Consider the following 101,600-nt stretch of genomic DNA (forward strand, 5'->3'; position numbering starts at 1 on the left):
TTCAGAATTATTTCCTAATAAATTAAGAGCAGCAGGCACCTCTTTTGGCACCTCGGTTCACTGGGTTTTAGCGGCATTAATTCCGTCTTTTATACCCTTTTTATTCAAAGAAATTGGTACGACAACCGTTTTTGCCATTTTCTGTATCATGATGGTATTCCAACTGCTTTGGGTTTTCTTTAAAATGCCCGAAACAAAAGGCAGAACCTTAGAAGAATTATCCGAAAGTTTGTCTAATTCAGACAAAACCAACCATTAAAATATTTGTTATGTCAAAAAAAATAGTTTGTTTTGGCGAGGTCTTATTTGACGTTTTCCCAACACATAGAAAAATTGGTGGAGCACCCTTAAATGTTGGGCTTAGAATGGCTTCGCTAGGAATGGACACCCAAATCATCAGCCGCATTGGACATGATGAAATAGGAAAAGAATTGCTCGATTTTGTAACCGAAAACGGTCTGAATACCAGTTCCATCCAAATAGACGAAAATTTTGGAACGGGTGAAGTTTTGGTACAATTAGACGAAAAAGGTTCGGCTTCTTACACCATCAATTATCCTGTGGCTTGGGACAAAATTGAAGCCAATACCGAAGCGCAGGAAGTTGTCAAAAATGCCGATGCTTTGGTTTTCGGAAGTTTGGTTTGCAGGGATGCCGTTTCCCATCAGAGCTTGTTAAGCTTATTAGAATCAGCCAAATACAAAATTTTCGATGTAAATTTGAGAGCACCATTTTATACGATAGATTTGCTTTTAGATTTTATGAATCGTGCCGACTTTATCAAATTCAATGATGATGAATTGTATGAAATCAGTGCCGATTTAGGGTCGCCATTTCATTCATTGGAACAAAACATTCAGTTTATTGCGAAAAAAACCAACACCAAGCACATTTGCGTAACCAAAGGCAGCCACGGGGCAGTTTTATTATACAACGACCAATTGTTTTATAATAGTGGCTACAAAATAACCGTTGCCGATACTGTTGGAGCGGGAGATTCGTTTTTGGCGGGATTATTAACCAAATTATTGACGGGAATTGCACCACAAGATGCCATTGATTTTGCCTGTGCTTTAGGGGCTTTGGTGGCACAAAAAGAAGGTGCAAATCCGAAAATTTCAGCTGAAACTATTGCTGAATTTATGCAAATTTAAAACATGAATATAAAAATAAACCACATTCAACACCTTGGAATTCCTGTCTCCGATATTCAAAAATCGGTGGCGTTTTATGAACAATTAGGTTTTTCAAACGTCATGCCTTCTACTTTTGAAATAGATGGTGAACAAGGCGGCATTGTCGCCATGATGCAACGAGAATCCATGATTATTGAGTTGTATCAATTGCCTGCTTCCCATTTGCCAGAAATCAAAAACAGAAAAGATGGCCACATCGACCATATTGCTTTTGATGTGGACGATATTGATTTGACCTTCAAAACCTTGAAAGAAAATCATTTTCACATCCTCGAATCGGCACCTGTTTTTCTGAATTTTTGGACCAAAGGCTGTAAATATTTCAACATTTTAGGTCCAGACGGAGAACGTTTGGAATTTAACGAAATCATCAAATAAAAAAAAACAAAAAGTTGTCGATTACAAACCGCCAACTTTTTGGTTATAAATTATACCGAATAAACATATTTGATATTAAAAATTTATTTATGATTTTAAAAAAAGAATTATGCTTTTTTTTCAGCAACAAGCGTTGCAATATTGATGATCACTTCAATAGCTTTTTGCATACTTTCTACTGGAACATATTCGTATTTTCCATGAAAATTATGTCCTCCTGCAAAAATATTCGGACACGGCAAACCCATGTAGGACAATCGGCTGCCATCGGTACCCCCTCTGATAGGCTTGATTAGAGGTTTGATGCCAGCGTTTTTCATTGCTTTTTCGGCCAAATCAACTATGTGCATAACTGGTGCAATTTTGTCTCGCATGTTGTAATACTGATCGTCCATTTCGAGTATTGCAATGGGTGAACCAAATTGTTTTTGGTACTTTTTATTGATTTTGCTTACTATTTTATTGATTTTTTGCTTTCTTTTCTTGAATTTTTTAGCATCATGATCTCTGATAATCAATTCAACAACAGATTTTTCGATACTTCCAGAAAGGTGTGTTAGGTGATAAAAACCCTGATAACCAGCCGTTTTTTGTGGGATTTCATCCTTTGGCAACTTATTCATAAACTGTTGGGCAATCAACATGGCATTTATCATTTTGCCTTTGGCATAGCCAGGATGTACACTTGTACCTTTAAAGGTGATTTTGGCTCCTGCTGCATTAAAATTTTCGTATTCTAATTCGCCAATTTGGCTTCCATCCATTGTATAAGCCCAATCGGCCCCAAACTGCGCTACATCAAAATGGTCAGCTCCCCTACCTATTTCCTCATCTGGAGTAAAACCTACTCTAATTTTGCCATGCTTAATTTCAGGATGTTGTACTAAAAATTCCATAGCACAAATAATTTCTGTCAATCCAGCCTTGTCGTCTGCTCCCAACAAGGTCAAGCCATTGGTAGTTATCAATGTTTGTCCTTTATATTGCAACAAATCTTCAAAATAATCTGGCGATAAAACAATATTTTTTTCCTGATTTAGTACAATATCTTTACCATCATAATTTGAAATTACTTGGGGCTTTACATTGGTACCAGAAAAATCTGGCGATGTATCATAATGGGATACAAAACCAATTGTAGGTACATCATATAAAACATTACTTGGTAAAGTGGCCATCACATAGCCTTTTTCATCAATACTAACCTCCGAAAGGCCAATTTGTTTTAATTCTTTTACAAGTAAATGAGCCAAATCAAATTGTTTGGCAGTACTAGGCGTAGTTTCAGAGGCCGCATCAGATTGTGTATCGATGGTTACATAGCTTATAAAACGGTCTATAATGTGTTGCATAATTTTTTTTTAACAAATTTACAAATAATAATTAATTTGGAATGTTTTCTATTAAAACATTATGTCCTTGGCTATCAAAATACGTGCAAGTCCATTGCTCCAAACACACCTCCCATTTGGCAATACCCGTTTTGGCACAATCACTACAAAAAGTAGGAAAATCTGTTTTTTGTTGCTGATGGTCTTTTAGTTTAGACATAAACAACTGACTATCAGTAGTTTGATTAACCAATAGTGCTTCATACAAAGGAGCTGTTTTCAACTGAAAACCCGCTACACCCGTATAAATTGTTTGGCCATTTGCAACAAAGGTTTCAAAACTTTTGACTCCAATATTGAAGAGATTTTGCATTAAAAAAGGAAAATCAGCAGCAGATTTCACCTCTTGATGGGCTACTATAATTTGATTTAAAGTAAACATAATTGTATTTTTTTATAAATAAAAAATTTCTTTTTTAGGAAAGCGTAACACTCTTTCCATCCAAAAATTCAAGTACAAACATATTGTTTTTTTTGATGAAATGTCAAAAAACAAACATGAATTTAGTTTTAAAAAAAATGTGTTAACTATACGACTTATACCACTGACATACAACATATTACAATATTACATACCGCTAAACTGTACATATAATAACCATTTAGCATCACACTATTTTGGGCGTTCCCCAAGGGTCGGGCTATTCGTTTCAAACAACGTTCATTGAACTCCAAAAAAAATATAATTTTGTTAAATAATCTTTTTTGCCCCAAAAAGAGGGGCAAAAAAGGATTTCCACTGCTATCCCTAACGCACTATATGCAAATAACAGCATTTTATCTTTCAAAGATTGATTATTGGAACTCAAAATTCAATTAAAAAAAGCCATTTCAAAATTAAAATGATTTTTTTTGAAATAAGTTTCATTTTTTTTTGAAAGTTTAAAAATAAATATTATCTTTGCCTCGTAATATTATAGAAATGGAATTTATAGAAGCTAAAAACAAATTTGTACAAACCTGGGGGGCTTTAGGGTCGCAGTGGGGCATCAATAAAACGATGGCTCAAATACATGCCTTGTTGATGGTGTCTCATGAAGCAGTTTCGATGGAAGATATTATGGAAGCGTTACAAATATCCAGAGGCAATGCCAGTATGAATTTGCGGGCATTGATGGATTGGGGCATCGTATATAAAGAATTTAAGGTGGGCGAACGCAAAGAATACTTTATAGCTGAAAAAGATTTAGACGAATTAGCTGTAAAAATATCCAAAGAAAGAAGTAAAAGAGAGATAAAACCAGCTTTAAAAATTTTAAAAGAAGTATCGTCTATTGAAGTACAAAATAATGAAGCCGAACAACATTTTGTAAATCAAACTTTAAAGCTTTATGATTTTGTTTTAAAAGCAGATAACGTTTTAGACAAAATAACCGAATATAAAGACAATTGGCTAACCCAATTATTGATAAAATTTGTCAAATAATTTTTTTCAATCAAACTTTCATTTTTTTCTGAAAGTTTAAAATTTAATGATATATATGAAACAAACCTTTTTTAAACAATAAAAATATGAACTCAATAATCAAAAAAAACACCTATTTTTTAATAGTAATAATCATTATAATTTTATTATTATTGTGGTTTTTATTAATTTATCACGGTGATTATGGCACAACTTTATTCTTTGGCATTCCTATTAGCATTGGCTTTTTAATGGGATACATTCAATGTATAAAAATCAATGACCAATCAAAAATAAAACAATATCTGTATATATTTTTTAAAATAGTTCTAGTATTGTTTGTTTTTTCTTCAATACTTATATTATTAGGAATTGAAGGAGCAATATGTATCATCATGGCAATGCCTTTTATAATATTGCCTTTATTTTTAGCATATCTTTTTGGCAATTATATCGGCACATTGGATCTTAAAAAAAGACTACATTCTTTCTTTTTTTTGTTATTTGTAAGTCCCACTACGTATATTTACGACTCAAATGTTTTACCTATAAATGGAATTGTAACAACTACATTGACAATCAATACTTCTTGTGAAAATATATGGGAAAAATTAAATTCTAAAATAATATTCAAAGAAAAACCTGCTTACTTATTTGAAAATGGTATTAGCTATCCTAAATCTATTGAATATACCAACATTGACAACTATAAATCTTACAAATGTATAACCAATAATGATAGCCTAGACTTAGAAATCATTTCTAGTATTAAAAACAAAAAGATGCAATTCAAACCTAGGATTCAAACCATACCCATGCGAGAAATTTCTCCCTATAAAAACATAGATGCGAAACACCTTCATGACTATTTTTTTGTTAATTATGGAATAATTTCCTTAGAAAAAATTAACGACCATCAAGCCAAAATAATTGCTCAAACAGCATATCAATATCATATTGCTCCAAAGTGGTATTGGGAAATTTGGACAAATTATATTATTAATGACATGCAAAATTATGTATTGCAATCTTTAAAATTAGAGTTTCATGAGTGAATTCAATGCCAAAAAATATTTCAATACTATTTCAAGTATTTATAAAAAAAACGAGGTTATATCTTTAGGTTTTACAACATTTTTTAGAAAAAAAATGATATTTAAGTTAAATAATAGAAATAATTTAGATATACTGGATGTAATGTGCGGTACAGGCGAAAACATCAAAATAGTATTGGCAAACAAAATTGCAAGGAAAATAACCGGAGTTGATTTTTCGGAAGAAATGAACAAAATGGCTCAAAAAAATATTCAAAATAATAAAGTTGATTTCATTTGTAATGATTATTTTGAAACAAATTTTCAAAATAATAAGTTTGATGCTATAATGTGCTCTTTTGGTATCAAACACCTTTCAGACCAGCAGATCTCAAAACTTGTTACTAAAACCGTTCAACTTTTAAATTTTGATGGAGAAATTTTAATTTTAGAATTGGTAAAGCCAAACAACAAAATTGTTCAATTGGTTTTAAACCTTTATTTGAAATATTTTTTAAGCTTAATTTTTAATGAATATTTTAAACCATTATATCCAGTAATTGTTAATTTTAAAAATATGGATGACATTAAAGAAAAATTCATAAGTTATAATCTAATAACAATAAGTCACAATAGATATTGCGATCTTTTTGAAATTTTACATCTTAAAAAAATTAAAAATTAAAATCAAATGAATTGGAACATCACCGCTTATGTGTGCTACCTGACTATAACTGGTGGAATCATATACAAAGTAGGAAAAATATGCTATTATAACGGCATTATCATGGTTCAACAACTTTTGCCCCATCATGTCGAATGGTGTGTCCGAATCAATCAAATGTTGTTGGTGGCTTATTATCTGGTCAATATGGGGTATGGTGCCACCTGTTTAATTCATTGGGACCACATTCAAACCGCACAACAGCTTGTTGAAACTATTGCCCAAAAAACGGCACTAATTATGGGAATTATTGCTTTTTTACATTACATGAATATTTACATTATTATCAAATATATACAAAAATTAATCTAAACACTTTTACATTATGGAAACTAAAATCATCCTTATTGGTTATGCAATTTACTTGCCTATTGCTTTATTTTTAATCTTTTATGTGTCTAAAACGCTTTTCAAAAACAGCAAAATTTATATGATAGACATCTTCAACGGTCGAGAAGCCATTGCCTTTGCAACCAACACCCTTTTTCAAACGGGTTTTTATTTGCTCAACATTGGTTATGCTCTTATGATATTGGAAATCAACTTGTATGAACCCAACTATCAAAAATTAATGGAAGCCTTGAGCTACAAAATTGGTGGTTTTTCTATCTATTTAGGCTTGATGCTTTTTGTTAATTTGTATTTCTTTTTTAGAGGTAAAAGAAAGGCTAAAGAAAACAAATTCAACACGTTACACAATCTAAATGTCTAACCCATGAAAAACCAATTTCATAAAATTGTTATTGCTGGTGGTACTGGTTTTTTAGGAAAAGTATTGCAAAAATATTGTTATGAGTCCACCACCGAAATCGTTATTCTAACTCGTGGCCAATCGACAGTCGATTCAAAAATAAAGTATGTAAACTGGGATGCCAAAACTTTTTCAGGATGGGAAAAACACTTGGAAGGTGCAGACGTATTGATAAACCTAACAGGGAAATCTGTTGATTGTAGGTACACCGAGGCCAACAAAAAAATAATTTTAAATTCAAGAATAGACAGCACCGCCATTTTGAATCAAGCAGTATTACAATGTCTCAATCCTCCAAAACATTGGCTAAATATCTCAACAGCAACCATATACAGGTTTTCGTTAGACAAACAAATGGACGAATATACAGGCGAAATAGGGTCGGATTTTTCGATGGATGTTGCCAAAGCTTGGGAGCAAACTTTTTTTGGAACAACAACACCCAAAACCCTAAAAACAGCCTTACGAACATCAATTGTATTGGGGCATCAGGGTGGTGCATTGGTTCCACTAAAAAAGATCACTCTAATGGGTTTTGGCGGTAAGCAAGGACCAGGAAACCAACTTATTAGTTGGATTCACGAACAGGATTTTGCCCGTGCTGTTGCCCATATCATCCAACAAAAAATCATTGGTCCTGTCAATATAGTATCCCCAAAACCGATTAGTAATCAGGATTTTATGTCCAAATTAAGAGCCCATCTCAATAGGCCTTTTGGCATTGCGGTTTCAAATCGCTTATTACATTTTGCCGCTTTTCTTATTCAAACCGAACCCGAATTGGTATTGAAAAGCAGAAATGTAATTCCAAAAAAATTAATCAAAAATGGCTTCCAATTTGAATTTGACACGCTCGATAAAGCATTAAAATCATTAACCTCAACAAAAAGTTGCTTCAAATAATGCACAAAAATGTTTACTGATTTTGGCCTTTACTTCTTGCTCATCGACACTTGCAACGCCAAGTTCTACTTGTAACGATGTAACAGCTTTGCCTTTTATGCCACAAGGAATAATGTTGTCAAAATACCCCAAATCAACATTCACATTCAAGGCAAAGCCGTGCATGGTTACCCATCGGCTGGCACGCACTCCCATAGCACATATTTTTCGAGCAAATGGTGTACCTACATCTAGCCAAACCCCTGTTTCGCCTGGACTTCGACTTGCTGAAAGTCCATAGTCAGACAAAGTCAGCATGATTGTTTCTTCTAAAAGCCTTAAATATTTATGAATATCTGTAAAAAAATTCTCTAAATCTAAAATCGGATAACCTACTATCTGTCCAGGGCCATGATAAGTAATATCGCCTCCCCTATTGATTTTATAAAAAGTAACCCCCTTGCTTTTTAATTGATTTTCTGTAAGTAATAAATTACTAATGTCGCCGCTTTTGCCCAGTGTATATACATGCGGATGACTTACAAACAAAAAGTAGTTTGGTGTCTTGATTTGTGTATCATTTTGCCGATTGGCAATCTTCAAATCGACAATTTCCTTAAACAAAGCCTCCTGATAATCCCAGCAGTCTTTATAATCTCGATAACCTAATTCTTGTAAGTAAATATCTTTATTCATTTGTTTGTAATCCATAAAACTGCTTCCTAAATTTTGTTCTAAACCTCCAATAGTTGCTACAAAGTTACACTTTTTATAGTCTAATGCATTAATTATATTGTCCCGATAATTTTACATTACATGTTTTTTATATATTTGCCCATGCAAAAATTAGAAATAACATCAATGAGTGTTTCAGAGATTGAAGCCTTATTAAAATCGAAAGAAGACTATAAGATTGCTCTTCGTTTGTTTAGTATTTTATCAATTGCTAAAGGAGAAAGTAGTCGTAAAGCACAGGAATTATTACTCTTAAGTCATAATCAAATTTGTATTTGGGTAAAAAGGTTTAACGAATTTGGATTAGAAGGATTGTATGACAAGCCTAAAACAGGTAGAAAACCAAAAATTACAAATGATCAGTTGGATTGGTTGAAAAATTTAATACTTAATGAAAGCCCCACGAAATATGGCTTTAATACTGAAACATGGACGGCTCCTTTACTAGTAAAAGTTGTTGAAAAACATTGTAATATAGTTTATTCAGATGATATGATCTATGTGCTATTAAAAAAGAAGATGGGTTTAACTCACAAAAAAGGCAAGGGTTTTTATGCGGAGGAAAAGCCAGAATTGAGAGAAAAATTTGTTGAGGATTTAAAAAAAACGCTATGAATGCCTTACTGAAGCTATTTTTATATTTGAAGATGAATGCATTATGAGCAATACAGCTGACATTTCCTATAAGTGGAGTAAAAAAACATATTGAAATACTACCGTATAAAAGTGTGTATTTTTTATGTAATCTTAATTATTAGCTTGATTATCATATTAGTCCTATTTCATACGTCAAATTTATAATCGACTTCAAAAAAAAAACACCTCATACCGTTTTTTAAAACTGTAAGAGGTGCCAATAGTAGTGAATTATTTAGGTTAAGATATTCCTTATTTGTATTGTTTTTAAGTTATTGTTTTGTTTTTACAATAATATTCATATTTGGTTGCAAATATATATAATTTATTTCTATTATCATCAATAAAATAAAATATTTGTATGTATTTAAAGATATTTTACATTTTATATCCATTTTTATATGATAACCGTGCTATTACTCCATAAATAAAAGGTTTATAAAAAAGACAAGCCAAAAACATACGCTGTTTGTATTGCCGACAATCATTTGTATAGGTTCCAAAAACGATGCCTTTTACTAAAAAAAAGATGCCTTGGTCTGTTATTTTTCGACTTGTCTTATATTTTTAAATCAACTATTCTTTTATAATTTTCAATGTTTTGCTGCCTTTTTCTGTTTTTAATTTTACAAAATAAATGCCGCTGGCACGTTGGCTCAAATCCTGATGTACTTCTTTAGCATCAACGCTGATGCTTTCCAAAATCCTACCCCCAATGTCATACCAATCCAGTTTTTTGATGGCTTCTTGGCTTTGAATATGTAGTTGATCTTTTGTAGGATTTGGATATATTTGAACCGTAATCGCATCATTATCGTTGGTTCGCAACGTTTCAAATACCGTTGTGGCATCGTTGGTTTCAATTGGGAAATTATAGTCAAAAAAGATATTGGCATTAGACGTTACATGACCAGTAGTTTGCACGTTGGGGTTCGACTTCATTTTGAACAGCACATGTCCGTGACCTCCCGATGGTGAGCCTGCCAACTGGATGTTCTCGAAAATAAATTCCACCAAATTGCCGTTTAATCGGGTGTAAACGTTGTGCGAGGCATTCATCACTTGCAACGAACTCAAATCGTATTCCGCTGGATTGATGGTTGTGGCTACAACAATATTTTCGGCAGCTGCCGTGCCTGTGTTTTCAAATCGCACGTTATAATGGAGGTAATTGCCAATCATACTTGGATCCAAACTACTACCCTCTAAACAGTAAATATCATTTGGATCAAACGATCCGACCACCGTTTGATTATAAACAAAAACGTTGTCTGCAGGCACTTCGTCGCCCGTAAGTGGGGTAATTTGAGCATTAAAAGCCAATATATCGCCATTATTTACCGCTGGCGTTTCGGTTGGTGTATTGACGTTTAAAGTAAAGGCGATGCTACGGTTTTCAAACGGCAACAAATTGCTGTAATTCCATGACAATGAACCTGTTGCATTTGAAGTTGGCGTTATTGAAGCACTAACAAAATCCGATTTTGCATCATCAAAGGTAACAGAAACTGCTCCCGAAAGCGGTTGGTTGCCTTTGTTTTTATACACCAAACGATACTCAGCATCAAAACCAGGGCGGGCGGGGGTTACTTGTGCCAAAACCACTTCCAAATCGTTGTGGGTGCCATTGGGTGTAATGCAAAAATCCTGACTTGCGGTATTGTTGTTATTATTGGCAAAAGCAATTTGCGTTGTGACTGGCGACACATTAAAGTATGTTGGATTTTCCAATTGAGGGGTTAGAGTAAACGTGCCATTGTTCATAAAAAAGGCATAATCGCCCTCAAAATTGGTAAACGTAGAACCCGAATTGGTGCCATCGGTCATATTAACCCTTAAAAACTCAAAGGGAGCATCGTTGGTGTCGCAGCCGTTGGTTTCGTTGTCGTATAGTGCGTTGCCCGAAATGGTGTTGTAGTTGCCGCCTGGAGTAAATGAACAGTAATCAGATACACTACAATTATTATAACCTAGTGTTGTTAGATTATTAATAATGCTTTCCATTTCTGATATTCCTAATCCATTTGAATAACTATCTGCACAAATATAATGTATATTAGGATTGTTATTTATATATAATATTTCGTTTCTACCGTTTTTTACAAACAACGAGTTCAAATTGTTTGTATCGCAATTAATAGTAATAATATCACTACAATCGTTAAAATCTAATGACGTTATGATATTGTTGGTACAATTTACTTCTCGTAATTTTATCAATCCAATTGTATTTAATGTCGTTAATTGACTATTATAATTACAATTCAAAATTTGCAATTCAAATAATCCAAAAAGATCAACAGAAGTTATTTGATTGTTGTTTTGGATTTTTATGCTTTTTAAATTGGTAAAAATATTCAAATCATTAAGAGAAATTAAGTTAGTGTTGTGAATATAAATGTGAGTTACTGCAATAGCCTCACTTACTTGTATTTCCCCATCATTGTTTGCATCTACCACACCATAAGATGTAGGTAAATAATTAACATCATCCCAACCAAATCCTACAGAAAGCGTGTTAGAATCGGCGGCTATTAAATATGCCTTAAAATTTACATCCGGTATATTCACAATTTGCCCATTAGCAAAAGCCACGGCACATAATAAAACTAGGGTTGTATATATTTTTTTCATAATTATCTCATTTATTTCTTCATCAATTTTTCCACTTTTTTACCAGTTTCAGTTTGGATTTCTAGGATGTACATACCTGTTTTTAAGTGGTTTACATCTATTGTTTTTTGTAATGAATCGGCTTTTATAAATTGTACAATTCTGCCTTGGGCGTCGAAAATGGTGATGGCATTGATATTGCTTTGGGCCGATAGGGTAACGCTGTCTTCTGCTGGATTGGGTGCTATTGTTATGGTTGCATCTTTCGTAAAATCTTGATTACTAAGGGTTTCAAACACGGTTGTGGCATCGTTGGTTTCAATTGGGAAATTATAGTCAAAAAAGATATTGGCATTAGACGTTACATGACCCGTAGTTTGCACGTTGGGGTTCGACTTCATTTTGAAAAGCACATGTCCGTGACCTCCCGATGGTGAGCCTGCCAACTGGATGTTCTCGAAAATAAATTCCACCAAATTGCCGTTTATTCGGGTGTAAACGTTGTGCGAGGCATTCATCACTTGCAACGAACTCAAATCGTATTCCGCTGGATTGATGGTCGTTGCCACCACAATATTTTCGGCAGCTGCCGTGCCTGTGTTTTCAAATCGCACGTTATAATGTAGGTAATTGCCAATCATACTTGGATCCAAACTACTGCCCTCTAAACAGTAAATATCATTTGGATCAAACGATCCAACCACCGTTTGATTATAAACAAAAACGTTGTCTGCAGGCACTTCGTCGCCCGTAAGTGGGGTAATTTGAGCATTAAAAGCCAATATATCGCCATTATTTACCGCTGGCGTTTCGGTTGGTGTATTGACATTTAAAGTAAAGGCGATGCTACGGTTTTCAAACGGCAACAAATTATTGTAATTCCATAACAATGAACCTGTTGTATTTGAAGTTGGCGTTATTGAAGCATTTACAAAATCCAATTTTGCATCATCAAAGGTAACAGAAACTGCTCCCGAAAGCGGTTGGTTGCCTTTGTTTTTATACACCAAACGATACTCGGCATCAAAACCAGGGCGGGCGGGGGTTACTTGTGCCAAAACCACTTCCAAATCGTTGTGGGTGCCATTGGGTGTAATGCAAAAATCCTGACTTGCGGTATTGTTGTTATTATTGGCAAAAGCAATTTGCGTTGTGACTGGCGACACATTAAAGTATGTTGGATTTTCCAATTGAGGGGTTAGAGTAAACGTGCCATTGTTCATAAAAAAGGCATAATCGCCCTCAAAATTGGTAAACGTAGAACCCGAATTGGTGCCATCGGTCATATTAACCCTTAAAAACTCAAAGGGAGCATCGTTGGTGTCGCAGCCGTTGGTTTCGTTGTCGTATAGTGCGTTGCCCGAAATGGTGTTGTAGTTGCCGTTTGGTGTAAAGGAGCAGTAATCACCAACTACGCAAGTATCCCACATTTCATAAAGGTTTACAATTAATTGCACACTTTGTTGTTCTATGTCATCAGCACAAATATAGGTTAGGTTTGGATTATTTAAAAACGATTTGGTTTCGTTGGTATTGTTTTTAAAGGAAATGAATTGCAAATTGTTGTTGTCGCAGTTTACAGATTGTAAGTTGCCGCAATCAGATAAATCTAAATACGTTAGATTATTATTTCTTAAATCTATATTTTCTAAAATATTTGAATTTTGCAAATTAAGTTCTGTAATTTTAGTGCCATATATTATAACATTTTTTAAATTATTTGTTCCGCTTTTGGTAATCGAGTTCAAATTAATTTTTGGTGCTAGAATATTGTTAATCATGAAATAATTATAAGCTGAACCAGATGAACTAACATTAATTTTCAAATCTTCTAAATTGTTTAAATTAGATAAATCTAAGCTAGATAATGATTGACTTGTTTGTGTACTATTATTAGTATAATCCAAATCATAGACAAACAAATCAATTTTTTTTAAATTAATACAACCATTTAATAATAATGAATTTGTTAACAATCCTGTAATTTGGATGTCTTCTAATGAAGTTAAACTTGAAAAAATTAAATTACTTAAATTAACATTATGTAACTTAACTTTTTTTAAAGAGCTACAATTTAAAAATGTAGCATTATTTATAGAATTAAAGATTTCCACATCTTCTAAATTAATCAAATTATCAAAATTAATATTAAAACTTTGCTCCCATAAATTAAATTTCACTTTTTTTAAACTATTACAATTATTAAAATTAATGTTTGTGGAATTATAAATACTGAAATTTGTTCTAATTTCAATTTCTTCTAAATTAAATAAATTAGAGAAATCAAACATGTTTACATTTCTAGCAGAAACATTATTTAATGGAGGGTCAATAATTTTAATTTTCTTTAAATTTATACAATTAGTAACGTTTAAAGAAGAAAAAATATTAATAGGACTCCAATAACTCCCATAAAGTGAAGTACAATCATAATTAATTTCTTCTAAATAAATTAACCCATTAAAATTTAAATTTGATAAAGACATATTTAACATATCAATTTTAATTAAATTAATGAAACTTGTAATCCCAGAAATATTTGAGATACTAGTATATAAATTTCCATTAGTTAAATTTGTTGAACCAATATTCAAATAACTAATATTATTTGCCTCACTCTGCTGAATCAGATTATCTCCATTCGTATCAATCACTGTCCAATTCCCATTCAAATCTTTTGCAATTTGGTTGGTTGTGGTGTTTGCTGAAAGTAACTTCAACTTAAAATTAATATCTGGAATACTCACCACTTGCCCATTAGCAAAAGCCACGGCACATAATAAAACTAGGGTTGTATATATTTTTTTCATAATGCTTGTATATTTAAATTCTATAAGGTTATTTTTTTAATAATTTCGTCCAAAAGCCCCATGCGTTTGCTCGATATGGGTACTTGGCTGTGGCACGACATTTCTACATAATTGTCTTTTTTAGAAAACGAAATAATTTCGTTTCTATTTATCAAATGCGATTGATGAATGCGTTCAAAACCAAAGGTTTGCAACAGTTCGTCATACTCTTTGAGGGTTTTTGATGTAACAATTTTCCTGCTGTCTTTCAAAAATACTTTTGTATAATTGCCCATGGCTTCAAACCTTAATAGCTGCTCTATTGGCACTATAAGTGTTTTGCTATCAGATACCAAAGCTATTTTTTTGGTTTCGGCTGGCTTGTTCAAATGTTGTAGCAGCAAGTCTATTTGTGGGTATTGGTAGTTTGTCGTTTGTTGCACTACCCTATCCAGCACTTGCCTCAATTCTTCGGCATCTATGGGTTTCAAAATATAGTCTATCACACTGTATTTAAAAGCCTTTACTGCATATTGTTGGTAGGCTGTTATGAATATAATTTTGGGGGTATAATGCGGTACATTCGTTTTCAATTTTTCTAAAATATCAAAACTGCTTCCCTCATTGATTTGAATATCCAAAAACAACAAGTCGGGCTGCTGATCAACGATACACTGATAACCATCGGACACACTGTCGGACTCGCCAACCAGTTGCAAGCTTGGCATGAGTTTTTTTAACAAAAGTCGAAGCCCTTTTCGCAATTGTAATTCGTCTTCTATCAATACTGCTTTCATGATTGTTGTAGTTTTAAATACAGGCTAATAGTAGTTCCTGGATAATTGGGGTCCAAGTGGGTTTGTTCTACTACAAGTTGGCCTCCTAGTGTTTCTATTCTTTTTTTGATTATGCCCATGGCCATCGACTGGTGTTGTAGCACCGAATGGGCTTTTTGCCATTTTGAAACTTCATATCCTATGCCATTATCTTGAATGACAACCTTTAAATGCTCGTGGTCTGTTGAAAAATCAACCCGAATTTGACCTTTAATTTTTATGGTAGCAATGCCGTGCAAAATGGCATTTTCTACTAATGGCTGCAAGAGCATAGAGGGCAACTTATAGTCTAAAATTGATGCTTTGCTATACGTAATGTCATAATCAAACTTGTTGTCAAATCGCAATTTTTCGAGGGCAATATATTGATCTAAATTGTCTATTTCGTTTGCAATCGTAATGCTATCTTCTTTTGAATTTTCTAAAGTCAGCCTCAAGAGTCGTGCAAATTTATTGAGGTATTGCGTTGCCAAGTTATATTCTTCTTGCAAAATCAAACTCGAAACACTCCCCAAACAATTAAAAATAAAATGAGGATTCATTTGCAAAAACAAGGCCTTGTGCTGCAACTCTGCTTTGTCTTTTTGCAGCTTTAAATCTAGTTTTTGTAAGTTTTGTTTTTTATAATACAAATAAAACAACAATACACCAAGCCCTATCAAACACACCAATACTCCTACCCCTCCATACAACCACCTGCGTTGCTTTTGATTGACTTGTGCTAGTTTTTGCTCCTCGAGTTGGTGTTGCATTTCTATATATTCTAATGCTTTGTCGTTGTTGTTTTGGGCTAATTTGAGTGCAATTTCGTAGTGTTTTTGTGTATGAAAAAACCTTTGTTGTGGATTGTCTGAAGCATATATCTGAGCCAACTCTAAATGAGCTATGGCTTGAATGTCTAGCACATTGAGCTGCTCGCTTATGGCAATTGTTTTTGATAACAAACTTTTGGCCAAAGTTACATTATGCTCTTTTTCGGCTAGCAAGGCCTGAAAATAATAGGTGTCTGTTAGTCCAAAAACATCGTCTATTTTGACAAATGCTTGAGTGGCTAATTGCAAATATTTTCGGGCTTCGTCAAAATGTTGTTGGTGAAAATAATAATTGCCCAAAGCATTGTACAATTCGCCTTTTGCCCTATCGTTGCTGATGTTTGAAACCTGTTTTAGTGCCAAATCTAAATAAGTTTTACCTTGCTGAAAATGATTGATTCTGATGTAATTTTTACCAATATTGGTATAAATACTTACGGTTGTTTCTACATCTTTATTACTGGTTTTCAGGGCTTTAAATAAATATCCGTTGGCCAATTCAAATTTATTCAACGACTGGTATTCGATAGCAATATTATTATAAATGGCACTTTGCATTTCAAAATTGGCCATGTACTCAAATATCCTAAGGGCTTTAAAATGGTGGTTCAAAGCCTTGGTATAATTGCTTTGCTGGCTATAAATGATACCCATGCTGGCCCAAGAATTGGCATACATTTTTTGTATATCGGGCGTGTCATTTGTATGTAATAAAAATTCAAATATTTTGTTTTCTTTCTGAAAACAAAATAATGCTTGAGGCAAATGCCCATTGATCATCAAAATATTACCTTTATGGTGGTAGGCTTTTCCAATTGTTTGGCTGTTTTTGGCATGCTGAATCACAAAATTTGTATGTTGTAACAAATCATTTTTGGGCAAATCAAAATAATTTTCTGCTTTTTTTAAATGATCCAAAACCTCAGCCCGCTCTTGTTGTACGGGCGATGAACAGCCACACCATACTAAAAGTAAAAAGAACCCTATTTTTGTTTGCATCGTGCTTACTTATTTTATACCCACAAAAGTAGTTGATTCTCAAAAACAAATGCAATAAAAATGACAATAGCCTTTATTTTTAGGATAATGGTAGTGCTTTTTTTATTAAATAAGGTTGCGTTTTGAAATTTTTATGTGATTAAATTTGACTTTTTTAAATACCATAATTGATGTACATACTACATTTACTGCAACTAGTTTTTATTGTTTATGATATAGTTTTCTTGTATTTTATCAAAAGGTTTGCTTATTAATTGTCCTTCATGTGGGTGTTAGTTTTTTAAAGGTATAATCAAATATTTATTTTGACAATAGTTTAAAAAAATAAAAAAACTACCATTTTTGAGCTAATGATTCACTTGGTATTGGATTATTTTAATCAAAAATAAATAAATATTTATTATGTTTTGAAATATTATTATCATAATTAACATCATTTATAAATAAAAATTAAAATTAAATTGATTTAAAAATTTTAAAATTATATACATAAATTACTTTTATATTTCAATTTTATCATATCTAATTATTGATTAATACGACTAATACTATTGTTTATATTGAAATGTAACGGTTTTATTTTTTATATATTTTGAGTTGAATTTTTTATTGATTTAATATATACTAAATTTACTACGAACTATAAATTGTTGTTATTATGAAAAAAATATTACTTTTATCTGGATTTTTGTTCTGCTTTTTATTAGGCTTCGGACAAAATAAAGATTATTATCCAAAGCCAAAATACCCTGCTTTATTTAAAACGTTAGGATGTCCGGTTAAAGCATCTGACCCTGAATGGGTAAAAAAAATGTATAGTGAAAATCCCAATTTTTTTGAGGTTAGTGCATTATATGATGCTTATTACAAGACTCATGTGTTAGAAAAAAATACACATACACAAAATTACAAGCAATTTTTTAGACTTGTAAACACAAACAAATATTACAACAGCGAAGGAGAGATTGTAATAGAAGAGCCATTAAAAACAGCCGAAAATACAGCTGTTGCAAGCAAAAATAACAATCAGTACACCGTTTCGGACGCTTGGGTTCCTGTGGCTCCAATAGAAACGTTTGAAACTAATGGCAACAGAAAATCGTCTCAAGTAAACATTTACTGTTTTACGCAATCAACATCTAACCCGAATGTATTGTATTGTGGAACAGAAACAGGTGCAGTATTTAAATCTATAGACAAGTCCGAGAATTGGACAGAAGTAGGCAAAACCGTTTTTGATTATGGAACTTCACAAGCAATTAAAGTAGATCCAAATAACGAAAACATTGTGTATGTTGCACACGACACACGTTTATTCAAATCGATAGATGGTGGACAAAACTGGACTTTGATGCTTACTTCAACATGGCAAAATGATGTAGAAGTTAGCCCAAACAATTCAAATATTGTGTTTGTAAGTGGCAGTTTTGGGCTCAAACGGAGTACCGATGCTGGACAAACATGGACAAACATTACAGCGGATGTTGTAACGGATATAGAATTTAAAAGCAACGATGCTTCCGTGGTGTATATTGCCAAGAAAAACAGTGCTGTAAATAGGTTTGAAATTTGGAAATCGACAGATGCTGGATTAACATTTATGGCCAAAACAAGCGGATGGTTTGTGCCTACAAACGGGGTTGCAAATCATGCAGAGGGGGCAAAAATTGCCAACACACTTGCCGATCCAAATAGACTATACGTATTATTGCTTGGAAGTGATATAGATTATGCTACTGATATCAATTATATTGGTGTATATAAAAGTACCGATGCAGGCGAATCATGGAGTTTGCCTTATGATGGAAATAATGATGGAACACCCGATAATAATCCTGGAGGTCCTTATTCTGCAACGCATTGGGCCATGTCCACATTTAACGTTAATGGTGGCAATTATGATCAAGGTTTTTATAATGCTGCTATAGACGCTTCAGATACTGATCCAAATGTTTTTATGGTTGGAATGCTCAATTTATTTCGCTCTTCTGATGGTGGTACTACATTTAAACTTCATGGTGGCTATGGTTGCAATAATTGCTCTAATCGATACAGACATCCCGATATTCAAGGAATTCAAGTACAAGGCAACGATGCTTGGGTGGTAACTGATGGTGGAGTAGATCAATATGATGGCAACTTAAATTTTTTAGACTCTAAAAATAAAGGAATAACCACTTGTGATTTATGGGGCTTTGATCAGGGTTGGAACGAAGATGTTGTGGTTGGTGGCAGATACCATACTGGTAATATGGCCTATCATGAAAACTATCAGAATGGCAAAACTATTTCATTAGGTGGTGGCGAAAGTGCTACTGGTTTTGTGAATTTAGGAGATAACAAAAAAACCTATTTTGATGATATAGGGGGCAAATGGATTCCCGCTACTAGTACTGGCAACGTTCAAAATATTCCATCAATTACTTTATATCCAAAATCAGGTAACAGTTTGGAAAAAAGCGAAATTGTAAACGACCCTAGGTGGTGGAACAATATTTATTTGGGCAAAGACAATAAAATATGGGCTAGTGAAGACTATGGAGCAAGCTTTAATTTATTGCACGAATTTGGTGTAGCTGGCAACACAGTTAGAGGAATCGAAGTTTCTAGACATAATCCAAATCTCATTTTTGCCGTTCATCACTTGGGTAGTACCGTGAAATTATGGAAAAGTACTGATGCTGGCGTCAACTGGACTGAAATAACACTTCCTTTGATTTACAATAAATTTTCTATGAGTTTAAACGAACAAGACGAACTGTTTATAGCTTATGATGTAACTGGAAATAGCACTACAAAAGTATATAAATCCGTCAATTTAGGACAATCATGGAGCAATATTACAACAACTGCACTAAACGGTTTTCAAATTAGAGACATTGAAGTACAAGAAGGTACAAATGGTGGTGTGTACATCATTTGTTCTCGACATGTATTTTATAAAAACAACACACTTACTAATTGGGTTGATATGTCTAATGGTATTCCGTCTAGTTTTAGACTTTTAGATGCCAAACCATTTTACAAATCGGGCAAACTTCGTATTGCTGGAAACAGAGGAGTATGGGAACATGATTTTTACGAAAATTCTGTTCCAAAAGCACAACCAATGGTAGCCAATAAACAAGTATATTGCAACAGACAAATCGTTCAATTTGAAGATTATTCTATTTTAAATCATACGAATGCTACTTGGCAATGGAGTTTTCCTGGTGCCACTTCTATTTCGTCCACCTCTATAAGAAATCCATTGGTTGTATATGCTAATCCTGGTACTTACAACGTTAGTTTAACTGTTACAAACCCTCAAGGTACAAGCTCTAAAACAATTCAAAATATGATTGTGGTCAATCCTAGTGAATGTACCCCAAAACCTTTTGCAGAAAAAGCGGCACTCTTTAATGGAACAAATAGTCAATATTTAACCAAAAATTTTAATCCACAAAAAACCGTTACTAATTTTACGTTCTCTGCTTGGATTAAACCAAATGGTATTCAACAAGATTACTCCTCTATACTTTATACTAATGGAATTACGCTAGACTTTAAAAATGGCACTAACGAATTAGGTACCCACTGTGGAGGGCTTTGGTGGTATAACTCTGGACTTATTGTCCCTAAAGACAAATGGTCCTATGTGGCTTTGATTTATACACCTACTAAAGTTACATTGGTACTAAACGAAAAAACCTACGAAATAAACACTTCTTTTCCCAGCCAAAACCTTTCAACTCTTGACTTAGGAATTCACAACAGACGTAATGACAGACAATATAAAGGCATATTGGAAGAAGTGTGTTTATGGGATAGAGCACTTACTTTAGATGAAATTAGGCTCAACAAACACCTTACAAAAGTTGGCAATAGTGATAACAATCTTTTTGCTTATTACCAATTTAATTCTATTTTAAATAACGAGATTTTTGATGTAAAAAACAACAACGATTTAAGTGTTATAAACGGTACTTCAACGATTGACTCCTCTTGTCCTATTGGACCAGGAGTTGCCCAAGCACTTACAATAAATCAAAATAATTCTTTATATCATTTTACAACTCCAAATGTTATAATAAACACTGGCACTACAAATCCTAATGGACGTGTAGTAGTTACTAGAATAACAACAGAACCTTATTTAAAACCCAATGCTGATTATGATATAAATAATGAGTACTACTGTATAGAAAACTATGGTACTGTAAGCGATGTAAATAACTTAAGCAACGTTGTGTTTACCGATGTTTCTAATTTAAGTGGTTTACAAACCACCGAAGTAAAATTATTTGAAAGAGAACGTAATAGCGATGTGCTATCAGATTGGACAGACAAAGGAAACCCTACAACCATCAACGCAAGTGCCGTTGCTTTTGCTCCAATTCAAATTACTAGTCCTATCCCTTTCAATAATAATGCTACTGCTAATACCTTAAATCAGTCTAGCGGACAGTTTTATTTCAAGTCTAGAAGGGTTTTAAATAACACTACCAATACTTTAAATCAAAATGTTTTGGTGTATCCAAATCCTTCCTCTATCGAGTCGGGGTTTTACTTCAAAAATATAGGACAACAAGCCCTTTTGAATGTATATGACAGCACCGGTAAATTAATATTTATTAGTAAAATCAACGAATCTGAAAAAATTAATGCCGCAAAAGCACCCGGAATTTACTTTTATAGTGTAGAGTCTCTTGATAAAATTATTACAGGTAAAATCATTATAAAATAATCATCTTTCGTTTTTTTGTATCTGTACTAAAATATGGGTACTAATTGAAAAAAAATAATAGCTTAAAACAAGGAAGCCCTAATTTTTTAATTAGGGCTTTTTTATACTTAATACCAAACACTCATATAAAATAGCCCAATCTACTAGCTCTTTTTCTCCAAATATTTCACAAAAAAATAATTACGTAGCCCAGCTATGAAATGATTTTTTTATAAAATCTTGAAAAAAAATAGCATTGCATTTTTAGACTATTTTATATAAGTGTTTGGTATAAAATTTCAATATTTTCAAAAATTTGAAACATTCCTAAAATATAGGCAATGTTATTTTTCATTCATTTTTTTGCTTTGTAAGGCATGAGTCCTTTTTACTCTAATTATTCCATCGATTCATTACCCTACAATGGTTAATTTTGCAAACCGCAATAACAATTTTTTGATGCCCCCAACTTCAAATCGGATTTCGGCTTTCTTATCTGCACCAACCCCCTCCAAATTGATAATTTCGCCCTTACCAAATCGCTCGTGAATAATAATTTGCCCTATTTTCATGCCACTATCCCCACCAGACGATGAACCAGCAGACGATGAGCCCATTAGCGACTTCAGTTTTCTAACTTGGTGTTCGGGTTGAGGCTCTTGGTCCGTTATATACTTTGGCGGCAAGCCCGATACAGGTTTGGTCAGTCGCAACTTTGATTTATCCACATCGCCAAATATATCATTGTCTATCAAGGGTTTGTATCGATAATTGGTTTCAACTGGCGTTATATATTCCAAAAACTCTTCTTTAATTTCTTCAATAAACCTAGAGGGTTCGCTATCCGACAGTTTGCCCCAGCGGTACCTGGATTGGGCATACGTCAAATATGCCTGATGCTCGGCACGTGTAAGGGCTACATAAAACAACCGACGCTCTTCCTCCAACTCGCTTCGGGTACTCATAGACATGGCACTCGGAAACAAGTCTTCCTCCATACCAACCACAAAAACCGTTGGAAATTCCAGTCCCTTTGCCAAGTGTATCGTCATCAATGCCACCCGATCATCATCGCCCGTGTCTTTGTCCAAATCTGTTGCCAACGCTACATCCTCCAAAAACTCAGACAAAGCACCCCTAGCCCCATCAACCTCTTTTTGACCATCTATAAAATCCTTAATACCATTAAGCAATTCCTCTATATTTTCTATTCGTGCAATTCCTTCTGGTGTACCATCTTTTTTAAGCTCTTGTACCAAGCCCGTTTTTTTAGTAACATGGTCAGACAAATAAAAGGCATCCTGATTTTCATTAATCACCTGAAAACTCTGAATCATCGTTACAAAATCATTGATTTTTTGTTTCGTACCCGAGTTGAGTTTCAAGTCTATCCGATCTATATTTTGCATCACCTCAAATATCGACCGCTTGTAATGGTTGGCCGCAATGGTCAATTTTTCAACCGTAGTGTCGCCAATGCCCCGTGCAGGATAATTAATCACCCGTACCAATGCCTCCTCGTCCTTTGGATTGATTACCAATCGCAAATAAGCCAAAACATCTTTAATTTCTTTACGCTGATAAAACGACAACCCACCATAAATCCGATACGGAATATCCCGTTTTCTAAGGGCATCTTCCATTGCCCTAGACTGGGCATTGGTCCTATACAAAATCGCAAAATGGCTGTTGGGTTTTTGAAATTGCATTTTCTCCTCCCAAATCGTGCTCGCTACAAATCGGCCCTCTTCTGCATCGGTCAAACTGCGGTGCACTTTAATTTTTTGCCCAAAATCATTGGCCGTCCAAACCACTTTATCCAATTTGGTTTTATTTTTATCTATAATAGAATTGGCCGCTTCTACAATATTTTTGGTCGAGCGATAATTTTGTTCCAATCGATACGTCTGAACGCCTTCATAATCCTTTTGAAAATTCAATATATTATTAATATTGGCCCCCCTAAAAGCATAAATACTCTGAGCATCATCGCCCACAACACAAATATTCTGAAACTTGTCAGACAAAGCCCGAACAATCAAATACTGAGAATGGTTTGTATCCTGATACTCATCTACCAAAATATACCTAAATCGGTTCTGGTATTTCATCAAAACATCTGGAAACCTCGACAACAACTCGTTGGTTTTCAACAACAAATCATCAAAATCCATAGCCCCCGATTTAAAACACCGTTCCACATAATTCTGATAAATCTCGCCCAATCGGGGTTTTTTAGACATCGCATCGGCCTCTTGCAAATCAGGATTATTAAAATAGGCTTTTACCGTTACCAAACTATTTTTATACGACGAAATCCTACTCAAAACCTGCTTCGGCTTATAAATATCCCTATCCAATTGCATCTCCTTGATAATCCCCGAAATACAACGCAACGAATCCTGCGAATCATAAATCGAAAAATTGCTTGGATACCCCAGTTTGTCTGCCTCCGACCTCAAAATCCTTGCAAAAACCGAGTGAAACGTACCCATCCACAAATTTTTAGCCTCGTTATTCCCCACAATCGACGCAATCCTATTCTTCATCTCACGAGCAGCCTTGTTTGTAAACGTAAGTGCCAAAATATTAAACGAATCTACCCCAAGACTCATCAAATAAGCAATCCGAATAGTCAAAACACGGGTTTTTCCAGAACCCGCACCAGCTATAATAATCATTGGTCCATCTTTTTGAAGCACAGGCAATTGCTGCGCCTCATTAAGCTGCGATATATATTTTTGCATCATGATTCACTTTTTTTTATGGCAAAAATAACAATTTAAAACCATACCGCCATTACAAAAAAACAGCTACACAATCAAAAACCTGTCCATAACCAAACAACCACCCTTTTTTTTCAAAATCAGGAGCAGCCACATCAGGCATTTTCACGCTGGGCCAGTTCCCGCCATTCGCTCTATCTTTTTGTTTTTAAAGAAAAAACAAAAAGGATGCCGCTACTGTCGGGGCTATATCGCAGCCACAGTCTGTGTAACCCATGGTTTTTTAAGAGGAAAGAAGAAAGAAGATAGAGGAAGGAAGAAAGAAGATAGAGGAAAGAAGAAAGAGGAAAGAGGAAAATGAATAGCATTGGTGGTTTCATCAACCAACTCCCCAAGAAAACGAATTAATACCAAAGAAAATAGCATTAATACCAAAAAAAATATAATTAATACCAAAGAAAATATAATTAATACCAAAGAAAATATAATTAATACCAAAGAAAATATAATTAATACCAAAGAAAATGGCATTAATACCAAAGAAAATGGCATTAATACCAAAGAAAATGGCATTAATACCAAAGAAAATATAATTAATACCAAAGAAAATATAATTAATACCAAAGAAAATATAATTAATACCAAAGAAAATATAATTAATACCAAAGAAAATGGCATTGATACCAAAGAAAATAGCATTAATACCAAAAAAAATATAATTAATACCAAAGAAAATAGCATTAATACCAAAAAAAATATAATTAATACCAAAGAAAATGGCATTAATACCAAAAAAAATATAATTAATACCAAAGAAAATATAATTTATACCAAAGAAAATATAATTAATACCAAAGTAAATATAATTAATACCAAATAAAATGGCATTGATACCAAAAGAAATGGCATTAATACCAAAGAAAATAGCATTGATACCAAAAAAAATATAATTAATACCAAAAAAAATATAATTAATACCAAAGAAAATGGCATTAATACCAAAGAAAATATAATTAATACCAAAGAAAATGGCATTAATACCAAAGAAAATATAATTAATACCAAAGTAAATATAATTAATACCAAAGAAAATATAATTAATACCAAATAAAATGGCATTGATACCAAAAGAAATGGCATTAATACCAAAGAAAATATAATTAATACCAAAGAAAATGGCATTAATACCAAAAGAAATGGCATTAATACCAAAGAAAATAGCATTTATACCAAAGAAAATATAATTAATACCAAAGAAAATATAATTAATACCAAAGAAAATAGCATTGATACCAAAAAAAATATAATTATTACCAAAGAAAATATAATTAATACCAAAAGAAATGGCATTTATACCAAAAAAAATATAATTAATACCAAAGAAAATAGCATTGATACCAAAAGAAATGGCATTGATACCAAAGAAAATATAATTAATACCAAAGTAAATGGCATTAATACCAAAGAAAATGGCATTGATACCAAAGAAAATGATTTAGGTTTGCAAAGGAAGCCTCTAGGCGACCTTCCGTTAGCCTCCATGAGAGTTCCCCTAAATATACAGCAACAACCAGCCCCCCCCCTATTTTTGAAAAAATAAGTTGAATAGATACGTTTGTATTACGATAATTTCAAATTTTGTGGCTCTTTTGTATAAAAGTTGCACACTAATTTTATATTTTGTACCATTGCAAAGGATATAAGAAATTGAAAAAAAATGCAATAAGTTTCGTGTATCTACTAGTTAGGCGTAATATTAAAAGACAGACAATATGTTGAAAATTCATTTTATAAATGTTGGAAAAGGAAACTGCACTGTGATTGATTTTCCAAGCGGACACCTGACTGTTGTTGATACAGACAATTCTCGAAATACTGACGAAAACGACCTTACAGACCCAATTGACTTCATAAAAAAGCAATATCCTAACCGAGACATTTTTAGGCTAATTATTACCCATCCAGACATGGACCATTTATCTGGTATGGAAGAGATAGCTGCAAACTTTAAAATTTATAATTTCTGGGACACAGAGAATAATAAAACTCTAACTCAAGCGGACTTGGATAAAGCACCATATTATGAAAAAGAAGATTGGAAAACATATCAAAAATTTAGAAAAAGTACGGAAAGTCCAAAATGTTTAAACCTGTATAGAAATAGTGATGGAGATTATTGGAATTCGGACAATATAAAAATTCTTTCACCATCAAAAGCACTGGTTAAGAAAGCAAACGATAGTGGAGAATACAACCATTTAAGCTATGTAATATCCATTAATTATAAGGGGACAAAGATACTATTGGGTGGTGATGCCACTATAGCGGCATGGGATGAAATTCTTGCGGAGTTGGGGGAGGATGAATTAAAAGCTGACATTTTCTTAGCCCCACATCATGGAAGTTCATACAATGTAAATAAAGAAGTGTTTAAACACATTGCCCCAAAACATGTAGTAGTTTCTGTTATTAAAGGTGTTGATTACGATTACGCATATTACAATACGCTTACAAAAAACAAAGTCCTATCGACAAAACATTATGGTAATATTAGTTTCCATATTGACGACAACGGGAAAATTGAACATATTTATGTAGAAAAAAATGCAGACTCAAAATGAAGATTGACTATTACTCTTTAAAAGCAAGGATTTATCCTTCATTTCTGGTACTCCTGCCACTTTTGCTTTTGGCAGTATTTTATATCACAAATTTTGAAATCTATTTCCATTATTTCACTGCGTTTGCAACAATTGGATTGTTTTCTTATTTATTATCCCAACTAGGCAGAGACAGAGGAAAATTAAAGGAGCAAGAATTATTTAAATTATGGGGTGGTAAGCCAAGTACACAGATATTAAGACATTCTTCAGAGCTTTTAGACAAACATACTAAGGCACGATTTCATAAGGTCTTAACTGCAAAAATTGAGAATGTTACTTTACCGACAATTGAAGAAGAAGAACAAAATCCAACAAAAGCTGATGAGATATATGAAAGCTGTACAAAATATCTAATTTCTAAAACTAGAGACACAGTAAAGTACAACTTGCTTTTTAAAGAAAATACGAGCTACGGTTTTAGAAGAAATTTGTGGGGAATGAAAACTTGGGCAATTGTAATTTTAATTCTATCAGCTGTTATTCATTTAATTCTTGCGACCGATTATTTCACAGAATATTCCTTCTCGCCAAACGAGGACGCATATTTATACGCTGGACTTTTTATTATTTCTATTTTCTGGTTTTTTATTGTTACTCCAAATTGGATACGAATTGTTGCTGACGAATATGCAAGAAGACTATATGAAACACTTGAAGAATAGAAATACTACGCCTAACAGCACCTACCCAAAAGTGGCGGTTCAGTGGTTAAATCAAGCATTGTGCTTCTATCAAAGTTTGTGCTTGGTTGACAGTGAAGTGCTTCGAAATCGCCACCTTCGGGTAGCTGCAAACCGTCAGGCTGTGAAAAAACCCTGTTTATAATCCAAAAAACCAAAAAAACGCTGGTTTTTGAATGTAATAGAAGCCATTTGCGAAAGGGTTATTTTTAAGCCGCATTATTTTGTTGCCAAAAAACGTGGGCTGTAAAACGATGTTTTGAGGTGGGTTTAGAACAAAAAACAAGTTTTGCCTTGTAGGGTGAGTTCCATTTTTGAAGTTTGGCAATCAATTCTGGAATTCCTAAAATATTGATACTTCGCTTGATGTTGTAAACAAGCATAATCAGGCTGTGTTCGCCATTTACTTTTTCTAATCCCGTTAAGTTCGTATGGTTATACCCCCATTGTCGCTTGATTGTACCAAAAATATGTTCGTTAATTTCTTGCCTTTTTCGGTATAATTGTTGATTTTCTTGATAACGCTTGTTATTCTCTTCTACCGCATCGGCATACTGGCTTCGGTCTATTTCTCTGCCGCCTTTCCTGCTGGTGCAGAGGTCTTTAACTAGACATTCCTTGCATTTTGGCGTGCGGTATTTCTGAAATTGATAACCACTTTCTTCTGTTCGTCCTGCTTTTTTGTGCCAAGTTCCAGAAGTTGTCAAGGTTTCGCCTTGCGGACAGACGTAGGTGTTTTCTAATTTATTATAAATAAATTTTGATACAAAATAATCAGGCTGTGTACCGTTTTCATTACTCTTTCCCTGATTGGGTTGGGCTACAATAGTTACAATATCGGCTTGTTTACACTGGTGTATTTGATTTCCGTTGTGATATCCTTTATCAACTAAAACCGTAAAAGTGTCCACTTCTAAATTCTTTTTTGCTTCTAATGCTATGGCAGACAGTGCGTTACGGTCGTTCTTGTTGATGGTGTGTGTAGCAATGACCAAATTGTGCTTATCATCAACAGCAGCTTGAATATTGAAACTCACTTCAACTACCTGACCTTGAACCAATAAGGCTCTCGAATCCGGGTCGGTCGTGCTTATTTGTGGTTCGCCACTTTCTTTTAATTCCTTTTCCAAATGTTCATATCGAAGGCGATTTTTCTTCAAACGCTCGATTTTATCTTGAATATTTTTGATGACAATGGGGTTTTCTTTGTCATCATTTTGCTCCAAAGCATCAAGGTATTCCTGGCTTTTGGTGTCTATATATTCCAAGTGTTGGTCGATTTTTTTTTGGCTAAAATTGGCTTTTTTACTATTGTGAGCCCTGCTTTTTGTCCCATCAATAGCTATGGTTTCACCAGCAATGAGTTCCGCATCTTTAAGAAAAAGTACGAATATTTTGAATAATTTTTTCAGAGCCTTCGGATTGTCTTTTCTAAAATCGGAAATACTGTGATAATTGGGTCTAATGTCCTGCAAAAGCCACTGCATTTCAATGTTTCGGGCACATTCTTTTTCGAGTTTTCTGCACGAACGAATGCCGTTAAGATATCCATATAAATAAATTTTAAGAAACACTTTTGAGTTATAACTCGGACGACCTTCTTTTTTAATCGTTTTTACTTCAAAACCAATTTCTGATAGATTTAAAACCTCCACAAATGCATCGATAAAACGCACTTGATTTTCGGAGCCAATAGTGTCCTCCAAACTAGAAAGACGCATTTGTAAACGGGCTATTCCTGTGATATGTTGCATGGCTAAATGTACAAAAAATAATAATAAAAAACACTATTTTATTTTATTTTTTTATTGTTTTTGAAAAATATTTAACGGCAGTTTTTTCACAGACTGCCGTTGTGCGTCATTTTAACACAGAATCGGTAAATTCAAAAACCTAACCAACAAATGAAAAAAATATTTATCCTAATTATACTTTTCACTTCAATTGAGTATTCTAATGCACAATATATTATAGACTTTTTCTATTCTATTCCAACAGAATATATAGATAATCTTTCATTTATTGAAAGAAAAAATCTTGTCAAAAACGGAAATTTAACAAATGATGATATGTATTATTCTTTAGAAATAGATAAAAAAAATGGTTATTTAAGATTAGAACAATCATATACGGAAGGTCAATCTGGATACCAAATTTTTGAAATTGCATATTGGAATTTGACAAATAAAAAATTAATTGCAATTTCGAGTATTGGAGGAAGTAATGGAGGTTTTTCCCAAAATAACTTCAAACTATTTGAGTACAAAGATGATGCACTAACTGAACTTAAAACAGGATATTTAAAAAGTTATTCTTCAAATTTTGAAGTTTTTATGAATAATCTCGTTGGTGAATTTACAAAGACTAATGTAAATCAAGCAGTTAAAGATGAATTAATTAGTACTCAATTTACAATCGAATTGCCAAAAAATGGAAAAGATATTAATATTTCATTTAAAGAGAATAATATGTCTTCACCTGATTTTTACGAAAAAAACTATGCCAAATTTCTAAAAGTAAAAGAGAAAAATTATGTGTGGAATATTAAAAAACAACTATTTGAATAAAAAAACGAACGCACAACAGCAGTTTGGCAAAATGGCGGGTTCGGTGCTAAATTGAACATTCGGAATTCTAATAAACATTAGTGCTAAATTGAAAGTAAGTGCTTCTAAATCCGCCACTTCATAAATATGCAAAATGTTATGCGTCATTCCCCCTAGACTCACGCCCTGACCCCGTAAGCTAACGGTATGAAAGCGGAAAAATTAGGAGGAATAAAAATAATAATAATTGTAAATAATTGATTTACAAAACATTAATAAAACGTTAGTTAGAAGTTTGGAGAACGACACGAAATTGACAAACAACAATCAATAATAATTAAAAATAACAAAGATGGCAGAATACACTTTACCACATTTCGGAAATTTACCAACAGAAAATTTGGAAGAATATTATAATGTTGACATTGAGTTCAACGGAAATCAAATTCAAATAGACCTAAATTTTGAAACTAAAACCATTGACACATTGACAATGGACAAAGTAAAAAACTTTATTGAAAACATTGACAAATTTGACAAATTAAACAATACCTACATTCTCAATGACTATAATGACGAAGATGGTGACACTGTAAAATTTTACTTAGAGCACCACCTTGAAGAAGTTGGTAAAGATGAACTCTCAACACTTATTAATTTTGACGATACAACGACAGAACCTGAACAACAACTTTTGACAAAATTAAAATTAATAAGAGTTGGACTTTATCCTCAAGACGAAGAAAACTTTGCAATTTTTGACTACTCAATTGGAGAAGAGATTACAAATTATTTAGTTGTTATAAACACAAACGAGAATGGAGAATTGGACTATATGACTATGGAAAGTTAAAATAAAACCTACTGCCAACAGCGGTTTGGCAAAATGGCTGGTTTTGTGCTAAATTGAACATTCGGTTTTCAAATGAACATTAGTGCTAAATTGAAAGTAAGTGCTTCAAAAGCTGCCACTTCATAAATATGCAAAATGTTATGCGTCAGTTTGGAGCCACAAAAATCGAAATGAAACTTATTATTAAAATTGAATTTTAATTAATGATAAAACTTGAAAAATTTACTGAACAAGATTTTGAAAGATTAATAAACTGGATTGATAACGAAGAAACTTTAGTTCAGTTTTCTGGACCGATTTTTAAATTTCCATTAACTAAAGAACAACTGAACGAATATTTATATTCGGAAAATATAATTTCATTTAAAGTCAAAAATTTAGAAACAAATGAAATAATTGGACATTCCGAAATTCATAAATCTGAAAACAATGAAGTTAAACTTTGTCGAATTTTAATTGGTAAGGAAAGTCAAAGAGGAAAAGGATTTGGAAAAAAAATTATAAATGAATTGGTAAAATATAGCTTTGAAAAACTCAATGCTAAAAAAGTAGAACTCAATGTTTATGATTGGAATAAATATGCAATTGTATGTTATGAAAAAACTGGTTTTGAAATGAACCCGAATAAATATAGCGAAATTGAAGTAAAAGGAAACAAATGGATTTCATTAAATATGATTTTAAATAAATCAAAATGGGAAAAGTTAACTAAAAATTGAAAAAAAAACCGAACGCACAACACCTAGCCTTTCCTTGCACCTGAAAGCCGAGTAATGAATTAAAATCAACGAATACCTATAAAAATAAAAACCCAGGATTTAAACCAATGCTATTCAGGGGTTTATAAAACGTTTTTAGTTAGGATTATATAATAGTTTGGTTATACCAAACAGCTAGAATTTATTCATTTTTTTCAAATTGTATTCATGTATATTTTATTATTCCTTGTACCTGAAACCGAGCAATGTAACTCATTTTCAATTACTTACCCTTTGTTTTTCAAGAGAACTCATAGCAGCTAGTTAACCATAAGGTTTTCTCGGGGTGTATCTCGTATTCGATAGATCGCAAGAAGTTGATTGTTCATGAAATAAAGCATTATCATACGGTCATTTCTATTTTTATGAAATCATTTTTTGGAAAACCAATGCCCTAGCCCAGACAGGAATGGAAAACCCGCAAAACAAAAAAAGTAGGGGTTCTTGCAAAAAAAAAGCGACCTAAGAAGCTCTTTTTTTTGCATTAGAACCCCACTTTTTTTGTTGCGGATTTGTAATGGATGGCTGGAAATAGCTCCTAATTATTAAACCCAAATTAAGCATTAGAAATCTATTATAATCTAATTCAATTATTAAGCACACGGATAAACACAGATGTAAACAAACACGGATAAAAAAAAACAGATAAAAATCCGTGTTTACGAAGTATCCGTGTAATCCGTGTTCAATTATTAAGCAGACGTATAAACACAGATGTAAACAAACACGGATTAAAAAAAAACAGATAAAAATCCGTGTTTACGAAGTATCCGTAACTGCTTCAAACACGAGCCCAAAAGGCGAACTGGCGAAGCAATTAAGCACTTTATTCACTTTTTAATATTGTTTTTTGGAGTTCATCAATCTACGATGTCTCCTTTTTTAAATGTTAAAATATTAATATATTCTAAAATATTAAAAAGTCCGTGAGCACTTAATTTTCTTGTATTTTTAGATTTCATTACGAAGTCTAATGCGAAATTTGGGTTAAAAAAATAGTTGAAATGGTGCCCCAAAAGTGTTTATAATCCATTTCAAAACCATTGGTTATAGAAGTTATGTTTTAAATGTTTTGGTTTGTTTTTTTTCTTATTTTTGTGGTCTACTTTTAATTATTCCAACATGAAAAAACGGTTTTTCAAAATACAATGGGCTGTAATATGGTTGTTTTTTGTAGCTTCTTGTTCAAAACCCGACTTGGTAACTCATCCGAAAGGCTATTCTATTTCAGGAAATTGGATTCAAAAAGATGGGGCAACCAAACAATTTATTGGGGCGAATGCGTTTCATAGTTTTGGAGCAGGAAGTGCCGATATGAATGCCTGGAAGTTGGATATTGTTCGGGAATTTGTAGGTAATGTAAGTGAAAATCCTATAACTGGAAATCCAATTTTGGACCAAAATGGGGCTTATTTGCATTCGTTACAAAAAATTGTTGATGCCAATAGGCAAAATAACAAAGTTACCGTTCTTTGTGCTTTTGGGTGGAACGGACAACCCGCCACTTTGTTTTCGGGGAAACGCCCTACACAAACGGCTTTTTGGAACGCTTTCAAGAGCCAACTTCAGGCTTGGGCAACGCACTTCAAAGAGCAAAACGATGTTTGGATAGAAGTTTGGAACGAACCTTATCGCTATGACCGAGCGGATGGCTACACAGATGCTATTTGGTTTGAAGACATGTCGGAATTGGTTCAAATCATAAGAAACACGGGCAATGCCAATATCATTGTAGTGCCCTGTGCCGAGCAAGGACAAGATGCTTCTGTTTTGATCAATAAAGGAACCGCTTTTTTGGCTCAACATTCCAATATCCTGTTTGATATTCATGCGTATGAAAAATGGTTGTTAGAATCCAATAGTTTGATTACCAATAGATTAAACTCTTTGCAAAGCCTTAAAATTCCAATTATTTTTGGTGAAATTGCACCCATGAATGCAGGAATTTTGATGGAAACAGCCCCTTTTTTGAATCAGATTCATGCCCGTGGAATTTCCATTTGTGCTTGGGTTTGGAAATATGATGCCAGTGATACCGATGCGTTACTGTCTGAAGACGGAACTCCAAACAACAACAATAACAACAACTGGGGGAGCACTTTCAAAGAAATTGCTCAAAGAAATAGGGTGTTTTGAAATAATTACATTAAAATAATATTTTAACACAAAAAAACATTATTTTACAGATACTAAAATTAAAAACCAGCAGTTAATTCTTTTATTAAAATTTCATTCTGTTTGGCTTGGTATTGGGCTTCGTGCCATCTTAATTGTGCTGCAACATAATTGAGTTGTGCTGTTCTTAATTCCATTGTGCTTATGGTTCCTATTTTGAATTTAGCTAATGTAATGTCTAAATTTTGTTTGGCAATAGCAACATTTTTAGCTTCAATGTCTATCAAATTCAAATGGGTTTTAAACCTTTCAAACAAAATGGATAACTGACTTTCTATTTCTAATTTTTGTTTTTCGTATGTCAAATTGGTATTTTCAATAGCCTTTTGTGCTAATTTTTCGTTGCGTTGTTGCAAGTTACCATTAAAAACAGGTACTGAAGCTGAAAATCCGTAAACCAAACCTTTTCCAGAAGATTGTGTTACAAAGCCCAATGAGGCTTCGGTATGGGTAAAATTGTATCCTGTATTGATTTTAACGACGGGGTATCTTGATGCTTTGGCTTGTTTGAGTTGCCATTCGGCTGCATTTTTGGACAAAATCAGTGTTTGTAATTGTGGGTTTTGTTGCAAGGCTTTTTCTAGCAAGCTGTTTTTTTCGATTAGGTTTTGAATGTTAAAATCATTTTCAATTTCAAAAACGTGCTCTAGTGGCTGATTCGTCAGTTGGTTTAATGCAATAAGGCTTTCTTTTATCTGCTGTTTTTGTTGCAAAATCAAACTCTGATCGCTATTCAAATCCACTTGAGCATTCAGCACTTCTAGTTTAGAGGCTTTGCCAATGGTATATCTATTTTGTGCCAGTTGCAACCGCTCTTTTGATACCGTCCATGCGGTGTCGAGTGCTTTTAATTGTTGTTTTTGTTGAATCAAACCATAATACGTTTGATACAATTCGCTCATTTTAGAAACTATGGCTACTTTTAATTGTGAGGCACTTTGCTTTTCCAGCACTTTTAATTGCTCTCGTTTTGCAAACATTTTCATTCCATCAAAAAGCGTCCAGTCTAGCCCCACACCATACGTTAGGTTACTGTTTTTGGCTCCATTCAGCGTTTTTTGATTGCCATCGGATTGGGTTTGTGTGGTGTTGAATAAACTGTTATTATTGTTTATAGAAGCCGTTATATTGGGCAACATTCCAGCATTGCCAATGGTGTTATTGATTTGTGCTATGGCTAGATCATTTTGTGCTAACTTAATATCAAAATGATGTTCTAATACAAGTGCAGCTGCTTTTTCGATTGTTAAAATGTCTTGTGCTTCTGCATTTTGTATCAAAAACAAAGTAAAAAGTAGTCCTATTTTCTTTTTTAAATTCATGTTAATTCATATCTTATTAAGCCTCATGTGCTTGATTGATGGCATTATTTTTTTGGTTTTTGGACCACATCAAATATATGGAAGGGATTACAAATAGAGTTAATACCAACGAAAATACAGTACCCCCAACGATTACAACCCCCATGCCAATTCTACTTTTGGCAGCTGCACCAAGTGAAAAGGCAATTGGCAAAGCCCCCAAAGCAATGGCTAAACTGGTCATCAAAATGGGTCTCAATCTGGAGCTTGCAGCTTCTAAAATGGCATCATATTTTGGTTTGCCATGTTCTTGTAATTGATTGGCAAATTCTACAATTAAAATACCATTTTTAGTAACCAATCCAATTAACATTACGGTTCCAATTTGGCTAAAGATATTCCATGTTTGACCAAACAACCACAACGAAAATAAAGCCCCGGCCACCGCCATTGGTACTGTAAGTATAATAATAAACGGATCGATAAAACTTTCAAATTGCGCTGCCAATATTAAATATATAAGCAACAACGCCAATCCAAAAGCAAACGATGTGTTGGAACTACTCTCAACAAAATCTCGAGATTCTCCTCCTAAATCTGTTGTAAAACTATCGTCTAATACCTTGTCTCTAATCCGATTCATGGCTTCAATGCCCTCGCCCATACTTTTGCCCGGTGCTAAACTTGCCATAATGGTAGCCGACATGTTTCTATTGTTGTGATACAATTGTGGAGGATTACTTTTTTCTATTAGTTGGACCACATTGTCTATTTGAATCAAAGTTCCTTGGTTGTTTCTTACAAACATCGAGGTTAAATCCATTGGTTTTGAACGGTCTTTTTGTTCAAATTGTCCAATTACTTGGTATTGTTTACCATTTTTTTGAAAATAACCAAATCGTTGTCCACTCAATCCCAATTGCAAAGTTTGTGCAATATCTAAAACCGAAATCCCTAAACTTTTGGCTTTTGCTCTATCTACAATAATGTTGATTTCGGGTTTGTTGAATTTCAAATTGACATCCGTAATGGCAAAAGTGGCTTCTTTTGAGGCTTCCTCCATAAAAAGTGGGATTTTTTCTTTTAATTTTTCAAAAGAACTCGCCTGAATGATATATTGTATGGGTAACCCCCCTCTTTTGTTTACTGCAATTGTGGGCTGCTCCGATACTGATGTTTTGGCTTCTGGATATTGTTTAGTCCATTTTGTAAGTGCTTCGGCTATATCTTTTTGCGATTTTTTGCGATCTTCAGGATTAATCAAAGCAATTCTTGCCCGCCCACTATTGGTAGCCGAAGCATTAAATCCTGGTGCTGTCAAAATCAAACTGACTCGTTTTTCAGGCACAGAATCGTCTATCAACCTTGATATTTCTTGCATAAACCTATCCGTATATTCATAGGACGAGCCTTCTGCGGTGGTTGTGGTTAGTACAATGGCACTGCGGTCGTCATAAGGGGCTGTTTCTTTTTTTAGAATATTAAAAAACAAAAAAATCATACCAAAACACAATGTTAAAATAATGAAACTCCATTTTTTATATACTAAAAATCGTTCTAATGCACCACTATATCCGAGATTCATTTTAACAAAGAATGGCTCTGTCATTTCATAAAACTTAGATTTTTTTTGCACACCACCTTTCATCAAATAGGCGTTTAGCATGGGGGTTAGTGTTAGCGATACAAAGGCCGAAATCAATACTGCGGCTCCAATAACAACTCCAAATTCTCTAAACAATCGGCCCACAAATCCTTCTAAAAAAATGACAGGCAAAAATACGGCTGCTAGTGTTACTGAAATAGAAATTACGGCAAAAAATATTTCATTTGATCCTGCAATGGCTGCCTCCATAGGCGTCATGCCTTCTTCTACTTTTTTGAAAATATTTTCGGTTACTACAATTCCATCATCAACTACTAATCCTGTGGCCAAAACTATTGCCAAAAGTGTTAATACATTTACCGAAAAGCCAAACAACCACATGATAAAAAAAGTGGCTATCAACGACACGGGAATGTCTATTAATGGCCTAAATGCTATGGCCCAATCTCTAAAAAACAAATAAATAATTAAGATAACCAAAATGATTGAAATCAACAAGGTTTCGGCAACCTCTACCACCGATTTTTTTACAAATACGGTGTTGTCTATGGCTATATTAAGCTGAATGTCTTTGGGTAAATCTTTTTTAAGGGACTCAAATTTTTTGTAAAATGCTTTTGAAATGTCCAAATAGTTGGCTCCAGGAAGTGGTACTACGGCAATTCCAATAAGAGGCAAACCAGATTGTGCCATTTTGGTTTCTACATTTTCAGGTCCCAAAACAGCATTTCCTATATCGCTAAACCGAATCATTTTATCGCCTACATTTTTTATGATAATATTGTTAAACTCTTCAGAATTGGTTAAGCTCCCTATCGTTTTTACAGTCAATTCGGTGTTGTTTCCTGTCAATTTACCCGAAGGTAATTCTACATTTTGCTGGCTTAATGCTGTTTTTACATCCGAAACCGTACAGCCAAATGAAGCTAATTTTATCGGATCTATCCACAATCGCATGGCATATTTTTTTTGTCCCCAAATTTGTACACCGCTCACTCCCGGTATGGTTTCGAGCTGTGGTGCTATTCGGTTTTCGGCAAAATCGCTCAACTCCAAATCACTACGAGTATTGCTCTGAATTGTCATCGAAATAATAGCATCTGCATTAGCATCCGCTTTGGATACCACGGGTGGTGCATCAAGATCTTTTGGCAAACTTCTGGCCGCAATAGCAACTTTATCTCGCACATCATTGGCAGCCGTTTCCAAATCTTTATCCAAATTAAATTCTACCGTAATGTTACTCGTTCCTTGAACACTCGACGAACTTATATTTTTAATTCCATCAATGGCATTTATTGCTTTTTCTATCGGTTCGGTTATTTGAGACTCAATAATATCTGCATTGGCTCCTGCATAATCTGTTCGAATGGATACCTGTGCAGGATCAATCGAAGGAAACTCTCTAACTCCTAAAAAACTGTACCCAATAATACCAAATAAAATGATAGCCAAATTGAGTACTATCGTTAGTACAGGTCTTTTGATGCTTAGTGTAGATAAACTCATGCTTTTGTATTTGATTTTAACTTTAGATGATCCAAATAATTAAATTGTTTTTAAATAAGATTATTAGTACAATAACTCATTTTTCAATTGCTAATCAAAAATAAGTTGCAAATAACCGCTATTTGACCATGACTTTTATTGGTGCTTCGTCTTTTAGAGCCATTACACCAGTTGTTACCAATGTGTCGCCTGCATGAAGTCCAGACAATACCAAAACCGAACTGTCTGTTCGGGTGGCTGTGGTAATTTTTACTTCTTTAGCCTGTCCGTTGTTGGCAATATATACCTTTTTACCCCCCTGAAAGGGTACAACAGCTTCCGTAGGAATTAGTAATGCGTGGTCTATCACATCCAATGGAAGCTGGATGGTTACAAATGCTCCTGCCATCAATTTGCCAGCAATATTGGTTGTTTTGGCTCGTACTTTTAGGGTGCGGGTATTGGCTTCTATTTGTGGTTCAAGTGCATATACTTGGGCCTGATATTGTTGGCTGTCGTTGGCCAATGAAAATTGTAATTTGACCTTATTTTGAATTCGTGAAGCATATTTCTCTGGAATCGAAAATGTAAGTTTCAATTGGTCTGTATTTAATAAATTGGCAACTAATACACTTGGCGTAATGTAAGTGCCTGGCGAAATATTTCGCAAACCAATCTTGCCAGAAAACGGCGCTTTTACTAGTGTTTTAGACTTTTGAGCGGCTACCAATTGGGTTTGAGCTTGAGCCGATTTTAAATCCGCATTAGCTATTTCGTATTCTTCTTGACTAATCGCTTCTTTTTGAAGCAATAACTTCGCTCTTCGCTCATTTTCAGCGGCCAAATGTGCTTTGGTTTTGGCTTGTTGCAACATCGCATTGATTTCTACATCATTAATTTTAAACAACAATTGACCTTGGGCTACTTGACTGCCTTCTTGAAAAAAAATCTGGGTTACAATGCCCGATATTTCGCTATGAATTTCTATTTGTTCACTCGCTTCTAAAGCTCCTGATAGCATCAAATCATCATTAAAAACTTCCGATTTTAGCACAATTCCCATAACCTTGGCCGCAGGTTTTTTGCCCGATTTGTCCTTTCCTTTGTCTTCCGAATTACTATTTTTTTGTATTCTAAAAACAATCAATCCTCCCAATCCTAAGATAATAAATCCTAAAATGATGTTTTTTAATTTCATATTGTAGCTTTTTACTAATTAATACCAAATATATTTATTTAAATTGTCCAAAGATGCGAAGTTATTTTACAGAAAAAATTTTCAAAAAAAATGTTGCATAGCTGGGATACGGAACTATTTTTTTTAATAATTTTAGCAAAAAAGAACCATTAGATTGGGCTATTTTATATGTACATTTGGTATAAATACAACCTGTGCTTGGTTAATTTATTTATCAAGCTACAAATATAATTTATTTTATAGACAATGTTTTGATTTTTTGAAAAATGTTTAATCGGAACTTAATAGCACTTTTGCAAATGGTGTTTCTTTTTATTCTTATTTTATAGTAAAATATTTACTCGAATTATTACATGTTTTGATTTGTTAAATAGCAGTTAAACTTAAAATTTACAATTAGTTGTGCAAAAACAATTGATCAAAACATGATATTTCAATCAATTATTTTTTACTTTATTGGATAATTTTTGTCATAATTAATAAGTAAATTCAAAAATAAACTATAACTTGCTATGCCTTCCTTTTGTTGGTTCATTTTTAAGTATTGATCATAAAACCGTTTGAATCCTTGATCAATTATACTTTCGTGTTTTTTCCAAAATAATTCATTTTCTTTAAAATTGATAAGGATACCAGCATGAAGTTGTTGTTTATAATAAGAGTAACGACTTGGTTGCTTTTTTTTAATTTGAATTAAACAGTTTTTAACTACCTGACTATAAGCAGCATATTGAAAATACAAATCAGGATTTTGACTTCCTGCTAAAAATCCAATAAAATTACATTCACTTTCGCTAGCATAACCGATTTGATGGGCCATTTCATGACATAAAACATTAGGAATTAATACGTTAGGCAAATTGTCATTCACTTGGGCTTCATTTGTAAAAGGATTCAAATATCCCGCAAACCCCATATAGGTTAAAGGTATGCTAAAAATAGAGGCTTTTTGAGATGGTATTTGGTAATTAAAATAAGGGTACTCTTGTGCCAATTGTTTATATCCATGAATAGATTTTGCAAATATTTGCTGCTTATTATAAGTATTTACAACTTTTAATTGGTCGTTTTTTGTTATTTTTATATGAATATTATTCAAATTTTTAATCATTTTTTGTGTAAAACAAAGTAAATCATGATTTGTATAAGTGGTTTTAATTTTCATTTTTTCACTTAAAGGCAATCTATTATAATTTAAACCCCATAAAAAATGAAATAAAAAATAAAAAAACACTACAAAATAAATGATTAACCTGCTGTTATTTTTATTTTTTTTAATTTGATACAAGGCATAAAAAATAAATAATAAAATTATAATATACAAGACATCGCCTATTGAAAATGGTATTTTTCCAAAAACATACCTCAAAAAGGTTGAAATATAAATATAGACGCCGTTAGAATAATTTTTTTCGATGGAAACAGGAAAAAAATAAATTATTCTTACAGCAATTATTTGCAATACAATCAATAAAACACCTTTGTATTTTGTAATCATTAGTTTATTTTTTATCAAACAAACTGGCCTCTTCCGTTTTGCTAGATGGTGCAATTAAGGCATGTAATGATTGGAGTTCTGCAGCAGTCAAAGCACGATACCTGCCAACAGGTATATCTAATGAAACATTAATAATTCGAATTCGTTTTAAAGCAACCACTTCATAGCCCAAATACTCGCACATCCTACGGATTTGTCTATTTAAACCTTGAGTTAATATAATTTTGAAAGTATATTTACTGATTTGTTCCACTTTGCATTTTCGAGTAACAGTATCCAAAATGGGGATGCCATTGGCCATCCTATTGATAAACCGATCTGTTATGGGTTTGTCCACCGTTACCGTATATTCTTTTTCGTGGTTATTTCTTGCTCTTAATATTTTGTTTACAATATCTCCATCGTTTGTTAAAAATATCAAACCTTCGCTGGCTTTATCGAGCCTCCCAATAGGAAAAATTCGGGTCGGATAATTGATATAATCCACTATATTATTTTTTACCTCCAAATTGGTGGTACATTCCACCCCCACGGGTTTATTAAATGCCAAATATACCCATTGGCTCGATTTATCAATAATGAGTTTATTATGAATCCGCACCTCATCGTCAATGGTAACTTTTGTTCCCATTGCTGCAACGTCACCATTAATGGTTACTACACCTTGTGCGATCAATTTATCGGCCTCTCTGCGAGAACAGTATCCCGTATCTGAAATAAACTTATTTAATCTTTTTGATTGGTCTTCCATTAATTGCTAATTATTTATGCGATGTTTGATTTAAAACATCTGCCCCTGGCAAATTCATTTTTGTTGTAAGAGTAGCAATATCATTAAGATCAAAATCGCCAGTTAATGAAAAAATTATCGTTTGATTGTCTTTACCATAAGATTCTAAAAACATAAAAAGCTCTTTGACTTTCCCTTCACTGCTGCCTGACTTGACATACACTTTTGCATTTTTGCCATGAATCGAGCTCGATGCCAATGCTTCTAAAGTATTGGTTTTCAAATATTTTTCAGCTGCAACTTTCATTTCAGTTGCATTTTTTGTGTTTGACGTTACAAAAACTTTCAAATTGTCTAGCGTTTTGATAAAACTAAGATACTGCATAGTCTCCTTGTCAGACGCCTTAATTTGCCCCATCAATTCAAACATTTTATCATTTACAATTATGGATGAAATACTTTCTTGATTTTCAAATTTAGCAAAACTATTTTGAGCAAATATGATATTTGTTACAAAAAAAACTATAGTTACAAGTACTTTTTTCATGATTTTGGTTTTAAAGATTGAAAAAATAATTAAACATGATTCCTTTTAATCCTTTTCATTTTTCGTGCCAAATGTAATGTTTTTTAAAATATTTTTTTTTATTTTTTAAAATATTGTGTCTTAAAAAAATTATTTGAAGAAAAAATATCGAATACGACTACTAAAACAAAATGGTTGAAAACAGTTTTCACATATATAAACCTACAATTAAATATTTGATTTTAAAAAAATATAAATCAAAAAATAAATTATTTGATGTGAAAATAAATTATTTTTTCAATTATGTTTTATAATTGCTTTTTGTCGATAATTTTATACATTTTATCGTGTATTTTATATTTTTTGTATATCTTTGTCATGTCTTAAAGAATGAATCACATTTTGGTTGTAAAAATTACAAAAAAGAGTTCAAAGTTTATGATACAAAAGTTGGTAATAAAATAGTTTTTAGTTTTTTTAGTTTGTTTTCCGATTCGCTCAAGTGTTGTAAAAAATCCCGAATCACCTACAATAATAAATACTTGATGCAAAAATTGGTTAAAAAAAGAGCTTTCAATTTATTGAAAGCTCTTTTTGTTGTATATTATATATAAAATTATTTTCGTTGCATTACTTTTATTGCCGCTTCCAAAATGGCATGATGGTTTAATTTGTATTTTTCCATCAATTGTTCTGGAGTGCCACTTTCGCCAAAGCTATCTTGCACGGCAACAAATTCTTGAGGTGTAGGTTGGTTTTGAGCAAGTAACCTCGACACACTTTCGCCAAGTCCGCCTAAAATATTGTGCTCTTCGGCTGTAACAACACATTTGGTTTTTTGAACGGATTTTAAAATAGCCTCATCATCTAATGGTTTAATGGTATGAATATTGATTACTTCGGCACTAACTCCTTGTTTTTCAAGGTTTTCGGCAGCTATCAGGGCTTCCCAAACCAAATGACCTGTTGCAATAATCGTTACATCGGTTCCTTCTTGTAACATAATGGCTTTACCAATTATAAAGGGTTGATCGGCTTCGGTAAAATTTGGTACCACCGGTCGTCCAAAACGCAAATAAGCTGGGCCATGATGATCGGCCAAGGCAATGGTTGCTGCCTTGGTTTGGTTATAATCGCAAGTATTAATCACCGTCATTCCAGGCAACATTTTCATCAAACCAATGTCTTCTAGTATTTGATGAGTTGCACCATCTTCGCCAAGCGTCAATCCAGCATGCGAGGCACAAATTTTTACATTTTTATCAGAATAAGCAACAGATTGTCTGATTTGATCATATACCCTTCCTGTAGAAAAACTAGCAAAAGTACCCGTAAATGGTATTTTTCCGCCAATAGTCAAACCAGCCGCAATACCAATCATATTGGCCTCTGCAATTCCAATTTGAAAGAACCTTTCGGGATGGTTTTTTTTGAAATCATCAAATTTTAATGAGCCTATCAAATCTGCGCAAAGTGCCACAACTTTTTCGTTTTTTTGACCTAATTCAGTCATACCAGCTCCAAATCCAGAACGGGTATCTTTACTTCCTGTATTAATATATTTTTTCATTTTTTTTAAATTCATTGTAATAATATACCTAAATATATATTAATTAATAATCGCCAAGAGTTTCTGGATTTTGAGCTAATGCAAGTTCAAGTTGTGCATCATTTGGTGCTTTTCCGTGCCAAGCATGACTATACATCATATAATCTACCCCATTACCCATTTCAGTATGCAATAAAATACAAACAGGTTTGCCTTTTCCTGTCTTATTTTTAGCTGCTTCTAATCCTTCTTGAATGGACAAAAGGTCATTTCCTTTGGTTATTTCTAAAACATCCCAATCAAAGGCTTCAAACTTTGCTTTTAAATTTCCTAAGCTCAACACATCATCCGTTGTTCCATCTATTTGTTTGCCATTATAATCAATGGTTGCAATGAGATTATCTACTTTTTTTGCAGCGGCATACATAATGGCTTCCCAATTTTGTCCTTCTTGCAACTCGCCATCGCCATGTAAAGTGTAGATGATGCTGTTGTCTTGATTGAGTTTTTTGGCTTGTGCAGCACCAATGGCTACAGACAACCCTTGACCTAAAGATCCAGAAGCAATTCTAATACCAGGCAAACCATCATGTGTAGTAGGATGTCCTTGCAAACGGGAATTTAATTTTCTGAAAGTTGCCAATTCTGACACAGGAAAATAACCACTTCTGGCTAAAACGCTATAAAATACGGGGGAAATATGTCCGTTAGATAAAAAAAACAAATCCTCATGAACACCATCCATGTCAAAACCTTCGTTTCGTTTCATTTGATGTTGATAAAGGGTTACTAAAAATTCTGCACAGCCCAAAGACCCTCCTGGATGACCAGAATTTACGGCATGAACCATTCGCAAAATATCTCTACGAACTTGGGTTGTAAAATCAATTAAATGTTGTGTGTTTGACATAATGAATGTAACTTTTGAGCTATGATTTTAATTATCATAGGTATATTTCTAAATTGAGTTCAAAAGTAATTTTATTTTTGATGTGAAACAAATCATATTTAAAAAATAATAAAAAAGCATAAAGTAAGACATATCTTTCATTTAAAAAATATTAACTCAATTGAACCAAAAAATAAATCAAAAAATAAATTATTTTACAAAAAATAAGCAATCATTTTGTAAATTGTTTTTTTAATTTAAAAAAAAATAATATTTTTGTATAAAATAATTCTAAACCATAACCTGCTATTCAACTCAAACATGCTTAGAGACTTTTTATTAAATAATTATTTAGTTCAATTAAAAGTTGTATTAACTAGCCGAGTTCGAAATACTCAAATGTTAGGTCTTCGATACTCTTTTATATTAGGTATCTTGGCTTTTGTATTTTCTGTATTTTGGTTTTCTGTTGATGCTCCAATTTTAGCAGCTTGCAATTTGACATGTTCCATTTCATTTTTTATCACATCGCTATTTATTGTTCAAAATAAATATGCAGATTTATGTAACCATATACTATTATATATAGGTCTTGCTACCATATTTATAACTATTTCCTCTTCATTTCATGTGTATCCTTATTTGGCGGTTTGGTATATTGGACCTGTGATTTTTGCGCACATGTTTTTGAAAAGATTTCAAGGTTTAATTGTATTTTTTATCAATTTAGCCTTAGCAATTATTAGTCCTTATGTAAATGTTTATGTTAAAAAGCATAACTTATTAGATCAAAGTAAAGTGCATTATAGTGTATTTATGCATACACTTATTATTGTAAGTATTTTGGCAATAGTATATTTTATATTAGAGCAATATAAAGAGTATAAGGCAGATGATGAGTTTGCATTGTTTCAAAAAAATCAAGAACTAGACGATTCCCGTAAGGAATTAATTAAAACACAAAAATATAAAGAAGAATTTTTTGCGCTTATTAGTCACGAAATTAGAACACCGATGAATGCAATAATTGGTATTTCTAATATTGTTCGCAAAACCAACTTAGATACCAATCAAATAAAATTTATCGAAGCCATTCAATCATCGGCAAATAATTTATTAGTTATTATCAATGACTTATTGGATTTATCAAAGCTTGAGGCAGGAAAATTAAGAATAGAAAACAAAGGTTTTAATTTAAATAATTCTTTACAGTTTATTTTTTCATTATTTGCAAATAAAGCCGAAGATAAAGGATTGGAATTTAATATTAGTTTTGACAACAGAATTGCCTCCATTTTGGTTGGAGATCAAATTAGAATCAATCAAATATTACTAAATTTAACCAGCAATGCAATTAAATTTACAGAAAACGGGTATGTTGAGATAAAATGTGAGTTAATTGGAGAAACAAATAACAGTCAAAAAATAAAATTTTCGATTATTGATTCAGGCATTGGGATAAGTGAGGCTTTTTTAAAAAATATTTTTGATCAATTTTCACAAGAAGATTTATCAACATCTCGTAAATTTGGAGGAACGGGACTTGGTATGACCATAAGCAAGCATCTAGTAGATATGATGAATGGTGATATTAAGGTGAGTAGTTTGAAAAACGTAGGGACAACCATAGAATTTGTATTAAAATTGGCCATTGGTACTGATAAAGATTTGCCAATTAGCAAAGAAATACAGATGGAAAATGATGTATTGAAAGGTAAAACTATATTGTTGGTAGAAGATAATGAAATGAACCGACTGGTAGCTCAAAACACTTTAGAATTATATGGTGCCATAGTCAAAGAGGTTTTTAATGGTCAGGAAGCAGTTGATTTTTTAAAAATAAATACCGTTGATTTGATTCTTATGGATATAGGAATGCCCGTAATGAATGGAATCAAAGCCACCGAAATTATACGGTCTGAATTAAAAATAACTACTCCAATAATTGCCTTAACGGCAAATGCTCTTGCCGAAGAACGAAACCGATGTATTATTGTTGGGATGAATGACTTTTTGACAAAACCTTTCAAAGAAGGCCATTTGATTCAGGTCATTTCTAATAATTTGAATAATAAAATTACTATTTTTGAAGATATAAAAGAAGAAATATTTGATTCAAACGAAATATATACATTAGCCAATATTAAAATGATGAGTAAAAACAATGATAGTTTTGAAAAATCGATGGTGCAAATATTTTTGAAAGAATCAAAAAAAGCGATGTCTGAGATTAGTATTGCCTTAGAACAGGAGGATTGGGAAAAATTAAGATTTTTTGCACATAAAATAAAAGCATCTGTAAAAATGCTCGAGATCAAAAAAGCAATAGAAATTGTTTTGGAATTAGAAAAATACGACCCCGCCAAAATGCCTGATTTTAATATAGCTCAACAAACAAAATCGTTTTTCCTATATATAGATAAAGTCAATCAAAGTTTGGAAGAGCATTATCCAAATTGAGTTGGTGCTACATCAAACGACTTTGCCATGATAAATCTGAACAAATAATTTTGATGAATTAATACGTTTTAAATTCAATGGCTACATCAATAAAGTGTAGTACCTCTTTTTTATTTTTACATTTAATTAAAAATAAAAAAATGATGTTTATTTAAAGTTATAAAGAAATTTGTTTTTTATCATTTATATCTAAAATAATTAAAATATATTTGTCTTTTTTATAAAATATGAAGCCATATATTTTTTTGTTATTTTTCACTACAAGCATCGTTTTTTGTCAAGATATTTCAAAAAAAGGAGCTTTAGATGTTCAGTTTTTGGCAGGCAACACCTTAGCACATTCGCCAGATTTGAAACATTTAATTACCCATCATCCACAAGGCTTGATGGTGAGCCTTTCTAAAAAAACTTTTGGCGAAAAAGAGTGGCAACAAGCTTATAATTATCCTGATTATGGTGCTTATTTTTTATATCAAGATTTCAAAAATCCTATTTTAGGGCATAATTATGCTTTGGGATTGCATTATCAATTTTATTTTTGGAAAAGGCAATTGCTATTCAAAATTGCACAAGGAATTGCTTACGCATCAAATCCATATAACAAGGAATTTAATAATAAAAATGGTGCTTTTGGGTCTAGAATTTTAGCCAATTCAAACTTTGCCTTCATGTTCAAAAAAGACCGTTTGATAGATGATTTTGGTATTCAAGCGGGCTTTATATTTACACATTATTCTAATGGTCGAACCCAATCGCCCAATAGCGGCATCAATACTTTTAACTTAAACATAGGTATTCATTATGACTTTGATAAAAATCCAGTTTTTCAAAAAGATAGCATTAGATCGTCCAAACAATATGCCGAACCGTTGAAGTACAATATTATAATTAGAACAGGAGTCAATGAAAGTCCCATAGTCAATTCTGGTCAGTATCCTTTTTTTCACTGCGGATTTTATGTAGATAAAAGAATCAATCGAAAAAATATATTTCAACTTGGAACTGAAGTTTTTTTTACACCATCTTATAAAGATTTTATAAAATACCAATCTGTGGCCTATCCTCGGCTGCAATTAGACCCTACAACAGATTACAAACGGATAGGTGTTTTTATTGGTCATGAATTGGTTATCAACAAAATAGCTCTCGAAGGGCAGTTGGGTTATTATGTGTACCAACCTTTTAAATACAACATCCCTATTTATGACAGGCTATCTATTAAATATTACACTACCCCACATATTTTTATAGGTGCGGGTGTAAAAACACATGGTTTTTTAGCCGAAGCCCTAGAATTTGCAATAGGTTACAGGCTATAAATTTAACCAAAAATATATTTTAAAAATACATATCCCTTTCTTATATTTTATTTTTATGAAAAAAATAGTCTTATATATAATTCCTTTTTTGATATTAAGTTGTTCAACGCCTGGCACTTGCTTAGAATCTACAGGAAGTATTGTCAATCAAAGTGTAGAAGTAGCTGATTTTCAAAGAATTATTGTTTATCCTGGTATTAGTTTGGTTGTAGCACAAGGGCCTAAAAAAGTACTTATTGAAACAGGCAAAAATTTGATTAGCAATATTGACATCCATGTAATTGACAATCAACTGATTATTAAAGATGTAACAGATTGTAATTGGGTTAGAGAATATGGACAAACTATTGTATATGTTACCACTCCAAATTTAACAGAAATATATTCTAAAACAGAAAAAAATATACGTTCGCAGGGCATTTTAACCTTTCCTGATTTGACCCTTTCTGCCATTGACGATTTTGACAAGTTAGACGGGGCAGGAACAGGCGATTTTCATATTAGTATCAACAATAACCATTTGATAATTGGCACCAATAATGTAGCCAATTTTTATATCGATGGACAAACGCAAACATTTTCGGCCAATTTTTATGAAGGTACCGGTCGGATAGAAGCAGCACAATTGATGGCCCAAAACATCAATGTATATCATAGAGGAGCAAACGACATGATACTTCATCCAATACAAAGTATTCAAGGAAATATGTATAGTACCGGAAACATTATTTGTAAAAACTACCCTCCAATTGTTAATGTTACGGCACATTATCATGGACAGATTATTTTTCAATAAAATATCAAATCAGCAAATTATTAGTATCTATATATTTTGGGCGTTCCCCAAGGGGCCGGCTATCCGTTTCAAAAAACGTTTATTGAACATCAAAAGAAATATCATATTGTGAAAATATTTTTCTAGACGGCTATTTCCTCCATTTTTTAGTTTCATCAAAAACGGTTTCTAAAATTGACTGATCGATTGCCGTAAAAGCAACATTTCTGCGGCTCATTACTATCGAAGCAACCTCAACTGCTTTTTGCACTTCATAAGTAGTGGACGACGACACCCCACCCCAAGTAAAGCTAGGAATCCAATTTCTTGGAAAACCGCCCCCAAAAACATTGGCACACACCCCAACAACTGTTCCTGTATTGAACATGGTGTTGATGGCACACTTGCTATGATCGCCCATCATGAGTCCACAAAATTGCAGTCCTGTTGGTTCAAAAGTTGCCGTTTCATAATTCCATAATTTGACTTCGCCATAATTGTTTTTCAAATTGGAGTTATTGGTATCTGCCCCTAAATTGCACCATTCGCCAATAACCGAATTGCCCAAAAACCCATCGTGGCCTTTATTTGAATAGCCAAAAAGTACCGCATTATTTACCTCGCCCCCTACCCTACATTCTGGGCCAATAGTTGTGGCACCATAAATTTTGGCTCCCATTTTAACCACTGCACCTTCGCACAATGCAAAAGGCCCACGAATAAGAGACCCCTCCATAATTTCGGTGTTTTTGCCAATATAAATAGGGCCTGTGGTAGCATTGAGTGTTACAAATTCGAGTTGGGCTCCAGGCTCTATAAACACGGCTTCGGCCCCCAAAACTTGAACCGATTCTGGTATGGGTTGCGAAACCCTGTCGGAAGTTAAAAGGTTAAAATCGGCCCGAAGTGCTTGATCATTTTTAGTAAAAATATCATACGTATGTTCAAGCATTAGCAGCTCGTTTTCAAATTCTAAAATAGCATAGTCTTCAAAATCAACTTCCTCCTGATGGTTTTCTGTAAAAAAAGCAATACAATCTTCGTTTTTAAAAATGGCTTGGTTGGGTTTCAAATCTTGAATCATTTGAACCAAACTGTCATTAGGCAAAACAGCTGCATTAATCATGACGTTTTGATCCATTTCAACCATGGCATACTTTTCGGTCAAATAGTCTTCTGTAACGGTTGTGGTGGTAGAACCCAAATAAGCTTCCCATTTTTCACGAATGGTTAATATTCCAATACGAATATCGGCAACAGGTCTGGTAAAAGTAAAAGGCAATAAAGCATTGCGAGCAGTTCCGTCAAAAAGGATATAATTCATGAGCTATTAGTTTTGAATTTAGAAAAAAACAAATTTACAAAAATTTATTAAAAAAAATAGATGTCAATGCACATTAGCCTGTTTTTAGGATTTTTGTATTTTGAAAATAAAAAAGCTTCCTAAAATTAGGAAGCCTTAATAAATTTGAACAACTACTAAAATTATTTAGCGTGTTTAGCGTATTTAGTTTTGAATTTATCAATACGACCAGCTGTATCGATAAGTTTAGATTTACCAGTATAAAAAGGGTGAGAAGTTCTAGAAATCTCCATTTTTACAACAGGATATTCTACACCTTCGTGAATAATAGTTTCTTTAGTTTCTGCGGTTGATTTAGTAATAAATACATCATCGTTAGACATGTCTTTAAAAGCAACTAGTCTGTAATTTTCTGGGTGTACACCTTTTTTCATCTTGAAATCTTTTTTATTAATTTGAGTTATCGATTGTTTTGCAGCTTTTATATCAAAAGGTATAAACAATCCATACTTTTAGGGTTATTAACTTTTTTAATTGAGCATGCAAAATTATAACTTTTTTTGGTAATACAAATTTTTTTTCTTTCTTTTTTTTCTAAAAAACCACTTTTTTTTTTTACAGTTAATCATTCTAATTATTATCTTTGTAAATTATTATTTTAAAAATATATAAACATGGACGAAAGAATCAAAAAAAATGGAATTACTTTTGGTATCTTATCTGGATTATTTTCAGTTTTAATGACAACTATAATTTATGTTGTTAATACAAATTGGTTTACGTCTTGGAAAGCGGGTGTTTTTGGCTTTACCGTTTCTATTATTATAGGAATTGTATTGTTATCTAAAACTCAAAAAGAATTTAAAGGAGATTATAGTTTTAAGTCGGCCTTTACAACCTTTTTTATTTGCTCTTTAGTAAGTATATTTATTGCCGTTATTTTTAATATTATATTGTTCAATTTTATTGATCCTGAATTAAAAATTACTTTAAAACAAAATATCATGAAAATGAAGGTTGAAACCATGCAAAAATTAGGAACTAGGCCGTCAGACATTAATGAAGCCATCAAAAAAATGAAAGAAAGTGATCAGTTTTCTGTTATAGAGCAATTAAAAGGTACTATTAATACCATTATTTTATACTCCATTATTGGACTGATATTAGCTGCATTTTTCAAAAACAAACCCGCATACAAAGAATAAATGAACCTATCCATCATCATACCGCTGCTCAACGAAGCAGAATCGTTGCAAGAATTACATTCATGGATTTTGAAAGTCATGACGACCCATCAATACAGCTATGAAATTATATTTATAGATGACGGCAGCACCGATGCTTCGTGGGATATTATTACCCATTTATCTCAAACAAATCCCAACGTAAAAGGGTTGCGTTTTTTTAGAAATTATGGAAAATCGCAAGCACTTCATGCTGGTTTTGCTCGGGCAAAAGCCGATGTCATTATTACCATGGATGCTGATTTGCAAGACAATCCAGAAGAAATACCTGAATTGTATGATATGATTGTAAATCAAAAATATGATTTGGTTTCTGGCTGGAAAAAGAAGCGATATGATGCAGTAATGACCAAAAATATCCCCTCAAAATTGTTCAATTGGGCTGCTCGAAAAACTTCGGGTGTTACCCTCAACGATTTTAATTGTGGGCTGAAAGCTTATCGAAATGCTGTAGTAAAAAACATAGAGGTTTCTGGCGAAATGCACCGATATATACCTGTTTTGGCAAAAAATGCAGGTTTTGCCAAAATTGGCGAAAAAGTAGTCAAACACCAAGCCCGAAAATATGGCGAAACCAAATTTGGAATGGATCGGTTTATCAATGGGTTTTTAGACCTGATAACCATTTGGTTTTTGTCTCGATTTGGCAAACGTCCCATGCACTTGTTTGGCGCTTTAGGAACCGCCATGTTTATCATTGGTTTTTTAGCTACTATTGGTATAATTGCTGTCAAATTGATCAAATTGTATTCTGGTTTTGACACCATTTTAGTAGCCAATAACCCATTGTTTTACATTGCATTAACCACAATGATTATTGGTACACAATTCTTTTTGGCAGGATTTCTAGGAGAAATTATTTTAAGAACAAAAAACAACGAAGAGCGATATAAAATAAGCGAAATGGCTGGCGAGTAATTGAATGGTTACTATTTGAAATGATATAAAATACTTGTTTTAAAACACAAATGCCTTAGCCTCAAAAGCATTTATTATAAAAAACTATTAAACTAATTGAATATGAACATCCCTCAAAACATCTTAAACACTGTTAATGAATGGCTTAGTCCTATTTTTGATGTTGCTACTCACGAAGCTATCAACACCATGTTGGCCGAAAATCCAAAAGAGCTAGAAGAGTGTTTTTATAAAAATTTAGAGTTTGGCACTGGTGGAATGCGAGGCGTCATGGGTATTGGTACCAACCGCATCAATCAATATACGTTGGGCAAAAACACTCAAGGTTTAAGCCAATATTTAAAACAATCATTTCCTGATGAACCAATCAAAGTAGTGATAGCTTATGATTGCAGACACAACAGCAAGAGTTTAGCAAAAGTGGTAGCCGATGTGTTTTCGGCAAATGGTATCATGGTATATTTGTTTTCGGATTTACGACCTACTCCCGAGTTGAGTTTTGCCTTAAAACATTTAAAATGTCATGCTGGAATTGTATTGACGGCCTCACACAATCCGCCAGAATACAATGGCTACAAGGTATATTGGCAAGACGGTGGGCAACTTGTACCGCCTCAAGACAAAGAAATCATCCAAGTTATTGAAAATTTAAAGTATGAAGATATTTTATTTACATCAAATGAGCATTTGATTACTTATATAGACAGCGAAGTTGATGCGGCTTTTGTGAAATCATCTGTCGAGAATGCCAGTTTTGATACTGCCCAATCCGCTCGAGATGGCTTAAAAATTGTGTTTACCTCGTTGCACGGCACGTCTATAACGGCAGTGCCTCAAACCCTGTTGGCTGCGGGTTATACGGATGTTCATATAGTAGCCGAACAGGCCGAACCGAATGGCAATTTTCCAACCGTAAAATCGCCAAACCCAGAAGAGCCCGAAGCCCTAACACTTGCCTTAAAACTTGCAGACGAAATTGGGGCTGATATTGTGATTGGTACCGACCCCGATTGTGATAGATTGGGCATAGCTGTTCGCAACAACGATGGTGAAATGACCTTGCTAAATGGCAATCAAACCATGATTTTGATGACGGCGTTTTTACTAGAAAAATGGAAAAATGCTGGCAAAATCAACGGCAATCAATTTGTGGGCTCTACCATTGTATCTACTCCAATGATGATGGAGTTGGCTCATAATTATGGTGTAACATGCAAAGTTGGGCTTACTGGTTTTAAATGGATTGCCAAAATGATTAAAGATTTTCCTGAACTTCAATTTATTGGTGGAGGCGAAGAAAGTTTTGGCTACATGGTGGGCGATGCTGTTCGAGACAAAGATGCAGTGGCCTCAACTTTATTAATTTGCGAAGTTGCCGCACAAGCTAAAGCCAATGGTAGCAGTGTATATAAAGAGTTGTTAAACTTGTATGTTGATCATGGATTTTATAAAGAACACTTGATATCTTTGACCAAAAAAGGAATGGAAGGATTGGCAGCCATCAATCAAATGATGGTAGATTTACGAGACAATCCGTTGCTAGAATTAGCCAACGAAAGGGTAGTCATGGTTGAAGATTATAAAACGGGCATAGCCAAAAATATATTGACTGGCGAAACCGAAAACATGGCAATTCCAAAATCAGATGTTTTGATTTATTACACCGAAGGAGGAGCCAAAATAGCCGCTAGACCAAGTGGAACAGAACCTAAAATTAAGTTCTACATCAGTGTAAATGCTCCTTTAGACCGGGTTGAAGATTTCAGTATTGTAGGAGAACAACTAGACCAAAAAATCAAAAAAATAGTAACTGATTTGAAACTATAAATCATAACCTTTCAAACAACAAAGTAGGATTACAGTAAGCTACTTTGTTGTTTTTTTTAATTATAAAAAATGGACGAAAATTTAAAGAAAATTATTCCTTTTGTAAAACCATACCAATTTCATGTTGTTTGGAATGTTATTTTCAATATCTTGTATGCACTTTTTAGTACATTATCTTTTATTGCGTTGATTCCTATGTTGGATGTTTTGTTTAAAAACGAAAACAAAGTAATAACAAAACCCGTGCTGAATTCCATTTGGGATATTACGTCATTTGGCAAGCAATATTTGTATTATCAAATCAACAGTTTGTCCAAAACTAATGGCCCCGAAATGGCTTTGATATTGGTAGTAAGTTTGGTAATTGTAACATTTTTGCTCAAGAATCTGTTCAACTATTTGGCTTCCAATCATTTGATGCACTTAAAAAATGGTGTACTCAAAGATTTACGCAATTTGATGTACAATAAAATTATTGAATTGCCCATATCTTATTATTCCGAAAAAAGAAAAGGCGATATCATGGCCCGAATGCTTGGCGATGTAGGCGAAGTGCAAAATTCCTTTTTTGCTATTTTAGAATTGATAGTCAAAGAGCCTATGACCATCGTATTTACGATAGCTACCATGTTTGCTATTAGTGCCAAATTAACACTTTTTGTATTTATATTCATACCAATTTCAGGATATATCATTTCAAAAATAGGAAAAACCTTAAAATCTAAATCTCAAAATATACAAACAGAAGGGGGGTATTTAATTTCTATCGTCGAAGAAACCCTTTCTGGATTAAAAGTTGTTAAAAGCTATAATGCCGAAAACAAATTTAAAGAAAAATTTCATAATTCTACACAAAAATTGCTATCACTGTCCAACACCATTGGTAGAAAAAACAATTTAGCCTCGCCGTTTAGCGAGTTTATGGGCATCATCGTTATAGCCATTTTGCTTTGGTATGGTGGCAATATGGTGCTTATAGAAAAACTAGCCAATGGAAAACCCGTTTTAGAAGGAGCACAATTTTTGGCCTATATGGGATTGGCCTACAATATTTTGACTCCTGCAAAATCCATTTCAAAAGCCTCTTATGCTGTAAAAAGCGGGATGGCCGCTGCACAACGTGTTTTTGAAGTATTAGAAGTTGAAAATGAAATAACCAATAAAGAAAATGCCCTAGATAAAAAAACATTTGAAAACAACATAAGCCTTAACAATATTAATTTTAAATACCAGAATGACAATGTGTTAGAAAATTTTTCGCTAACCATTCCAAAAGGCAAAACAGTAGCACTTGTTGGACAATCGGGTTCAGGAAAAAGTACCATTGCCAGCTTATTAACCCGTTTTTATGACGTGCAAAAGGGACAAATTTGTATAGACGGAATAGACATCAAAGACCTGAAAATGCACGATTTAAGAGGCTTGATTGGACTGGTAACCCAAAAAAGTATATTGTTTAACGACACCATAAAAAACAACCTCTTGATTGGAAAAAATGACGCAACCGATGCCGAAATTATTGAAGCCCTTACAATAGCCAATGCTTATGAATTTGTAAGGGATTTGCCCAAAGGCATTGAAACAAACATAGGCGATGCAGGCGATATGTTATCTGGCGGACAACAACAACGATTGGCCATTGCCAGAGCCGTATTGAAAAATCCGCCCATCATGATTTTAGACGAAGCCACATCGGCACTGGATACCGAAAGCGAAAAATATGTGCAAATAGCCTTGGAAAACATGATGCAAAACAGGACCTCTGTTGTTATTGCCCATCGACTATCAACCATTCAAAAAGCCGATTTAATTGTAGTAATGCAAAAAGGCAAAATTGTAGAACAAGGCAAGCACGACGAACTGATCCAACAAAACGGTGTGTATAAAAAACTTGTCATGATGCAAAGTTTTGATGTTTGATTTAAGGAAAAAAAATATTTATAACTTAAATAATATTTTTATATTAAAATAATGAAATTGTGTTAAAAATTTAAAATTATGAAAATAGTTTCTTTTTTTGCAGGAGCAGGAGGACTTGATTTAGGTTTTCAAAAAGCTGGTTTTGATGTCATTTGGGCAAATGAATATGATAAAGATATTTGGGAAACCTATGAATAGAAAGCATGTTTTTTTATAGTGTAAAAGTTTAAATTAAAATAAAGATGAATGTAACTTGTTTTCAAAATATTATTTTTAGAATTCGTGAAATTGAATTATTAAATGGTGAATCAGTATTAATTTCAACTAATTCTCTAAATGAATTATTATTGGATAAAAACGGCAAATATGTATCACAAGAAGCAAATTATATCGATGAAAAGATATTTTTTTTTGTTGAGGATGATGAAATTGAATTTACAAATGATAGACTAATAAATTTAATAACTAGGGCAACAAAATGATTAGATTTCAATTTTTTCCTCGTTCACAAGGAATAACAAAAACTATAAGAGATATTATAACTTGTTTTGAATTAGAAGTTGATAAAATTAAATCACCTGATTTTAATTTGTCAAGTAATGAGGTTTTAGAAATAATCAGGCCTCATTTAGAAAAGATTGATTTTATTTGTGAAACTGGAAAATCAAAAGAGAAAAAAATTCATGTTCCTGTTTTATTTGGTTATGATAACAAAATTGATAAATCATTTAATGCGGATGCACTTTCCAAAGATGGAAAAATTGTAATAGAAATAGAAGCTGGAAGAGCCACAGAAAATAATCAATTTTTAAAAGATATTTTTCAAGCTTGTATGATGTTTGAAGTAGAATATTTAGTAATAGTTGTAAGAAATATTTATCGAGGACATAAAGATTTTGAAATTATTCATACTTTTTTAGAAACTTTATACATTTCAAACCGTCTTCATTTACCATTAAAAGGAATTTTATTGATAGGATATTAATTTCCTACTTGATATTGAACCTCGCTTGAATAATAGTATAAATCCAGATGATGTTTTACAACTTGAAATAGTTTCGGATAAAATGGGACAAAGTGGCGATGTAAGGGATGTTATTGCCATCCGTTCTAAACAAAATTGGGAAATAGGTATTTCTGCTAAAAATAATCATCGTGCAGTAAAACATTCCAGATTATCTAATGATATTGATTTTGGGTCAAAATGGTTAAATATTCCTTGCTCATTGGCATATTTTAATGAAATAAAACCTGTTTTCGATAATCTAGCATTTTTAAGATCGTCTAGTAAAGCAACTCAAAAATGGGACACATTAGGAAACTATCATGAGTCGGTCTATGTTCCTATATTAAACGCATTTAAAAAAGAATTGTTAAGGTTAGATGCTGATAATTCAGGCATAATTGCTGAAAAATTAATAGAATATTTAATCGGTAAACAAGATTTTTATAAGGTTATAAAAGGAAAAAATAAAGTTGAAATTCAAGCTTATAATTTATTCGGAACATTAAATTTACCATTTAAAAACATAAAACCAAAAGCTAAAATTCAAAGATTAAAATTACCTAATAGATTAATTGAAGTTGTTTATCAAGAAAACTCAAAAACAACCTTACTAGTTACTCTAAATGAAGGCTGGCAAATTTCATTCAGAATTCATAATGCAAGTTCTAGGATAGAACCTTCGCTTAAGTTCGACATCAATTTAATTTCTGCACCCCATTCTCTCTTTTCAAATCAATTGTATTTATGAATAAAAAAAACCATCAATCATGATCATAATATGAAATTATTTCATCAAATCATACTGCTAAGTTTGGTGGTGGCTGTGGTGGCTTGTTCAAAATCCGAGCCGCAGCCACAAGTCGAAACTCCTAAAAAAGTGCTAGAAATCAAGGCTTTAGACATGTCGTTGTTGCCAAAAATCAGACAAAGCGGCATTGTTTTTCAATCCCAAAACGGTCAAACCGAAGACATGCTAACCACCCTAAAAACTGCAGGTGCCAATACCATTAGACTTCGTATCTGGAACAATCCAAACCCAGATGGGTCGGTTTCTAACTTGGCATCCGTTCGCTTATTGGCAAACGAAATGAAAAGTAAAGGCTTCAAAGTCATGTTGTCTGTTCATTATTCTGATACTTGGGCCGACCCTGGCACACAAACAAAACCCCAACATTGGCAAAATTGTACTTTCAATCAATTAAAAGACAGCGTTTTTCAATATACCTCAAAAATCATGTCGCAAATTCAACCCGATTACATCCAAATTGGCAACGAAATCAACAACGGATTCCTTTTTCCCGATGGGCAAATTCAAAATTTAGCCAACTTCAAAATGCTCATCAAACAAGGTTGTGCAGCAGTAAGGGCTCATAATCCCAATACAAAAATTATTTTGCATCTGGCGGGACACAACCAAGCCTTGTCGTTTTTCAATCAAATGCAAGACATCGATTACGACATCATTGGCTTGAGTTATTACCCTATATGGCACGGAAAAAGTCTAATAGATTTAGAACAAAACCTAGAATTAATATCTAATGCACAAAATAAACCTATATTTATTGCCGAAACAGCCTATCCTTTTACCCTTACTTGGAACGATTATACCAACAACATCATTGGATTAAACAGTCAAATTTTGCCTGAATTTGAAGCCTCTGCCTCAGGACAGCAGCAATTTTTAAATCAAATCAAAACCATCATCACCAAGGTGCCAAAGGGAATTGGTTTTTGTTATTGGGGCGCCGAATGGGTGGCATACAACGGCCCAACGGCCACCAACGGTTCTGCCTGGGAAAATCAAGCACTTTGGAATTTTCAGCATCAAGCCCAGCCAGCTTTATCGGTTTTTTCTAATTAAAATTAAAAAAATAAGCATTTAAAGCTAAAAAAAATTACAATTGAAGTAGCTTTAAAAACAATCAAAGTTGTAGCACATAATATTTTGGGTGTGCCCCTCCGTAAACTACGGGTCGGGCTATCCGTTGCAATCTTTTTTGTTTTTTAAAGAAAAAAACAAAAAAGGATTTCCACTGCTATCCCTCACACAAAACACTTGGGTTATCAATCAGCTTCTGAATTACAAAATAAAAAATACCATAGTTGTATTACAATCAACAACCATGGCTTATACTCTCGAAAAATCTATTGGATTTGCCTTTTTTATAGGTATTATTCATTAATTACACATTCAATTTGCTGTTTTTTCGACTAAAACTAAAATAAATAACCAAACCAATAAGCAACCAAACCGTAAAATAAATCCAATTCCAAACACTCAATTCGGCCATCATATACAAACAACAAATAAGCCCTAAAAGCGGGATAAGAGACAAATTTTGTTTGAAAGTCCAAATACTCAAACCAATAAGTGATAATAGAAAAATCCACATTGGTATTTTGTGTTTAAACAAGCTAAAACCACTTTCGTATTTAATAGATTCTGCTATGGGTAAATGGGCAACAACTTGATTGTATTGTTCGTCATTTTCTTGATAATTGCTCAATATTTCATCCAGATCAGGAGCTTTAGAAGGGTCGATACTGGCATCTTTTTGAGCTAAAAACTGAACAACATTCAAAGCTTGCTCTTGGTTTAAAGCCGTAACAATTGCGGCAGGAGCATTAACTTGCTTTTCATTGGTCAAAAATCGCATTACTGCTTTTTCATTAAAATAAAATCCCATCACAACGCCCAACACAAGCCCAATAGGCATCAAATATTTAGCATTTATATAAGGCGTTTTGAATTTTCCTCGAGGAATATTGGGTTTGTTTTGCAAAATTAAAACTCCAGCACAAACCAACACAAAAGCAAACAAAGTACCAATACTACAAAGATCTGTTACCATAGTCAAATTAAGAAAAAGAGCAGGAACACCTACAACAAATCCTGTAACAATGGTTGCAAAAGAGGGCGTTTTATATATTGGATGCACCTTTGAGAATCGTTTTGGCAAAAGCCCATCTCGGCTCATAGCCATCCAAATACGGGGTTGCCCCATTTGAAAAACCAACAAAACGCTGGCCATGGCTATAACAGCACTTACTGCAATAACACCCGACAGCCATTTTAAATGCAATTTTTCAAACACAAATGCCAATGGATCGCCTACATTGAGGGTGCTATAAGACACCATTCCTGTAAGTACCAAAGCAATCACAATGTATAAAATAGTACATATAACAATGGCATACATCATGCCACGAGGCAAATCACGTTGTGGATTTTCACACTCTTCGGCAGTTGTAGATATGGCATCGAAGCCAATATAGGCAAAAAACACCGCCGAAACCCCTTTCAAAATACCCGCCACCCCATTTGGTGCAAAAGGGTGCCAATTGTCTGTATCGATATAAAAAACACCAACCGCAATTACCAATAAAATAATAAAAAGCTTAACAGCAACCATAATATTACTCGCATTTCTGGATTCTTTCATCCCTCTATAAACCAAAGCGGTAATAATAAAAATAATCAACAAGGCTGGCAAATCTGCCACAAAATGAAATGATCCAATAGTTGGGGCACTGTTCCAAGCCGTAAAAGCATGTTTTAAATTATCAGGCAAATTATCAAATGACTTACCATTTTGCATGAGTGCAGTTGCTTCTTTAAAACCATTACTTGCCGTCAGATAATCCATTTGAATATATTGTGGTAGATGCAATCCCATGCTATCTAAAAGTCCTGTAAAATAATCACTCCACGAAATGGCCACTGTAATATTGCCAATAGCATATTCCATAATAAGTGCCCAACCGATAATCCAAGCGATAATTTCGCCAAAAGCCACATACGAATAAGTGTAGGCACTCCCCGAAACTGGTACCATCGAAGCAAATTCGGCATAGGCAAACGCTGCAAAACTACAGGCAACAGCAGTAAATAAAAACAAAAATATGACGGCAGGGCCTCCATCAAAACTGGCTTTTCCAATGGTGCTAAAAATTCCAGCACCAACTATGGCGGCTATACCAAAGGCCGCTAAATCTTTGGTTTTTAAATGTTTGCCCAACGACCCATGTCCGTCCAAATTGTTTTGCTCTACTTGTTTCAGTATATCTTGAACTGTCTTTTTTCTGAATAATTTGCTAAAACTCATTTCGTTTTGGATTAGTTTGTTAATTTTTTTGCTAATATATTAAAAATATTGGCAAACCAATATATAATTTAATTTTTTGATAGCTAAAAAAAACAAATTATTCAATCATCAATATTATTGATGGACAAATAAAAACAAATAATCAATATTGATACGTAAGCTACTGTTTTAATGTATAAATTTGCAATATCAAAATCAATATGAATCATTTAAAATAAAACTTATGTCATTAGTAGGAAAAAAATTCCCAAGTATTGCAGTAGATGCCATTTCGCACGAAGGCGATAATTTAAAATTAAACATTTTTGAAGAAGCCACTAAAAATAATAAAAAAGTATTGTTGTTTTGGTATCCAAAAGATTTTACATTTGTTTGCCCAACAGAATTACACGCTTTTCAAGCAGCTTTAAGCGATTTTGAAAGCAGAAACACCGTAGTAATTGGTGCCTCTTGCGATACAAACGAAGTGCATTTTGCTTGGTTGAACACCCCAAAAAATGCAGGAGGTATCGAAGGCGTTACGTACCCAATATTAGCAGATACCAATCGTAATTTATCCAATATTTTGGGTATTTTAGATATCGACGCTACAAGCTATAGCGAAGATACAGATTCTGTTATCATCGAGGGGTCAAACGTTACATTTAGAGCTACATATTTGATAGACGAAACAGGAAAAATATTCCACGAAAGTGTAAATGATATGCCATTAGGAAGAAATGTAGCAGAATACCTCCGTTTGATTGATGCCTATACACACGTTCAAACAAATGGCGAGGTGTGTCCGGCCAACTGGGAAAAAGGTAAAGATGCTATGAATGCCAACAGAAATAGTACGGCTGCTTATTTGGGCTCGCACTAAAAAAATTATTAGCTTCCAAACTCTGGATGTTTCAGAGTTTGGAAGTTTTTTAAAACCATTGTTTCATTTCAAAATAAAAAAATAAGATGTTAATAGAATTAAACGAAGACACGCTTCAGAATATAGTGAATACCAACGAAAAAGTAGTTGTGCAATTTTCTGCTTCTTGGTGTGGTAATTGTAGGATTATGAAACCAAAATTTAAAAAATTGGCAACAGAAAACGAGGCCATGACTTTTGTATTGGTGGATGCCGAAAATAGTCCTGAATCTAGAAAATTAGCTAATGTTTCTAATTTACCTACTTTTGCCACCTTTGTTGGAGGACAATTAGTAAACGAAACCCAAACCAATAAAGCCGATGTTTTAATAGAACTGGTAAACGAAATCAAATAAACCATACCCACATGAAACTGCCTGTAATCAAACATTTAACGCAATTTATAGAAGACAACGACCAAGATTATTTGATAGAAACCATAGAAGTATTGGAAGCTTTGACAGAAGTATCGAGTATGAAAGATGAAGAAATTGATGTTATTGCTGAGTTGATTTCCAATATGTATGGAGCACTCGAAGTTCACAAAATGACCAAAGACGGCTTAGACAAAAAAGAGGCACTTAATACTTTTATGAAACGGGTTCTTGGATCAATTGACAAATAAAAACGCCCATGCAACGCCGAAAAAAGTGGACTTACTCCGCTAGAAAAACAGTAGCATCCAAAATAAAATATTTTGACCAATATAAATTTACATTTATTTAATAAATTAAGATAAAAAGTTTGAAATGGATGCTACTATTAACGAGATTAAACCTGCAAAAAAAAATAGTCTATTTTAATATTAAAACTCAAAACTCAAACTTGTAGTCCAAAACAATGTAGAAGGAACCAAACTAGAGGCATCTGCAAAAACGTTGTTTTTACTATTCATGTAGCGAGCTTCATTTCTTAATTTTACTTTTGAATTGGGTAAATAATCCAAATTCAAAGAAAAACCAAATGCTTCAAAAGCATCAGAAGTTGCGATAATTACATTTTCTTTGTCTTGATAATACTCCGTTCTGAAAGCCGCTTGCCATTTTGGATTGATACTGTATTGTGCTATAAAAATAGGACTCAACCAAGTTGCAGATTGTTTATTACTTAATTCTTGATTTCCTATATCAAATCCTGCAATGGTGCGCCATTTGGTATTCCATTTTTGATCGTAGTACAAATTACTGAAATAACGCATTGCAAATCCTGCTCCATTATATTCTTTCCCCACAAAGGTACTCCAATTAAATGTTGCATCCCCACTAGGTTTATACACTATTTGCGAACCAAAAGATGGTGCTACCTCTTTGTTTGGTTTTGCAATTCGTTGCCAACCGTTGGTGAGCAATACTGCAAAATTCCATTTATCGGAAGGTTTGAAGTTGTATTTTATTCCCGTCATAAAATAGGGTGAATTTTCTGCCAAAATAGAACGAGAAAGTGTCAAGTTGGATGCTGTTGAAGCCGATTCAAACCCAATGTAACTTGGCAAAATACCTACTTCTAGCGAATGTTTTTTTAATTTATCAAAATACAAGCCAACAAAAGCTTCGTTTAGGTATTTTATTTTTTCGCTGGCATAATTATCTTCTACATACGAACCAGAATGTAAAGCGATACTTGCATATACATTATCAAATTCTAGCTTGGCACGAAGCAATGCAATGTTTATATTCAACTCATTGTGCCTGTTGAAATTGTACATAAAAGGCACTTTGGTATCATTCAAATTTTTATTAAAATCATAAGAATAATAGGTTTCTATAAATCCTGAAAAGATTGTTTTTAGCTCCTTATTTTCTTGAGAAAAGGAAAAGGAAAAAAGGAATAACGTAAATATTAAAATTATTTTTTTCATTGTGCAAAAATATTATTTTTTTCTATTTAAATCAAGCTTTATTAAAGGCGAATAGACCATAGGATATTCTTCAATAGCAACATCACTTTTATCTAATCCAAAAGCTTTTTCATCCGATAATGATATTTTTTTTAACCAAAAATAAGAAGTTAACATCCAACCGTCTTTAAAGGTAAACTCATTTTCAACCGAAATAAATTTTTCAATTATTACAAATTTAAAGTCAGGCTCGTTATTATATTTTGTAGAACCATCTGGTCGAATATGTAATTTCAATTCTTTTCTTTCTACTAATTCTTGCACTATTTTTTTGAAATATAATTCTACTTTGGGTTGAATTCTAAATCCTACATTAAGAATGATTTTAATTACTTTATCATCCAATAACTCTTCAACTTCATAGTTTAATGTAAAAGGTTCATTCGTTCTATTGATATGCAAAAACCAATAAACATCTGCTCTTTTTGGTTTTTTAGCAAAAATAGATTTTATTATTTTCTCTTCTATTTCATAATTTTTATCCGCTTTAGATAAATAAATTAAATGTGTTGCATATTTCGGTATGGAGTCGTCTTCACTCAATTCGTTTAATAAACTTGTTTGTTCTTTTAGATTTGTGAATTTTAAAAACTTATTATTTATTTTTCTTGAATAATACCAAATGTACATTACCATAAAAATGAATAATTCAAAGAATAAAAACATCCAACGTTCTTTAATTTTTACCACATTAGCTAAGAAAAAAGAAATTTCAATAATTGAAAAAATCAATAAAATAATAGCAACCCATCCCAATTTAATTTTTTTAATAAAAATAAGATAATATGATAATAACAAAGTTGTCATTAACATAGCAACCGTAATTGAAAACCCATAAGCGGCTTCCATATTTGATGAGTTTTTAAAATATAAAATCATCAATACACAACCAATCCATAAAATTGTATTTACCGATGGAATATATATTTGCCCTTTTAAATTAGTTGGATTTTTTAAGGCAACTCTTGGCCAAAAGTTTAATGAAATTGCCTCATTAATCAAAGTAAAGGAACCGCTTATCAAAGCTTGTGATGCTATAATAGTAGCCAAAGTTGCAATAACAATTCCGATAATTAAAAACCATTGTGGCATTATAGCATAAAACGGGTTTTGACCATTTAAAAATTCATTTCCTTGATTCATCAACCATGCACCTTGCCCTAAATAATTAAAAACCAATGCGGTTTTTACAAATATCCATGTAATTCTGATGTTTTCTTTTCCGCAATGTCCCAAATCAGAGTATAGCGCTTCTGCTCCTGTTGTACATAAAAAAACAGCTCCCAAGAGCCAAAATCCTTTTGGATATTTAGTAAGTAAATCAAAAGCATATATAGGGTTTAATGCTTTCAATATTTCTAAATGTTGGGTAATTTGAGACAAACCTAATACTAATAACATTGTAAACCAAATAATCATTATTGGTCCAAAAATACTGCCAACTTTTTGTGTACCAAAACGTTGAAAAATAAAAATTCCTGATAAAATTGCTATTACAATAGGAATTGTAGGCAAGTTTGGAACAATTGCTTCCAACCCTTCTACAGCTGATGCTACGGATATTGGTGGCGTAATAATTCCATCAGCTAATAAACAAGTGGCACCCAAAATTGTAGGAATTACAAGTTTACCTTTTCCGAAGCGTTTTACAAGTGCATAAAGAGAAAAAACACCACCCTCACCATGATTATCAGCAGATAATGTGAGTAAAATATATTTAAAAGTGGTTTGAAATGTCAAGGTCCAAAATACACACGAAATTGCACCATAAACAAGTAATTCGTTTATTGGTCTGTTGCCAATTATAGCCTTCATTACATACAAAGGCGATGTACCAATATCACCATAAATTATTCCTAATGCTACCAATAATGTAGCTGCTGTTACTTTTTGTTTTGCTGAAATATTCATTTTTTTAGTTTAAGAGATTAAAGTTTAAATGTTTTTTTAAATAAGACATAAGAATTCTGTATTACGATGTTTTGACATGTAATTCAAATATTATTAAATAAATTTTAGATGTTAATTAACTGGTATTGAATCGATAACCAACACCCGACTCTGTAACTATATATTTTGGTCGGTTTGGGTCTTTTTCGATTTTTTTTCGCAATTGAGCTACAAAAACTCGCAAATACTGGGTTTGATCAGAATAACTATTTCCCCAAATTTCTTTTAAAATATATTGATGTGTTAAAACTCTACCATCATTTTTGAATAATAAAATAAGGAGTGTATATTCAGTAGCTGTAAGTTTTAAAATTTCATTATTAACCTTCACTACTCGAGATACTAAATCAATAGAAACATTTCCAAATGAAGCAATTGGCTCTGTATTTTGAACTGCATTTACTCGTAAAGCTGTTCTCATTCGAGCTAATAATTCTTGGGTTCGAAATGGTTTTGTCAAATAATCATTTGCGCCGTTGTCTAGGGCTTTTACTATTTCAACTTCGGAACTTTTAACTGACAGAATAATTATTGGATTAAAATACCATTCTCTTAATTTTATTAGGATATTTTGACCATCTTCATCTGGTAAACCCAAGTCTAACAAAACTAAATCGGGTTGAATTTTTGCTACCAAAGTTAATCCCTCAGTTCCGTTACTTGCAAATTCAACTTTATAATCATTTGCTTCTAATGAAATTTCTAATAATTTTCTTATTTGAATTTCATCATCTATTACTAAAATCGAAAATTTATTATTCATTTTCTAGTGAATTTATAGAAATACAATCTACATTAAAAATCATTTCAAAAGTAGCTCCTCCGAGTTCATTGTTTTTTAAAGTTATTATTCCGTTTTGCGCTTCAACAAAACCTTTTACAATAGATAACCCTAATCCTGTACCTCCTGTTTTTGAATTTTTGAATCTATAAAATTTATCAAATGCCCTATCTATTTCATCAACTGGAAAGCCAAAACCATCATCATCTATGGTGATTTTACACTTTTTTATCAAATCAATATGTATATCATAGTCAACATCTACTTCATATTTTATACAAATTTCAATTTTAGCCCCTTTTGGAGTGTGCTGTGAACAATTAAAAATTAAATTATACACAATTTGTTCCATTAAACCGTAATCTAATTTAAAAAGAGGGAGATTTTCTTCTATTGTATAAATAATTTTATGATTTTTAAGCTCTTCCGAAAGTTGACTACAAACATTATAAATAATTTCTTTAACATCGCACCAATCGAATTTTGGTTGAATATATCCAGATTCCAAACGAGACATATTTAATAAATTTTCGACTTGATAATTTAACTTCATAGATGCTTTCTCAATTTCGCTATGTAACTTTTGTTGAGTTTTTACTGATAATTGAACCTCTTTTTGTTGTAAAGTATCAATTGAGCCTAGAATTGCTGCAATTGGAGTTCTCAATTCATGAGATAAAGAATCTAATAAAGTGTTATATAGTTTTAAAGTATTTGCTCTTGTTTGTTTTGTATGAATAGCTTTTTGCATGTTTCTAAATTTGTTAGTTAAAACTGCATTAATAAATGCAATAATAAAAAACATAATTAGCAAGAAAGCATCTTCTGCTCTATCAATATGCAAAGTATAGTAAGGTTTTATAAATAAAAAATCTAAAGTCAAAGCACTTAAAAAAGCTGCTAACAGTACAGGTTTGATTTCTAAAAAAATAGCAAGAATAGAAACTAAAACTAATAATATATAACCTAATATTCTATAGTCTATTGAATCTCTAATTAATATTCCAATCAATGAAATAAATACAACCGATAAAATACTTATTAAATAGGGGTTTAAATCTTTTTTTATATATAACTTGTCCATTTCTAATTATTTTCGACAAAGTTAAGACCTTTACTATATATATAATATTCTATTTTGAGTGCAAAATATAAAGATTATATAAAGATAAAAAAATATTCATACGTAATAATATTATACCCAAATAAAGAAATATACGTGTTAAAAAATTATAAATTAAAATAAAAAAAACAAATATATATTTTAAAATAAGAAATTATTCTTAAAAAAATTAATGATCCCATTTTTTCTTAAACCAAAATGCAACATTAACTAAAATTATCAAAGCTGGAACTTCTACCAAAGGGCCAATGACACCCGCAAAGGCCTGACCACTATGGATACCAAAAACACCAATTGAAACGGCTATGGCCAATTCAAAATTGTTGCCCGAAGCTGTAAATGACAGTGCAACAGCGTCCTTATAAGAAGCCCCCATTTTTTTGGACACAAAAAACATAAGAAAAAACATAATAGCAAAAAAAAGTACCAAAGGCAATGCAATACGAAGCACATCTAATGGTAAATCGATAATCATGTCGCCTTTTAAGCTGAACATGATTACTATGGTAAACAGCAATGCTATCAAAGTGATGGGTGATACAAATGGTATGAATTTTTGATTAAAAAATTTTTTTCCTAAATATTTTTTTATAGTATAACGGCTTATGACTGCCATTGCAAACGGAATACCAAGATAAATGCCCACTGTTTTTGCAATTTCGGACATTGTAATGTTTAGTTCTATACCTTTGATTCCGAAAAAAGGCAGCATGATTTTGAGGTAAAAATAGGCATACAAACTAAAAAAAAATACTTGAATTAAACTATTGATACCAATTAATCCAGCAGTTAATTCCCTGTTTCCATCGGCTAACTCGTTCCAAACAATGACCATCGCAATGCAAGGAGCAATCCCAATAATAATTAAACCCGTCATGTACTCGGGATAGTCTTTTAGAAAAAATGTTGCCAATACAAACATTAAAAAAGGGCCAAAAATCCATGTAATCAAAAACGAAACCGTAAGCAATTTAAGTTTTGAAAACATGAGCGGCACAGCCGAAAAATCGATTTTTGTTAAAGGCGGGTACATCATTAAAATCAGTCCAATAGCCAACGGAATATTAGTAGTGCCAGAAGAAAAGGAATTGATATAAGAAGCTGTGTTTGGAATAAAATAGCCAATGGCAACACCAATTATCATGGCTAAAAAAATCCAAAGCGTTAAATAACGATCTAAAAAATTCAATCTTTTTTTCATAACTGTACGATTTTTATTTGTATTTAAAATAAAATATTTCTTTATATTTGTTAATTTTACGCAACAAATCAGTTTTTGAGGGCTATTTTGTATTATATATTTTTTAATTGCGAAAAAATATAATACATTTCAGAAGCAATTTGCATGCTTCGTTCTTTATATTTTTCATTCATTGTATCGGTACCATCAAAGGCTTTTGGGTCGTCATATTTAATTGGAAATCTTGCTTCTGCACCCAAAACCATGGGGCAACCTCCATCTGCGTTATTGCAAGTCATGATGGCCGCAAAGTTGTTTTTTGGATTAAAATCATCAAAATAAGTTTTTGAAAAACAGATGATGGGATGTTGATTTTCGTTAAACTTAATGGCATATACTGGGTTATTTTCATGGCTTACTTTTTGAATTTGAAATCCTTGATTTGATAGTGTTTCAACTACTTTTGGGAACATGGCTGTGGCTTCAGTGCCGCCAGAATAGGAAAAAATATTTTTGATTCCGAAATGAAAAGCCATCGTTTGGGCCCAAATTTGCGACAAATGGCTTCGTCGAGAATTGTGTGTGCAAATAAAGTTCAGCCGAATTTCTTGTTTGGAATTGATTTTATTTTGAATATAATCCGCTAAAGGTTTCAAAACTTTTTTTCGTTCATCTGAAACTGAAATAGCAGCAATAGATTGCAAGTTTTTTGATAAATTTTCAAACATATATAATTTTTTTAACCACAAAGAAACCAAGAATGTACTAAGTTCTCAAAGTTTTTTTGATTCTTTTGATTTTTTAGATTTTTCACATTAATTTATTAACAACAACCCGATTTTGGCGAACAACAAGAGGTTTCTTTTGGCTTCCAATTTCCTATGACTGGTTCCATTTTATCTGCTGGAATACCACAATGGTCCTGTGCCAAACAAGTGGTCTGTTTTGTTGTTAATTGAAAAATGCCATTTACAAATGCAATACCAAATTTGCCAATAGTTTGAGCGTCTTGATATTCAACTTCAAGCTCTAAATCAGCACTTTGGAATAATTTTTCGGATGCCACAATAATTTTATTCACTTTTTCAGTCGTCAATCGGTGGTCCACATCACCCGCAAACCATACTTGAAATGTAATATTTTTTTCCTCACGGACAACGTTGCCACAATCGATAAAATTTTTGGTAAGTAAGCCCATCTCTGTAATATGAAAATGTGGCGGAACAAAAGTTCCGTTAGGCAATTGAATACTAAAAGAGGTAACAGTTTGAATAGCTTCTTTAAATTGAGATAATGTCATAATATTTTATTTATTAAGTTAAAATTTGATTTAGCAACATTTATTATGGATTTTTACATTCATTTTTGAAAAATAATGCTCTATAAAATGTAAGATTTCAGGATTTAAACAGTAGCAAATAGCCGTACCTTCGATAGTGCCTTTGATGATTTTGGCATTTTTTAGTTCTTTCAAATGTTGAGAAATCGTAGATTGTGCTAATGGTAATTCATTTACAATATCTCCACAAATACAAGCATCTACTTCCAGTAAATATTCTATAATGGCAATGCGGGCTGGATGAGAAAGTGCCTTGAAAATGACCGCTAGTTCATTATATTGATCAGAAAAAACATTTGTTTTTGAAACTCCCATTTGTTATATCTTTATATTGCAATATTACGATAAATACCCATAACGTCCAACAAAATTAGATTTAATTTTTAATTTATTTTTTTGTTGGGCAGATTCAAGTCAAAAATGCATTTGTTCCCATTGATACTGACAAATTTTCAGTTACCTATCAATTGGAAGCATATTTGATAGGCTATGTGTATGGAAAATCAATTCAAATTTACAAATTCTGTACTCGTTTTGCCCCTTTCGGGGGTGTTATTCATGTGGGTTGTTTATTGGTTTGAATGGCGGTTTGGGTTCGACTTTTCGCCACATGGCATTTATCCAAGAACTTTTTTGGGATTGCAAGGCATCATTTTCAGTCCTTTTATTCATGCGGATTTTGAACATTTGTGTAATAATTCGTTACCTATATTTATTTTATTAGCAGCTTTAGAGTATTTTTATAACAAACAAAGAAATATTGTATTAATAATTGGAATACTACTTTCTGGCCTGCTTACATGGATTATTGGCAGAAGCAATTACCATATTGGAGCTAGTAGTTTGATATATGTATTGGTAAGTTTCATGTTTTTTAAGGGAGTTATTACAAAACACTATCGTTTGTTGGCTTTATCATTAAGCATCATCAGTTGGTATGGCGGATTAATTTGGTATATTTTTCCAAATTCAGACCTACATATTTCGTGGGAAGGGCATTTGGCAGGCATGATAACGGGCTTGCTGTTGGCTTTTAGTTTGGACATGTCTGATTATAAAAAAACACCTATTTATGACTGGGAAATGCCTAATTATAATCCAAATGACGATCCTTTTATGAAACAATTTGACGAAAATGGTTATTTTTTTAACCTCCAAAAAGAAGAAGAAACTTTACCAGAACCCTATTACTGGGGAGGGTATGACAATTCCAAAATAATCTATCACTACAAAGAAACGCCAAATGAAACAAAGGACTGAGTAACATTAAGACTAATTTGTCCGATATTTTTTTTATTTTGTCGATAAAAATATTTGCGAGTTTCAAAAATAGTTGCTACATTTGAAATTATTAATTTTAAATAAAATAATTCTATGGGTTTAATTTCATTTATTAAAAACGCTGGTGCTAAAATTTTTGGCAAAAAAGAAGAAGAGGCTCCTGCAGCAGAAAAAGCATCTTTAAAAGCAAGTGCTTTATTGGCACACGTACAATCACATCATTTGCCATTTAATTCATTAAAAATCAGCATTACTGCCGATAATAGTGTAGTTATTTCGGGCGAAGTGGCACATCAAGAAGATGCAGAAAAAATTGCTTTGACTGTTGGAAATGTTGAAGGCGTAGAAACAGTTGATAACCAAATGACTGTTGCAAATCCTACTCCCGAAGCCAGATTTCATACCGTTGTAGAAGGCGATTGGCTATCAAAAATTGCACAAGAAGTATATGGCGATCCTAAAAAGTATGACGTTATTTTTGAAGCAAACAAACCAATGCTAACCGATCCTGACAAGATTTATCCAGGGCAAGTTTTAAGAATCCCAAATTTATAAATATTTGTGAGTTTTTTATATCAAAGAGTTTCAAAATTTTGAAACTCTTTTTTATATTGCTACAGTTCAAAAAAAACAGTCAATATGTCTCAAAATCTCTCCATCAAATCCTGGTCTGAAGACGACAGGCCACGAGAAAAATTGATGCTAAAAGGCCAATTGGCACTAAGTGATGCCGAACTGATTGCCATTTTAATTGGTTCGGGCAGTAAAAACGAAAGTGCCGTTGATTTAAGCAAACGAATTTTGGCAAGTGCCTCACACAATTTGAACCAACTTGGACAATTTACTTTAAAACAATTGACTGATTTTAAAGGAATTGGCGAAGCAAAAGCCATAACTATTTTGGCAGCCATGGAGTTAGGTCGTCGCAGACGTGTTGCAGATAGTTTGAATTTTTCTAAAATTACTTGTTCTAGAGATGCCTTTTTATTGATGCAACCTTTGATTGGAGACTTGCTTCACGAAGAATTTTGGGTAATGTATCTGAATAATGCCAATAAAGTGATTTATAAATCTCAAATTAGCAAAGGAGGAATTACGAGTACAATAGCCGATTTAAGAATCATCTTTAAAATTGCTTTTGAACAAAATGCTGTTTCAATAATATTGTCTCATAACCATCCGTCTGGTAACATTAGTCCCAGCCCTTCGGACATGCAATTGACCAAAAAATTAAAAACCGCAGGCGACAATTTAGATATCCCCGTACTAGACCACATCATCGTATCAACAAATAATTACTTTAGCTTTGCCGATAATGGTAATTTATAAGCTTTTTAAATATTAAAATTAATAATTTTTATATGGATTTACAGCATATTCGACATATTTTTTTTGATTTAGATCATACTTTATGGGATTTTGATAAAAATTCTGAAAAAGCATTTGCTACCATTTTCAAAACCCATCATCCAACGATCAACACCGATAGGTTTATTAAACATTATGTGCCGATCAACCAAGCATGTTGGGCATTGTATCAAGTGGACAAAATTACGCACCAAGACTTGAAATACAAGCGGTTGAAAGATACTTTTGATGCTTTAGCGTATCCCATTTCAGACACAGAAATAGACCTTTTGTCTCATCTGTATTTAGAATACCTTCCTGATTTTAATCATTTGTTTGACGGAGCCCTCGAGGTTTTGAGTTATTTGTCCAACCATTATGAATTGCACATTATAACCAACGGATTTGCTCAAATACAAGATAGAAAAATGGAAAATTCTGGACTAAAACCTTTTTTCAAAACCATAACCAACTCAGAAATGGCGGGTGTCAAAAAACCGCATCCTCTGATTTTTGAACATGCTTTGACCGAAGCAAAAGCCACTAAAACGGAAAGTATCATGATTGGCGATTGCTTAATTGCCGATGTTCAAGGAGCGTTAGATTTTGGTATTCAAGCCCTGTTTTTTAATCCATTTGAAGCACCAGCCCCTAAAAATGTGGTTCAAATCAATACGCTTCAAGAATTGAAAAATTTATTTGCCATTTAACAATCCCGCTATTTTGACAACACGAACTAAATAAATAATAAAATCTATATTAAAAAAATGAAAAAAAACCAACACAATTTTTTGCAACAAGTCCTGTTTTTGATGGGTTTTATGCTTTGTGGTTATGCACAAGCACAAGAATTAAATCAGTATAAATATGCCCTAGTACCATCAAAATTTAGTTTTTTGAAAGAAGTGGATGCTTATCATTTGAATACATTGTCCAAATTATATTTACAAAAATATGGATTTGAAACCTATTTAGATAGCGACACCCAACCTGAAGATTTTGTTCAAAACAATTGCAATAAAATATTTATGGATTTGATAGAAAACAACTCGCTTTTTGCAACCAAAATTACCATTGTATTGAAAGATTGCAAGGGCAACATTTTGAGTAAATCCGAAGAAGCAACTAGCCGAGAAAAAGAATATGCCGTTGCCTACAACATGGCACTTCGTATGGCTTTTAACAATTATTTGGCATTGAAAAACCATCAATATAAACCAACAGCTACCGAAAAAAAAGAACCTGAAATACTTCATAATCAAACAACAACTCCTATCGATTCCGCTCAAGATTTGAATACAACAAATACCTTTCTTGCAGCAAAAACTGCCCAAGGCTATTTGTTGCACCATCCAAAAACAGGGGCTATAACATGGCAACTTTATCAAACCTCAACACCAGATGTTTATTTGGCAGTTTCCAATACTATAAAAGGAGTCGTATTTATAAAAAACAATACTTTAAAATTAGAATATTTTGAAGAAAATGCAATAAAAAGTATCGTTTTGTCAGTACAATTTCAATAATTATATTTGTCTTTCCATCGGTTTTTCAAAAAATCTCTGGTTGCATTTTCACGACTATTATTTCCTGGTTCATACAATACTGTTTGGCTCACCTCTGTGGGTAAATATTCTTGAATAGTGAAATTTTGTTCAAATTGATGGCTGTATTGATATTCTTTTCCGTAGCCTAATGTTTTCATTAATGGTGTTGGGGCATTGCGTAAATGTAACGGTACAGACAAATTTCCCGTTTGTTTTACCAATTCTTGAGCCTTTCCAATAGCCAAATAAGCTGCATTACTTTTGGGCGAAGTAGCCAAATAAATGGCACATTGGCTTAATATGATGCGACTTTCTGGATAGCCCAATGTGGCCACTGCCTGAAAGGTATTGTTGGCCATAATAAAAGCCGTAGGGTTGGCATTGCCTATGTCTTCGCTAGCTAATATGAGCATTCGTCGGGCAATAAATTTGACCTCTTCGCCACCTTCTATCATTCTTGCCAACCAATATACTGCTGCGTTGGGGTCGCTTCCTCTGATAGACTTGATAAAGGCCGACACAATATCATAATGTTGTTCGCCAGTTTTGTCATACAATACAGTGTTTTGTTGAACTATTTCGAGTACTTTGTCGTTATAAATATCAATTTTATCCCCTATTGAGGCATTGACAACCAATTCAAAAATATTCAAAAGTTTGCGACCATCGCCTCCAGAAAGCTGGATAAGTGCTTCTGTTTCGTGCAAATTTATAGCTTTTTCTTTTAAAATTGCGTCGGATTTGACAGCTCTAAAGAGTAAATTTTCCAAATCGGTTTTAGAAAAAGCATTTAAAACATATACCTGACATCTGGACAACAAGGCCGGAATTACCTCAAAGCTTGGGTTTTCTGTAGTGGCCCCAATCAAAGTAACCCAACCTTTTTCGACTGCTGCCAACAGCGAGTCTTGCTGAGATTTGCTAAATCGATGGATTTCATCAATAAACAAAATTGGGTTTTTGGCGGTAAACAATCCACCACTCTGTTTGGCTTTGTCTATAACCTCTCTAATGTCTTTAACCCCCGAATTGATAGCACTCAAACTATAAAAAGGCCTTTTGGACTCTTGAGCAATGATAAGTGCCAATGTGGTTTTGCCAGTGCCTGGTGGTCCCCAAAAAATTAAACTTGGTACAATACCTCTTTCTATTTGTTGGGTTAATGCCCCTTTTGGACCAACCAAATGCAATTGGCTGATATAATCTTCTAGTTTTTGTGGTCTAATTCTTTCTGCCAAAGGTGCTTCCATAACGTCTTTTTACACGATAGATTGGTTAATCTATCTTGCTGTTTTTATTTCAAAAATAATTTTATCTATTTCAAAAAACGGAATAAGTTGTTGCTTTCCAATTGACATCCAATATATTTACATATTGATAATGCAATTGATCATTGGCGTCAAACTTGCCGTTTTTGTTGGTATCATCTATGGTTCTAAAGTAAATTCTGTTTTGACTTTCTATCAAATTCCAATCTATTAATTCTTGATTGTCTGCAGAAAGTTTTACAAACCCCGCCCCATCTATTTGGCTTATGTATAAAGCCTTGATGTCGTTGGCATCTAGTTGGTTATCGTTATTAGAATCGGCATCGGCAAGGGTGTAAACTAAAATTTGTTTTTTTGTTTTGTCTGAAATATTTTTCAAAAATGTTACAGATTGCAATAAAATATTTTTATTTGTTAAAGCTACTAAACTATCCTTTTCTGATTTTTGAAACATTAAATTTTGCATAAAACCTGTAATTTCGTTTTCCATATTGTTTGATATTCTAAAGCTATTGTCTTCGGCGTTTCCCCTATCGGTAAAATTCATGTCGCCAATGGGATAAATCAATACTTTAGTACCATAAAATTGAATGGGCAAATCGGCAATGGCCATACTTTTCATTGTGGCTTTTGCGGGTGGCTGCACTTCTTTTTTTGGCTCATAAGTTACCTTTGGTTGTTTGGCTTCTTTTCTGCAACTGCTTAATATAGAAATACTTATTAGCATTAATAGGATACTATTTTTCATTATTTTTGGTATTAAAATTTAATGGCAACTTTTATGTTAAACACCCTGCTTGTCATATAATTAGGTATTCCGTATTGATTTTTGGAATAAGCATCTCTAACCCAAGTATTGGTAATGGCATTTTGATTATTGAATAAATTAAAAATTTCAAAACCTGCCGAAAAATCTTTAAATTTTTTCAGCCAATGAGTATCAGGTCTTGAGTTATTTTTTTCGGTAAATACATACGAAAATCCTACATCGGCACGACGATAATCTCTTAATCTGGATTGGTATTCATACGGATCGGCATAAGAAGGCGACCCTCCCGGTAGTCCTGTATTATATACTAAATTCAAATACATTTTGACACTAGGAATATTGGGCATATAATCCTGAAATAATACAGCAAATTTCAGAAATTGATCTGTTGGTCGTGCAATATAACCTTTGTTGTCTATATTTTCTTCTGTTTTCATAAAACCCAAACTAAACCACGATTCTGTTCCTGGCACAAATTCGCCATTCAATCGCAAATCCAAACCTTGAGCATAAGCCACAGCATTGTTTTGTGCAGCATATCTAATTCGCACATTATCAAGTGTATAGGTGTTTACGTTTGTCAAAGTTTTGTAATATGCTTCAGAAACCAGTTTGAATGGTCTGTTCCACATTTTAAAGCTATAATCATGACTTAATACAAAATGGATGGCCTTTTGTGCTTGTACATCGGGTTGCACCACACCATGGGCATCTCGGATTTCTCTATAAAAAGGCGGTTGTTGATATACTCCTGTAGAAAACCTAAAAATCATGTCTTTTTGCCAATTAGGTTTTAATGCAATTTGAAACCTTGGACTAAAAACAGTTTGCGATGTTGCAGTTTTATCGGTGGTTGATACTTGCCAATTTTGTGCTCTAATTCCTGCATTGTACCAAATTTGTGCCGCTCCAAGGGTATCTTTTCTACTCCATTGCACAAAACCAGACAACCTATTGATTTTGGCATTATTAGTTGCTCGCACGTTTTTATAGGGTACTAACGGGCCAATATAGGGGGTGTAGGGTTGGTTGTTTTGAGGGTAAATGGGCGGATTGATAGAAAATCCTGCCGAATCTATGACCTCCCATTCTTTCAATCGGTCTCTAATATCATCTCGGGTCCATTTGACTCCCCATTCTATTTGGTTTCGCTTTATTTCATGAAAAGCCTTAATTTCGGCATTCAATATTAAAGCATCTAAATCGTTTCGGGCATGGTTTAATTGTGTTCCAATGCCACTGATATTGGTAACTGTTCCAAAATTTTCGTTTCCAAAATTGGCCTCTACATCGCCAAGTGCATAATCTGCTTTGATGTCATAATATTCTTGCTCTTGTGTGTGGTAAATAGAGGTGATCAATTTATAAGAATTGAAATCGTTTACTTTAAAAGTCGTTTTAAAGGCTCCAAAATAAGTAGTATATAAATCTTTTTCTTGCCCTTGATAAACAACTATTAAGGCTCGAGGTTGGTTGATTGTGCCAAAATTAGTTTGTCTTGTTAGGGGTTGGTAGTTGTAACGATTTTGAGCTACATTGCCTAAAAAGCTAAAATTCCATTTAGTCGAAGCGTTGTAATTGATATTGGTTTGCACATCGGCAAATGTTGGTTTAAAATTGGTTTTGGTTTCTTGTGAATTGACTAATAATGTGTTGTCTCTGTATCGCAAACCTGTTATTGCCGACCACTTTTGATTTTTGGACACATTGTCCATTGCAATACTTCCGCCAAGTAAGTGAGCCTCTGCCGAAAGTCCAAACTTGGTAGGATTTCTATAAGTAATATCTAAAACAGAAGAAAGTTTGTCGCCATATTTGGCCTGAAAACCTCCAGCCGAAAAATCTACATTTTGAACCAAATCGGTGTTAGTAAAACTCAATCCTTCTTGCTGACCAGATCGAATTAAAAACGGTCTATATACTTCTATTTCATTTACATACACAAGGTTTTCGTCAAAATTGCCACCTCTAACTCCATATTGTGTACTCAAATCGTTGTTGGAATATACACCAGGTAGGGTTTTCAAAATATTTTCGACACCCGCATTGGCTCCAGGTATTTTTCGGATAACCTCGGGGGCAATATTAGTAATGCCTTGTATTCTTTTTCGATTATTCACTACTACAACTTCGACCATCTCTTCAAATTTGTGGGTCATAACAGGATGCCATTCAAAGTCTTCGTTGTTTTTTAAATTAATAGTAATTTTTTTATTTTTATAGGAAACATGAGAAAAAACTATAGTTATATTTTGATTTGCAACCACGGTCAAGCTGTAAAAACCATTTGCATTTGTAAACGTTTTATGGACTCCATCAGACACACTTACTCTTTCAACAGGGCGGTTGTTTTCGTCCAAAATTACACCTTTTATTCTGGCATTTTGAGCAAATGAAATAAGATTATAAATCAAAAAAAAGATTAAAAAAAATATTTTTCTCATATTAAATGGCTATTTATTTTATTTATTCGGGCCTAACCTGATATTGGAACGACGTTTCAAAGGTAGTAGAATTTCCAACATAATCTGTAACAATTACTTTTAATTTGTTTTCGCCCTCCTGCAATCGATCGTCAAATTGATACACAATAGATTTATTTTTATATTCATATTCAAATAAAATCCATTGATTATTCAAATACCCATGAAACGTTTTTATACCCGAAAGATTGTCTGAAATGGTCAAAGTGATATTTTTTTGGCGAGCAATATTTTTTCCTTCTATACTTTTGGCAATGCCAATTTTAGGAGCAATGGTATCTTGAGCCAAAACATAAGTGCCTAATTCTCGTGACTTTGCATATAAAACATTGTTTTTCAGTGTTGTTTCTAAGTAGTCTAATTTTCGACCTTCTACTTGTGCAATAAAAACTTTGCTAAGGTCTTTAAATGCTGGATTTTCCAACTTCCATTTGATAGAAAAATATTGGTGCACAGGTGTGTATTTATTATGAAGCGTTAGAGTATCCTTAGATACTTGAAAATTCATATTGAAATTGTCATAAAAAACGCCTTTTGGAAAAGTAACTTCTACCTGATCTTTCTCAAAAATTTGTTCTCTTTTTTGGTTGATAAAATAGGGCGATGGGTCTGGCATTTGATTGTTTTTTACGGGCAAAACGTCAAACATTACCGGGATTTTTACCCTTGTTGTATTTTGATGAATATCAGATATTTCAATGGTGTAAGTCGTGTTTTGTTCGGCATCGTTTGTCGTAATCATCCCGTGATCGCTGTCAGTTTCAATAAGTTTTAAGTCAAAAGGTGTTTTCATAAATAATTTTTGATACCTTTGATTGCTTTTTTGAAGCTTGTTGTAATCCAAAAAGGCGTTAATGTATCTAAATTGATCAAACGTAAAACCGTCAAATTGATAGCTAAAAAGGGGTTTCTCGTTATTTTTTAGCACTACTTTATACACACCATATTTGTTATAACCCGTGCTAAACATGTCATAAGCATTAATAGCAAAACCTAATTTGCCAGAAGCCAACACCTTGTCAGACCAATAGGAACCGTCTTTTTGAAGGGTTAAATTGGCAATTATGGGCATATTAGATTGATTAACAACCGATTTTTCGTCGATAGGGTAAATCAGTACGTTATTTAAAATAGGTTTTTTGTGGTCTTTAATGTATTGATCAAAACCAAATAGCATGGGATTTAGAATTTTTTCGGTAGCGGTTTCTCTAAATTCAAAATGCAAATGAGGGCCACCAGAACCTCCAGTATTGCCAGAAAAAGCAATAGTATCATTTTTTTGAATAGGAAGTTCGTCTGGTTTTAAAAAAAAATCAACTTCATACAATTCTTGCTTGTATTGCATTTTTTTAATTTTTTTTTCAATTTTACCATAGCCTTTACTCAAATGGCCATATACCGTTGTAAACCCGTTGGGATGGGTTACATAAATGGCTTTTCCATAGCCAAAAGTAGCGATTTTGATACGAGATACATACCCTTCGGCTACTGCAAATACGGGTAATCCTTCTCTTTGTTGGGTTTTTATATCAAAACCAGAATGGAAATGATTGTTTCTCAATTCGCCAAAACAACCCGATAATTCTAAAGGAATATTTAATGGTAATCTAAAATAATCTTTAGGATACTGAATTTGGGCAAAACTAGTTACAGCCATAAGGCAAAAAGGGATCAAGTACTTCATTATTTAATTTCGAATTATGATACAATCAATTTATAATTTCTTTATGGAATGAATTCAAACAGCAGTATTATTGTGAATAAACAATAAAAAAGCCCCAAAAGTTTTGAATTTTATAAAATAAAAAATAAATTAATTTTTGAATATTTTTGGTGCTAAAGTAAATAATAATCCAATAAAAAACTAAAAAAATGATGTTTATAACACACTATTTTTCAATTTATTAGAAAATGAAAAAAATATTTTTTTATTTTTTTTAAAAAAAAGTGTTATAATTTGAATAGGAATATTAACTTTGCTAACGATAGTAAAGAATTCTATTCTGAATGAGTAACATATTAAATGTAGTTGAATCTATTGAATTAAAGCTGAATATGCTGATGTCTAAGTTGCACGATTTAGAGCAATCAAACATGGATTTACAACAACAATTAAACGTTTACAAGCTAAGCTTGAATCAAAAGGAACAAGAAATAACCACCTTAAGAGCTAAAAATGATACGCTTCGGATGGCAAATTCTTTACTTGGCAGTAACGAAAATAAAAAAGATACGAAGCTAAAAATAAATTCATTAATACGAGACATTGACTATTGTATAGCTCAATTATCAGATTAAAAAAACAATGAGTAAAGGGCTTAAAATAAAGTTATCAATTGCCGATAGGGTGTATCCGCTAACTGTAGAGGAATCACAAGAGGAAGGTATGCGAAATGCCAGCAAAAAAATTGATAGCATGATTAAGCAATTTGAAGAGAATTATGCCGTTCGAGACAAGCAAGATGTTTTGGCCATGTGTGCCTTACAATTTGCTTCGGTATTAGAACAAAAGCAAATAGATAATTCTGAAGAAAAAACCGAAACTCTTGAAAGATTAACAAAAATAGATGAATTATTAAGCAAATGTCTTCAAAATAACGTTCTTTAACACAGATTAAAAACACTGCCTACATAAGTTTTTATTTGATAAACTCAACACTAACAAATTAGAATGAGCAAATCATCGTTACTATAGTATGCCCGTCTGGAATGGGAAACTTGAACAACGAGTTAGCTCAAAACTTGTCTTTACGAGTTTATACAATACCGCTAATGTAGGCTTTTTTATATATAAATTTTAAATACAAATATGGAATCATTAATAATTATAATTGCAGGAATCGTAGGAATAGCGATAGGTTTTGGGATAGCGAAGTATATGGAAAAAAACAATATTTCGACCTTAATTAAAAATGCTCGAAAAGAGGCAAGTTCAATCCTAAAAGATGCTACCCTAGAGGCCGAAAACATTAAAAAAGATAAAATTCTTCAAGCCAAAGAGAAATTTATTGAACTAAAAGCAGAGCACGAGCAAGTCATATTGGCTCGTGATAAAAAAGTAGCCGAGGTTGAAAAAAGAGTCAGAGACAAAGAATCGCAAGTGTCGAGCGAACTTTCTAAAGCCAAAAAAGTCAATGACGAGTTTGAAAATAAAACCAAAGAATACCAAGCCAAAATTGATGCTTTGGAAAAAAAGCAAACCGAAATAGACAAAATGCACAAAAGCCAAGTTACACAATTGGAAGTCATATCGGGACTTTCGGCAGATGAGGCAAAAAAACAATTGGTGGATAGCTTGAAAAACGATGCCAAGGCACAAGCCATGTCGTTTATTCAAGATACTATTGAGGAGGCAAAATTGACCGCCCAACAAGAAGCTAAAAAAATCATTATCAACACCATACAACGAGTAGGAACTGAAGAGGCTGTAGAAAATTGTGTCTCTGTTTTCAATATTGAGTCAGACGATGTAAAAGGCCGCATTATTGGTAGAGAAGGTAGAAATATTAGAGCTATTGAAGCCGCAACAGGTGTCGAAATCATTGTTGATGATACTCCAGAGGCTATCATTTTGTCTTGTTTTGATCCTGTCCGTAGAGAAATTGCCCGCTTGGCATTGCACAAATTGGTAACAGATGGTCGTATTCACCCAGCCAGAATTGAAGAGGTTGTAGCCAAAACTACCAAACAAATAGACGACGAAATTATTGAAACCGGTAAACGCACCGTGGTAGAACTGGGCATACACGGTTTACACCCTGAATTGATCAAAGTAATAGGTAGAATGAAATACCGTTCGTCTTATGGTCAAAATTTATTGCAACACTCTCGAGAAGTGTCCAAATTGTGTGGTATCATGGCAGCAGAATTGGGGCTGAATGTCAAATTGGCAAAACGTGCTGGTTTGCTGCACGATATTGGTAAAGTACCTGAAACAGAAAGCGATTTACCACATGCACTATTAGGTATGCAATGGGCCGAAAAATATGGCGAAAAAGAAGAAGTTTGCAATGCTATTGGGGCTCATCATGATGAAATTGAAATGAAATCTTTGCTGTCGCCAATTGTACAAGTTTGCGATGCTATTTCTGGAGCTAGACCAGGTGCCAGAAGACAAGTATTGGATTCCTATATCCAACGTTTGAAAGATTTAGAAGAAGTGGCTTATGGTTTTGGCGGTGTCAAAAATGCTTATGCCATTCAAGCAGGTAGAGAGTTGCGGGTTATTGTTGAAAGCGAAAAAGTTTCAGACGAAAATGCAGCCTCGTTGTCATTTGATATTTCGCAAAAAATTCAAACAGAAATGACTTATCCAGGACAAGTAAAAGTTACAGTAATTAGAGAAACTCGTGCTGTAAATATTGCTAAATAAAATAAGAAACAAACATTATATCAACGCAGTACTCACATGATGTGCTGCGTTTTTTTTATACGAAGATATTAAATATGAGACATTTAGCATTACTTAGAGGCATCAATGTGTCTGGACACAACCTTATAAAAATGGAGCAACTCAAAAACATTTTAGAAACGGCTGGTTTTCAAAATGTTGAAACATATATTCAGTCGGGCAATGTGTTTTTGAGTAGTCCAGAAACCCATTTGCCGGGTATTGGTTTTGCTATTAATCAACTAATTTTCAAACAATTAGGGCTAGATGTGCCTGTTGTTATGCTGTCTAAAACCGATTTGGAAAAAGCCATTTCTCAAAATCCTTTTTTAAAAGACCCACAAGTAGATACTAAAAAATGCTATGTGGCTTTTTTATCTAAAAATTTAGGAGTAAATGCTATTAATGATTTAAAAATCAGTCAGTTCAAGCCAGACGAAGCAATTGTACATGACAATATGATTTATATCAAATACCATATTGGGGCTGGAAAAACCAAATTGGACCAAAAATATATTGAAAAAAAATTGAATGTAACGGCAACCATCCGCAATTGGAATACAGTATCAAAACTATTAGAATTATATCATAACAAGTAGTTAATCCTTCCTAGACTTCCAAAAAAATAAAGACTAACATAGTAATACCAAATATACATATAAAATAGTCCAATCTATTGGTTCTTTTTTGCTAAAATTATTCAAAAAAAATAGTTCCGTAGCCCAGCTATGCAACGATTTTTTTTGAAAATTTTTTCTAAAAAATAACTACGCATCTTTGGACTATTTTATAAATATATTTGGTATTATTTTTTTGAAATAAAAAAAAGCTACACTTTTATCAAAATGTAGCTTTTTTATTATACTTTAAAAAATTATTTTACTAAAGTCATTTCATCAACAATGTGTTTGGCATTTGAAAAATTTTCGATAACCCACAACACATATCTAATATCAACATTAATTGTTCGTTGTAATTTTTTATCAAAAATTACGTCGCCAGCCATGGCTTCAATGTTGCCATCAAAAGCAAGTCCTATCAATTCACCTTTGCCATTTAATACTGGCGAACCTGAATTTCCTCCTGTTATATCATTGTCTGTCAAGAAATTAACGTGCATCGTACCATCTTTGTCCACATAGCGTCCAAATGATTTGGTTTGATTCATTTGCAATAATTTTTCTGGTAAATCAAATTCCTCATCGCCTTTTTTGTATTTCTTCACCATACCATCAAAAGTAGTATAGTTATTTACTTTGGCATCATTGCGTGCATCCTTTGGCAACGCACGTACTTTTCCGTAAGTCAATCGCAAGGTTGAATTGGCATCAGGATATTTGATATTTCCCATTTTTGAAACCCTCAAACCTTCAACCAACAATCGGTATGAAGCTCCAAAATCATTTTGAGCTCGAGCTATTTCGTCTGATTTTGACATAAAATGGGTAAGTAAATCGTTTGATAGTGTATAAATTGGGTCGTTTGTCAATTGTTCCATAGACGGATTTTCTAAAAAACTTTTGATTTTGTCTAACGAAGAAAATACGGTTTCATCGATGGCTTTATTTGCAAAATCCGTAAAATCGTTTTGATTTTCTAAACTCCATTTGGCAACCATAGGAGCTACTTTATAACCCGTTGATTTAGAATTATATAAGTTTAATTGTGCTGCCAAAATAGCTTTTTCTGCAGGAAGGTGTATGTCTTTTAAAAAACCTGAAACTGTTTCAACAATTTCTGGCGCCATGCTGCTTCTTTTACTTGCATCTGCTTTTACATATTGTTCTAATTGTTTGCCCATAGTTCGTCCAATTGCTCCAAAGGCAGACGTTCTAAATAATTGTTGCAAATAATTATCATGTCTGGATTTTTCGTTTGTCAATGCGTAAAATTTATTAATATTGCTTACAACATTGCCATATTTCGCCTTGTTTTCAGGTTTATTGGCCCATTCATCAAACTTTCTTTCTTGCTCTGCTTTAGATTTTGCCGTTTCAAATTTTGTCAAAGCATCAATCATTCCTTGTCTATTTTTCCAATAATTGGCCGTAGAAGCATATTTTGATGCGTATAACAATCGAAGGGCATCACTTTGATCCATAAATTTTTTCATGTTGTCCATGCCTGTTTTAGCACCTTCAACCCATGCTGGATATGCAAATTTGACATTTTGTTCTATTCCTCCCGCTGGCATCCATCTGTTGGTACGACCAGGATAACCCAAAATCATAGCAAAATCTCCTTCCTTTACACCTTTCAAGTTGATAGGTAAATAATGTTTGGGTTGCAATGGTACGTTGTTTTCAGAGTATTCAGCAGGATTTCCATTTTGATCTGCATATACTCTAAACATTGAAAAATCTGCCGTATGGCGTGGCCACTCCCAATTGTCGGTATCTCCTCCAAATTTTCCTAAACTTTCTGGCGGTACTCCCACTAGACGAACGTCTTTGTAATCTTGATAAACAAAATAATAATATTCATTGCCTTGAAAAAATGATCGTACCGAAACGGTATATTTGCCGCCCTCGTTATTTTCTTTTTCTATCATTGCAATTTCTTTATTTACGGCTGCTTCTCGTTCCAATTCGGTCATTTTATCATTTACTTTCGACAAAATTCTTTTTGAAACATCGTCCATTCGTACAAAAAATCGAACATACAAACTCGAAGGTTTCATCTCCGCTTTCTTGTTTGGCGCCCAATAGCCGTCTTTCAAATAATTCTTATCGGCCGTAGATAACTCGGCCACTGCATCATAACCACAATGATGATTGGTAAGTACCAAACCATCTTTTGAAATCATTTCGGCAGTACAACCGCCATTAAATTGAACAATAGCATCTTTCAAACTATGATGGTTGATGCTATAAATTTCTTCGGCTGTCAATTGTAAACCCATTTTTTGCATGTCTCTATGATTCAGACGTTCGATAAACATCAAAAACCACATGCCTTCGTCGGCTTTCATACTTGTTGGTACTAACATTAGTAGTCCAAGTAGTGGAAAAATAATTTTTCTCATGTGTTATAAATTTAAGTTCAAAATATTAATTTGACTAGTATTATTGTTTTTAATAGGTTAATTCTAGTTGATTGTAGCATTTTGCGTTAGGGATAGTAGTGGAAATCCTTTTTTGAGGCTTTTTCTGCCTCAAAAAAGATTGCAACGGATAGCCCGACCCTTGGGGAACGCCCAAAAAACGCTAATGTTAATTTGCTTTTTATTTAGAATTTGGCCTTACAATATAACACAACATGTCATATTGTTAAAATAACACTAAATCGTTTGCGAATATACTATAATTTTTAAAAAGTTCAATTAAAAAAGGTGTTTATAAAGCGTTTTTATCATTATTCATTTTTAAGAGGGATGTTTGCTAATATTGCTACTAAAAAGGTCCAAAATTTTTGTGCCGAACTTATTGAGGCTCTTTCATCTGGACTATGTGCTCCGTGTATTGTTGGGCCAAACGAAATCATGTCCATAGTAGGATAATGTGTACCTAAAATCCCACACTCCAATCCTGCATGACAAGCAACAACTTTGGGCTTTTGCTGGTTTTGTTGCTCATAAAGCTGCACTAACAAATCTAATATAGGCGAGTTCACGTTGGGTGTCCAACCAGGATAACTGCCAGTTAAGGTTACTTCGCATCCTATCAATTCAAATGCCGATTGCAAGGCATAAGCCAAATCCATTTTGGAGCTTTCGACAGAAGATCGACATAAATTTTGAATCGAAATATGGCCATTTTCAACAGATACCCGAGCAATATTATTGGACGTTTCTACCAAGTTTTCCATATCGGCACTCATGCGATAAACACCATTGTGAGCCGCATAAATAGCTCGAAGCAAGCCCTCTTGTACACTCAAATCCATAACTTTTTCAGGAAGTGCAGAGGGGGTTATTGCAATATCCAAAAATGGTTCGGTGGTTTGAAACTCTTTTTTAATAGCATTAATTTTACTTTGCATATCAAATACAAAAGTGTCTTCAAACATTGATGCTATAATCAAATGTGCCACACTTTCTCTTGGAATGGCATTCCGAAGACTACCGCCATTAATAGAGGCAATTTGTAATCCAAATGATTCAAATCCATGATGTAAAAGTCGGTTCATTATTTTATTGGCATTGCCCAATCCTTTATCTATATCCATTCCAGAATGACCTCCTTTTAGTCCTTTTACAATTAGGGTATAGCCTTTTGAAGTTGCTTGATCTACCGTTTCTTCAACATAGGTTCTTGTTGCCGTAACATCTATGCCACCAGCACAACCAATGTCTAATTCATCATCCTCTTCCGTGTCCAAGTTCAACAAGATTTCCCCTTGCAAAACACCTCCTTTAAGGTTCAAAGCCCCCGTCATACCTGTTTCTTCATCAATGGTAAACAAGGCTTCAATGGCAGGATGTGCCAGTGTAGTACTTTCTAAAACGGCCATAATTGCAGCCACTCCTAGCCCATTATCGGCACCAAGTGTTGTTCCTTTTGCTCGAACCCAGTCGTCGGCTACAAACATTTCAATGCCTTGAGTGTCAAAATCAAATAAGGTGTCGTTATTTTTTTGATGTACCATGTCCAAATGTCCTTGAAGCACAATCGGTTTTCGGTTTTCCATGCCTTTTGTGGCAGGTTTTCTGATGATAACGTTTCTAATATCGTCTTCAAAAGTTTCTAGTCCTAGTTGCAAACCAAAATTTTTCATAAAGGCAATCACCTTTTCTTCTCGTTTGGATGGGCGTGGTACCGCATTCAAATCGGCAAATTTGTTCCACAAAACCTTCGGTTCGAGGTTTCTAACGTCTTCATTCATTACAATATGCTTTTTGAGTTTATATGCTACAAATTTATAAATAATGTTTGAAGTTTTGGTGTTTCTGTTTTTATTTTGACTATTTCCTTCATTTCGATTTATAGATAGCGGCTGTATTATTTTTGAAATCTTTCCTATACATGATAATACGATTATAGCTACAAAATTTTTTATTGAATGTTAAATAAAATATTCCCACATGATCATCGCTTCATTTTATGTAATCATTACAAAAAACAGCGAGGCTTTTTTTTAACCACAAATATTATTTTTATTAATCAATTCTGATGTTTTATTTACTGAAAAAATAATTTATTCTGACAGAAAAAACTTTAATTTTTTTTGAAGCTAAAAAACTAAAGCACTACGTTTTTTAGATTGTCTGGAAAATATTGGTTAGACAAGGTTAAAAATTCATCGCCTTTCATAAAAATACTGCTATCTACTTCTGTATAATTGGTTTTGCCGGCCGCTGCCAATAGTTCGTTTGCGGCATGTAAGGTGTTTTTATGAAAATGGTAAACTCTTTCGGATTTGTCTGCCACTACTAAGCCTTTCATAAGCATCTTGTTTTGTGTGGCAACGCCCGTAGGGCACTCGTTATTGTTGCACCGAAGGGCTTGAATACAACCTAGCGAAAACATGAATCCTCTTGCACTATTGCACATGTCGGCACCAAGGGCAATGGCCCGCAACAAGGCATATCCTGATATGATTTTGCCACTGCATATCATTTTGATGTGTTGTCTGATATTATATTTTAGCAGGGTTTTGTTTACAAATATCAATGCGGGTTCTAGTGGCATTCCTACACCGTCTGCAAATTCGAGGGGTGCTGCTCCTGTGCCTCCTTCGGCACCGTCGATGGTGATAAAATCAGGGTAACAGTCTAAGGCTGTCATTTCTTGGCACAGTTTTTCAAACTCGGCAGTGTCGCCTATACATAACTTAAAACCAATGGGTTTACCTTCGGATAGTTGTCTTAATTGTGCAATAAATAAAACCAGTCCTCGAGCATCGGTAAATGCAGTGTGGCTTGGTGGCGATAGTATGGTTGTGTGGGGTTTTACACCTCTAATTTTGGCAATTTGTTCGGTGTTTTTAGATGCTGGCAATACCCCGCCATGTCCTGGTTTGGCTCCTTGCGATAGTTTGATTTCTATCATTTTTACGTTGGGCAACAGGGCTTTTTCTTTAAATTTGTTGCCATCAAATTGTCCGTCTTCGGTTCTACATCCAAAATATCCAGTTCCAATTTGCCATGTAATATCGCCCCCTTGAAGGTGAAATTCGGTAAGGCCTCCTTCGCCAGTATTGTGGTAAAAGCCGCCTTTTTGGGCACCAATGTTTAATGATTTTATAGCATTTTCGCTCAACGACCCAAAACTCATGGCCGAAATATTGAGCAAAGAGGCATGGTATTTTTGTTTACAATCTTTGCCCCCTACCCATGTTCGAGGCAAGTCTTCTTGCACCGTTTTTGGAAACATCGAATGTTTGATGCCTTCATAATCGGCATTGTTTAGTTCTAATTGTGTTCCAAAAGGCGTTGTAGCATCTATGTTTTTGGCACGCTGATATACTAAAGACCGTTGGTTTCTAGAAAATGGTTTGCCATCGGTAGTTCTTTCTATAAAATATTGCTGAATTTCGGGCGCTATCATTTCAAATAAATACCTGAAATAACCCAATACAGGAAAATTTCTTAAAATGGCATGCTTGGTTTGTATGGCATTATAGAGTCCTATTATCAATAATAATCCTATGAAAATGGATATTCCATAAGCAGTTTCAAAATAGTAATTTACAATTAAAACTACCAAAAAAAGTAATGTTCCGTAAGCAAAAAATTGGTTTCTCATGATAAAAAATCAATATAATAAAGGGTTATTTTAAATGTTGCCAATACCAATCGACGGCTTCTGTTAGTCCTTTTTCGAGGTTATGCGTTGGCTCATATCCTAAAAGGGTTTTGGCTTTGTCGATAGAGGCTAATGAATGTGGAATGTCGCCTTGCCTGTTTGGCCCGTGAATTATGGGAATTTGATTAATTTCAGGGTCATATTTTGATAAACATATTTTTAAATGAGCAATTAATTCTAATAAATTAGATCGTTCGCCCACTGCGGTATTAAAAACCTGACCAATAGCGTTAGGGTTTTGGGTTAAAGCTGCTAAATGGTTCATTTGTATAACGTTTGCAATATAAGTAAAATCACGGGAGTTTAATCCGTCGCCATTGATTTTTGGCGATTGATGGTCCATTAATAACTTCGTAAAAGTGGGTATTACAGCAGCATACACCCCATCTGGCGATTGCTTGGGACCAAATACGTTAAAGTAACGCAAACCAATTGTTTCTAATCCATAATTAAGTCCAAACACATGGGCATACAATTCATTAACATATTTACTTACAGCATAAGGCGAAAGCGGATTGCCAATGATGGCTTCTGTTTTTGGCAAATGTTCAGAATCGCCATAGGTCGAAGAGCTTGCTGCATAAATAAATCTTTTGACTTGGGCATCTTTTGCAGCTAAAATCATGTTCAAAAAGCCACTCACATTGACTTCATTGGTTAGCCGAGGATTGTCCAATGAACGGGGAATAGACCCAAGCGCTGCTTGATGAAAAACATAATCGATGTTTTGTACAGCCTCCTGACAAGTTTCAAACGATCGAATATCGCCTTCGATAAATGTAAAGTTGGGATGGTTTAAATAAGGTTCTATGTTTTGAAATTTGCCCGTAGATAAATTGTCCAAACACCAAACCTTGTTCTGGTGATTTAAAAAATCTGCTACTAAATTTGAGCCAATAAATCCAGCACCTCCAGTAACTAAAATGTTGTAATTTTGCAATTTCATGATTCAAAAAAAATAATTAGGTATATAAGTATAAATTTAGGGTTTTGTAAAATAATTCATTTTTTATTGTGTTTTGAAAACCTCAAAACCTAGTTTAAAAAAGGTTATTTTAAAAAAAGAGTAAATATACAAAATAATCTTTAAAGTGTCTGTTTTCTGGGATGAAATTCAAGTAACGTTTTGGCAAGATGCGATCGGTCTAAATGTACATAAATTTCGGTTGTAGTAATAGATTCGTGTCCGAGCATGAGTTGAATAGACCTTAAATCGGCTCCGTTTTCTAATAAATGGGTAGCAAACGAATGTCGAAACGTGTGGGGACTGATGTTTTTTTGTAGATTTATAGACACAGCTAATTGTTTGATAATCGTAAATACCATTGCACGTGTGAGCTGTTTGCCCCGCCGATTTAAAAATAAAATATCTTCAAAACCTTTTTGAATGTGAATTTTGTTTCTGATTTGGCTAATATAAAGGCTAAGATAATTTTTGGTTTGCTCGCTAATAGGAACAAAACGGTGCTTGTTGCCTTTGCCCAACACTTGTATAAAATCTTCTTCAAAATACAAATCAGACAATTTTAGAGTAACCAATTCCGAAACCCGCAAACCACAAGCATAAAGTGTTTCGAGCATGGCCCTGTTCCTTTCGCCCTCGGGCATACTCAAATCGATAGCATGTATCAAAAGGTCTATTTCTGTTACACTAAGGGTGTCTGGTAATTTTCGGCCTGTTTTGGGGGTTTCTATCAACTCGATAGGGTTGTCTTTTCGATAATCTTCAAAAATTAAATACAAAAAAAAATGCTTCAATCCAGATATAATTCTGGCTTGTGATCGAGGCATTATGGTGCTAGAAATGGTGTAAATAAAACCCTGAAGTGTCTCTTTTGATATATTTATTGGGTTTTCTTTGATTTGATTTTGTTCCAAATAAGCAACTAATTTTGCGATATCAAAAGTATAATTTTCGACTGTATTAACAGACAAAGCCCTTTCTATTTTCAAATAAGATTGAAAATCTTTTATTGCCGTTTTCCAATTCATTTTTCAAATCTCATTAACTTATTTTAGGTAGTATGGGCCAAATTCAATATAAAATCAACCCATCAATAGCAACATTTTTTGGGCGTTCCCCAAGGGTCGGGCTAACCGTTTCAAACAACTTTCATTGAACTACAAAAGAAATATAATATTGCAAAATAATCTTTTTTGATTACCGCATTCAGAAACGATATTCGTGCAATACCCCCCCCTTTTTTTTGGGGGCTGGGGGCCTCAAAAAAGGATTTCCACTGCTATCCCAAACGCAACAAACTGCAATTAAGGTGTATTGGATATCAATAACAACAGCTGTATGAAAAAACGAACCAAACTTTATTTGATTACAAATTCAGAAGCAAAGTTTTATTGTATCAAATTATACACCCGTATATCCTTTCATCACACCTCTGGACGAATTTCTAATAAAGTCAATAATTTCGTCTCTTTCTGGAGTGGCTTCCATTTCGGCTTCAATAATGCCTAGAGCTTGTGTGGTATTGTAATTTTTTTGGTATAAAATTCTATAAATTTCCTGAATTTCTCTGATTTTTTCCGTAGTAAAACCACGTCTTCTCAAACCAACTGAATTAATCCCTACGTAGGACAAAGGTTCTTTGGCGGCTTTTGTAAACGGAGGCACATCTTTTCTAACTAACGACCCACCCGAAATCATGGCATGATCGCCAATATGAATAAACTGATGCACAGCAGCCAAACCACCAATAATAGCATACTTGCCAACAATAACATGACCCGCAAGCGCTACCCCATTTACAACAATCGCATTGTCGCCAATATGACAGTCATGGGCAATATGTGCCGTGGCCATAATCAAACAGTTGTTGCCAATTACGGTTTGACCAGATGCAATAGTCCCTCTATTGATGGTTACACATTCTCTAATTGTTGTATTATCGCCAATAATGGCAAGAGATTCTTCTCCACCAAATTTCAAATCTTGAGGAATTGCCGAAATAACAGCTCCTGGAAAAATATTACAATTTTTGCCAATTCGAGCCCCTTCCATAATGGTTACATTGGAGCCAATCCATGTTCCGTCGCCAATAACTACATTGTTATGGATGGTTGTAAAAGGTTCAATCACTACATTTTTGGCAATCTTGGCCCCTGGATGTACGTAAGCTAATGGTTGATTCATAATATCATTATTGTTTTCTTGCAATTTGTGCCATCAATTCGGCTTCTGTTACGAGTTTGCCATTGGCATAAGCTTTGGCAGACATGTGGCATATCCCTCGTCTGATTGGAGTAATCAAATCGCATTTGAATATTAAAGTATCTCCTGGAAGTACTTTATTTTTGAATTTGACGTTGTCTATTTTCATAAAAAACGTCAGATAATTTTCAGGGTCTGGAACAGTGCTCAATACCAAAATACCTCCTGTTTGTGCCATAGCTTCTACAATGATAACTCCTGGCATTACAGGAGCTTCTGGAAAATGACCCACAAAAAAACTTTCGTTCATGGTAACGTTTTTCATCCCAACCACGTGTTTGTCAGACATTTCAATGATTCTATCTACAAATAAAAAGGGGGGGCGATGAGGTAAAATACTCATAATTTTATGAATATCCATCAATGGTTCTTGGTTCAAATCATAAACAGGCACTTGACTACGTTGTTCGATTTTGATGATTTTCGATATTTTTTTGGCAAACTGTGTGTTTACAAAATGCCCTGGTTTGTTTGCAATCACTTTACCTTTTATACGACACCCAATTAAGGACAAATCACCAATAACATCTAACAGTTTGTGTCGGGCTGCTTCGTTGGGGTAATGCAAAGTTAAATTATCTAAAATGCCATTGGGTTTTACAGAAATTTGATCTTTTCCAAAAGCTTTTTTCAAATTGCTCATGGTTTTTTCAGATATTTCTTTATCTACATAAACTATTGCATTATTCAAATCGCCTCCTTTGATAAGTCCTTCGTCCAATAAATATTCGAGTTCGTGTAAAAAACTAAAAGTTCTGGAATTGGCAATTTCGGTTTTAAAATCGGCAATGTTTTTTAGGGTTGCATTTTGAGTACCTAATACTTTTGTGCCAAAATCTACCATTGTAGTTATTTGGTAGTCGTCTGCTGGCATAACCAATATTTCACTTCCAGTTGCTTCATCTAAATATGAAATAACTTCTTTTACAACATAATAATGTCGCTCTGCACATTGCTCTTCTATGCCCACTTGTTCTAATGCTTCCACAAAATATTTGGAAGAACCATCCATAATTGGCAATTCTGAAGCATTCAATTCGATAATAACGTTGTCCAAATCACAGCCAATTAAAGCCGCCAAAACATGTTCGGGGGTTTGAATTTTTACACCTAATTTTTCAAGATTGGTACCCCTTTGTGTATTGACAACGTAGTTTGCATCTGCTTCAATTACAGGGCTTCCTTCTAAATCTATTCGTATAAATGAAAATCCATTGTGTACTGGGGCTGGTTTGAAAGTCATGGTTACTTCTTTGCCAGTGTGTAATCCAACTCCCGTAAGAGAAATCTCGCTCTTTATCGTTTTTTGATTTACTGTCATTTAGTGATGTTTTTTATTTGTTTTTTTAATTCTTCTAATTCTGCAACTATTTTTGGTAAGTTTTTAAAATGGATATACGATTTAAAATAGTCGTTGTAGCCAAATGTTGGACTGCCTTGCAAAACCTCCCCATCTTTGATATTGCGACCAACCCCCGATTGGGCTTGTATCCGCACATTATTACCAATGGTAAGATGGCCTGCAATGCCTGCCTGACCGCCAATCATGCCGTTTGTGCCTATTTTGGTAGAACCCGCAATGCCTGTTTGTGCCGCTATTACGGTGTTTTCTCCAATCTCAACATTATGGGCAATTTGAATTTGATTGTCTAACTTGACCCCTTTTCGAATGATGGTGGAACCCATTGTAGCTCTATCAATAGTTGTGCAAGCGCCAATATCTACGTTGTCTTCTATAATTACATTGCCAATTTGTGGCACTTTTTTGTAAGTACCGTCTGCCGATGGAGCAAATCCAAATCCATCAGCACCAATTACCGAGCCCGAATGTATGGTGCAATTATTGCCAATAATAGTTTCCGAATAAATCGTAACTCCCGCAAACAAGGTTACATCGTTGCCTATTTGAACATTATCGCCTATAAAACAATTGGGATATATTTTGACATTGTTGCCAATGACTACATTTTGACCCACATAACTAAAGCTTCCTAAATATAAATTAGTGCCATGCTTTGCATTATCTGAAAAAACAGAGGGTTGCTCGATGCCAGACTTGTTGAGTTTGACTTGGTTATAAAACTCTAATAATTTGGTAAAGGAGCCATAAGCATCTTCTACCTTTATCAACGTGGTTTGGGTTTCGTGTTCTGGAACAAAATTTTTATTTACAATAGTTATTGAAGCCTTTGTAGAATATATATAATTCAAATATTTTGGATTGGCCAAAAATGTAAGCGACCCCTCTGTTCCTTCTTCAATTTTGGATAGTTTGAAGACTTCAATTTTTGGATTTCCTACAATTTCCCCTTCTAAAATGCTGGCTATTTGTTCTGCTGTAAATTTCATCGATGCAAAAGTATAAAAAAATGTTTTAAATTGTATTTTTATGTCAATTGTTTGGGGTAGCAAATATAATGTTTTGTTACCGCTTTTGAAATGGTTTTCAAATTTAATTGATCAGATACCGCAACAACGTCTTCAATGGTTTTGTCTTTTTTCAATATCCGAATTGGTTCTGCCAAGGAATTATAGGCCTGATTCACAATTTTGCCACTAAAAATAAAGTATTTTGCATCATGAATACTAATATTTTCTTGACTTGCAAATTGTTCGAGCAACTTTAATTTAATATCGGTTTCTATTTTTTCGGTCGTTAATCTTATTTTTAATAAATCCCGATTGACTATCATTTTACTTAATGAACCTAGCACAAAATCAGGATGAAATTGCCATGATTTTATCGCACTTATAATATCAAAATCATCCAATTGCGAAAATTTTTCTAAAACCAAAGCATCAAAACTTGCCATTGTAACTTTATTTTCCAAAAAATATATCAGTGCTTTACTTCCCTCTAGCAAAATGCCTTTCTGAGTCAGTTCTTTGGCACGTTTGAGTATTTTGGTCAATATTTGTTCGGCTACTAAACTTGTTTTGTGCAAATAGGCTTGCCAATACATAAGCCTTCGAGCCATCAAAAATTTTTCGACAGAGTAAATGCCTTTCTCTTCTATAACCAAAACGTCATCTACAACATTCATCATTTGTATCAAACGCTCAGAATTTACGTTGCCTTCTGCTACGCCCGAATAAAAACTATCTCTTTTAAGATAATCCATCCTGTCCATATCCAACTGACTTGAAATCAGTTGCAACATAAATTTGCGAGGGTATTCGCCTTTAAAAACCTGAATGGCCAAATCCAATTGCCCTTCAAAAATTTGGTTGAGTTCGTTCATAAACAATAGCGAAATAGCTTCGTGGCTAATCGTTTCTACAATACTGTGTTCCATGGCATGCGAAAACGGGCCATGGCCAATATCGTGTAACAAAATAGCAACCAAAAGGGCATTTTCTTCGGCGTCCGATAGCAGAACCCCTTTATATCGAAGCACACTAATGGCTTTTTGCATCAGGTGCATACAGCCAAGGGCATGATGAAAACGGGTATGATGGGCTCCTGGATATACCAAATAGGACAATCCCATTTGCGAAATCCGACGCAGCCGCTGAAAATAGGGATGTTGTATTAAATCATAAACCAATTCATTTGGAATGGTAATAAAACCATAAATCGGGTCGTTTAGAATTTTCAATTTATTGATGGCACTCACTATTGTTACATTTACGGAGCAAATATAATACTTTTATTAATCATAATTTGAGTTTCATGTTGTGTTCTGTTCTAAAAAAAAAGTAACTGTTATGATGATCAAATAACTTGTTCGCTATTAAAATTAGTAAATGATGCTAACATGATTGATGCATCATAAATAATTTAAGGCATTATATCAATTGGAGTACCTATTTTTACGGCATCATAAAGTTCGTCCACTTCTTGATTCGTTAATGCCACACAGCCTAATGTCCAATCAAACCAACGATGGAATTTACCAATCAAACCAAAATGGTTTCGGATGCCATGAATTTTGATAGCACCACCAACAGGCTTTCCAAGATGCTTAGCTTTTTGAATATCTTTTGAATTTGGATACGAAATCCCTAAGTTTTTATGATAACCGCTGTTTGGATTTTTATCAAAAATGGTATAATGCCCTTCAGGAGTTTTAAGGTCGCCTTCATAAGCCTTGGCACCAATGGGCTGTTTGCCTAGCGATACTTTGTATGTTTTGATTAATTTTTCGTTTGAAAAAGCCAACAATTGCCGCTTTGATTTGTAAAGTATCAAATGGTCTATCTGAATATTCTTTGAAATTTTAGGCTCTGGAATTAAATAATAACCCAATAAAACAAATAACAACAACACAAAAAGCGTTTTAAAAGTGTTAAAACGTTTTTGAAAAACAGCAAAAATAGCACCGCATCCATTGATTTTTAAGTTCATCTTTATATAATTTTAAAAAATATTGCTTACAAAAATAAGTATTTTTTTCATAGTTACACAGTATCAGTTTAGGTATATTACAAACATCATTCAAAAGCCAACAATCCATAATATAAAATATCGAAAACAGACGTATGATTATTGCAAACAAACAGCATCTACACTAATTCCAACAAAAATTGCTCGCTAAAATAAACACATAAGTGAAATAATAATTCAATAACCTAACTTTTGCAGTAAAATTCCAAATAAAAAGGGCATTTTGAAAAATATTCATAATACAAAAAAAAAACAGCTTCCCATCGCAAAAGGTAAACCAAAACCACATTACAATGTTCATAATCTAATGTATAGAACCATTAAATCCAAAAAGTACCTAAACCGTTTGCTTCACAACGCGATAACTTTGCATGATCAATACAATTTTACAAAAATTGAAATATCATATCATCAAATCTCCATTCTCTAACCTCAAACCTCTAATTTCTAACCTCTAAATTCTAACCTCTAACCTCTAACTTATTTGAAGCCGCCACTTTTGGCATTTTCACGCAGGGTCAGTTCCCGCCTTACGCTACAATCTTTTTGTTTTTAAAGAAAAAACAAAAAGGATTTCCACTCCAGTCGGGGCTAGATTGCCACATTGGGAAAAGTTACCAAGTGCAAAGATTTTAAAAACCCTATGAGCCTTTGAAAAGCTGATAGGGTTTGAAAAATTATTTAGTTTTAAAACCACAAGTTTTTTGGGTTGTGTTTTTTTATTTTGTGGGTACGAGCGAGACGTTTGCGTTAGTGTGTGGTTGAATTTACATCTCTCAAATTAATTATGTCATTGATAGACTTAAAAGTAAGTTTTATATCTTTATTTCCCTCTATTACATCTTCATTTAAATAAGAAACGAAATCAATCTTACTTCCATTAACGATTAAATACGGATTCCAGGTGGTTTTATCATTTGATAATTTCATTTCCCATTTTCCATCATATTGCGATAATATCATTTCTCCAATTAATGCAATATAGTTTAGAAACTTATCTTTATTGAACTTCTTTACATTATCTATTTTACTTATTTTATTACATAAAACATCTAGATTATGTGATTCATTTTTTTTAAATTCATAGTTTAAAGAACTATATAAATCAACAATCAAATGGTTAGTAAAATTGGGAAATTTATCACCATAAATATTGATGTTTAATAGTATTTCTATACCATTAGAATCATAATCATTAATAACTTTATGTAAATCTTCAATGTTTTTATAAACTGAATGATATCCATCAGAACTTACTAAAATATTTCCTTCGGAAATCTCATAAATAATAATACTAGAATCTTCAATAGTAATTGAATTAAAAAGTCTTTTTAAGTTTTTAGACTCTTTCTCTAAGATGTTTTTATACTCTTGATCTGTTAAATCAATAGTTTTTATTTTAGTCCCGTTATTTATTTGAACTTCATTAAAAATTAAATTCATATTTTCATTTTTATTACAATTTATTAAAAAAAAGAATCTTACAATAAAATATTTTTTCATAACTTATCCCAATTTACTTTTACAGATTGCCCAGATGCTTTTAAAGGAGATGGTATGTTCTCTTCACCTCTATAATCTAGAGCTTGATTCAGAATAGACATATTTGGAGCTACCCTAACATTTGAAGGTTCTAATACATCTTGTTGAACAGTTCTTTGATATAAATTAACATTTTTAGAAGCTGCATATTCAATAATGTTAGAGTCTAAAGTAGTTCCTTCTGGCGTTATAAATACCAAGGTTGCAGCACCATATTCAGAAGCTTTTATATTAGGATTCCATTTACCATTTGCATAACTTCCTTTCATATTACTCAAAACATCTATAAATCCTTTTATCTGTCCTGGATTGTAAGATGGGGAAAAATTAACATTACTTGTAAATTTGGCGTCAACAAAAGTTGCATTAGGAAAAGAAAAAACAATATCATCTTTAGGATTACCTGATGTTGAAAAGAAGTGTTTACCACCATTTCCAACTAAATCAGGTATAACTTTTTTGGTTGAAGTTTTATTAGGTCTAAAACCTTGTGTGTTTTTGTTTTCTCCAAGCGAACGAATAACAGTATCTTCAAATATCCTACCCATCCTAGTTGTATAATTACTAGACGTTACTTTACTTAATCCATTTTTAGATGCGGTTATATGAAAATATCTATTTGTCGTTTCTATAAAATCTCTAAATGTATCTTTTAAAATCCGCCATGGACTCGGAATTCTACCATCAGTATCCACCATATTTACAGGATTCAAATTACAATACCCATAACTTGAAAATGTCTTTTCAACCAATGGATCTACACTCGCCCCATAATAGTAAAGCCCACTTTCCTCATCAAGTTCTTTGCCATTAAACTTATACGGTGAGTTATGTGAGTTTTTATGCTCTTCAATGAACGTTTATCTCACATCGATTTTATTTTTTTATTGGAGTTCGATGAATTTTATTTCCCCAAAGCCAAAGTACTCGCTATGTTGCGAAACTTCTCCCACAAAGTTAGTAATATAATTGGAACTTCCCAAATGGTCGGGGTGAAAAAAGCAAAGCTAGATTTAACTAGCAATTATATTCTCGACATAGCTTGTAGATTACAAATGGTATTATATAATAGCAGGAAGGAATAATAACTAACTATCCTTAAAAAGGATATTTCCATCAACCCTTTTATAATAATAATTAGCTGTAAACCATTCAGTACCATCATATGTCAATTTCATAATAACTACACCATCATAAAGAGGTAAAACTTTGTCTAATTTACCATCAATAATAATCAAATAAGAGATAATATTTCCTTTGTTGAATAAGAATAACGCTAACTCCTCATGTCTCTTAACCATCAGATTTACATCTCTCAAATTAAAATCGTCAATTATATATTCTATATCTTTTTCTGATACATTTATCATTGCAAATGGATAAAACCCATTTGCTTCTTTAATGAATTTTTTCACAAATTCTATTGATTTACTAATTGTTTCTAGAATAAATGGGTTCATTTACTGTTTTTTTTTTGGTTTAATATTGGTTTG

Annotated in this window: 88 protein-coding genes (2 of these 88 cut by a window edge); 42 read left to right on the forward strand and 46 right to left on the reverse strand. The window is 33.2% G+C overall.

The genetic code is table 11. The features are described 5' to 3' along the window. The 3 genes in view from FBFL15_RS12170 to FBFL15_RS12180 are tightly spaced (at most 10 nt apart) and all read left to right on the forward strand, a layout consistent with a single transcriptional unit that may run on beyond the window. Nucleotides 1-259, forward strand: the final stretch of a protein-coding gene (locus FBFL15_RS12170; RefSeq protein ID WP_014084876.1) for a sugar porter family MFS transporter. The gene continues 1,082 nt to the left of window position 1, outside the view; 259 of the gene's 1,341 nt are visible here — the last part of the coding sequence; its start codon lies beyond the left edge, outside the window; its stop codon occupies nt 257-259. Between the two features lie 10 nt (nt 260-269). Then, nucleotides 270-1,154, forward strand: a complete 885-nt coding sequence (locus FBFL15_RS12175; RefSeq protein ID WP_014084877.1) for a carbohydrate kinase family protein — start codon at nt 270-272, stop codon at nt 1,152-1,154. Nucleotides 1,155-1,157: 3 nt separating this feature from the next. Beyond that, a complete protein-coding gene (locus FBFL15_RS12180; protein WP_014084878.1) occupies nt 1,158-1,574 on the forward strand; it encodes a VOC family protein in 417 nt (138 codons plus the stop codon). A 107-nt stretch (nt 1,575-1,681) separates the two neighbouring features. Here FBFL15_RS12180 and pepT read toward each other — a convergent pair whose 3' ends face one another. Together pepT and FBFL15_RS12190 are read right to left on the reverse strand one after the other, a co-directional pair. Continuing rightward, nucleotides 1,682-2,926 carry a peptidase T gene (pepT, locus tag FBFL15_RS12185; protein ID WP_014084879.1) on the reverse strand — a complete coding sequence of 415 codons (1,245 nt, stop codon included), beginning with the start codon at nt 2,924-2,926 and terminating at the stop codon, nt 1,682-1,684. Nucleotides 2,927-2,957: 31 nt separating this feature from the next. Further along, the gene (locus FBFL15_RS12190) at nt 2,958-3,347 is read right to left on the reverse strand and encodes a DUF1398 domain-containing protein (RefSeq protein ID WP_014084880.1); all 390 of its coding nucleotides are present in this window, start codon (nt 3,345-3,347) and stop codon (nt 2,958-2,960) included. A 540-nt stretch (nt 3,348-3,887) separates the two neighbouring features. Here FBFL15_RS12190 and FBFL15_RS12195 point away from each other — a divergent pair. The 6 genes from FBFL15_RS12195 to FBFL15_RS12220 all read left to right on the forward strand — a co-directional run bounded on the left by FBFL15_RS12195 (nt 3,888) and on the right by FBFL15_RS12220 (nt 7,782). After that, nucleotides 3,888-4,391 carry a GbsR/MarR family transcriptional regulator gene (locus FBFL15_RS12195; RefSeq protein ID WP_014084881.1) on the forward strand — a complete coding sequence of 168 codons (504 nt, stop codon included), beginning with the start codon at nt 3,888-3,890 and terminating at the stop codon, nt 4,389-4,391. 86 nt (nt 4,392-4,477) lie between these two features. Then, nucleotides 4,478-5,425: a hypothetical protein gene (locus FBFL15_RS12200; protein WP_014084882.1), complete on the forward strand. Its 948-nt coding sequence runs from the start codon at nt 4,478-4,480 to the stop codon at nt 5,423-5,425. Continuing rightward, nucleotides 5,418-6,089 (forward strand): class I SAM-dependent methyltransferase, encoded by a 672-nt coding sequence (locus FBFL15_RS12205; RefSeq protein WP_014084883.1) that lies wholly within the window; start codon nt 5,418-5,420, stop codon nt 6,087-6,089. The genes FBFL15_RS12200 and FBFL15_RS12205 overlap by 8 nt, the downstream gene beginning before the upstream one ends. A 6-nt stretch (nt 6,090-6,095) precedes the next feature. After that, nucleotides 6,096-6,440: a hypothetical protein gene (locus FBFL15_RS12210; RefSeq protein WP_014084884.1), complete on the forward strand. Its 345-nt coding sequence runs from the start codon at nt 6,096-6,098 to the stop codon at nt 6,438-6,440. A 13-nt stretch (nt 6,441-6,453) separates the two neighbouring features. Next, nucleotides 6,454-6,840 (forward strand): hypothetical protein, encoded by a 387-nt coding sequence (locus FBFL15_RS12215; RefSeq protein WP_014084885.1) that lies wholly within the window; start codon nt 6,454-6,456, stop codon nt 6,838-6,840. A gap of 3 nt (nt 6,841-6,843) precedes the next feature. Further along, nucleotides 6,844-7,782: a TIGR01777 family oxidoreductase gene (locus FBFL15_RS12220; RefSeq protein ID WP_014084886.1), complete on the forward strand. Its 939-nt coding sequence runs from the start codon at nt 6,844-6,846 to the stop codon at nt 7,780-7,782. Here the strand turns inward: FBFL15_RS12220 and lipB are convergent. After that, nucleotides 7,759-8,457 carry a lipoyl(octanoyl) transferase LipB gene (gene lipB / locus FBFL15_RS12225; RefSeq protein ID WP_014084887.1) on the reverse strand — a complete coding sequence of 233 codons (699 nt, stop codon included), beginning with the start codon at nt 8,455-8,457 and terminating at the stop codon, nt 7,759-7,761. The two genes, FBFL15_RS12220 and lipB, sit on opposite strands and share 24 nt — an antisense overlap. A 141-nt stretch (nt 8,458-8,598) precedes the next feature. Here lipB and FBFL15_RS12230 point away from each other — a divergent pair, with 141 nt between their 5' ends. Continuing rightward, entirely contained in the window at nt 8,599-9,111 is a 513-nt protein-coding gene (locus FBFL15_RS12230; protein WP_044032294.1) for a helix-turn-helix domain-containing protein, read from the forward strand. Between the two features lie 597 nt (nt 9,112-9,708). Here FBFL15_RS12230 and FBFL15_RS12235 read toward each other — a convergent pair. Genes FBFL15_RS12235 through FBFL15_RS12250 form a run of 4 tightly spaced genes read right to left on the reverse strand, consistent with a single transcriptional unit; the run spans nt 9,709 to nt 17,181 of the window. Continuing rightward, a complete protein-coding gene (locus FBFL15_RS12235; RefSeq protein WP_014084888.1) occupies nt 9,709-11,766 on the reverse strand; it encodes a T9SS type A sorting domain-containing protein in 2,058 nt (685 codons plus the stop codon). Nucleotides 11,767-11,777: 11 nt separating this feature from the next. Then, nucleotides 11,778-14,555: a T9SS type A sorting domain-containing protein gene (locus FBFL15_RS12240; RefSeq protein ID WP_014084889.1), complete on the reverse strand. Its 2,778-nt coding sequence runs from the start codon at nt 14,553-14,555 to the stop codon at nt 11,778-11,780. Between the two features lie 20 nt (nt 14,556-14,575). After that, a complete protein-coding gene (locus tag FBFL15_RS12245; protein WP_014084890.1) occupies nt 14,576-15,331 on the reverse strand; it encodes a LytR/AlgR family response regulator transcription factor in 756 nt (251 codons plus the stop codon). Then, the gene (locus FBFL15_RS12250) at nt 15,328-17,181 is read right to left on the reverse strand and encodes a tetratricopeptide repeat-containing sensor histidine kinase (protein WP_014084891.1); all 1,854 of its coding nucleotides are present in this window, start codon (nt 17,179-17,181) and stop codon (nt 15,328-15,330) included. The genes FBFL15_RS12245 and FBFL15_RS12250 overlap by 4 nt, the downstream gene beginning before the upstream one ends. Nucleotides 17,182-17,839: 658 nt before the next feature. On the opposite strand from FBFL15_RS12250, the gene FBFL15_RS12255 reads away from it, so the two are divergent. Then, a complete protein-coding gene (locus tag FBFL15_RS12255) occupies nt 17,840-21,907 on the forward strand; it encodes a LamG-like jellyroll fold domain-containing protein (RefSeq protein ID WP_014084892.1) in 4,068 nt (1,355 codons plus the stop codon). A gap of 392 nt (nt 21,908-22,299) precedes the next feature. Here the strand turns inward: FBFL15_RS12255 and FBFL15_RS12260 are convergent, their stop codons facing one another. Further along, the gene (locus tag FBFL15_RS12260; protein WP_044032568.1) at nt 22,300-24,633 is read right to left on the reverse strand and encodes an ATP-dependent helicase; all 2,334 of its coding nucleotides are present in this window, start codon (nt 24,631-24,633) and stop codon (nt 22,300-22,302) included. 346 nt (nt 24,634-24,979) lie between these two features. Here FBFL15_RS12260 and FBFL15_RS12265 point away from each other — a divergent pair, with 346 nt between their 5' ends. From FBFL15_RS12265 to FBFL15_RS12280, 3 genes are all read left to right on the forward strand, one after another. After that, nucleotides 24,980-25,492: a hypothetical protein gene (locus FBFL15_RS12265; protein WP_148267918.1), complete on the forward strand. Its 513-nt coding sequence runs from the start codon at nt 24,980-24,982 to the stop codon at nt 25,490-25,492. An 892-nt stretch (nt 25,493-26,384) separates the two neighbouring features. After that, nucleotides 26,385-27,233 (forward strand): ComEC/Rec2 family competence protein, encoded by an 849-nt coding sequence (locus FBFL15_RS12275; protein WP_014084894.1) that lies wholly within the window; start codon nt 26,385-26,387, stop codon nt 27,231-27,233. After that, entirely contained in the window at nt 27,230-27,937 is a 708-nt protein-coding gene (locus FBFL15_RS12280; protein WP_014084895.1) for a hypothetical protein, read from the forward strand. Before FBFL15_RS12275 ends, FBFL15_RS12280 begins: the two co-directional genes overlap by 4 nt. A gap of 227 nt (nt 27,938-28,164) precedes the next feature. On the opposite strand, the gene FBFL15_RS12285 is transcribed toward FBFL15_RS12280, so the two are convergent. After that, nucleotides 28,165-29,709, reverse strand: a complete 1,545-nt coding sequence (locus tag FBFL15_RS12285) for an IS1182 family transposase (protein WP_014083674.1) — start codon at nt 29,707-29,709, stop codon at nt 28,165-28,167. 150 nt (nt 29,710-29,859) lie between these two features. On the opposite strand from FBFL15_RS12285, the gene FBFL15_RS12290 reads away from it, so the two are divergent. From FBFL15_RS12290 to FBFL15_RS12305, 4 genes are all read left to right on the forward strand, one after another. Next, the gene (locus FBFL15_RS12290; RefSeq protein WP_014084896.1) at nt 29,860-30,522 is read left to right on the forward strand and encodes a hypothetical protein; all 663 of its coding nucleotides are present in this window, start codon (nt 29,860-29,862) and stop codon (nt 30,520-30,522) included. A gap of 331 nt (nt 30,523-30,853) precedes the next feature. Further along, nucleotides 30,854-31,354: a DUF2004 domain-containing protein gene (locus FBFL15_RS12295; protein ID WP_014084897.1), complete on the forward strand. Its 501-nt coding sequence runs from the start codon at nt 30,854-30,856 to the stop codon at nt 31,352-31,354. A 203-nt stretch (nt 31,355-31,557) separates the two neighbouring features. Beyond that, nucleotides 31,558-32,073: a GNAT family N-acetyltransferase gene (locus FBFL15_RS12300; protein WP_014084898.1), complete on the forward strand. Its 516-nt coding sequence runs from the start codon at nt 31,558-31,560 to the stop codon at nt 32,071-32,073. A 1,161-nt stretch (nt 32,074-33,234) separates the two neighbouring features. After that, nucleotides 33,235-34,248, forward strand: coding sequence for a cellulase family glycosylhydrolase (locus tag FBFL15_RS12305; protein ID WP_014084899.1), 1,014 nt, complete (start codon nt 33,235-33,237; stop codon nt 34,246-34,248). A 59-nt stretch (nt 34,249-34,307) separates the two neighbouring features. Here FBFL15_RS12305 and FBFL15_RS12310 read toward each other — a convergent pair whose 3' ends face one another. From FBFL15_RS12310 to FBFL15_RS12350, 8 genes are all read right to left on the reverse strand, one after another. Further along, a complete protein-coding gene (locus FBFL15_RS12310; protein WP_014084900.1) occupies nt 34,308-35,609 on the reverse strand; it encodes a TolC family protein in 1,302 nt (433 codons plus the stop codon). 16 nt (nt 35,610-35,625) lie between these two features. Beyond that, nucleotides 35,626-38,703, reverse strand: coding sequence for an efflux RND transporter permease subunit (locus FBFL15_RS12315; protein ID WP_014084901.1), 3,078 nt, complete (start codon nt 38,701-38,703; stop codon nt 35,626-35,628). Between the two features lie 118 nt (nt 38,704-38,821). Continuing rightward, nucleotides 38,822-39,880 carry an efflux RND transporter periplasmic adaptor subunit gene (locus FBFL15_RS12320; RefSeq protein WP_014084902.1) on the reverse strand — a complete coding sequence of 353 codons (1,059 nt, stop codon included), beginning with the start codon at nt 39,878-39,880 and terminating at the stop codon, nt 38,822-38,824. Nucleotides 39,881-40,328: 448 nt separating this feature from the next. Then, nucleotides 40,329-41,378 carry a DUF3810 domain-containing protein gene (locus FBFL15_RS12325; RefSeq protein ID WP_014084903.1) on the reverse strand — a complete coding sequence of 350 codons (1,050 nt, stop codon included), beginning with the start codon at nt 41,376-41,378 and terminating at the stop codon, nt 40,329-40,331. A 4-nt stretch (nt 41,379-41,382) separates the two neighbouring features. Next, a complete protein-coding gene (gene rluF / locus FBFL15_RS12330; protein ID WP_014084904.1) occupies nt 41,383-42,129 on the reverse strand; it encodes a 23S rRNA pseudouridine(2604) synthase RluF in 747 nt (248 codons plus the stop codon). Between the two features lie 10 nt (nt 42,130-42,139). Then, entirely contained in the window at nt 42,140-42,655 is a 516-nt protein-coding gene (locus FBFL15_RS12335) for a DUF4252 domain-containing protein (RefSeq protein ID WP_014084905.1), read from the reverse strand. A 595-nt stretch (nt 42,656-43,250) separates the two neighbouring features. After that, a complete protein-coding gene (locus tag FBFL15_RS12345; RefSeq protein ID WP_014084906.1) occupies nt 43,251-44,204 on the reverse strand; it encodes a transketolase family protein in 954 nt (317 codons plus the stop codon). Nucleotides 44,205-44,247: 43 nt separating this feature from the next. Further along, nucleotides 44,248-45,096, reverse strand: coding sequence for a transketolase (locus tag FBFL15_RS12350; RefSeq protein ID WP_162470414.1), 849 nt, complete (start codon nt 45,094-45,096; stop codon nt 44,248-44,250). 297 nt (nt 45,097-45,393) lie between these two features. Between FBFL15_RS12350 and FBFL15_RS12355 the strand changes: the two genes are divergently transcribed. The 3 genes from FBFL15_RS12355 (at nt 45,394) to FBFL15_RS12365 (ending at nt 49,647) form a co-directional block, all read left to right on the forward strand. Beyond that, complete coding sequence (locus FBFL15_RS12355) at nt 45,394-47,532, forward strand: hybrid sensor histidine kinase/response regulator (RefSeq protein WP_014084908.1); 2,139 nt, start codon at nt 45,394-45,396, stop codon at nt 47,530-47,532. A gap of 227 nt (nt 47,533-47,759) precedes the next feature. Beyond that, nucleotides 47,760-48,851, forward strand: coding sequence for an acyloxyacyl hydrolase (locus FBFL15_RS12360; protein ID WP_014084909.1), 1,092 nt, complete (start codon nt 47,760-47,762; stop codon nt 48,849-48,851). A 55-nt stretch (nt 48,852-48,906) separates the two neighbouring features. After that, complete coding sequence (locus FBFL15_RS12365; protein ID WP_014084910.1) at nt 48,907-49,647, forward strand: head GIN domain-containing protein; 741 nt, start codon at nt 48,907-48,909, stop codon at nt 49,645-49,647. A gap of 130 nt (nt 49,648-49,777) precedes the next feature. Here the strand turns inward: FBFL15_RS12365 and FBFL15_RS12370 are convergent, their stop codons facing one another. Both FBFL15_RS12370 and FBFL15_RS12375 read right to left on the reverse strand, forming a co-directional pair. Then, nucleotides 49,778-50,950, reverse strand: coding sequence for a GlmU family protein (locus FBFL15_RS12370; protein WP_014084911.1), 1,173 nt, complete (start codon nt 50,948-50,950; stop codon nt 49,778-49,780). Between the two features lie 161 nt (nt 50,951-51,111). Further along, nucleotides 51,112-51,363: a type B 50S ribosomal protein L31 gene (locus FBFL15_RS12375; RefSeq protein ID WP_014084912.1), complete on the reverse strand. Its 252-nt coding sequence runs from the start codon at nt 51,361-51,363 to the stop codon at nt 51,112-51,114. 240 nt (nt 51,364-51,603) lie between these two features. Between FBFL15_RS12375 and FBFL15_RS12380 the strand changes: the two genes are divergently transcribed. The 9 genes from FBFL15_RS12380 to FBFL15_RS12415 all read left to right on the forward strand — a co-directional run bounded on the left by FBFL15_RS12380 (nt 51,604) and on the right by FBFL15_RS12415 (nt 59,705). Continuing rightward, a complete protein-coding gene (locus FBFL15_RS12380) occupies nt 51,604-52,134 on the forward strand; it encodes a DUF4199 domain-containing protein (protein WP_014084913.1) in 531 nt (176 codons plus the stop codon). Beyond that, nucleotides 52,135-53,091, forward strand: a complete 957-nt coding sequence (locus FBFL15_RS12385) for a glycosyltransferase family 2 protein (protein WP_014084914.1) — start codon at nt 52,135-52,137, stop codon at nt 53,089-53,091. It abuts the gene before it with no gap. A 102-nt stretch (nt 53,092-53,193) separates the two neighbouring features. After that, nucleotides 53,194-54,918 carry a phospho-sugar mutase gene (locus FBFL15_RS12390; protein WP_014084915.1) on the forward strand — a complete coding sequence of 575 codons (1,725 nt, stop codon included), beginning with the start codon at nt 53,194-53,196 and terminating at the stop codon, nt 54,916-54,918. 69 nt (nt 54,919-54,987) lie between these two features. Next, nucleotides 54,988-56,838, forward strand: coding sequence for an ABC transporter ATP-binding protein (locus tag FBFL15_RS12395; protein WP_014084916.1), 1,851 nt, complete (start codon nt 54,988-54,990; stop codon nt 56,836-56,838). Nucleotides 56,839-56,916: 78 nt separating this feature from the next. Beyond that, nucleotides 56,917-57,036, forward strand: coding sequence for a DNA cytosine methyltransferase (locus FBFL15_RS16025; protein ID WP_231847467.1), 120 nt, complete (start codon nt 56,917-56,919; stop codon nt 57,034-57,036). Between the two features lie 44 nt (nt 57,037-57,080). Further along, the gene (locus tag FBFL15_RS12400) at nt 57,081-57,320 is read left to right on the forward strand and encodes a hypothetical protein (protein ID WP_014084917.1); all 240 of its coding nucleotides are present in this window, start codon (nt 57,081-57,083) and stop codon (nt 57,318-57,320) included. Next, the gene (locus tag FBFL15_RS12405) at nt 57,317-57,823 is read left to right on the forward strand and encodes a hypothetical protein (RefSeq protein WP_014084918.1); all 507 of its coding nucleotides are present in this window, start codon (nt 57,317-57,319) and stop codon (nt 57,821-57,823) included. The genes FBFL15_RS12400 and FBFL15_RS12405 overlap by 4 nt, the downstream gene beginning before the upstream one ends. A 25-nt stretch (nt 57,824-57,848) precedes the next feature. Further along, the gene (locus FBFL15_RS12410) at nt 57,849-58,592 is read left to right on the forward strand and encodes a HaeIII family restriction endonuclease (protein ID WP_197535530.1); all 744 of its coding nucleotides are present in this window, start codon (nt 57,849-57,851) and stop codon (nt 58,590-58,592) included. Between the two features lie 30 nt (nt 58,593-58,622). Continuing rightward, nucleotides 58,623-59,705 carry a glycoside hydrolase family 53 protein gene (locus tag FBFL15_RS12415; RefSeq protein ID WP_014084919.1) on the forward strand — a complete coding sequence of 361 codons (1,083 nt, stop codon included), beginning with the start codon at nt 58,623-58,625 and terminating at the stop codon, nt 59,703-59,705. Between the two features lie 322 nt (nt 59,706-60,027). Here FBFL15_RS12415 and FBFL15_RS12425 read toward each other — a convergent pair whose 3' ends face one another. Next, the gene (locus tag FBFL15_RS12425; protein ID WP_014084920.1) at nt 60,028-61,950 is read right to left on the reverse strand and encodes an amino acid permease; all 1,923 of its coding nucleotides are present in this window, start codon (nt 61,948-61,950) and stop codon (nt 60,028-60,030) included. A 223-nt stretch (nt 61,951-62,173) separates the two neighbouring features. Here FBFL15_RS12425 and FBFL15_RS12430 point away from each other — a divergent pair, with 223 nt between their 5' ends. The 3 genes from FBFL15_RS12430 to FBFL15_RS12440 all read left to right on the forward strand — a co-directional run bounded on the left by FBFL15_RS12430 (nt 62,174) and on the right by FBFL15_RS12440 (nt 63,476). Then, nucleotides 62,174-62,812, forward strand: coding sequence for a peroxiredoxin (locus FBFL15_RS12430; protein WP_014084921.1), 639 nt, complete (start codon nt 62,174-62,176; stop codon nt 62,810-62,812). Between the two features lie 86 nt (nt 62,813-62,898). After that, complete coding sequence (locus FBFL15_RS12435) at nt 62,899-63,207, forward strand: thioredoxin family protein (protein WP_014084922.1); 309 nt, start codon at nt 62,899-62,901, stop codon at nt 63,205-63,207. 11 nt (nt 63,208-63,218) lie between these two features. After that, entirely contained in the window at nt 63,219-63,476 is a 258-nt protein-coding gene (locus FBFL15_RS12440) for a DUF6952 family protein (RefSeq protein ID WP_014084923.1), read from the forward strand. 180 nt (nt 63,477-63,656) lie between these two features. Here FBFL15_RS12440 and FBFL15_RS12445 read toward each other — a convergent pair whose 3' ends face one another. The 8 genes from FBFL15_RS12445 to FBFL15_RS12480 all read right to left on the reverse strand — a co-directional run bounded on the left by FBFL15_RS12445 (nt 63,657) and on the right by FBFL15_RS12480 (nt 71,436). After that, nucleotides 63,657-64,709, reverse strand: a complete 1,053-nt coding sequence (locus FBFL15_RS12445) for a porin (protein WP_014084924.1) — start codon at nt 64,707-64,709, stop codon at nt 63,657-63,659. Between the two features lie 12 nt (nt 64,710-64,721). Beyond that, nucleotides 64,722-66,659 (reverse strand): KUP/HAK/KT family potassium transporter, encoded by a 1,938-nt coding sequence (locus FBFL15_RS12450; RefSeq protein ID WP_014084925.1) that lies wholly within the window; start codon nt 66,657-66,659, stop codon nt 64,722-64,724. Nucleotides 66,660-66,774: 115 nt separating this feature from the next. Next, nucleotides 66,775-67,461: a response regulator gene (locus FBFL15_RS12455; protein WP_014084926.1), complete on the reverse strand. Its 687-nt coding sequence runs from the start codon at nt 67,459-67,461 to the stop codon at nt 66,775-66,777. Next, nucleotides 67,454-68,563 carry a sensor histidine kinase gene (locus FBFL15_RS12460; protein WP_014084927.1) on the reverse strand — a complete coding sequence of 370 codons (1,110 nt, stop codon included), beginning with the start codon at nt 68,561-68,563 and terminating at the stop codon, nt 67,454-67,456. Before FBFL15_RS12460 ends, FBFL15_RS12455 begins: the two co-directional genes overlap by 8 nt. Nucleotides 68,564-68,771: 208 nt before the next feature. After that, a complete protein-coding gene (arsB, locus tag FBFL15_RS12465; protein WP_014084928.1) occupies nt 68,772-69,803 on the reverse strand; it encodes an ACR3 family arsenite efflux transporter in 1,032 nt (343 codons plus the stop codon). 92 nt (nt 69,804-69,895) lie between these two features. Beyond that, nucleotides 69,896-70,510, reverse strand: coding sequence for an arsenate-mycothiol transferase ArsC (locus FBFL15_RS12470; RefSeq protein ID WP_014084929.1), 615 nt, complete (start codon nt 70,508-70,510; stop codon nt 69,896-69,898). A gap of 95 nt (nt 70,511-70,605) precedes the next feature. Continuing rightward, nucleotides 70,606-71,082 (reverse strand): DUF6428 family protein, encoded by a 477-nt coding sequence (locus FBFL15_RS12475; RefSeq protein ID WP_014084930.1) that lies wholly within the window; start codon nt 71,080-71,082, stop codon nt 70,606-70,608. Nucleotides 71,083-71,112: 30 nt separating this feature from the next. Beyond that, complete coding sequence (locus FBFL15_RS12480) at nt 71,113-71,436, reverse strand: ArsR/SmtB family transcription factor (RefSeq protein WP_014084931.1); 324 nt, start codon at nt 71,434-71,436, stop codon at nt 71,113-71,115. A 180-nt stretch (nt 71,437-71,616) separates the two neighbouring features. Between FBFL15_RS12480 and FBFL15_RS12485 the strand changes: the two genes are divergently transcribed. The 5 genes from FBFL15_RS12485 (at nt 71,617) to FBFL15_RS12505 (ending at nt 75,275) form a co-directional block, all read left to right on the forward strand. Next, nucleotides 71,617-72,381, forward strand: coding sequence for a rhomboid family intramembrane serine protease (locus FBFL15_RS12485; protein WP_014084932.1), 765 nt, complete (start codon nt 71,617-71,619; stop codon nt 72,379-72,381). A gap of 114 nt (nt 72,382-72,495) precedes the next feature. Beyond that, nucleotides 72,496-72,957: a peptidoglycan-binding protein LysM gene (gene lysM, locus FBFL15_RS12490; RefSeq protein ID WP_014084933.1), complete on the forward strand. Its 462-nt coding sequence runs from the start codon at nt 72,496-72,498 to the stop codon at nt 72,955-72,957. An 84-nt stretch (nt 72,958-73,041) separates the two neighbouring features. After that, nucleotides 73,042-73,731 (forward strand): RadC family protein, encoded by a 690-nt coding sequence (radC, locus tag FBFL15_RS12495; protein ID WP_014084934.1) that lies wholly within the window; start codon nt 73,042-73,044, stop codon nt 73,729-73,731. Nucleotides 73,732-73,763: 32 nt separating this feature from the next. Further along, the gene (locus FBFL15_RS12500) at nt 73,764-74,459 is read left to right on the forward strand and encodes a YjjG family noncanonical pyrimidine nucleotidase (protein WP_014084935.1); all 696 of its coding nucleotides are present in this window, start codon (nt 73,764-73,766) and stop codon (nt 74,457-74,459) included. A 57-nt stretch (nt 74,460-74,516) separates the two neighbouring features. Beyond that, entirely contained in the window at nt 74,517-75,275 is a 759-nt protein-coding gene (locus FBFL15_RS12505) for a hypothetical protein (protein ID WP_014084936.1), read from the forward strand. On the opposite strand, the gene FBFL15_RS12510 is transcribed toward FBFL15_RS12505, so the two are convergent. The 4 genes from FBFL15_RS12510 to FBFL15_RS12525 form a co-directional block, all read right to left on the reverse strand. Next, nucleotides 75,269-76,546 carry a replication-associated recombination protein A gene (locus FBFL15_RS12510; protein WP_014084937.1) on the reverse strand — a complete coding sequence of 426 codons (1,278 nt, stop codon included), beginning with the start codon at nt 76,544-76,546 and terminating at the stop codon, nt 75,269-75,271. The two genes, FBFL15_RS12505 and FBFL15_RS12510, sit on opposite strands and share 7 nt — an antisense overlap. 70 nt (nt 76,547-76,616) lie before the next feature. Next, nucleotides 76,617-77,312 carry a hypothetical protein gene (locus FBFL15_RS12515; RefSeq protein ID WP_014084938.1) on the reverse strand — a complete coding sequence of 232 codons (696 nt, stop codon included), beginning with the start codon at nt 77,310-77,312 and terminating at the stop codon, nt 76,617-76,619. An 11-nt stretch (nt 77,313-77,323) separates the two neighbouring features. Further along, nucleotides 77,324-79,777: a TonB-dependent receptor gene (locus FBFL15_RS12520; protein ID WP_014084939.1), complete on the reverse strand. Its 2,454-nt coding sequence runs from the start codon at nt 79,775-79,777 to the stop codon at nt 77,324-77,326. A gap of 22 nt (nt 79,778-79,799) precedes the next feature. After that, entirely contained in the window at nt 79,800-81,500 is a 1,701-nt protein-coding gene (locus FBFL15_RS12525) for a M23 family metallopeptidase (RefSeq protein WP_014084940.1), read from the reverse strand. Between the two features lie 323 nt (nt 81,501-81,823). Between FBFL15_RS12525 and FBFL15_RS12530 the strand changes: the two genes are divergently transcribed. The 4 genes from FBFL15_RS12530 to FBFL15_RS12545 all read left to right on the forward strand — a co-directional run bounded on the left by FBFL15_RS12530 (nt 81,824) and on the right by FBFL15_RS12545 (nt 84,805). Then, the gene (locus FBFL15_RS12530) at nt 81,824-82,114 is read left to right on the forward strand and encodes a hypothetical protein (RefSeq protein ID WP_014084941.1); all 291 of its coding nucleotides are present in this window, start codon (nt 81,824-81,826) and stop codon (nt 82,112-82,114) included. A gap of 7 nt (nt 82,115-82,121) precedes the next feature. Further along, nucleotides 82,122-82,424, forward strand: a complete 303-nt coding sequence (locus FBFL15_RS12535; RefSeq protein WP_014084942.1) for a cell division protein ZapA — start codon at nt 82,122-82,124, stop codon at nt 82,422-82,424. A 201-nt stretch (nt 82,425-82,625) separates the two neighbouring features. Continuing rightward, the gene (gene rny, locus FBFL15_RS12540) at nt 82,626-84,188 is read left to right on the forward strand and encodes a ribonuclease Y (protein ID WP_014084943.1); all 1,563 of its coding nucleotides are present in this window, start codon (nt 82,626-82,628) and stop codon (nt 84,186-84,188) included. A gap of 74 nt (nt 84,189-84,262) precedes the next feature. Then, nucleotides 84,263-84,805, forward strand: a complete 543-nt coding sequence (locus tag FBFL15_RS12545; protein ID WP_014084944.1) for a DUF1697 domain-containing protein — start codon at nt 84,263-84,265, stop codon at nt 84,803-84,805. Between the two features lie 275 nt (nt 84,806-85,080). Here the strand turns inward: FBFL15_RS12545 and FBFL15_RS12550 are convergent, their stop codons facing one another. The 14 genes from FBFL15_RS12550 to FBFL15_RS12620 all read right to left on the reverse strand — a co-directional run. Next, the gene (locus FBFL15_RS12550) at nt 85,081-87,231 is read right to left on the reverse strand and encodes a S46 family peptidase (RefSeq protein WP_014084945.1); all 2,151 of its coding nucleotides are present in this window, start codon (nt 87,229-87,231) and stop codon (nt 85,081-85,083) included. Between the two features lie 329 nt (nt 87,232-87,560). Continuing rightward, nucleotides 87,561-89,030, reverse strand: coding sequence for an aminoacyl-histidine dipeptidase (locus FBFL15_RS12555; RefSeq protein ID WP_014084946.1), 1,470 nt, complete (start codon nt 89,028-89,030; stop codon nt 87,561-87,563). A 356-nt stretch (nt 89,031-89,386) separates the two neighbouring features. Continuing rightward, a complete protein-coding gene (locus FBFL15_RS12560) occupies nt 89,387-90,892 on the reverse strand; it encodes an FMN-binding glutamate synthase family protein (RefSeq protein ID WP_014084947.1) in 1,506 nt (501 codons plus the stop codon). A 25-nt stretch (nt 90,893-90,917) separates the two neighbouring features. Continuing rightward, entirely contained in the window at nt 90,918-91,898 is a 981-nt protein-coding gene (locus tag FBFL15_RS12565; protein ID WP_014084948.1) for an SDR family oxidoreductase, read from the reverse strand. 140 nt (nt 91,899-92,038) lie between these two features. Then, nucleotides 92,039-92,944, reverse strand: coding sequence for a site-specific tyrosine recombinase XerD (gene xerD / locus FBFL15_RS12570; RefSeq protein ID WP_014084949.1), 906 nt, complete (start codon nt 92,942-92,944; stop codon nt 92,039-92,041). 373 nt (nt 92,945-93,317) lie between these two features. Next, a complete protein-coding gene (gene lpxA / locus FBFL15_RS12575; RefSeq protein WP_014084950.1) occupies nt 93,318-94,100 on the reverse strand; it encodes an acyl-ACP--UDP-N-acetylglucosamine O-acyltransferase in 783 nt (260 codons plus the stop codon). Between the two features lie 7 nt (nt 94,101-94,107). Continuing rightward, nucleotides 94,108-95,499, reverse strand: a complete 1,392-nt coding sequence (locus tag FBFL15_RS12580) for a bifunctional UDP-3-O-[3-hydroxymyristoyl] N-acetylglucosamine deacetylase/3-hydroxyacyl-ACP dehydratase (protein WP_014084951.1) — start codon at nt 95,497-95,499, stop codon at nt 94,108-94,110. Continuing rightward, nucleotides 95,496-96,527, reverse strand: a complete 1,032-nt coding sequence (lpxD, locus tag FBFL15_RS12585; RefSeq protein WP_014084952.1) for a UDP-3-O-(3-hydroxymyristoyl)glucosamine N-acyltransferase — start codon at nt 96,525-96,527, stop codon at nt 95,496-95,498. The genes FBFL15_RS12580 and lpxD overlap by 4 nt, the downstream gene beginning before the upstream one ends. A gap of 38 nt (nt 96,528-96,565) precedes the next feature. Beyond that, the gene (locus FBFL15_RS12590; protein ID WP_014084953.1) at nt 96,566-97,795 is read right to left on the reverse strand and encodes an HD domain-containing protein; all 1,230 of its coding nucleotides are present in this window, start codon (nt 97,793-97,795) and stop codon (nt 96,566-96,568) included. A gap of 164 nt (nt 97,796-97,959) precedes the next feature. Next, the gene (locus FBFL15_RS12595; RefSeq protein ID WP_014084954.1) at nt 97,960-98,526 is read right to left on the reverse strand and encodes a L,D-transpeptidase family protein; all 567 of its coding nucleotides are present in this window, start codon (nt 98,524-98,526) and stop codon (nt 97,960-97,962) included. A 789-nt stretch (nt 98,527-99,315) separates the two neighbouring features. Next, on the reverse strand, nt 99,316-100,008 hold the full coding sequence (locus FBFL15_RS12600) for a hypothetical protein (protein WP_158309104.1): 693 nt from the start codon (nt 100,006-100,008) through the stop codon (nt 99,316-99,318). Between the two features lie 56 nt (nt 100,009-100,064). Then, nucleotides 100,065-100,805 (reverse strand): hypothetical protein, encoded by a 741-nt coding sequence (locus tag FBFL15_RS16550; protein ID WP_014084956.1) that lies wholly within the window; start codon nt 100,803-100,805, stop codon nt 100,065-100,067. A gap of 390 nt (nt 100,806-101,195) precedes the next feature. Beyond that, entirely contained in the window at nt 101,196-101,567 is a 372-nt protein-coding gene (locus FBFL15_RS12615) for a hypothetical protein (RefSeq protein ID WP_014084957.1), read from the reverse strand. Then, a protein-coding gene (locus FBFL15_RS12620) for a hypothetical protein (RefSeq protein ID WP_014084958.1) crosses the window boundary here: on the reverse strand, nt 101,568-101,600 show its end. 198 nt of this gene lie beyond the right edge of the window; 33 of the gene's 231 nt are visible here — the last part of the coding sequence; its start codon lies off the right edge, out of view — the gene reads right to left on this strand; its stop codon occupies nt 101,568-101,570.

This window comes from Flavobacterium branchiophilum FL-15 (genome assembly GCF_000253275.1).
GTDB lineage: Bacteria > Bacteroidota > Bacteroidia > Flavobacteriales > Flavobacteriaceae > Flavobacterium > Flavobacterium branchiophilum.

What these genes read in the sequence shown, in the direction of transcription:
- FBFL15_RS12175 (WP_014084877.1), top strand. Translation starts at nt 270, where the DNA reads ATGTCAAAAAAAATAGTTTGTTTTGGCGAGGTCTTATTTGACGTTTTC.
- FBFL15_RS12180 (WP_014084878.1), top strand. Translation starts at nt 1,158, where the DNA reads ATGAATATAAAAATAAACCACATTCAACACCTTGGAATTCCTGTCTCC.
- pepT (WP_014084879.1), bottom strand. Translation starts at nt 2,926, where the DNA reads ATGCAACACATTATAGACCGTTTTATAAGCTATGTAACCATCGATACA.
- FBFL15_RS12190 (WP_014084880.1), bottom strand. Translation starts at nt 3,347, where the DNA reads ATGTTTACTTTAAATCAAATTATAGTAGCCCATCAAGAGGTGAAATCT.
- FBFL15_RS12195 (WP_014084881.1), top strand. Translation starts at nt 3,888, where the DNA reads ATGGAATTTATAGAAGCTAAAAACAAATTTGTACAAACCTGGGGGGCT.
- FBFL15_RS12200 (WP_014084882.1), top strand. Translation starts at nt 4,478, where the DNA reads ATGAACTCAATAATCAAAAAAAACACCTATTTTTTAATAGTAATAATC.
- FBFL15_RS12205 (WP_014084883.1), top strand. Translation starts at nt 5,418, where the DNA reads ATGAGTGAATTCAATGCCAAAAAATATTTCAATACTATTTCAAGTATT.
- FBFL15_RS12210 (WP_014084884.1), top strand. Translation starts at nt 6,096, where the DNA reads ATGAATTGGAACATCACCGCTTATGTGTGCTACCTGACTATAACTGGT.
- FBFL15_RS12215 (WP_014084885.1), top strand. Translation starts at nt 6,454, where the DNA reads ATGGAAACTAAAATCATCCTTATTGGTTATGCAATTTACTTGCCTATT.
- FBFL15_RS12220 (WP_014084886.1), top strand. Translation starts at nt 6,844, where the DNA reads ATGAAAAACCAATTTCATAAAATTGTTATTGCTGGTGGTACTGGTTTT.
- lipB (WP_014084887.1), bottom strand. Translation starts at nt 8,457, where the DNA reads ATGAATAAAGATATTTACTTACAAGAATTAGGTTATCGAGATTATAAA.
- FBFL15_RS12230 (WP_044032294.1), top strand. Translation starts at nt 8,599, where the DNA reads ATGCAAAAATTAGAAATAACATCAATGAGTGTTTCAGAGATTGAAGCC.
- FBFL15_RS12235 (WP_014084888.1), bottom strand. Translation starts at nt 11,766, where the DNA reads ATGAAAAAAATATATACAACCCTAGTTTTATTATGTGCCGTGGCTTTT.
- FBFL15_RS12240 (WP_014084889.1), bottom strand. Translation starts at nt 14,555, where the DNA reads ATGAAAAAAATATATACAACCCTAGTTTTATTATGTGCCGTGGCTTTT.
- FBFL15_RS12245 (WP_014084890.1), bottom strand. Translation starts at nt 15,331, where the DNA reads ATGAAAGCAGTATTGATAGAAGACGAATTACAATTGCGAAAAGGGCTT.
- FBFL15_RS12250 (WP_014084891.1), bottom strand. Translation starts at nt 17,181, where the DNA reads ATGCAAACAAAAATAGGGTTCTTTTTACTTTTAGTATGGTGTGGCTGT.
- FBFL15_RS12255 (WP_014084892.1), top strand. Translation starts at nt 17,840, where the DNA reads ATGAAAAAAATATTACTTTTATCTGGATTTTTGTTCTGCTTTTTATTA.
- FBFL15_RS12260 (WP_044032568.1), bottom strand. Translation starts at nt 24,633, where the DNA reads ATGCAAAAATATATATCGCAGCTTAATGAGGCGCAGCAATTGCCTGTG.
- FBFL15_RS12275 (WP_014084894.1), top strand. Translation starts at nt 26,385, where the DNA reads ATGTTGAAAATTCATTTTATAAATGTTGGAAAAGGAAACTGCACTGTG.
- FBFL15_RS12280 (WP_014084895.1), top strand. Translation starts at nt 27,230, where the DNA reads ATGAAGATTGACTATTACTCTTTAAAAGCAAGGATTTATCCTTCATTT.
- FBFL15_RS12285 (WP_014083674.1), bottom strand. Translation starts at nt 29,709, where the DNA reads ATGCAACATATCACAGGAATAGCCCGTTTACAAATGCGTCTTTCTAGT.
- FBFL15_RS12290 (WP_014084896.1), top strand. Translation starts at nt 29,860, where the DNA reads ATGAAAAAAATATTTATCCTAATTATACTTTTCACTTCAATTGAGTAT.
- FBFL15_RS12295 (WP_014084897.1), top strand. Translation starts at nt 30,854, where the DNA reads ATGGCAGAATACACTTTACCACATTTCGGAAATTTACCAACAGAAAAT.
- FBFL15_RS12300 (WP_014084898.1), top strand. Translation starts at nt 31,558, where the DNA reads ATGATAAAACTTGAAAAATTTACTGAACAAGATTTTGAAAGATTAATA.
- FBFL15_RS12305 (WP_014084899.1), top strand. Translation starts at nt 33,235, where the DNA reads ATGAAAAAACGGTTTTTCAAAATACAATGGGCTGTAATATGGTTGTTT.
- FBFL15_RS12310 (WP_014084900.1), bottom strand. Translation starts at nt 35,609, where the DNA reads ATGAATTTAAAAAAGAAAATAGGACTACTTTTTACTTTGTTTTTGATA.
- FBFL15_RS12315 (WP_014084901.1), bottom strand. Translation starts at nt 38,703, where the DNA reads ATGAGTTTATCTACACTAAGCATCAAAAGACCTGTACTAACGATAGTA.
- FBFL15_RS12320 (WP_014084902.1), bottom strand. Translation starts at nt 39,880, where the DNA reads ATGAAATTAAAAAACATCATTTTAGGATTTATTATCTTAGGATTGGGA.
- FBFL15_RS12325 (WP_014084903.1), bottom strand. Translation starts at nt 41,378, where the DNA reads ATGATTACAAAATACAAAGGTGTTTTATTGATTGTATTGCAAATAATT.
- rluF (WP_014084904.1), bottom strand. Translation starts at nt 42,129, where the DNA reads ATGGAAGACCAATCAAAAAGATTAAATAAGTTTATTTCAGATACGGGA.
- FBFL15_RS12335 (WP_014084905.1), bottom strand. Translation starts at nt 42,655, where the DNA reads ATGAAAAAAGTACTTGTAACTATAGTTTTTTTTGTAACAAATATCATA.
- FBFL15_RS12345 (WP_014084906.1), bottom strand. Translation starts at nt 44,204, where the DNA reads ATGAAAAAATATATTAATACAGGAAGTAAAGATACCCGTTCTGGATTT.
- FBFL15_RS12355 (WP_014084908.1), top strand. Translation starts at nt 45,394, where the DNA reads ATGCTTAGAGACTTTTTATTAAATAATTATTTAGTTCAATTAAAAGTT.
- FBFL15_RS12360 (WP_014084909.1), top strand. Translation starts at nt 47,760, where the DNA reads ATGAAGCCATATATTTTTTTGTTATTTTTCACTACAAGCATCGTTTTT.
- FBFL15_RS12365 (WP_014084910.1), top strand. Translation starts at nt 48,907, where the DNA reads ATGAAAAAAATAGTCTTATATATAATTCCTTTTTTGATATTAAGTTGT.
- FBFL15_RS12370 (WP_014084911.1), bottom strand. Translation starts at nt 50,950, where the DNA reads ATGAATTATATCCTTTTTGACGGAACTGCTCGCAATGCTTTATTGCCT.
- FBFL15_RS12375 (WP_014084912.1), bottom strand. Translation starts at nt 51,363, where the DNA reads ATGAAAAAAGGTGTACACCCAGAAAATTACAGACTAGTTGCTTTTAAA.
- FBFL15_RS12380 (WP_014084913.1), top strand. Translation starts at nt 51,604, where the DNA reads ATGGACGAAAGAATCAAAAAAAATGGAATTACTTTTGGTATCTTATCT.
- FBFL15_RS12385 (WP_014084914.1), top strand. Translation starts at nt 52,135, where the DNA reads ATGAACCTATCCATCATCATACCGCTGCTCAACGAAGCAGAATCGTTG.
- FBFL15_RS12390 (WP_014084915.1), top strand. Translation starts at nt 53,194, where the DNA reads ATGAACATCCCTCAAAACATCTTAAACACTGTTAATGAATGGCTTAGT.
- FBFL15_RS12395 (WP_014084916.1), top strand. Translation starts at nt 54,988, where the DNA reads ATGGACGAAAATTTAAAGAAAATTATTCCTTTTGTAAAACCATACCAA.
- FBFL15_RS16025 (WP_231847467.1), top strand. Translation starts at nt 56,917, where the DNA reads ATGAAAATAGTTTCTTTTTTTGCAGGAGCAGGAGGACTTGATTTAGGT.
- FBFL15_RS12400 (WP_014084917.1), top strand. Translation starts at nt 57,081, where the DNA reads ATGAATGTAACTTGTTTTCAAAATATTATTTTTAGAATTCGTGAAATT.
- FBFL15_RS12405 (WP_014084918.1), top strand. Translation starts at nt 57,317, where the DNA reads ATGATTAGATTTCAATTTTTTCCTCGTTCACAAGGAATAACAAAAACT.
- FBFL15_RS12415 (WP_014084919.1), top strand. Translation starts at nt 58,623, where the DNA reads ATGAAATTATTTCATCAAATCATACTGCTAAGTTTGGTGGTGGCTGTG.
- FBFL15_RS12425 (WP_014084920.1), bottom strand. Translation starts at nt 61,950, where the DNA reads ATGAGTTTTAGCAAATTATTCAGAAAAAAGACAGTTCAAGATATACTG.
- FBFL15_RS12430 (WP_014084921.1), top strand. Translation starts at nt 62,174, where the DNA reads ATGTCATTAGTAGGAAAAAAATTCCCAAGTATTGCAGTAGATGCCATT.
- FBFL15_RS12435 (WP_014084922.1), top strand. Translation starts at nt 62,899, where the DNA reads ATGTTAATAGAATTAAACGAAGACACGCTTCAGAATATAGTGAATACC.
- FBFL15_RS12440 (WP_014084923.1), top strand. Translation starts at nt 63,219, where the DNA reads ATGAAACTGCCTGTAATCAAACATTTAACGCAATTTATAGAAGACAAC.
- FBFL15_RS12445 (WP_014084924.1), bottom strand. Translation starts at nt 64,709, where the DNA reads ATGAAAAAAATAATTTTAATATTTACGTTATTCCTTTTTTCCTTTTCC.
- FBFL15_RS12450 (WP_014084925.1), bottom strand. Translation starts at nt 66,659, where the DNA reads ATGAATATTTCAGCAAAACAAAAAGTAACAGCAGCTACATTATTGGTA.
- FBFL15_RS12455 (WP_014084926.1), bottom strand. Translation starts at nt 67,461, where the DNA reads ATGAATAATAAATTTTCGATTTTAGTAATAGATGATGAAATTCAAATA.
- FBFL15_RS12460 (WP_014084927.1), bottom strand. Translation starts at nt 68,563, where the DNA reads ATGGACAAGTTATATATAAAAAAAGATTTAAACCCCTATTTAATAAGT.
- arsB (WP_014084928.1), bottom strand. Translation starts at nt 69,803, where the DNA reads ATGAAAAAAAGATTGAATTTTTTAGATCGTTATTTAACGCTTTGGATT.
- FBFL15_RS12470 (WP_014084929.1), bottom strand. Translation starts at nt 70,510, where the DNA reads ATGTTTGAAAATTTATCAAAAAACTTGCAATCTATTGCTGCTATTTCA.
- FBFL15_RS12475 (WP_014084930.1), bottom strand. Translation starts at nt 71,082, where the DNA reads ATGACATTATCTCAATTTAAAGAAGCTATTCAAACTGTTACCTCTTTT.
- FBFL15_RS12480 (WP_014084931.1), bottom strand. Translation starts at nt 71,436, where the DNA reads ATGGGAGTTTCAAAAACAAATGTTTTTTCTGATCAATATAATGAACTA.
- FBFL15_RS12485 (WP_014084932.1), top strand. Translation starts at nt 71,617, where the DNA reads ATGGAAAATCAATTCAAATTTACAAATTCTGTACTCGTTTTGCCCCTT.
- lysM (WP_014084933.1), top strand. Translation starts at nt 72,496, where the DNA reads ATGGGTTTAATTTCATTTATTAAAAACGCTGGTGCTAAAATTTTTGGC.
- radC (WP_014084934.1), top strand. Translation starts at nt 73,042, where the DNA reads ATGTCTCAAAATCTCTCCATCAAATCCTGGTCTGAAGACGACAGGCCA.
- FBFL15_RS12500 (WP_014084935.1), top strand. Translation starts at nt 73,764, where the DNA reads ATGGATTTACAGCATATTCGACATATTTTTTTTGATTTAGATCATACT.
- FBFL15_RS12505 (WP_014084936.1), top strand. Translation starts at nt 74,517, where the DNA reads ATGAAAAAAAACCAACACAATTTTTTGCAACAAGTCCTGTTTTTGATG.
- FBFL15_RS12510 (WP_014084937.1), bottom strand. Translation starts at nt 76,546, where the DNA reads ATGGAAGCACCTTTGGCAGAAAGAATTAGACCACAAAAACTAGAAGAT.
- FBFL15_RS12515 (WP_014084938.1), bottom strand. Translation starts at nt 77,312, where the DNA reads ATGAAAAATAGTATCCTATTAATGCTAATAAGTATTTCTATATTAAGC.
- FBFL15_RS12520 (WP_014084939.1), bottom strand. Translation starts at nt 79,777, where the DNA reads ATGAGAAAAATATTTTTTTTAATCTTTTTTTTGATTTATAATCTTATT.
- FBFL15_RS12525 (WP_014084940.1), bottom strand. Translation starts at nt 81,500, where the DNA reads ATGAAGTACTTGATCCCTTTTTGCCTTATGGCTGTAACTAGTTTTGCC.
- FBFL15_RS12530 (WP_014084941.1), top strand. Translation starts at nt 81,824, where the DNA reads ATGAGTAACATATTAAATGTAGTTGAATCTATTGAATTAAAGCTGAAT.
- FBFL15_RS12535 (WP_014084942.1), top strand. Translation starts at nt 82,122, where the DNA reads ATGAGTAAAGGGCTTAAAATAAAGTTATCAATTGCCGATAGGGTGTAT.
- rny (WP_014084943.1), top strand. Translation starts at nt 82,626, where the DNA reads ATGGAATCATTAATAATTATAATTGCAGGAATCGTAGGAATAGCGATA.
- FBFL15_RS12545 (WP_014084944.1), top strand. Translation starts at nt 84,263, where the DNA reads ATGAGACATTTAGCATTACTTAGAGGCATCAATGTGTCTGGACACAAC.
- FBFL15_RS12550 (WP_014084945.1), bottom strand. Translation starts at nt 87,231, where the DNA reads ATGAGAAAAATTATTTTTCCACTACTTGGACTACTAATGTTAGTACCA.
- FBFL15_RS12555 (WP_014084946.1), bottom strand. Translation starts at nt 89,030, where the DNA reads ATGAATGAAGACGTTAGAAACCTCGAACCGAAGGTTTTGTGGAACAAA.
- FBFL15_RS12560 (WP_014084947.1), bottom strand. Translation starts at nt 90,892, where the DNA reads ATGAGAAACCAATTTTTTGCTTACGGAACATTACTTTTTTTGGTAGTT.
- FBFL15_RS12565 (WP_014084948.1), bottom strand. Translation starts at nt 91,898, where the DNA reads ATGAAATTGCAAAATTACAACATTTTAGTTACTGGAGGTGCTGGATTT.
- xerD (WP_014084949.1), bottom strand. Translation starts at nt 92,944, where the DNA reads ATGAATTGGAAAACGGCAATAAAAGATTTTCAATCTTATTTGAAAATA.
- lpxA (WP_014084950.1), bottom strand. Translation starts at nt 94,100, where the DNA reads ATGAATCAACCATTAGCTTACGTACATCCAGGGGCCAAGATTGCCAAA.
- FBFL15_RS12580 (WP_014084951.1), bottom strand. Translation starts at nt 95,499, where the DNA reads ATGACAGTAAATCAAAAAACGATAAAGAGCGAGATTTCTCTTACGGGA.
- lpxD (WP_014084952.1), bottom strand. Translation starts at nt 96,527, where the DNA reads ATGAAATTTACAGCAGAACAAATAGCCAGCATTTTAGAAGGGGAAATT.
- FBFL15_RS12595 (WP_014084954.1), bottom strand. Translation starts at nt 98,526, where the DNA reads ATGAACTTAAAAATCAATGGATGCGGTGCTATTTTTGCTGTTTTTCAA.
- FBFL15_RS12600 (WP_158309104.1), bottom strand. Translation starts at nt 100,008, where the DNA reads ATGAATTTAATTTTTAATGAAGTTCAAATAAATAACGGGACTAAAATA.
- FBFL15_RS16550 (WP_014084956.1), bottom strand. Translation starts at nt 100,805, where the DNA reads ATGGTGGATACTGATGGTAGAATTCCGAGTCCATGGCGGATTTTAAAA.
- FBFL15_RS12615 (WP_014084957.1), bottom strand. Translation starts at nt 101,567, where the DNA reads ATGAACCCATTTATTCTAGAAACAATTAGTAAATCAATAGAATTTGTG.